General features: G+C 67.3%; 97 protein-coding genes (2 of these 97 only partly in view). 61 read left to right on the forward strand and 36 right to left on the reverse strand.

Translation table 11 applies throughout. The features are described 5' to 3' along the window. Both FOZ76_RS22360 and pncB read left to right on the forward strand, forming a co-directional pair. Positions 1–1,889, forward strand: the 3' portion of a protein-coding gene (locus tag FOZ76_RS22360; RefSeq protein ID WP_143950471.1) for a glycogen/starch/alpha-glucan phosphorylase. Its footprint begins 625 nt before the window's first position; only the last 1,889 of its 2,514 coding nucleotides appear in the window; its start codon lies off the left edge, out of view; it ends in the stop codon at positions 1,887–1,889. A gap of 3 nt (positions 1,890–1,892) precedes the next feature. After that, positions 1,893–3,113, forward strand: a complete 1,221-nt coding sequence (gene pncB, locus FOZ76_RS22365) for a nicotinate phosphoribosyltransferase (protein ID WP_143950472.1) — start codon at positions 1,893–1,895, stop codon at positions 3,111–3,113. A gap of 18 nt (positions 3,114–3,131) precedes the next feature. Here pncB and FOZ76_RS22370 read toward each other — a convergent pair whose 3' ends face one another. Next, positions 3,132–4,175 carry an extracellular solute-binding protein gene (locus FOZ76_RS22370; RefSeq protein WP_143950473.1) on the reverse strand — a complete coding sequence of 348 codons (1,044 nt, stop codon included), beginning with the start codon at positions 4,173–4,175 and terminating at the stop codon, positions 3,132–3,134. Between the two features lie 231 nt (positions 4,176–4,406). Between FOZ76_RS22370 and FOZ76_RS22375 the strand changes: the two genes are divergently transcribed. The 25 genes from FOZ76_RS22375 to FOZ76_RS22495 all read left to right on the forward strand — a co-directional run bounded on the left by FOZ76_RS22375 (position 4,407) and on the right by FOZ76_RS22495 (position 31,405). Further along, entirely contained in the window at positions 4,407–5,882 is a 1,476-nt protein-coding gene (locus tag FOZ76_RS22375; protein WP_143950474.1) for an aldehyde dehydrogenase, read from the forward strand. A 7-nt stretch (positions 5,883–5,889) separates the two neighbouring features. Then, complete coding sequence (locus tag FOZ76_RS22380; protein WP_143950475.1) at positions 5,890–7,527, forward strand: GMC family oxidoreductase; 1,638 nt, start codon at positions 5,890–5,892, stop codon at positions 7,525–7,527. A 157-nt stretch (positions 7,528–7,684) separates the two neighbouring features. Then, positions 7,685–8,857, forward strand: a complete 1,173-nt coding sequence (locus tag FOZ76_RS22385) for an ABC transporter ATP-binding protein (protein WP_143950476.1) — start codon at positions 7,685–7,687, stop codon at positions 8,855–8,857. Positions 8,858–9,084: 227 nt separating this feature from the next. Then, a complete protein-coding gene (locus FOZ76_RS22390) occupies positions 9,085–9,963 on the forward strand; it encodes an ABC transporter permease (protein ID WP_143950477.1) in 879 nt (292 codons plus the stop codon). Between the two features lie 5 nt (positions 9,964–9,968). Beyond that, positions 9,969–10,814, forward strand: a complete 846-nt coding sequence (locus FOZ76_RS22395; RefSeq protein WP_143950478.1) for an ABC transporter permease — start codon at positions 9,969–9,971, stop codon at positions 10,812–10,814. Positions 10,815–10,851: 37 nt separating this feature from the next. Beyond that, positions 10,852–11,904 (forward strand): extracellular solute-binding protein, encoded by a 1,053-nt coding sequence (locus FOZ76_RS22400; protein WP_143950479.1) that lies wholly within the window; start codon positions 10,852–10,854, stop codon positions 11,902–11,904. Between the two features lie 60 nt (positions 11,905–11,964). After that, positions 11,965–12,456, forward strand: a complete 492-nt coding sequence (locus FOZ76_RS22405; protein ID WP_342781886.1) for a MaoC family dehydratase — start codon at positions 11,965–11,967, stop codon at positions 12,454–12,456. Continuing rightward, a complete protein-coding gene (locus FOZ76_RS22410; RefSeq protein ID WP_143950480.1) occupies positions 12,453–13,607 on the forward strand; it encodes an acyl-CoA dehydrogenase family protein in 1,155 nt (384 codons plus the stop codon). Before FOZ76_RS22405 ends, FOZ76_RS22410 begins: the two co-directional genes overlap by 4 nt. Before the next feature lies 1 nt (position 13,608). Further along, the gene (locus FOZ76_RS22415) at positions 13,609–14,088 is read left to right on the forward strand and encodes a MaoC family dehydratase (RefSeq protein ID WP_143950481.1); all 480 of its coding nucleotides are present in this window, start codon (positions 13,609–13,611) and stop codon (positions 14,086–14,088) included. Beyond that, positions 14,085–15,338, forward strand: a complete 1,254-nt coding sequence (locus FOZ76_RS22420) for a CaiB/BaiF CoA transferase family protein (protein ID WP_143950482.1) — start codon at positions 14,085–14,087, stop codon at positions 15,336–15,338. Before FOZ76_RS22415 ends, FOZ76_RS22420 begins: the two co-directional genes overlap by 4 nt. Positions 15,339–15,368: 30 nt before the next feature. Beyond that, positions 15,369–16,280 carry an HpcH/HpaI aldolase/citrate lyase family protein gene (locus FOZ76_RS22425; protein ID WP_143950483.1) on the forward strand — a complete coding sequence of 304 codons (912 nt, stop codon included), beginning with the start codon at positions 15,369–15,371 and terminating at the stop codon, positions 16,278–16,280. 25 nt (positions 16,281–16,305) lie between these two features. Next, positions 16,306–17,715 (forward strand): MmgE/PrpD family protein, encoded by a 1,410-nt coding sequence (locus FOZ76_RS22430; RefSeq protein WP_143950484.1) that lies wholly within the window; start codon positions 16,306–16,308, stop codon positions 17,713–17,715. 305 nt (positions 17,716–18,020) lie between these two features. Beyond that, positions 18,021–19,610 carry a MocR-like pyridoxine biosynthesis transcription factor PdxR gene (gene pdxR, locus FOZ76_RS22435; RefSeq protein WP_143950485.1) on the forward strand — a complete coding sequence of 530 codons (1,590 nt, stop codon included), beginning with the start codon at positions 18,021–18,023 and terminating at the stop codon, positions 19,608–19,610. Between the two features lie 224 nt (positions 19,611–19,834). Next, positions 19,835–21,052 carry a branched-chain amino acid ABC transporter substrate-binding protein gene (locus FOZ76_RS22440; protein WP_143950486.1) on the forward strand — a complete coding sequence of 406 codons (1,218 nt, stop codon included), beginning with the start codon at positions 19,835–19,837 and terminating at the stop codon, positions 21,050–21,052. Positions 21,053–21,059: 7 nt separating this feature from the next. Then, positions 21,060–21,950 (forward strand): branched-chain amino acid ABC transporter permease, encoded by an 891-nt coding sequence (locus tag FOZ76_RS22445; protein WP_143950487.1) that lies wholly within the window; start codon positions 21,060–21,062, stop codon positions 21,948–21,950. Positions 21,951–21,966: 16 nt separating this feature from the next. Further along, on the forward strand, positions 21,967–23,160 hold the full coding sequence (locus FOZ76_RS22450; RefSeq protein ID WP_143950488.1) for a branched-chain amino acid ABC transporter permease: 1,194 nt from the start codon (positions 21,967–21,969) through the stop codon (positions 23,158–23,160). Between the two features lie 6 nt (positions 23,161–23,166). Next, positions 23,167–23,961, forward strand: coding sequence for an ABC transporter ATP-binding protein (locus tag FOZ76_RS22455; protein ID WP_143950489.1), 795 nt, complete (start codon positions 23,167–23,169; stop codon positions 23,959–23,961). After that, the gene (locus tag FOZ76_RS22460; protein WP_143950490.1) at positions 23,936–24,637 is read left to right on the forward strand and encodes an ABC transporter ATP-binding protein; all 702 of its coding nucleotides are present in this window, start codon (positions 23,936–23,938) and stop codon (positions 24,635–24,637) included. Before FOZ76_RS22455 ends, FOZ76_RS22460 begins: the two co-directional genes overlap by 26 nt. Positions 24,638–24,692: 55 nt before the next feature. Then, positions 24,693–25,823: an amidohydrolase/deacetylase family metallohydrolase gene (locus FOZ76_RS22465; RefSeq protein ID WP_143950491.1), complete on the forward strand. Its 1,131-nt coding sequence runs from the start codon at positions 24,693–24,695 to the stop codon at positions 25,821–25,823. A gap of 89 nt (positions 25,824–25,912) precedes the next feature. Beyond that, positions 25,913–26,632 (forward strand): pyridoxamine 5'-phosphate oxidase family protein, encoded by a 720-nt coding sequence (locus FOZ76_RS22470; RefSeq protein ID WP_211366401.1) that lies wholly within the window; start codon positions 25,913–25,915, stop codon positions 26,630–26,632. Positions 26,633–26,757: 125 nt separating this feature from the next. Further along, a complete protein-coding gene (locus tag FOZ76_RS22475) occupies positions 26,758–27,954 on the forward strand; it encodes an amino acid ABC transporter substrate-binding protein (RefSeq protein ID WP_170235578.1) in 1,197 nt (398 codons plus the stop codon). A 54-nt stretch (positions 27,955–28,008) separates the two neighbouring features. Continuing rightward, positions 28,009–28,872, forward strand: a complete 864-nt coding sequence (locus tag FOZ76_RS22480) for a branched-chain amino acid ABC transporter permease (protein WP_143950493.1) — start codon at positions 28,009–28,011, stop codon at positions 28,870–28,872. A 9-nt stretch (positions 28,873–28,881) separates the two neighbouring features. Further along, a complete protein-coding gene (locus tag FOZ76_RS22485) occupies positions 28,882–29,856 on the forward strand; it encodes a branched-chain amino acid ABC transporter permease (protein WP_143950494.1) in 975 nt (324 codons plus the stop codon). Further along, entirely contained in the window at positions 29,853–30,623 is a 771-nt protein-coding gene (locus FOZ76_RS22490; RefSeq protein ID WP_143950495.1) for an ABC transporter ATP-binding protein, read from the forward strand. The genes FOZ76_RS22485 and FOZ76_RS22490 overlap by 4 nt, the downstream gene beginning before the upstream one ends. Before the next feature lie 62 nt (positions 30,624–30,685). Continuing rightward, positions 30,686–31,405 (forward strand): ABC transporter ATP-binding protein, encoded by a 720-nt coding sequence (locus FOZ76_RS22495; RefSeq protein WP_143950496.1) that lies wholly within the window; start codon positions 30,686–30,688, stop codon positions 31,403–31,405. A 71-nt stretch (positions 31,406–31,476) separates the two neighbouring features. Here the strand turns inward: FOZ76_RS22495 and FOZ76_RS22500 are convergent, their stop codons facing one another. The 3 genes from FOZ76_RS22500 to FOZ76_RS22510 form a co-directional block, all read right to left on the reverse strand. Then, positions 31,477–32,502 (reverse strand): TauD/TfdA family dioxygenase, encoded by a 1,026-nt coding sequence (locus FOZ76_RS22500; protein ID WP_170235579.1) that lies wholly within the window; start codon positions 32,500–32,502, stop codon positions 31,477–31,479. A gap of 10 nt (positions 32,503–32,512) precedes the next feature. Beyond that, a complete protein-coding gene (locus FOZ76_RS22505; RefSeq protein ID WP_143950498.1) occupies positions 32,513–33,295 on the reverse strand; it encodes a class II aldolase/adducin family protein in 783 nt (260 codons plus the stop codon). A 167-nt stretch (positions 33,296–33,462) separates the two neighbouring features. Next, positions 33,463–35,235, reverse strand: a complete 1,773-nt coding sequence (locus FOZ76_RS22510) for a gamma-glutamyltransferase family protein (RefSeq protein WP_143950499.1) — start codon at positions 35,233–35,235, stop codon at positions 33,463–33,465. A gap of 251 nt (positions 35,236–35,486) precedes the next feature. Here FOZ76_RS22510 and FOZ76_RS22515 point away from each other — a divergent pair, with 251 nt between their 5' ends. From FOZ76_RS22515 to FOZ76_RS22530, 4 genes are read left to right on the forward strand one after another with little or no spacing between them, the layout of a single operon-like run. After that, positions 35,487–36,860 (forward strand): Rieske 2Fe-2S domain-containing protein, encoded by a 1,374-nt coding sequence (locus FOZ76_RS22515; protein ID WP_170235580.1) that lies wholly within the window; start codon positions 35,487–35,489, stop codon positions 36,858–36,860. Beyond that, positions 36,853–37,641 carry a 3-ketoacyl-ACP reductase gene (locus tag FOZ76_RS22520; protein WP_143950501.1) on the forward strand — a complete coding sequence of 263 codons (789 nt, stop codon included), beginning with the start codon at positions 36,853–36,855 and terminating at the stop codon, positions 37,639–37,641. Before FOZ76_RS22515 ends, FOZ76_RS22520 begins: the two co-directional genes overlap by 8 nt. Before the next feature lie 24 nt (positions 37,642–37,665). Then, a complete protein-coding gene (locus FOZ76_RS22525; RefSeq protein ID WP_143950502.1) occupies positions 37,666–38,253 on the forward strand; it encodes a VOC family protein in 588 nt (195 codons plus the stop codon). A gap of 60 nt (positions 38,254–38,313) precedes the next feature. Continuing rightward, complete coding sequence (locus FOZ76_RS22530) at positions 38,314–39,270, forward strand: PDR/VanB family oxidoreductase (RefSeq protein WP_143950503.1); 957 nt, start codon at positions 38,314–38,316, stop codon at positions 39,268–39,270. Positions 39,271–39,336: 66 nt separating this feature from the next. On the opposite strand, the gene FOZ76_RS22535 is transcribed toward FOZ76_RS22530, so the two are convergent. Further along, positions 39,337–40,473 carry a DJ-1/PfpI family protein gene (locus FOZ76_RS22535; protein ID WP_143950504.1) on the reverse strand — a complete coding sequence of 379 codons (1,137 nt, stop codon included), beginning with the start codon at positions 40,471–40,473 and terminating at the stop codon, positions 39,337–39,339. Here FOZ76_RS22535 and FOZ76_RS22540 point away from each other — a divergent pair. The 3 genes from FOZ76_RS22540 to FOZ76_RS22550 all read left to right on the forward strand — a co-directional run bounded on the left by FOZ76_RS22540 (position 40,466) and on the right by FOZ76_RS22550 (position 44,084). Continuing rightward, the gene (locus FOZ76_RS22540; protein ID WP_246129707.1) at positions 40,466–41,539 is read left to right on the forward strand and encodes a GlxA family transcriptional regulator; all 1,074 of its coding nucleotides are present in this window, start codon (positions 40,466–40,468) and stop codon (positions 41,537–41,539) included. The two genes, FOZ76_RS22535 and FOZ76_RS22540, sit on opposite strands and share 8 nt — an antisense overlap. Before the next feature lie 134 nt (positions 41,540–41,673). Continuing rightward, positions 41,674–43,164, forward strand: coding sequence for a carboxylesterase/lipase family protein (locus tag FOZ76_RS22545; RefSeq protein WP_170235581.1), 1,491 nt, complete (start codon positions 41,674–41,676; stop codon positions 43,162–43,164). Beyond that, entirely contained in the window at positions 43,137–44,084 is a 948-nt protein-coding gene (locus tag FOZ76_RS22550; RefSeq protein ID WP_143950506.1) for a helix-turn-helix transcriptional regulator, read from the forward strand. Before FOZ76_RS22545 ends, FOZ76_RS22550 begins: the two co-directional genes overlap by 28 nt. Positions 44,085–44,106: 22 nt before the next feature. On the opposite strand, the gene FOZ76_RS22555 is transcribed toward FOZ76_RS22550, so the two are convergent. The 11 genes from FOZ76_RS22555 to prpC all read right to left on the reverse strand — a co-directional run bounded on the left by FOZ76_RS22555 (position 44,107) and on the right by prpC (position 57,365). Continuing rightward, a complete protein-coding gene (locus tag FOZ76_RS22555) occupies positions 44,107–45,552 on the reverse strand; it encodes a bifunctional 2-methylcitrate dehydratase/aconitate hydratase (RefSeq protein WP_143950507.1) in 1,446 nt (481 codons plus the stop codon). Between the two features lie 153 nt (positions 45,553–45,705). Beyond that, positions 45,706–47,034, reverse strand: a complete 1,329-nt coding sequence (gene fahA / locus FOZ76_RS22560) for a fumarylacetoacetase (protein WP_143950508.1) — start codon at positions 47,032–47,034, stop codon at positions 45,706–45,708. 54 nt (positions 47,035–47,088) lie between these two features. Further along, entirely contained in the window at positions 47,089–47,898 is an 810-nt protein-coding gene (locus FOZ76_RS22565) for a cyclase family protein (RefSeq protein ID WP_143950509.1), read from the reverse strand. Between the two features lie 32 nt (positions 47,899–47,930). Further along, a complete protein-coding gene (locus tag FOZ76_RS22570) occupies positions 47,931–48,731 on the reverse strand; it encodes an ABC transporter permease (protein ID WP_143950510.1) in 801 nt (266 codons plus the stop codon). After that, on the reverse strand, positions 48,728–49,510 hold the full coding sequence (locus FOZ76_RS22575; protein WP_143950511.1) for an ABC transporter permease: 783 nt from the start codon (positions 49,508–49,510) through the stop codon (positions 48,728–48,730). Before FOZ76_RS22575 ends, FOZ76_RS22570 begins: the two co-directional genes overlap by 4 nt. A gap of 140 nt (positions 49,511–49,650) precedes the next feature. Continuing rightward, complete coding sequence (locus tag FOZ76_RS22580; protein ID WP_143950512.1) at positions 49,651–50,415, reverse strand: ABC transporter ATP-binding protein; 765 nt, start codon at positions 50,413–50,415, stop codon at positions 49,651–49,653. Then, entirely contained in the window at positions 50,412–51,374 is a 963-nt protein-coding gene (locus tag FOZ76_RS22585; protein ID WP_246129708.1) for an ABC transporter substrate-binding protein, read from the reverse strand. Before FOZ76_RS22585 ends, FOZ76_RS22580 begins: the two co-directional genes overlap by 4 nt. Beyond that, on the reverse strand, positions 51,371–52,072 hold the full coding sequence (locus FOZ76_RS22590) for a TetR/AcrR family transcriptional regulator (protein ID WP_143950513.1): 702 nt from the start codon (positions 52,070–52,072) through the stop codon (positions 51,371–51,373). The genes FOZ76_RS22585 and FOZ76_RS22590 overlap by 4 nt, the downstream gene beginning before the upstream one ends. Positions 52,073–52,217: 145 nt before the next feature. After that, on the reverse strand, positions 52,218–53,420 hold the full coding sequence (prpF, locus tag FOZ76_RS22595) for a 2-methylaconitate cis-trans isomerase PrpF (RefSeq protein WP_143950514.1): 1,203 nt from the start codon (positions 53,418–53,420) through the stop codon (positions 52,218–52,220). A 12-nt stretch (positions 53,421–53,432) separates the two neighbouring features. Continuing rightward, positions 53,433–56,027: a Fe/S-dependent 2-methylisocitrate dehydratase AcnD gene (gene acnD / locus FOZ76_RS22600; protein WP_143950515.1), complete on the reverse strand. Its 2,595-nt coding sequence runs from the start codon at positions 56,025–56,027 to the stop codon at positions 53,433–53,435. A 183-nt stretch (positions 56,028–56,210) separates the two neighbouring features. Beyond that, positions 56,211–57,365 carry a bifunctional 2-methylcitrate synthase/citrate synthase gene (prpC, locus tag FOZ76_RS22605; RefSeq protein WP_143950516.1) on the reverse strand — a complete coding sequence of 385 codons (1,155 nt, stop codon included), beginning with the start codon at positions 57,363–57,365 and terminating at the stop codon, positions 56,211–56,213. A 183-nt stretch (positions 57,366–57,548) separates the two neighbouring features. On the opposite strand from prpC, the gene FOZ76_RS22610 reads away from it, so the two are divergent. Then, positions 57,549–59,012, forward strand: a complete 1,464-nt coding sequence (locus FOZ76_RS22610; RefSeq protein ID WP_143950517.1) for a short-chain fatty acyl-CoA regulator family protein — start codon at positions 57,549–57,551, stop codon at positions 59,010–59,012. A 139-nt stretch (positions 59,013–59,151) separates the two neighbouring features. On the opposite strand, the gene prpB is transcribed toward FOZ76_RS22610, so the two are convergent. Together prpB and FOZ76_RS22620 are read right to left on the reverse strand one after the other, a co-directional pair. After that, on the reverse strand, positions 59,152–60,045 hold the full coding sequence (gene prpB / locus FOZ76_RS22615; RefSeq protein ID WP_143950518.1) for a methylisocitrate lyase: 894 nt from the start codon (positions 60,043–60,045) through the stop codon (positions 59,152–59,154). A 146-nt stretch (positions 60,046–60,191) separates the two neighbouring features. Next, a complete protein-coding gene (locus tag FOZ76_RS22620; protein WP_143950519.1) occupies positions 60,192–61,184 on the reverse strand; it encodes a malate dehydrogenase in 993 nt (330 codons plus the stop codon). 185 nt (positions 61,185–61,369) lie between these two features. Between FOZ76_RS22620 and FOZ76_RS22625 the strand changes: the two genes are divergently transcribed. The 11 genes from FOZ76_RS22625 (at position 61,370) to zapE (ending at position 74,564) form a co-directional block, all read left to right on the forward strand. Further along, entirely contained in the window at positions 61,370–62,221 is an 852-nt protein-coding gene (locus tag FOZ76_RS22625) for a GntR family transcriptional regulator (RefSeq protein WP_425473339.1), read from the forward strand. A gap of 138 nt (positions 62,222–62,359) precedes the next feature. Continuing rightward, entirely contained in the window at positions 62,360–62,788 is a 429-nt protein-coding gene (sdhC, locus tag FOZ76_RS22630; protein WP_143950520.1) for a succinate dehydrogenase, cytochrome b556 subunit, read from the forward strand. A 2-nt stretch (positions 62,789–62,790) separates the two neighbouring features. Continuing rightward, the gene (gene sdhD / locus FOZ76_RS22635) at positions 62,791–63,174 is read left to right on the forward strand and encodes a succinate dehydrogenase, hydrophobic membrane anchor protein (RefSeq protein WP_143950521.1); all 384 of its coding nucleotides are present in this window, start codon (positions 62,791–62,793) and stop codon (positions 63,172–63,174) included. 3 nt (positions 63,175–63,177) lie between these two features. Beyond that, the gene (sdhA, locus tag FOZ76_RS22640) at positions 63,178–64,956 is read left to right on the forward strand and encodes a succinate dehydrogenase flavoprotein subunit (RefSeq protein WP_143950522.1); all 1,779 of its coding nucleotides are present in this window, start codon (positions 63,178–63,180) and stop codon (positions 64,954–64,956) included. A gap of 13 nt (positions 64,957–64,969) precedes the next feature. Beyond that, positions 64,970–65,686 (forward strand): succinate dehydrogenase iron-sulfur subunit, encoded by a 717-nt coding sequence (locus FOZ76_RS22645; RefSeq protein WP_143950523.1) that lies wholly within the window; start codon positions 64,970–64,972, stop codon positions 65,684–65,686. After that, positions 65,686–65,952, forward strand: coding sequence for a succinate dehydrogenase assembly factor 2 (locus FOZ76_RS22650; RefSeq protein ID WP_143950524.1), 267 nt, complete (start codon positions 65,686–65,688; stop codon positions 65,950–65,952). Before FOZ76_RS22645 ends, FOZ76_RS22650 begins: the two co-directional genes overlap by 1 nt. A 21-nt stretch (positions 65,953–65,973) precedes the next feature. Continuing rightward, positions 65,974–67,284 (forward strand): citrate synthase, encoded by a 1,311-nt coding sequence (locus tag FOZ76_RS22655; RefSeq protein ID WP_143950525.1) that lies wholly within the window; start codon positions 65,974–65,976, stop codon positions 67,282–67,284. 245 nt (positions 67,285–67,529) lie between these two features. Beyond that, positions 67,530–70,397: a 2-oxoglutarate dehydrogenase E1 component gene (locus FOZ76_RS22660; protein WP_143950526.1), complete on the forward strand. Its 2,868-nt coding sequence runs from the start codon at positions 67,530–67,532 to the stop codon at positions 70,395–70,397. Between the two features lie 97 nt (positions 70,398–70,494). Further along, on the forward strand, positions 70,495–71,724 hold the full coding sequence (gene odhB / locus FOZ76_RS22665) for a 2-oxoglutarate dehydrogenase complex dihydrolipoyllysine-residue succinyltransferase (protein WP_143950527.1): 1,230 nt from the start codon (positions 70,495–70,497) through the stop codon (positions 71,722–71,724). A 141-nt stretch (positions 71,725–71,865) separates the two neighbouring features. After that, a complete protein-coding gene (lpdA, locus tag FOZ76_RS22670; RefSeq protein ID WP_143950528.1) occupies positions 71,866–73,293 on the forward strand; it encodes a dihydrolipoyl dehydrogenase in 1,428 nt (475 codons plus the stop codon). Positions 73,294–73,472: 179 nt separating this feature from the next. Further along, positions 73,473–74,564 (forward strand): cell division protein ZapE, encoded by a 1,092-nt coding sequence (zapE, locus tag FOZ76_RS22675; protein WP_143950529.1) that lies wholly within the window; start codon positions 73,473–73,475, stop codon positions 74,562–74,564. Positions 74,565–74,604: 40 nt separating this feature from the next. Here the strand turns inward: zapE and FOZ76_RS22680 are convergent, their stop codons facing one another. The 4 genes from FOZ76_RS22680 to FOZ76_RS22695 all read right to left on the reverse strand — a co-directional run bounded on the left by FOZ76_RS22680 (position 74,605) and on the right by FOZ76_RS22695 (position 79,447). Then, positions 74,605–75,771 (reverse strand): formylglycine-generating enzyme family protein, encoded by a 1,167-nt coding sequence (locus FOZ76_RS22680; protein WP_143950530.1) that lies wholly within the window; start codon positions 75,769–75,771, stop codon positions 74,605–74,607. Further along, the gene (locus tag FOZ76_RS22685; protein WP_143950531.1) at positions 75,758–77,932 is read right to left on the reverse strand and encodes a sulfatase-like hydrolase/transferase; all 2,175 of its coding nucleotides are present in this window, start codon (positions 77,930–77,932) and stop codon (positions 75,758–75,760) included. Before FOZ76_RS22685 ends, FOZ76_RS22680 begins: the two co-directional genes overlap by 14 nt. Before the next feature lie 124 nt (positions 77,933–78,056). Further along, positions 78,057–78,872 carry an MmyB family transcriptional regulator gene (locus tag FOZ76_RS22690; RefSeq protein WP_143950532.1) on the reverse strand — a complete coding sequence of 272 codons (816 nt, stop codon included), beginning with the start codon at positions 78,870–78,872 and terminating at the stop codon, positions 78,057–78,059. A gap of 206 nt (positions 78,873–79,078) precedes the next feature. After that, positions 79,079–79,447 carry a nuclear transport factor 2 family protein gene (locus FOZ76_RS22695; RefSeq protein ID WP_143950533.1) on the reverse strand — a complete coding sequence of 123 codons (369 nt, stop codon included), beginning with the start codon at positions 79,445–79,447 and terminating at the stop codon, positions 79,079–79,081. A 147-nt stretch (positions 79,448–79,594) separates the two neighbouring features. Here FOZ76_RS22695 and FOZ76_RS22700 point away from each other — a divergent pair, with 147 nt between their 5' ends. Beyond that, a complete protein-coding gene (locus FOZ76_RS22700) occupies positions 79,595–79,918 on the forward strand; it encodes a DUF1330 domain-containing protein (RefSeq protein ID WP_143950534.1) in 324 nt (107 codons plus the stop codon). Positions 79,919–79,938: 20 nt separating this feature from the next. On the opposite strand, the gene folE is transcribed toward FOZ76_RS22700, so the two are convergent. Next, positions 79,939–80,484 (reverse strand): GTP cyclohydrolase I FolE, encoded by a 546-nt coding sequence (gene folE / locus FOZ76_RS22705; RefSeq protein ID WP_143950535.1) that lies wholly within the window; start codon positions 80,482–80,484, stop codon positions 79,939–79,941. 137 nt (positions 80,485–80,621) lie between these two features. On the opposite strand from folE, the gene FOZ76_RS22710 reads away from it, so the two are divergent. After that, complete coding sequence (locus FOZ76_RS22710; RefSeq protein WP_143950536.1) at positions 80,622–81,983, forward strand: tryptophan--tRNA ligase; 1,362 nt, start codon at positions 80,622–80,624, stop codon at positions 81,981–81,983. A gap of 119 nt (positions 81,984–82,102) precedes the next feature. Here the strand turns inward: FOZ76_RS22710 and FOZ76_RS22715 are convergent, their stop codons facing one another. From FOZ76_RS22715 to FOZ76_RS22745, 7 genes are all read right to left on the reverse strand, one after another. Then, positions 82,103–82,903 (reverse strand): enoyl-CoA hydratase-related protein, encoded by an 801-nt coding sequence (locus FOZ76_RS22715; RefSeq protein ID WP_211366407.1) that lies wholly within the window; start codon positions 82,901–82,903, stop codon positions 82,103–82,105. Between the two features lie 82 nt (positions 82,904–82,985). Further along, a complete protein-coding gene (locus tag FOZ76_RS22720) occupies positions 82,986–84,152 on the reverse strand; it encodes an acyl-CoA dehydrogenase family protein (RefSeq protein ID WP_143950537.1) in 1,167 nt (388 codons plus the stop codon). Continuing rightward, the gene (locus tag FOZ76_RS22725; protein ID WP_143950538.1) at positions 84,149–85,384 is read right to left on the reverse strand and encodes a CaiB/BaiF CoA transferase family protein; all 1,236 of its coding nucleotides are present in this window, start codon (positions 85,382–85,384) and stop codon (positions 84,149–84,151) included. The genes FOZ76_RS22720 and FOZ76_RS22725 overlap by 4 nt, the downstream gene beginning before the upstream one ends. Then, complete coding sequence (locus FOZ76_RS22730) at positions 85,381–87,207, reverse strand: acyclic terpene utilization AtuA family protein (RefSeq protein ID WP_143950539.1); 1,827 nt, start codon at positions 87,205–87,207, stop codon at positions 85,381–85,383. Before FOZ76_RS22730 ends, FOZ76_RS22725 begins: the two co-directional genes overlap by 4 nt. 206 nt (positions 87,208–87,413) lie before the next feature. Then, positions 87,414–88,385, reverse strand: a complete 972-nt coding sequence (locus FOZ76_RS22735; protein ID WP_143950540.1) for a Bug family tripartite tricarboxylate transporter substrate binding protein — start codon at positions 88,383–88,385, stop codon at positions 87,414–87,416. 68 nt (positions 88,386–88,453) lie between these two features. After that, entirely contained in the window at positions 88,454–89,329 is an 876-nt protein-coding gene (locus FOZ76_RS22740) for an IclR family transcriptional regulator (RefSeq protein WP_143950541.1), read from the reverse strand. 408 nt (positions 89,330–89,737) lie between these two features. Further along, the gene (locus FOZ76_RS22745) at positions 89,738–92,125 is read right to left on the reverse strand and encodes a Tex family protein (protein ID WP_143950542.1); all 2,388 of its coding nucleotides are present in this window, start codon (positions 92,123–92,125) and stop codon (positions 89,738–89,740) included. Positions 92,126–92,182: 57 nt separating this feature from the next. On the opposite strand from FOZ76_RS22745, the gene FOZ76_RS28045 reads away from it, so the two are divergent. The 5 genes from FOZ76_RS28045 (at position 92,183) to dbpA (ending at position 97,948) form a co-directional block, all read left to right on the forward strand. After that, positions 92,183–92,527, forward strand: a complete 345-nt coding sequence (locus FOZ76_RS28045; protein ID WP_246129710.1) for a DUF465 domain-containing protein — start codon at positions 92,183–92,185, stop codon at positions 92,525–92,527. After that, complete coding sequence (yoaA, locus tag FOZ76_RS22755) at positions 92,520–94,835, forward strand: DNA repair helicase YoaA (protein ID WP_425473342.1); 2,316 nt, start codon at positions 92,520–92,522, stop codon at positions 94,833–94,835. Before FOZ76_RS28045 ends, yoaA begins: the two co-directional genes overlap by 8 nt. 172 nt (positions 94,836–95,007) lie before the next feature. After that, on the forward strand, positions 95,008–95,283 hold the full coding sequence (locus FOZ76_RS22760; protein ID WP_143950543.1) for a metal/formaldehyde-sensitive transcriptional repressor: 276 nt from the start codon (positions 95,008–95,010) through the stop codon (positions 95,281–95,283). 49 nt (positions 95,284–95,332) lie between these two features. After that, positions 95,333–96,442 (forward strand): S-(hydroxymethyl)glutathione dehydrogenase/class III alcohol dehydrogenase, encoded by a 1,110-nt coding sequence (locus tag FOZ76_RS22765; protein WP_143950544.1) that lies wholly within the window; start codon positions 95,333–95,335, stop codon positions 96,440–96,442. A gap of 117 nt (positions 96,443–96,559) precedes the next feature. Then, positions 96,560–97,948 (forward strand): ATP-dependent RNA helicase DbpA, encoded by a 1,389-nt coding sequence (dbpA, locus tag FOZ76_RS22770; protein ID WP_143950545.1) that lies wholly within the window; start codon positions 96,560–96,562, stop codon positions 97,946–97,948. Here dbpA and FOZ76_RS22775 read toward each other — a convergent pair. Together FOZ76_RS22775 and FOZ76_RS22780 are read right to left on the reverse strand one after the other, a co-directional pair. Continuing rightward, a complete protein-coding gene (locus FOZ76_RS22775) occupies positions 97,905–101,456 on the reverse strand; it encodes an AAA domain-containing protein (RefSeq protein WP_143950546.1) in 3,552 nt (1,183 codons plus the stop codon). The two genes, dbpA and FOZ76_RS22775, sit on opposite strands and share 44 nt — an antisense overlap. A 150-nt stretch (positions 101,457–101,606) precedes the next feature. Next, positions 101,607–101,972 carry a winged helix-turn-helix transcriptional regulator gene (locus FOZ76_RS22780; RefSeq protein WP_143950547.1) on the reverse strand — a complete coding sequence of 122 codons (366 nt, stop codon included), beginning with the start codon at positions 101,970–101,972 and terminating at the stop codon, positions 101,607–101,609. A gap of 91 nt (positions 101,973–102,063) precedes the next feature. Between FOZ76_RS22780 and FOZ76_RS22785 the strand changes: the two genes are divergently transcribed. Next, the gene (locus FOZ76_RS22785) at positions 102,064–102,390 is read left to right on the forward strand and encodes a nuclear transport factor 2 family protein (protein ID WP_143950548.1); all 327 of its coding nucleotides are present in this window, start codon (positions 102,064–102,066) and stop codon (positions 102,388–102,390) included. Further along, on the forward strand, positions 102,390–103,169 hold the full coding sequence (locus FOZ76_RS22790; RefSeq protein ID WP_143950549.1) for an SDR family oxidoreductase: 780 nt from the start codon (positions 102,390–102,392) through the stop codon (positions 103,167–103,169). The genes FOZ76_RS22785 and FOZ76_RS22790 overlap by 1 nt, the downstream gene beginning before the upstream one ends. Positions 103,170–103,265: 96 nt before the next feature. On the opposite strand, the gene FOZ76_RS22795 is transcribed toward FOZ76_RS22790, so the two are convergent. Continuing rightward, a complete protein-coding gene (locus FOZ76_RS22795; RefSeq protein ID WP_143950715.1) occupies positions 103,266–104,090 on the reverse strand; it encodes an outer membrane protein assembly factor BamD in 825 nt (274 codons plus the stop codon). A 179-nt stretch (positions 104,091–104,269) separates the two neighbouring features. Between FOZ76_RS22795 and FOZ76_RS22800 the strand changes: the two genes are divergently transcribed. The 6 genes from FOZ76_RS22800 to rimO all read left to right on the forward strand — a co-directional run bounded on the left by FOZ76_RS22800 (position 104,270) and on the right by rimO (position 110,757). Continuing rightward, a complete protein-coding gene (locus FOZ76_RS22800; RefSeq protein ID WP_143950550.1) occupies positions 104,270–105,259 on the forward strand; it encodes an RluA family pseudouridine synthase in 990 nt (329 codons plus the stop codon). A 57-nt stretch (positions 105,260–105,316) separates the two neighbouring features. Beyond that, a complete protein-coding gene (pgeF, locus tag FOZ76_RS22805; RefSeq protein WP_246129712.1) occupies positions 105,317–106,024 on the forward strand; it encodes a peptidoglycan editing factor PgeF in 708 nt (235 codons plus the stop codon). 136 nt (positions 106,025–106,160) lie between these two features. Continuing rightward, positions 106,161–107,828, forward strand: coding sequence for a class I poly(R)-hydroxyalkanoic acid synthase (gene phaC, locus FOZ76_RS22810; protein ID WP_143950551.1), 1,668 nt, complete (start codon positions 106,161–106,163; stop codon positions 107,826–107,828). A gap of 101 nt (positions 107,829–107,929) precedes the next feature. Next, positions 107,930–108,667, forward strand: a complete 738-nt coding sequence (gene phbB, locus FOZ76_RS22815; RefSeq protein ID WP_143950552.1) for an acetoacetyl-CoA reductase — start codon at positions 107,930–107,932, stop codon at positions 108,665–108,667. A 54-nt stretch (positions 108,668–108,721) separates the two neighbouring features. Further along, positions 108,722–109,288, forward strand: a complete 567-nt coding sequence (gene phaR / locus FOZ76_RS22820; RefSeq protein ID WP_143950553.1) for a polyhydroxyalkanoate synthesis repressor PhaR — start codon at positions 108,722–108,724, stop codon at positions 109,286–109,288. An 86-nt stretch (positions 109,289–109,374) separates the two neighbouring features. Beyond that, entirely contained in the window at positions 109,375–110,757 is a 1,383-nt protein-coding gene (gene rimO / locus FOZ76_RS22825) for a 30S ribosomal protein S12 methylthiotransferase RimO (RefSeq protein WP_143950554.1), read from the forward strand. A 33-nt stretch (positions 110,758–110,790) separates the two neighbouring features. On the opposite strand, the gene FOZ76_RS22830 is transcribed toward rimO, so the two are convergent. From FOZ76_RS22830 to FOZ76_RS22840, 3 genes are all read right to left on the reverse strand, one after another. After that, positions 110,791–111,270, reverse strand: coding sequence for a MaoC/PaaZ C-terminal domain-containing protein (locus tag FOZ76_RS22830; RefSeq protein WP_143950555.1), 480 nt, complete (start codon positions 111,268–111,270; stop codon positions 110,791–110,793). Between the two features lie 109 nt (positions 111,271–111,379). Then, on the reverse strand, positions 111,380–113,050 hold the full coding sequence (locus FOZ76_RS22835; protein ID WP_143950556.1) for an AMP-binding protein: 1,671 nt from the start codon (positions 113,048–113,050) through the stop codon (positions 111,380–111,382). Between the two features lie 143 nt (positions 113,051–113,193). Then, a protein-coding gene (locus FOZ76_RS22840) for an ABC transporter ATP-binding protein (RefSeq protein ID WP_143950557.1) crosses the window boundary here: on the reverse strand, positions 113,194–113,578 show its 3' portion. 335 nt of this gene lie beyond the right edge of the window; the window shows 385 of its 720 coding nt (coding positions 336–720); the start codon falls outside the window, past its right edge; the stop codon is at positions 113,194–113,196.

Below are 113,578 nucleotides of genomic sequence, written 5' to 3' on the forward strand. Positions count from 1 at the left end.
AGCACTACACCGACGATGTCGGGCGCTTTCGCGTGCGCTGGGTACCCGAGAAGACAGTCTGGGGCACGCCCTTCGACACCCCGGTGGCCGGCTACAAGGTCAGCACGGTCAACACCCTGCGGCTCTGGCGCGCCGAGGCGACAGAGGAGTTCGATTTCTCGGTCTTCAACCGCGGCGACTATCTCGGCGCGGTCAACAAGAAAGTCACCTCCGAGAACCTGACCAAGGTGCTCTATCCCAACGACGAAAGCCACCAGGGCAAGGAGTTGCGGCTGGAGCAGCAGTATTTCTTCGTCGCCTGCGCGCTGCGCGACATGCTGCGCATCCTGGAGCATCGCGGCCTGCCGGTGACGGAGTTTCCCCGCGCCTTCGCGGTGCAGTTGAACGATACCCACCCGGCGATCGGCGTGGCCGAGCTGATGCGCCTCTTGATCGACGAGTACCTGGTGCCCTGGGAGCAGGCCTGGGAGGCCACGCGCGCCACGTTCGCCTACACCAACCACACGCTGCTGCCCGAAGCGCTCGAGCGCTGGCCGCTCGAGCTGTTCAAGAGCGTGCTGCCGCGCCACCTGGAGATCATCTACGAGATCAACCGGCGCTTTCTCAACGAGGCGCGCATCCGCTTCTTCGGCGATGAAAGCCGCGTCTTTCGGCTTTCCCTGATCGACGAATCGGGCGAGCGCTACGTGCGCATGGCCCATCTCGCCTGCGTCGGCAGTCACGCCATCAACGGCGTGGCCGAGCTGCATTCCACCCTCATCAAGGAGCAGCTACTGCCCGACTTCTACGCCATGTGGCCGGAGAAGTTCGACAGCGTGACCAACGGCGTGACGCCGCGCCGCTGGGTGGTGCTGAGCAATCCGGGGCTGGCCGCGCTCGCCACGGAGGCGCTGGGCGACGAGCACTGGATCCGCGACTGGCCGCGCATCGCGGGGCTGGAAAAGCATGCGGACGATGCGGCTTTCATCGAGCGCTGGCAGCGCGTCAAGCACACCAACAAACGCTCGCTGGCTGCGCTCATCCGCGACGAGACCGGCGTGGTGGTGAACCCGGATTCCCTGTTCGACGTACTGGTCAAGCGCATCCACGAATACAAGCGGCAGCACCTGGCGGTGCTGCACATCGTCACCCGCTATCATCGGCTCAAGACGCAGCGCGCCACCGACATGGTGCCGCGCACCTTCATCTTCGGCGGCAAGGCCGCGCCCGGCTACGTGCGGGCCAAGCTCATGATCAAGCTGATCACCGCCGTGGCTGATGTGGTCAACAGCGACCCCGAGGTACGCGACTTGTTGAAGGTGGTGTTCCTTCCCAACTTCAGCGTGAGCAAGGGCCAGTGCATCTATCCGGCGGCCGAGTTGTCCGAGCAGATCTCGCTCGCCGGCAAGGAGGCCTCGGGCACGGGCAACATGAAGTTCGCGATGAACGGCGCGCTCACCATCGGCACCATGGACGGCGCCAACATCGAGATCTGCCAGGAAGTCGGGGCGGAGAATTTCTTCGCGTTCGGCATGTCGGCCGACGAGGCGCAGCGGCTGTTGCGTTCGGGGTATTATCCCCGCGACCTGTATCGGGACGACGCGGAACTGCGCGCCGCGATCGACCTCATCCGCGGCGGGTTCTTCTCGCGCGGCGATGCCGGCCTGTTCGAACCGCTCACCAACGACCTGCTCAACGAAGACCGCTACATGCTGCTTGCCGACTATGCCTCCTATGTAGAGTGTCAGGATCGCGTGGACGCGGCCTATCGCGACGCTCGCCAGTGGTCGCGCATGGCAGTGCTCAATTGCGCGCGCTCGGGACGCTTCTCGTCCGACCGCTCGATCGCGGAGTATGCCCGGCGCATGTGGCACACGAGCGCGCTGCCCGACACCGGGCACGGAGGCTGAGGCATGCCCGAATCGACGGCGGGCGGCGCGGTGATCACCAGCTTGCTCGATACCGACCTGTACAAGTTCACGATGTGGCAGGCGATGCTGCATCGCCACCCCGAGAACCAGGCCGAGTATCGCTTCCTGTGCCGCAATCGCCCGGCGTTTGCGCTGGCCGAGCTGGCGGGCGAGGTCGAGCGCGAGCTGGATGCGGTATGCGCGCTGCGCTTCTCGGAGGACGAGCTGGCGTATCTCGCCGGGCTGCGCTTCATGAAGTCCGACTTCATCGACTTTCTGCGCATCTTCCAGTATCAGCGCCGCTTTCTCGAGGTGGGCGCGGACGGCGACGATCTGCACATCGTCGCGCGCGGGCCCCAGGTCCACATCATGGGCTTCGAGATCCTGGTGCTCGCCATCGTCAACGAGCTGTACTGCCGCCGCTTCGACCAGCAGGCCGCCCTGGCCGAGGGGCGCCGCCGCCTCGACACCAAGGTGCTCCGCCTGCGCGCGGCGCAGGCGGACCCGCAGGTGCGCGCGCGCCGCCACCCCTTCGAGTTCTTCGACTTCGGCCTGCGGCGCCGCTATTCGGCGGCCTGGCAGCGCGAAGTGCTGAGCACGCTGAAGAACGCCGTGCCCGATTTCTTCAAGGGCACGTCCAACGTCCTGCTCGCGCGCGAGCTGGGGCTGGTGCCCATCGGCACCATGGCGCACGAGTACCTGCAGTCCTACCAGGCGCAGAAGGTGCGCCTGCGCGACTTCCAGAAGGCCGCGCTGGAGGACTGGGTCCAGGAGTACCGGGGCGATCTGGGCATCGCGCTCACCGATGTGGTCGGCATGGACGCCTTCCTGCGCGATTTCGACCTGTATTTCGCCAAGCTCTTCGACGGCCTGCGCCACGATTCGGGCGACCCCTTCGACTGGGGCGAGAAGGCGCTCGCACACTATGCGCGGCTGCGCATCGATGCGCGCAACAAGCGCCTGGTGTTCTCGGACGGCCTGAACGTGGAGCGCGCGCTCGCGCTGCACGCGCACTTCGGCGACCGCGTCAACACGGGCTTCGGCATCGGTACGCATCTCACCAACGACATGGGCACCGTCACGCCCTTGAACATCGTGATGAAGCTCGTGCACTGCAACGGGCAGCCGGTGGCCAAGCTGTCGGACACGCCGGGCAAGACCATGTCGGTGGACAACACGTTTCTCACCTACCTGCGTCAGGTGTTCGACGCGCCGGCGGGGTGAGCCCCCGGGGGGGGCTCATTATTGGGCCACCTCCCGATTCCACTGTTCGACCCAGTCGCGCACGTTGACGGCGATCTCTTCGTAGGGTGGCCAGAGGATTTCGTCCGGCTTGGTGACGCGGTCGATCACATCGGGCTTGTAGACCGCCTTGCCGTTGCCCACGCCGTACTGCATGCGGTTGCCGAAGCACGACATCGCCTCGGCCGACAGCATCACGTTGAGGAAGTCCCACGCGTCCGGGTTCCCGTTCTTCACCTTCTGGACCAGCGAGCTGTGGATGGCGACGCCGGGCTCGGGCTTGATGAAGGCGATCTCCGGATTGCCGTCGTCGTGAAACGCCCAGGTGCGGCCCTCCCAATACATGCCGATGTCGATCTCGCCGAGTTTGAGCAGGTTCAGAAACTCGTTCATGTCGTTCCACACCCGCATGTGGCCCTTGGCGTTCATGCGCTCGATGGCTTGGAACGCGGGGTCGATGTTGTCGGCGCCGCCGCCGAACACGTGGGCGAACATCCAGAGCACGGTCGAAGGCGTCGATGCCTCCTTCATGCCCTGGATCGCGGCGTTCCACTCGCCGTTCTGCGTGCGCGCGACGAATTCCTCCCAGGTCTTGGGCGGGTTCTTGACGGTCTCGGTGTTGTAGGCGAGGCCCATCGAGCTGTAGCCGACCACCGCGGCGTGTCCGCGACCGATCTCCAGCATGCGCGGATCCATCTCCTCGAGGACCGGGAGCTTGTCGGGCGTGAACGGCTCGACCAGCCCGCGCTTGATGTTGTCGATCACCATGTCGGGGGGCACGATGATCAGGTCGATCGGTGGCCTGTTGGGGTTGGCCGCGACCTGGTTCACCCATTGCGGGCTGCTCCCGAGTACGACACGGGCTCTTTTGCCCGTCTGTTTCTCGTAAGGCGCGACGAAGCATTCCCTGGTTGCGACCTCCCACAATCCGCCATTGGAGGCCACCACGACGTCGGCAGCGTGGGCCCACAGAGGGCATCCGATCAGCGTCAGGCCCAGTGAAACGCCCGCCAGACGGACCTGCGCAAGATTCGACAGCTTCATGCTCGTTTCTCCGGTCGGTGAAATTCCGACAGAGTCTGGAAGGCATCGACACAGGGGGCAAACGCCACTCTCGGCGGACGCGCCATACCAATTGCCCACGCCCCGTACTGGTATGTCCTGTGCCCGAAGACTGGTACTCCCCCGCCGGTCCGCGGATGCCTAGCATCGGCGAAAGCCGTGAGTCGATCGCCAAGGCGGCGGATGCGGCGTCAAAACGTCGGAGGTGTGCGAGTGAAGCAGTACGACATGTGGATCGGCGGCCAGTGGGTCGAGGCGAGTTCGGGCGAGAGCTTCGAATCCTTCGATCCGTACACGGGCAAGCCCTGGGCGTTGATTCCGCGCGGCACCGCCGAGGACGTGGACCGCGCTGTGCGCGCCGCCGCCGAGGCTTTCCAGGGGCCATGGTCGCGCCTGACCGCCAGCGCGCGCGGCGAGTTGCTGCTCCGCCTGGGCGAACTCCTCGTGCAGCACCAGGACACGCTGGCCGAGACCGAAGTGCGCGACAACGGCAAGCTGATCGCGGAGATGAAGGCGCAGATGCGCTATCTGCCGAAGTGGTACACGTATTTCGGCGGGCTGGCCGACAAGATCGAGGGCTCGGTCATGCCCATCGACAAGCCGGGGCTGTTCAACTACACCCGCCACGAGCCGGTGGGCGTCGTGGCCGCCATCACCCCGTGGAACTCACCGCTCATGCTGCTCGCCTACAAGATCGCCCCGGCGTTGGCGGCGGGCAACTGCGTGGTCATCAAACCCTCGGAGTACACCTCGGCCTCCACGCTCGAGTTCGCCAAGGTGCTCGAGCTGGCGGGCTTTCCCGCCGGCGTGGTGAACGTGGTCACCGGCCTGGGTGCCGAGGCGGGCGCGGCCCTGACGGCGCACCCGCTGGTGGACAAGGTGTCCTTCACGGGTTCCGACTTGAACGGCCAGAAGGTCTACGAGGACTCCGCCCGCACACTCAAGCGCGTCAGCCTGGAGCTTGGCGGCAAGTCGCCCAACATCGTGTTCGCCGACGCCGTGCTCGAGGACGCCGTCAAGGGCGTGGTCTCGGGTGTGTTCGCCGCTTCCGGGCAGAGTTGCCTGGCGGGTTCGCGGCTGTTGGTCGAGGCGTCCATGCACGATCGACTGGTCGACGCGCTGGTCGCCTTCATGAAACAGGTGCGGCTGGGCGATCCGTCCGACGCGGCCACCCAGATCGGGCCGATCGCCACGCCGCCGCAGCACCGCAAGATCCTGGACTACATCGACATCGCGCGAGCCGAAGGCGCCACCTGCGTGCTGGGCGGCAAGGTGCCCGAGGCGCCGCAGTGCACCGGCGGGCAGTTCGTGGAGCCGACCATCTTCACCGGTGTGACCAACCGGATGCGCATCGCCCGTGAGGAAGTCTTCGGTCCCGTGCTCACGGTGATTCCCTTCGAGACGGAAGAGGAAGCCGTCGAGATCGCCAACGACACGCCCTACGGCCTGGCCGCCGGCGTGTGGACGCAGAACATGGCGCGAGCGATCCGCATGGTCGAGCGCATCCGCGCCGGCACCGTCTGGGTCAACACCTATCGCGCCAACAGTTTCATGTCGCCTTTCGGCGGCTACAAGCGCAGCGGCCTGGGCCGCGAGAACGGCATCGCCTCGATGCGCGAATTCATGGAGCTGAAGACGGTGTTCATCAGCACCGCCGACGGCGTGGCCAACCCCTTCATCCTGCGTTGACCGGCCGATGCGTCAGCCAACCCGTCTTCCTGAAGCGCCGGAAAGCGAACACTACGACTACATCGTCGTGGGCGCGGGCTCCGCTGGCTGCGTGCTCGCGCGCGCGCTGAGCGACGACTCCGCCCAGCGGGTGCTGCTGCTCGAAGCGGGGCCGGACGCGGAGACCTTCTGGGTCCGCACGCCCGCCGGCGTGCCCTTCCTGTTTCACAACGCTGCGCTGAACTGGCGCTTTGCCACCGAACCCGAGCCGAACCTGGGTGGGCGCGCCATCTACTGGCCGCGCGGCAAGGTGGTGGGCGGGACCAGCGCCATCAACGGGATGATCTACATCCGCGGCGACCGGCAGGACTATGACGACTGGGCGGCGCAGGGCAATCCCGGATGGGCCTACAGCGATGTCCTGCCTTACTTTCGCCGCTCCGAGAAGAATGAACTGGGCGCGAGCGAGTGGCACGGCGGGGACGGTCCGCTCAAGGTTTCCACGGGCGAGTACCAGCGGCCCATCAGCGCGGCGTTCATCCTCGCCGCCAACCGGATCGGCATTCCCGAGAACCGGGATTTCAACGGCGCGCATTTCGCGGGCATCGGCTATTGCCAGCACACGATCCATGGCGGCGTGCGGCAGTCGGCTTCGCGAGCCTTCCTGCGGCCCGTGCGCAGCCGCCGCAACCTGGTGGTGCGCGGCGGTGCGCTGGTGCATCGCGTGGTGCTCGAAGATGGCGCCGCCACCGGCGTGGTCTACGAACGGGACGGCCAGGTGATGCGCGCGAGCGCCCGCAGGGAGGTCATTCTGAGCGCGGGCGCGATCGGCAGCCCGCACCTGCTCATGCTCTCGGGCGTCGGCCCGGGCGACCAACTGCAGGCGGCCGGGGTGCCCGTCGCCCTGCACCTGCCCGGTGTGGGCCGCAACCTGCAGGATCATCTGTGCCTGAATACGGTGTTCGAGGTGCACGAAGGCCTGTCGATGAACCGGGCCCTCGACGGGTGGCGCAAGTACCTGCACGGCGCACGCTACCTGCTGAACAAGGGCGGGCCGCTGTCCATGGGCACCTCGCACGTACAGGCCTTCGTCGCCACGCACGCGCAGCGGAGCCGTCCTGACGTGCAGCTCAGCTTCAAGCCCTACAGCTTCACCTTCGAGAGCGACGAAGTCCTGCGCGTGCATCCTTTTCCGGGCATGCAGGTCGCCGGGTTGCAGTTGCGTCCGGCGTCGCGCGGTGCGATCTCGCTGCGCAGCGCCGACCCGGCCCGGGCTCCGCGCATCGAGGCCAACTACCTGGCGGCGCAGGAGGATCGGCAGACCATGATCCGGGCGCTGGAACTCATCCGACGCCTGGCCGCGACCAGCCCGCTGTCCGACATGGTGGTGCGCGAGCATCTGCCGGGTTCCGGCACGGATACGCCCGAGCGCATGCTCGAGTTCATCCGCAGCAACAGCCAGTCCATCTATCACCCGGTGGGCACCTGCCGCATGGGCCAGGACGAGGCCGCCGTCGTGGACGAGCGACTGCGGGTGCGCGGCATCAGGAATCTTCGCGTCGCCGATGCCTCGATCATGCCCAACCTCATCAGCGGCAACACCAACGCGCCGACGATCATGATCGCCGAGAAGGCGGCCGACATGATCGCCGCCGACCGCCCGTGAGGTCTCTCTCCGGCTTTCCAGGTTGGGACATTTGCCGAAAACGCCGGTGCCGACCGTCCCAAGTGGTCTGCGCAGTGAAGGCGAATTGGCTATTACCGTGCGATGGCCGCAAGGCCACAATCATTTCTCCAGCACCTCGACCGGCAGGACATACCAAATGCACTCCTTGGCTTCGGAACTACCGTCAGGGCCATCTGACATCCAGGCGAGTACCGCGGCTCAACCGTCTGTCGAACAGATTCGCAGCGACCTGCCCGCAAAGTCGGTCAGCCTGATCGGGATCACCAAGCACTATGGGGGCAACGTGGTGCTCAAGCCGCTGAGCCTGGAGATCCGGCCGGGCGAACTGCTCGCGCTGCTCGGCCCGTCCGGCTGCGGCAAGACCACCACGCTGCGCGTGCTGGCGGGCTTCGTATCGCCGGACAGCGGCACCGTGCGGCTGGACGGCGAGGACGTCACCGACGTGCCGCCCAATCTGCGCGGCCTCGGGATGGTCTTCCAGTCGTACAGCCTGTTCCCGCACATGACCGTGCTCGAGAACGTGGCGTTCGGGCTGCGCATGCGCGGCGTGCCGGCGTCCCGGCGTACCGCACCGGTGCGCGAAATGCTGGAGCTGGTGCGGCTGGGCGACTATGCCGACCGCTATCCGTCCCAGCTCTCCGGCGGCCAGCAGCAGCGCGTGGCCCTGGCACGCGCCCTCGTCACCCGCCCGTCCGTGCTGCTCCTGGACGAGCCGCTCGGCGCACTCGACAAGAACCTGCGCGAGCGTATGCAGTTCGAGATCCGCGCCCTGCAGCGCAGTCTGGGCATCACCACCGTCCTGGTCACGCACGACCAGGAGGAAGCGATGACCATGAGCGACCGGATCGCCGTCATGTCCGGCGGCGAGATCATTCAGATCGGCGAGCCGGCGAGTATCTACGCCAGGCCGAAGAACCGCTTCGTCTCCGAGTTCCTGGGTACCTCGAACCTGCTCGAAGGCACCTGCATGGGGCGGGACCCGCAGGGCCGCGTGCTGGTGCGCCTGGATCTCAACGGGCGTATCAACGCCGGCAGCCTGCCGCCCGGCGTGGACGACTGCCCGGAAGGCGCCCGAGTCGCCCTGGCGGTCCGGCCCGAGCACCTGGTGGTGCAGGCGTCGCCCTCGTTCGGCGTCGAGTGCGTGCTCGAGAGCCGCATATTCCGCGGCAGTTACTGTGTCTACGAACTGCAGGCGGGTGCCGGGACCAAACTGATCGCGTTCACCCAGGTGCCGGACGAGTCGATAGGCATCGGCGATCAGGTCCAGGTCTCCTGGCAGGTCGAACAAGCCGTCGTCCTGGTGGACTGAGATGAAGGCCCACCCCCTACGCGCTGACGCGCGCCCCCTCAAGGGGGCGGCACTGGCGGACCGGCAAAGCCGGCTCCGCGGTGCCCTGGATCGCATCGCCGCAGTTTCATGCGTCGAGGGTGGCGCGCAGCGCCATGGAACTGAGATGAAACGACCCTCGCGCTCACTGCGTTCGCTGCCCCCCGGGCGGGCTTCAGCCGCCTTCGGGCGAGCGTGCGGAGGCTGAGATGACTTCATCCGCTTTGCGACGCGTCCTGACCGCTCGCCGGCCCGCACGGGAAGACTACAGCGCCACGCGGCGCCGATGGATGCTGCCGGCGCTGCTGCTGCTCGGCATGTTCTTCGTCGCGCCGCTCGTCTACAACGGCTGGCGCAGCATGACAGAGGAGGGCGCGGCGGCCGACCCGCTCTTCTACTACGCCAAGCTGCTTGGCGACCCGTATTACCGCGAGGTGCTCTGGAGAACGCTGTACGTCAGCTTCACCGTCACGCTGCTGTGCCTGGTGGCAAGCTACCCGGTGGCCTACTTCATGGTGCGCCGCGCCGGGCGGTGGCAGCCGCTGATCATCTTCTGCCTGATCGCGCCGCTGCTGACCTCGATCATCATGCGCACGCTCGGCATCCGTCTGCTGCTCGCGCGCCAGGGCGCATTCAACGCGGTTCTCGAGTCGGTAGGGCTGCCCAGCCTGCCGGGCTGGATGGCGAGCGGGGTGTTTCCCGTCTATCTCGGGATGATCCACGTGCTTATCCCCTTCATGGTCCTGTCCATCGCACCGGTCATCCAGCGCATCGAGCCGGCGCTGGAGGAGGCCGCAGGCATCCTCGGCGCGAGCAAATGGCGCGTGTTCTGGCACGTGACGCTGCCGCTGAGCCGTGAGGGCATCTACGCCGGCTGCATCCTGGTCTTCATGCTCTCGAACGGCAGCTTCGTGACGCAGCTCCTGCTCGGTGCCGGCAAGATGACCACGCTGCCCGTGCTCATCTTCCAGCAGTTCAACGTCACCATGGACACCGCGTTCGCCGGCGCGATGGGCAACGTTCTGCTGATCCTCACGCTCGGCTGCCTGTTCGTGCAGTCCGTGCTCACCGGCCGCCGCCGAGGATGACCACGATGTCCGCAATCCCCGCGACTTCCCTGCCCACCGGCCGTGCGCGACGGCGCAGTCCCGATCTCGGCAGACTGCTGCTGCCGGGCTACGTGGTCTGTTTCCTGTTCTTCATCGTGCTGCCGATCGCGTTGGTGGTGATCGTCTCGTTCTCGCCGTCGCCGTTCCTGCGCTTTCCGATCACCGACCTGTCGCTGCGTTGGTACCAGCGCGTCTTCGAGTACGAGCCATTCATCACGTCGCTCAAGACCAGCGTACTGCTGGCCGTGGTGTCCTCCTCGGTCGGCGCCGTCGTGGCCGTGCCCTGTGCGCTGGCCATCGCCCGCTCGCGCAGCCAGGCGGCCAAGGCGGTCGTCTTCCTGCTGCTGTCGCCCATCTCCATTCCCGGCATCGTGGTGGGCTTCGCTCTGCTGTACTACCTGGCCGCGCTCGGCCTGGGCCCCGGCTTCACGGCACTGCTCGTCGCGCACACCGTCATCGCCATTCCCTACATTTCGCGCACGGTAATCAGCGTCTACCTCACGATGCCGGCGAGCGTGGAGGAGTCCGCGGTCATCCTCGGCGCATCGCGCGCCAAGGTCCTGCTGTACGTGACGCTGCCCCAACTGCGCCACGGCATCTTCGCCGGCGTGCTGTTCGCCTTTCTCATCTCGCTGGACAACCTGCCCGTGTCGTTCTTCTTCGGCACGGCGCAGACCGATACCCTGCCCGTCGTGATGATGAGCTACCTGCAGAACCAGTTCGACCCTTCGGTGGCGGCCATCGCCACCATCCAGATGCTTCTGGCCGTGGCCGCCCTGCTCGTCGTGGATCGCGTCCACGGCCTGGGGCGCATGGGCCGTGCGGTCTGAGCCGCGCCTAGTCAACGACTCACTTGGAGAGCCCGACATGAACTGCTTGCCCTTTGTCCTCAGCCGGTGCGCGCGCGCACTGCTTCCGGTCTGCGCCGGCGTCCTGGCTCTCGCGCCGGCCGCCCAGGCGGCGGACGTGGTCGTCGCCTCGCACGGCGGTGTCTGGGAGCGCGCTACCCAGGAGTGCTTCGTCAAGCCCTATCAGGAGAAGACCGGAAAAAGCGCACAGGTGGTGCTCGGCACGCCCGCTCAATGGGTGAACCAGATCGTCGCGAACCCGGCGAAGCCGCCGATCGATCTGCTGCTCGCCTCGCCCGACGGCGTGATCGACGCCATGAACCGGGGCATCGTCGATGCCCTGGACCCGGAGCGGCTGCCGGTCATGAAGGAGATGAATCCGCAGCTCAAGAGCCTGGAGCGCGGCTATGCCGCGGTGGTCGGGTTCAGTTCCATGGGCCTGGCCTACAACACCGAGACCGTCAAGAGCCCGCCCAAGACCTGGGCCGAGTTCGTCGAGCGCACGGCCAACGGCGAGTGGAACGCCGCCATCCCGAGCATGCGCCAGGCGTCGACGCCGTCCGTGGTGCTGTGGATGATGGCCCACACCTTCGGCGGCGGTGCGGACAACATCGAGCCAGCCTTCGAGACCATCGCCAAGATGCGCTCGGGCGGCAGCATGCGCGTCTGGAACGACATGAACGAGTTCCTCACCTTGCTGAAGATGCAGGAGATCGACATCGGCATGTACTGGGAAGGGCGGGCCTGGGCCTTTCACGACGAAGGCAATCCCGAGATCGCCTTTGTGAAGCCCGAGCCCGGCGTGGCGATTCATACGACGCTGGTGCAGAAAGTGAAGAACGGCAGCGAGGCGGCCTGGGAATTCCTGAACGACTACATGTTGTCGGCCGAGGGCCAGAGCTGCTTCGGCAACATGGTGCAGTACGGCGTCGGCAACGCGAACGTCGAATACAAGCCGGAAATCGCCGGGCGCATCACCAGGATGGACGAAATCGTGACGCCGCCCTACGACGAGATCGCGCCCCACGTGCGCGAATGGGTCGAGCGGTGGAACAAGGAAGTCGACCGCTGAGTATGCCGTCCGGCCCGCTGCATCCTGTTTCCCAATCAACCCAGCCCACAGCAATCGTCCATGCCAATGCAAGCATTCCAAGAGGCCGCCGTCCTGGCCGAAAAGGGCAACGTGTTCGAGGATTTCGAGATCGGACGCGTCTTCGATCACCACTGGGGCCGCACGCTCCGTCACTCCGAGTGCGCGCTGTTCGCCACGGTGAACCTGCACTTCAATCCGCTCTACTTCAATGTCGAGTATGCCAGGGCGCTGGGCCACCCGGACACGCCGGCGAACCCGCAACTGGTGTTCTGCGCCGTCTTCGGGATGTCGGTGCAGGACCTGTCCGAGCGAGGCGGCGCATTCCTCGGCGTGGACGATCTGAGCTATCACGAACCGGTCTATCCGGGCGACACCCTCACGGCGCGCAGCACCGTGGTGGGGCTGCGTGAATCCGGCTCCAACCCCACGCTGGGTATCGCGAGCTGGAAGACCGAGGGGTTCAACCAGCATGGTCGGTGCGTGATCTCCTTCACCCGAACCAACATGGTGCAACGCAGGACGACGCAATGACCTACATGACCGACGAGCGCAGGATGATTCAGGAACAGGCGCGCGAGTTCACCCGTCGCGAGGTGATCCCGGTGGCCAACCGGCTCGATCCCGAACAAGGCGACATTCCCCGCGAGCTGCGGGAGAAGATGGCCGAGCTCGGCTACTTCGGCATCCTCGTGCCGGAGGCGTACGGCGGCTTGGGGCTGGGCTGCTTCGAGTACTGCCTGGTGACCGAGGAGCTGTCGCGCGGCTGGATGTCGGTGGGTTCGCTGATCGTGCGCGGCAACATGCTCATCGGCAGCCACATGATGAGCGAGGAGCAGCGCAAGCGCTACTTCAGCCGGATGGCGACCGGCGAGCTGGTCGGCGCCTTCGCGATGTCCGAGCCCGACGCCGGCTCGGACGTCGCCAACCTCTCGTGCCGCGCCGTCAAGGAGGGCGACTCCTGGCTCATCACCGGCAACAAGTACTGGTGCACGTATGCCAAGGAAGCCGACTTCCTGATCGTCATCGCGCGCACCTCGAAGGCGCCGCCCGAGAAGCGCCATCGCGGCCTGTCGATGTTCTTCATCGAGAAGAAGGCCGGCGAGTTCCCCGATGGCATCGCCGGCTCGGCCATACCGAAGATCGGCTATTTCGGCATGAAGACCTACGAGCTCGCCTTCGACAACTTTCGCGTGCCCGCCGAGAACATGATCGGCGAGGAGGGCCAGGCTTTCTACTATGCCACGCACGGCCTGGAGACGGGGCGGGCGCAGACCGCCGCCCGGTCCATCGGTGTCGCGCAGGGCGCGCTCGAGGACGCGATCGCCTACTCCCAGCAGCGGGTGCAGTTCGGCAAGCGCATCAGCGACTTCCAGGTGACCCGCTTCAAGCTGGCTGCCATGGCCGCCGAGATCGAGGCCTGCCGTCAGCTCAACTACTTCGTGTGCGATCAGATCGACAACGGCCGCCGCTGCGACCAGGAGGCCGCGATGTCGAAGTACCTGGCCGCCGAGATGAGCGAGCGGGTGGCCTCCGAGGGCCTGCAGATCCACGGCGGCGCCGGGTACACCAAGCTGCATGCCGCCGAGCGCTACTGGCGCGACGCGCGCCTTACGAAGATCTTCGAGGGTACGTCGGAGATCCAGCTACGCGTCATCTCCGACGGAATTCTTGGGAAAGCGTGATATGAAAATCGCCAAACTCACAGGACGCGACAATTACTTCGAGGCTTTCCGCCCCGGCCAGGTGATCCGGCACGCCCGCGGCAAGACGATCGAGCCGCTGGAGAACGTGTTGATCTCCAACCTGGTGCTGAACTCCGCGGCCACCCACTTCGACGAGCACGCCATGCAGGGCACGCAGTTCGGCCAGCGCGCGGTGTTCGGCGGCGTGACGGCCGCGCTGGTGATCGGCCTCGCCAGCCAGGACACGGCCGAGAACGCGCTCGCCGAGATCGGGATGACGGCCATGCGCTTGAAGTCGCCCGTGTTCCACGGCGACACGCTGTACGCGTACACCGAGGTTCTGTCCCTGGCCGACGCCGACCGGCCGGACGCCGGCATCGCCGTCTTCAGGCACTGGGGCGTGAATCAGAAGGACGCCGTGGTCTTCGAGTGCGAACGCACCGTGCTGCTCAAGCGCGCCAGCCACTGGGGTGACCGATGAGCACCACGCCGGCCGGCGCGCTCGAGGGCGTGCGCGTGATCGACCTGACGCATTTTCTCGCCGGCCCCTTCTGCACCCAGATGCTGGCCGATCAGGGCGCCGACGTCATCAAGGTCGAGCCGTTGCAGGGCGATGCCACGCGGGGCTTCGGCCCTTTCCATCCCGAGGACGAGCTCAAGGCCTATGCGGGCTACTTCGCATCCGTCAACCGCAACAAACGGTCGGTGAGCCTCGATCTGAAGTCGCCTGCGGCGTGCGAGGCGCTCGCCGCGCTCATCGATGGCGCCGACGTGGTGGTCGAGAACTACCGTGCCGGCGTCATGGAGCGCTTCGGGCTGTCCTACGAGGCGCTTGCGCAGCGCAACCCGCGGCTCGTTTACGCGACCATCCGCGGCTTCGGCGACAGCCGGACGTTGTCGAGTCCCTACGCCGACTGGCCGGCCTACGATGTCGTGGCCCAGGCCTTCGGCGGCATCATGGCGATCACGGGCGAGGAGGGCGGTCAACCGACGAAGATCGGCCCCGGCATCGGCGATCTCGGGCCGGCGATGTTCTGCGCCTTCGGCATCGTCTGCGCCGTGCTCAACGCGCGCCGCACCGGCCAGGGCCAGTTCGTCGACGTCAGCATGGTGGACTCCGTCCTGGCCCTGTGCGAGCGGGTATTGCACCAGCATGCGTTCGGCGGGCTGGTGCCCGCGCCGCAGGGCAATCACCATCCTTTTCTGTGCCCGTTCGGCACATTCCCGACGCAGGACGGCCTGTGCACGATCACGGCCTACGACGATCCGATGTTCCGCATCTTGTGCGAGATCATGGGCCAGCCTGGCCTGAGCAGCGATCCGCGCTTTGCGACCTACCAGGACCGCTGGGACAACCGCGAGGCGCTGATCGGCATCATATCGGCCTTCACGTCGCAGCAGACCAAGCACGAGCTGCTGCAGCGCCTGGGCGGGCGGGTACCGTTCGGTCCGGTCTACGACGTGCGCGAGATCGTTGCCGATCCGCACTTCCAGGCGCGCGAAATGGTGGTCCCGGTCGAGCACCCGGGCATGGCAGGCAAGGTCCTGCTGGCCGGGGTGCCGGTCAAGATGAGCGCCACCCCGGGCCGCATCCGGCACCGGGCGCCGCTGCTCGGCGAGCACACCCGCGAAATCCTCGGCGAGATCGGCTGCAGCTCAGCGCAGCTCGACGCCTGGCTGAGCCAGGGCGTGATCCGCGTGGCGCAAGCTGCCGCGGGCAGTAACCGTTAACCGATTGAAGACAGACAGGCAGATAGACTCATGACCATACAACCCCAACGGCTGCGCCGCGTCCAGCTCGCTGTGCCCGGCTCATCCGAGAAGATGATGAAGAAGGCGGCCGCCTCGGATGCGGACCACGTGTTCCTCGACCTGGAGGACGCGGTGGCCCCGGTGCAGAAGGCCGACGCCCGCAGGAAGATCGTCGAGGCGATCAATACCTACGACTGGGGGCGCAAGACCGTCTGCGTGCGCATCAACGACCTGAGCACCGAGTACGCCCATCAGGACATCATCGAGATCGTCGAGGGCGCCGGCCGGCGGGTCGACACCCTCATGATGACCAAGGTGAAAAGCGCGGCCGACATCTATTTCGCCGACGTGCTGCTCAGCCAGTTGGAGAAGAAGCACGGGCTGGAGCGCCGTATCGGGCTGGAGGCCCTCATCGAGGAAGTCGAGGGCATGCAGAACGTCGAGGAGATCGCGCGGGCGAGCGACCGGCTCGAAGCGCTGATCTTCGGCATGGGCGACTTCTCCGCCTCGATGGGGGTCTACATCAAGCCTGACGGCAAGGTCGCCGACTACCCGGGCGATATCTGGCATTACGCACGCTTTCGCATGGTGATGGCCTGCCGTGCCGCCGGCATCGATGCCGTGGACGGCCCGTACGCCGACTTCCGCAACCAGGATCTCTACCTGGAGGAGTGCCGGCGCGGGTTGGCGCTGGGTTGTGTCGGCAAGTGGGCGATCCATCCTGCACAGATCGAGTGGGCGCTGTCGGTCTTCACGCCCGACGCCGGGGAGGTCGCCCGGCTGCGGCGGCTTGCCGCCGCTTACGCCGAAGCGGAGGCACAGGGTCAGGGCGCTATCCAGGTGGATGGCACCATGGTCGACGCAGCCTCGATCCGGATGTTCGGTGCCACGTTGCGCAAGGCCGACCTGATCGGCATGTGACCGGGACCCCCACCCTCCATCGCCCATGAACATTTCCGCTCCAGGACTGACACGGCAGCTCGCGCAGCGCGCCGTCCACGTGCGTTTCGCCGATCTTCCACCGTCCGCGGTGGATACCGTCAAGCGCGGTCTTGCCGACTTCGTCGGCGTGCTGGTCGCCGGCGCGCGCGAGCCGCTGGTGCCGATCCTGCGCGGGCTGCTCGCGCTCGGCTCGCGTGCGGCGGATGGCGAGGCCTCGGTCCTGGCCGGCGGCGGCTGCCTTCGCGCGGCCGACGCCGCCCTGCTCAATGCCGCGACCGGCCACGCACTCGACTTCGACGATATGGCGCTGGATGGCCACCCCAGCGTCGTGCTGGGGTCTGTCGTTCTGGCCGAGGCGCAGCGTGTCGGCGCCTCGGGTGCCGAGGCGATCGCAGCCTATGCCGCCGGTTATGAAGTATGGGCGACACTGCTGCGCTGCCAGGATTCCCCGCTGCATGCCAAGGGCTGGCATCCGACCGCCGTCCTGGGAACCGTGGCCGCTGCCGCCGCGGCAGCGCGTCTGCGGGGCCTTTGTCCTGCGCGTTGCGCCACCGCGCTGGCCATCGCGGCGTCGATGGCGTCGGGCGTGGTGGCCAACTTCGGATCGATGACCAAGCCGCTGCAGGTCGGCCTTGCCGCCCGCAACGGCATCTGGGCCGCGGCCTTCGCCGAGGCAGGGCTGAGCGCCGCCCCCGACGCGCTGGAACACCCGGCCGGCCTTCTGGCTGCGTTGTCGCCGCAAGGGTGGCCGCGGCTCGACGTGGCCGGCGACGAGGGCGGTGCCCTTGCGATCGTGCAGGGCGGCCTGAATTTCAAGCTGTATCCGGTGTGCTACGCCGTGCATCGGATCATCGACGCGAGCCTGCAGATCGCCGGCGAGCCGGGCTGGACGCTGGAACGGGTCGAACGCCTGGAGGTGGCCCTGGGCCGGGCCCAACTGTCGATGCTGCGCGACGAGGTCCCGATCGATGCGCTGCAGGCTCGGTTCAGCCCCCGCTTTGCCGTTGCCTGCGCGTTTCTGCACCGTCGCGTGGGGCTCGCCGAACTCACTGACGCCACCGTTCGTGCTGAGCAGATGCAGCAGTGGATGCGCCGCGTCCACGTCCGCCCGATCGACGAGCGGGACGCCAGTGATCCGCTGTTCTCTCCGTTCGACGAGGTGACCGCCCGTGACGACGGCGGTCGCGCGCTCGCGAGCCGACGCGTGGAGGTGGCCCGTGGACACATGCGCAATCCGGTGGGCTGGGAAGTGCTGTTCGACAAATTCAGGAGCTGCATGCCGGCCACGGCGGCACCTTGTCAGGTACTCGATGTGTTCGAGCAACTCAGGCGGCTTGACGAGCTGCCGGGGGTGGATGGTCTGAGCGCGGCCTGCGCGGGCCTGCTCGAGACTGCCGCGGCCAGCGGCCGATGAGCGCGTCCGTCCGACGGGCACGCCCGTCGAGGCGACCGAGCGAAGCAGCATGCCGGGGCGCGGCCCCGGGATTCGATGGCAGGCCTCTGATACATTCTGTCCAGCCTATTGCATAGGCATGGCGCGCGCTGCACTTTCTTGGTGCGGTCGTGACGCGCGATGGCCCTTGGAACGCGGGTCGACTCGCCGGTTGCTGGATCTGCGCAAGGCTCGCGGGTGGGTGCGGCTTGCTGCATAAATGGCATGGACATTGCTTTGTACGATGGCGGCCTTCGGTCGTGCCAGCCACTCCGAGGTGAAGTGCTATGCATAACACATCGACGTCCCGGTCCCGGGCTGCCGAGGATGAAGCGGTCAGGCGGACGGACCGGGCCAACTGGGCCGAGCTGTTGGAATGGGAATTCCAGGAAGGCGGCGACGTGCCGCTCTACCAGCAGGTCGCCAATTTTCTGCGTTCCCAGATCCAGGCCGGCGTGATCCCCTCAGGAAGCCGACTGCCTTCCACGCGTCAGCTCATGGACCGCCTCCGGGTCTCCCGTACCACGGTCATCACCGCCTATTCCCTGTTGCACGCCGACGGCTACGTGGTCTGTCGAATCGGCTCCGGGACCTACGTGGCGACCGACGTGCTCGATACGTTCGGGCAGGATGCCCCGGTACACGCCGGCGCGGCGCCTGAGGACCAGATCGACGACGTGCCGTCGCAATTGTGGGCACAGAACGACGGTTTGTCCGAGCGTGGAGCGCGCTACGCGCGGCTCGAACTCGATCGCTTCGTGCTCGATCCGGTGCCGTTCAACACCGGCGTGGTCCGGGTCGACGGACGCGCCGCCGCGCATTGGCAGCAGATCGTCCGGCAGCATCTCGCCACGGAATCCGTCTACCAAGGCTATGCGGCGCCCGAGGGAAGCCCCGAGATCCGTCAGGAGATCGCTCGCTACGTCGGCGTATCGCGCGGCATCCGGTGCACGGCCGAGCAGGTCATCCTGGTGGCGGGCTCGCAACAGGCGATCGACCTGGCCATCAAGGTGTTGCTCGATCCGGGTGCGGCGGTGTGGGTGGAGGACCCCGGCTACCCGCTCACCCGCATGGCGCTGGAGACCGCGGGGATGGACATCCGCGCGATCCCGGTAGACCAGGATGGGCTTCGCGTCTCGCAGGGCGTGGCTACCAGCCCCAATGCCCGTGGCGTCTTCGTGACCCCGTCGCACCAGTATCCGCTGGGTGTGGCGCTGTCGATGCGCCGACGTGTCGAGCTGCTCGAATGGGCCGCCCGCTTCAACGCCTGGGTGGTCGAGGACGACTACGATTCGGAGTTCCGCTACAGCGGCCCGGCGCTGCCCGCGCTCAAGGGACTGGACCGGCACGACCGGGTCGTGTACGTGGGCAGCTTCAGCAAGGTGCTGCTGCCCACCATGCGCTACGGCTATATGGTGGTGCCTCCGGCCCTGATACAGCCGTTCCGGGCCGCCCGCTTGCTCGCCGACCGCCATTCGCCGGTGTTCTTCGAGAAGGTGCTGGCCGAGTACATCAGCCGCGGTCACTTCGTGAGCCACATCCGGCGCATGCGCGTCGAATACTGTCATGCCCGGGACGCCCTCGTGAGCATGCTGCAGGAGCGCGCCGGACATCTGGTGGACGTAACCGCTCCCGGCCAGGGTCTGCATCTGATCGCCTACCTGCGCAACGGCATTCCCGACACGCTGGCGGCCCAGGAGGCGATCCGGGCGGGTGTGGCGGTGCGCCCCATCAGCAGCCTGTGCTCGCCGGGCGGTGCCCGGCATTCCGGCCTCATGCTCGGCTTCGCGGGCTACAGCGAAACGCGCATGAGAACCGCTGTGGACAGGCTTGCGATCGCACTGGAAGGCCTGGTGCGCACCTATCGCTCCGACTGAGCAAGGGCAGGGCGCCGCCGCCTTCATCGTTCGTCGTGACCATGGGCTCGAGCGCAAGCCTCTCGCCTCAGGTGGGTTGACTCCACTGGTATCGATGATTCGACGCGATTGGTTCTTTCGCGCTGTCGGGCGGTGAGGCCACACTATCTCCACGCACTTCCGCGGCCGTATGGCGTGCCTTGCGCGCCTGTCTGTCCTTGCCGTAAACCCGTACGGAGCATTCCATGGCAATCTCTTTCCGACCGTCCTCGCTGCGCGCCGCATGGCCGGGCGTCGCCCTGTGCCTCGCGCTGGCGGGATATGTCGCCTCGGCCGATGCGCGCACCGTGAAGATCTGCGCGGTGCTGCCGACGTCCGGGCCGAACGCGGCCACCGGCATCGGCATGATGAACTCGATGGACCTGGCGGTGAATCGCATCAACGAATCGGGCCGCATGGGCGACATCGAGCTCGAACTCGTCAGGCTCGACGACGGCTCTCAGCCCAGTGTCGGCATCGCGGCGGTACTGCGCGCGGCGGCCGACCCGGGTGTGATGGCATGCGCCGCGCACTGGAACTCGCCCGTGGCGCTCGCCACCCGCGACATCTTCCACCGCAATGGCCTGGCCAACGTCACGCCGGCTTCCATCACCTGGAGCCTGACGGCCGAGCAAAAGGGCGACGAGATCTTCCGCATGGCGCCGCCGGACACCTGGCAGGTGGAGCAGGCCGCGCGCTTTCCCGTCGACAGGGGGCACAAGACCTTCTTCCTGATCGACGACAACACGCAGTACGGCAAATCACTCGTCACGGCGATGCAGAAGAACGCGAGCGAGCTGGGTGCCGAGATGGTCGGCAGCGACAGCATCGCGGTCGGCGAAAAGGACTTCACCGCCGTACTCACGCGGGCTCGCTCGCTCAAGCCGGATTTCATCTTCTTCGGCGGCGTGACGACGGAGTCCGCGCTGCTGCGCCAGCAGATGGTCAAGCTGGGGATGGATGACATCTTCTATTACACCGGTTCGGGCACGATGTCGCCGACCTTCGTGAACATCGCCGGGCCGGCAGCCGAAGGCGCCTACGCCTACTTCTACGGCCTGCCCTATGCCGCCTATCCGGGCGGCGTGGACTTCGTCCAGGCCTATGCGAAGAGGGGCTATGACAAGCCCTACGAGACCTACGGCATCTGGTCCTACGCGGCCATCGAGGCGTTGGCCCAGGCGATCAGGCAGGCCGCGGATGCGGGCGAGCTTTCGCGGCGGACGGTGGTCGAGAGGCTGAAGGACGGCACCTTCGACACCGTCATGGGGCCGGTGAGTTTTCCACGCCCAGGCGATATCAAAGAGCGCGTGACCGGCTATTACACCGTACGGGACGGCAGGTGGGTGATGACCCACATCAGCGAACAGGGTGGCACGATCACCGTGCTCGATCAGCCTCAGCCGCTCGACAGCGCGGAGTGAGGGGCTCATGCTGAGCCAGCAGTTGGTCAATGCCCTCGTGCTGGGGAGCATGTACGCGCTGATCGCGGTGGGCTTCACGCTGTACTTCGGCGTGCTCAACCTGATCAATCTCGCACACGGCGCGCTCTACATGCTGGGCGCCTTTACGGCGATCACGGTGCTCCGTCTGTGCGACGCTGCCGGATGGCCGGTCCCGCTGACAGTGTTGGCGATGACCGCCGCCGCGATTCTGGTGTCGGGCCTGGCCGGCGTGCTGATCGAGCGGATCGCGGTCAAGCCGCTGCGGCGGGCGCCGCCGCTGGTGTTTCTCATCACCTCGGTTGCCGTCTACATCGTGATCGAGGAACTGGTGCTGCACTTCTATCCGGACGGCGCCAATCCGCAGGTGTTTCCGGACCCGTTCGGGCTGCAGGCGTTCCGCTTCGGCGGCGTGGTGGTCGGATACGTGCAGGTGTTCCTGATCTGCGTCGCGCTGGCGTCGATCTTCGCACTGCACTACGTCATCACCCGGACCGGTCTGGGCCGCGCGATCCGCGCGGTGACGGCCGACGCCGCCGGCGCGCGGATGATGGGTATCGACGTGGACCGCACCGTGAGCCGCACCTTCTTCATCGGTTCGGCGCTGGCGGCCGTCGGCGGCATCATGGAGGGCATGAACTTCGGCTCGGCCATGTTCAACATGGGGTTCGTCGCGGCCATCAAGGGTTTCACGGCCGCGGTGATCGGCGGCTTGGGCAACGTCTACGGGGCGCTTGCCGGCGGCTACCTGCTCGGCATCGCCGAAGTCCTCATCAGCGGCTTCGTCCCGGGGGGCGGTGCCTACAAGAATGTCCTCACCTTTGCCTTCCTGATCCTGTGCCTGATCTTCCGGCCGCAGGGCCTGCTCGGCCGCAGATAGACGGAGAAACACCCCCATGAGCGTCCACCTCTCGCCCGCGACGGCGCCAGTGCCACGACCCGGGCGGCCCCCCGGCGCCAGGCCGATGCCGCGCCTGGCCTCGATCGCCATCGCCGTGCTCGTGCTCGTCGCCGGGCTCGCCCTGGCAGCCGTCGGCCTGCGCCTGACCGACACCTGGGCCATCGGCGGCTACCTGCTCGCGCTGGCTGCGCTCGGCCTGGGCTGGGGCAGGCTGATGGCGGCCATGCCGACGCTGGCGTCCAGCCTCGCGCGCGAGCGCACCGTGCTGCTCAACGGCTTCGTGCTGTGCGCGGCGGTGTACCCCTTCTACGTGAACGATCCCTACCAGATGCACGTCATGGCGTTTGCCGGCATCTACGCCCTCATGGCACTCGGCCTCAACGTGACGACGGGCTTTGCCGGCCTGGCCGACTTCGGCTACATCGCGTATTACGCCATCGGCGCCTATGCCTCGGCGCTGTTCAACTTGAGCCTCGGGCTCGACTTCTGGATCTGCCTGCCGCTGGCCGCCCTGGTGACCGCGGGGCTGAGCATGTTGGTGGCACTGCCGGCGGTACGGGTGACCGGTCACTATCTGGCGCTGGTCACGCTCGGCTTCTCCTTCATCGTCATACAGCTCATCACCAACCTGGAATGGCTCACCAACGGTACCCAGGGACTGGCCGGCATGGAGCCGCCCAGCCTCTTCGGGCACAGCTTCCAGCAGCCGCTCGACGTATTCGGCTTCACGCTGCCGTTCCAGGCCAATTTCTACTACCTGATGCTGGTTCTGCTGTGCCTGGCGGTTGTCGTATGCGGGCGCCTGTCCCGCTCGCGCTGGGGCCGCGCCTGGGGCGCCATGCGGGGCAACGAGACCGCGGCCAGCGCCACCGGCCTGAACCTCACCCGGCTCAAGCTGCTCGCCTTCGGCACCGGCTCGTGCTTCGGCGGCATCGCCGGCTCGGTATACGCGCACATGGTCGGCTATATCGATCCCTCGACCTTCCGGGTCATCGAGTCGGTCTTCCTGCTCGCCATCGTCGCCATCGGCAACTGGCGCATCGGCGGCGTGATCGCGGCGGCCGTGCTGTTCACCGTGCTGCCCGAGAAGATGCGCGCGTTCGACGAATGGCGGCTGCTGATCTTCGGAGCGGTGCTGCTGATCGTCATGCTCGCGCGTGGCCGCCGCATGATCGGCTCGAACTATTGACGCGCCATGACCCTGCTATCCATTTCCCACGTCACCCGCCGCTTTGCCGGCCTGACCGCGCTCGAGGACGTGAGCTTCGACGTCGAGCCGGACGAGGTGGTGGGGCTGATCGGCCCGAACGGCGCGGGCAAGAGCACGCTCATCAACCTGATCACCGGCATCACCCCGCCGTCGTCCGGCGACATCCGGCTGCGCGGCGAGTCGCTGCTCGGCGTCAAGCCCCACCTCATCGCCCGCAAGGGCATCGGCCGCACGTTCCAGCACATCCATCTGTTCGACGAGCTGTCGGTGCTCGAGAACGTCATGGTCGGCTTCGATTCCCGGATGACGGCCGGCTATGCCGCCACCGTGCTCGGGCTGCGGAGCGTGTGGCGCGAGGAGGCGCAGGTGCGGGAGAAGGCGATGGAGATCCTCGGCCGAGTGGACGAGAAACTGCTCGCGCAATGCTCGGCGCTTGCCCGCGAGCTGCCGTATGCCGACAAGCGCCGGCTGGAAATCGCCCGCGCGTTGGCGACCGGACCTTCGCTGCTGCTGCTCGACGAGCCGGCGGCCGGGATGGCGCCGCAGGAAATCGGAGCGCTTGCCGACGACCTGCGGCGGCTGAACCGCGAGGGCATGGCGGTGATCGTCATCGAGCACAAGATGCGCCTGATCGAGGGCGTGACCGACAAGGTGATAGTGCTCGATCACGGCAGGAAGATATTCGAGGGGTCGTTCGATCTGGTCAAGCGCAACCCCGACGTGATCGAGGCCTACCTGGGACGGAACTATGCCGATGTTGCTGTCGCTCAGGCAAGTTGAGGCGGGGTACGGCCCCGCGAAAGTGTTGCACGGCATCTCGCTGGACGTGGGAGAGGGCGAGGTGGTGTGCCTGCTCGGCGGCAACGGCGCCGGCAAGAGCACCACGCTGATGACCATCCTCGGGCTGCTCAGGCCGCGTGCCGGGACGATCGAGTTCCGCGGCAGCCCGATCGGCGGCCGGGCTACCGTCGACATCGTGCGCAGCGGCGTGGCGATCGTGCCCGAGGGACGACGCATCTTCGGCTCGCTCACCGTCGAGGAGAACCTGCAGATCGGCGCGGCGATCCGCGGGCACGGGCGCGCCGATCCGCGGGCGATCGACGCCGTGATGGGCATGTTTCCCGAGATCCAGGACCGCATGCAACAGCTCGCGGGCACCATGTCGGGGGGCCAGCAGCAGATGCTGGCGATCGCCCGTGCGCTCGTCACGCAGCCCAGGCTGGTGCTCATGGACGAACCCTCCATGGGCCTGTCGCCGGTGCTGGGCGAGCGCGTCTTCGAGATCATCGAGCGGATCCGCGCCCAGGGCGTTTCGGTGCTGCTGGTGGAGCAGAACGCCTATGCGACCCTGGGCGTGGCCTCGCGCGGCTACGTACTGCAATCGGGCGAGATCGTGCTGGAAGGCAGCGCGGATGCGCTGCGCGACTCGCCGCTGGTGCGGCAAGCCTACCTGTAGTCGACATGTCAACGAATGCCGCGGCGTAGCCGGCGCGGCCCAACCGGAGTTCGCCATGCTAGACCTGGTGCTGCGCGGAGCGCGCGTCATCGACCCTTCGCAGAACATCGACGCCCACCTGGACGTAGGTTTCGCCGACGGCAAGGTGGCCGCGCTCGCCGCCGCCATCGATACGCCGGCCGCCGAGACGCGGGACGTCTCGGGCTGTGTCGTGTCGCCGGGCTTCATCGACATGCACGCCCACGTGTACTGGGGCGCGACTTCGATCAGCATCGACGGCGAGCAGATCGCCAGGCGCGGCGGCGTGACCACCATGGTCGACGCGGGCAGCGCCGGCCCGGCGAACTTTCCCGGCCTGCGCCGCTACATCATCGACCCTTCTCCACGCCGGATACTGGCCTATCTGAACGTCGCCTATCCCGGCATCTTTGCCTACAGCAAGCCGGTCATGGTAGGCGAGTGCGCCGATCTGCGGCTGATCGACCCGATCGAGTGCGTGCGCACGGTCGGACAGCATCGCGACGTCATCGTCGGCATCAAGGTGAGGATCGGCCGCGTGGCGAGCGAAGCCAACGGCTCGGCCGCGCTCGACATGGCGTTCGAGGTGGGCGATCAGACCGGGCTGCCCGTCATGGTGCACGTGGACCATCCGCCCCCGCAGATGCGCGACGTGTTGCGCCGGCTGCGCAAGGGCGACGTCCTCACGCACTGCTTCCGACCCTTTCCCAACACGCCGCAGGCGCCGGACGGCGGCATCTGGCAGGAGGTGCTCGAGGCGCGTGAGCGCGGGGTGTTCTTCGACCTCGGGCACGGCGCCTCGTCGTTCGGCTTCGAGGTGGCGGGCGCCATGCTCGACAAGGGCTTTCTGCCCGATGCCATTTCCACCGACATCCACGTGCTCAACGTCGACGGGCCGGTGTTCGACCTGGCCACCACCATGGGCAAGTTCCTCGCCATGGGCGCGGGCCTGCACGACGTGATCAGCCGCGTCACCGCCGGGCCGGCGCGCGGGCTGAATCGCCCGGAGCTGGGCACGCTCAGGCCCGGCGCCGCGGGCGATGCCACGGTCTACGCGCTCGAGCAAGGCAGTTTCCAGTTCACCGATTGCTTCGGCCGGGTGCTCAGCGGCTCGCTGCGGGTCAGGCCGAGCGGCGTCGTGAGCCACGGACGCTGGCTCGAGGACTGAAAGTGGATATGCCGACGCCGGGAAAATGGAACTTCTCCCGGCGTCCGGTGCGCGAGATGATCTGCTCACCTATCCGAAGGAGAGATGTAGTGAGCACGTCACAGAACGAATTCAGCCCCACCGAGCGCAGCCGCGTCCGTCTCATGCGCCAGCGCGGTTCCTACGACAGGAGGGTCGTATACGACATCCTGGATTCGGCACTCATGTGCAACGTCGGCTACGTCATCGACGGTCAGCCCTACGTGACACCGACCGCCTTCTGGCGCGAGCACAACCATTTGTACTGGCATGGCTCGTCCGCCAGTCGGGCGCTGAACGCGCAGATCAAGGACATCCCGGTGTGTGTCACGGTCGCGCACATCGATGGGCTGGTGATGGCGCGCTCGGGCTTTCACAGCTCCGTCAACTACCGCGCCGTGATGGCGTTCGGCAAGGCGCAGCTCGTCGAGGGCCTGGCGGCCAAGCGCGCGGCAATGAACGTGTACATGGACCGCTTCTGCCCCGACCGCGCGGCGACCAACCGGACCGTGACCGACAAGGAGCTGAATGTGACCAAGGTGCTGGTCATGGAGATCGACGAGGCGTCGGCCAAGGTGCGGACCGGCCAGCCGGTCGACGACGACGAGGATTACGAGCTGCCGATCTGGGCCGGCGTCATCGATTTCAAGACGGTGGTCGACCAGATCCGGCCCGATCCTCGCAATCTCCAGGGCGTGCCGACGCCAGCGGGCATCGAGGCCTATACGCCGGGCGCCACGCTGGACAGCGTGCTTTCGTCGATCTACGACGGCGACAAACCGCCGCGTTGATCGACGGCCGGGCTGCTCGATCGCCATCCGACCGGCACAGTCCATTGCGGGCCACCCATCCGGCGCAGCGCCAGGGTGGGTCCATCCATCATCGCTTTTCGACGAGGTGTGTCGTGTTGATTTCAGTGTCCAGAATTGCGTGTGCGCTCGCCGTCGCGGCGGGCCTGGCCGCGCCCGCGGCGTGGGCCGCCGAGAATGGCGTGATCCGGATCGGGGCGGCAATCAGCCAGAGCGGCGCGCTGTCGCGTGAAGGCGGCTTCCTGCACGACGGCTACGAGCTGTGGAAGCAGAAGGTGAACGCCAGCGGCGGCATCACCGTGGGCGGCAAGCCCTACCAGGTGGAGATCATCTACTACGACGACGAGTCGAAGGCGCAAACCAGCGCGCGCCTGACCGAGAAGCTGATCACGGAAGACGACGTCGACTTTCTGTTCGGCCCGTACTCGTCGGGCATCGGCACGGCCACCACCGCGATCGGCGAGCGCTACAGGAAGCTCACCATTGCGCCGATGGCCACGGCCAACAGCATCTACGATCGCGGCTTCAAGTACGTCTTCACCAGCTCGCCGTTGGCCAACCAGGGCCTGCACTCGGTGCTGGACCTGGCCGGCTCGGTGCAGCCCAAGCCCGCCACCGTGGCCATCGTCGGGCCGGACGACCTCTTTCCCAACGTGACGGCGGAGGGGGCGGCCCATAAAGCGAAGGCGCTGGGCATGGAAGTGGTGTACCGCACGACGTACCCGAAGACGGTGACCGATCTGTCGTCAGTCGCCAGCGCGCTGAAGAACGCGGGCGCCGACGTGGTCCTGTCCACGGGCTACACACAGGACTCCATCCTGCTGGTGCGCGCCTTGCGCGACCAGGGCGTGCGTCCGAAGATGCTGGGCTTTGCCACGGCGATCGCCATCCCCGACTTTCGCGGCTCGCTGGGGCCGGCGGCAGAGAACCTGCTGGGCGCCGAATACTGGGTACGCACCCAGACCTATTCGGGTCCGCATTTCAAGGATTCCGAGCAGTACTACCAGGAATTTTCGAAGGCCTTCGGCCGCGCGCCGATCCAGCACGCCGCGGCCGGCACCGCCGGCGCGATCGTGCTCGAGATGGCGATCCGCAAGGCCGACAGCCTGGACACCGAGAAGGTTCGCGAGGCGCTGCTGGGCCTCGAGGGTGAAACCTTTTTCGGCAAGGTGAAGATGGCCGAGAACGGCACCAATCCGCTGGCCAGCCTGGCCGTGCTGCAGATCCGCGAAGGCGAGCCTGCCGTGGTGTTCCCCGACGCGATCAAGCAGGTGAGTGCGGTCTATCCGCTGCCCGCGCCGTAAGCGACGTGCGCCGCGCCGGCCCGCAAGGCCGGCGCGGCCAAACCTGAGGCAACCATGCTCACACAAGCTTTGATCAACGGGCTGCTGCTCGGCGGCCTGTACGGCGTCGCGGCGGTCGGGTTCTCGATCGTGTGGGGCGTGATGGGAATCGTGAACCTGGCTCACGGCTCCTTCATCATGCTCGGCGCGTACGTGGCCTATTTCGCCTTCTCGGAATTGGGCATCGACCCCTTCATGGCGATTCCGGCCGCGATGCTGCTGCTTTTCATGATGGGGTACGCGTTGCAGGTGGTCTGCCTCAACCGCGTGATGCGCACGAACCCCATGCTGTCGCTGTCGCTCACCTTCGGGCTGGACCTGGTGCTGATCAACGTCGCGATGCTGCTCTTCACGACCGACTTCCGGCTGGTGAATACCGCCTATAGCGGCCAGGCTCTGCGGTTCATGGACGCAACCGTGCCGTACGACCGGTTGGCCACCTTCAGCATCGCCGTGCTGCTGGCGGGCCTCTTCTTCTGGTTCCTTCGCCATACGCGTCCGGGTTACGCCATCCTCGCCACCGCGCTCGACCGGCAGACCGTTCCGCTGATGGGCATCAATCCTTCGCGCGTGTATGCGCTCACCGCGGGGCTTGGCGCGGCGCTGGCGGGCGGCGCCGGCTGCCTGGCCAGCATGGTGTTTCCGATCTCGCCGACCATGGGGATTTCATTCCTGGGGTCGGCCTTCGTCGTCACCATCCTGGGAGGCGTGGGCAGCGTGGAGGGCGCGGTGATCGGCGGTCTGCTGTACGGCCTGGTGCAGTCGTTCGCGTCGTATTTCCTGGGGGTGTCGTACCAGGAGGTGGTCGCGTTCTCGGTTTTCCTCGCAATCCTGGTCTTGCGCCCTCAAGGGCTGCTCGGCAGACAATTCTACGGCTGAGGAGCCATCATGAGTTCCATTCCTGTGGCCGCTGCGCGGCAATACCGGCGGCATGCTGCGCTGGTGCTCGCCGGTGTCGCCATCGTCGCCGGCGCGCTGCTTCCGGCACTCGTGAGCCCGTACTGGCTCCGCATCCTCACCAGCATGTTCATGTATGCGGCGCTCGCGCAGGCGCTGAACGTGATCGTCGGATTCGCGGGCTATCACGCCTTCGGCAACGTCTCTTGGTTCGGCTCCGGCGCCTATATTGCCAGCAGCCTGATCCTCTCGGGCTTCGGCCTGCCCGCAGCGCTGCTGGCAGGCACACTGGGCTCGGGCCTGCTGGCGTTCGTGATCGGCTGGCCGCTGCTGCGCCTGACCGGGCACTACTTCGCCATCGCCACGGTGGTGCTCAGCCTGGCGGCCATCGAGATCACGCTGAACCTGCATGGCATCACCGGTGGCGCGGCAGGGGTGACGCTGCCGATCAGCGAGCTCTCGCCCGCCGAGTTCTACAACCAGGTCGCCTACATGATGTACGGCGTGATGGTGTTTTCGTGCGTGGTGGTGTGGTGGCTGTCGCGCAGCCGTCTGGGCTACGCCTTGCGCGCGCTGCGCGACAGCGAACGCGGCGCCCAGGTCATGGGGGTGAACACCACGCTGGCCAAGATGACCGCATGGGCCATCAGCGGCGCCCTCACCGGGCTGGCCGGCGGCATCTGGGCGTACTGGATGACGTTCATCGAACCCGTCACCGCCTTCGACGTGCAGATCACGGTCAAGGCCTACATCATGATGCTGATGGGCGGCATGGGCACCGTGGCAGGCCCCATCCTGGGCGCGTTCTTCCTCGAGTTCGTCTCCACCGTCATCTGGGGCCAGTTCCTGAAGGTGCACATGATGGTGCTGGGTCTTCTCATCATCGTGGTGGTCATGTTCATGCCCGACGGCTTTCTGAAATACCTGCGGCATTTCGCCGCCCGCATCCGGCGCGACGAGCCATGAACTATCTTCTGGACATTCAGGACGTCTCTCTGTATTTCGGCGGGGTGCGCGCGCTCGGCGACGTGACCCTGGGCGTGGAGCAGGGCGAGGTGCTCGGCCTGATCGGGCCCAACGGGGCGGGCAAGACGACGCTCATGAACGCGATCTCGGGCATCTATCGTCCCACCGCCGGGCGCATCGCGTTCGGGCGCAGGGTCATCTCCGATCAGCCGCCGCATCGCATCGCCAAGCTGGGCATCGGGCGCACCTTCCAGGTCGTGCAGCCGTTCGCCAACCTGTCGGTGCTCGAGAACGTGGCGGTGGGCGCGATGTTCGCGGGTACGCGCGGCGTGCTGGGCAGCCGCGCGCAGGCCATGAGGATGGCGGGCATCGCCCTCGAGCGGGTGGGGCTGAGCGGCCGGGCCGACATGCTGCCCGGACAGCTCACGCTGTCCAACCGCAAGCGGCTGGAGCTGGCGCGCGCGCTCTCCACCAATCCCAGCCTGCTGCTGCTCGACGAGGTGATGGCAGGCCTGAATCACTCCGAGATCGGCGGCCTGGTGAACCTGATCCAGAAGATCCGCCGCGACGGCACCACGGTCATCGTGATCGAACACGTCATGCGAGCGATCCTGGCGGTGTGCGACCGGATCGCAGTCCTGCAATCGGGCTCGATCATCACCGTGGGCGATCCCGCGGCCGTCATCAGCGATCCGCGCGTGATCGGCGCATACCTCGGCAACCGCTTCGTCGAGCGCCAGAAACGCAAAGCTCTGGAGGTGGCATGAGCGCCCACGGGGGGTGCTCCTGCCGCGGGGAGGAGCTGGCGCAGCGACCGGAGGGTAGTCAAATGAGCTTTCTGTCCATCGAGAATCTGAACACCTTCTATGGCGATACCCAGGTGCTCTGGGATATCGACATGACCGTGGGTCCCGGCGAGCTGGTGGCCCTGGTGGGCGCGAACGGGGCGGGCAAGACCACGCTGCTGCGCACGCTCACCGGGCTGCTGGCCGCGCGCTCGGGCCGCATCCTGTTCAAGGGCGAGGACTTGACCGCGTTGCCGCCGGAGCAGCGCCTGTCTCGGGGCGTGGCCATGGTGCCCGAGGGCAGGCGCCTATTCGCGGGCCTCACTGTCGAGCAGAACCTGCGGCTGGGCGCTTACCTGCGCCGCGACCACGCCGACATCGCGTTCGACCTGCAGCGCATCTACGAGTACTTTCCGCGCCTTGGCGAGCTGCGCCGGCGCGTCTCCGGGCATCTGTCGGGCGGTGAGCAGCAGATGTGCGCGGTGGGCCGCGCGCTCATGGGACGCCCGCAGTTGCTGCTGGTCGACGAGATGTCGCTGGGGCTGGCGCCGGTGATCGTCGATCGGCTGGCCGAGGTCCTGATCGGCATCAACAAGGCGTTCGAGACCGCGATCGTGGTGGTGGAGCAGGACGTGGAACTGGCGCTGGAGATGGCGTCCCGCGCCTATGCGCTGGAAACCGGACGCGTCGTGATGCACGGCCCGGCCGAGGAACTGCTGAACCAGGGAGATATCCAGGCCGCCTACCTGGGGCATATCGACTGATTCGCGGCACGGCGGGCGGCCGGCGGCGACCTTTCAACGGGGGGGGCGCCGCCGGCCTTACTGCGCAACGCTCAGTGGAGCCGGTCGAACAGCGACACGAGTACGCTGCGCGGGCCCGAGAACGCCCGGCGGCCGTGCGCGTAATGGATGTTGTCCAGGATCATGATGTCGCTGGGCAGCAGGGCAGCCGGGTGCTCGGCCTCGTGCAGGATGCGGTAGACGTGCAGGGCATCGGCCTCGGGAACGGGGTCGCCGTTGCCCAGCACCATCGTGTCGAGCATCTGGGGATTGTGCCGGCGCGCGTGCGCCAGCGCCTCGTACTCATCGACGCGGCCGTCCTGCAAGGCCCACGCCATCATGCAGACCGGCGAGAAGAAGTGGGCGAAGTTGCTCCAGGCGTACTCGCCGGTCACCGGGTGGCGGCGCACCGGCGGCACCAGATCCTGCCAGACATGCAGAATCTCGCCGTCTGCCTGCCACTGGGCCTGCCAACCCTTCTCGCCGACGATGCGGTCGACCTCGCGCTTGTCTTGCGTGGCGAAGACTTCGGTCCAAGGTTTCTGGAATCCCGGCTTCAGGTGCGCATTCTCCGGCGACGGGATGGCCCGGCGCAACTGCAGGCCATGCCGCTCGCAGAGGTCCCGAAAGCCGCGCGGAATCCTGCCTAGAACCTTGCGCATGTCCGCGATGGTGGTCTGGCCGCCATGCGCCGCGGGCTGTTCGCTGAAGAAGGCGATCCGGTCTGGCGGGCGGGCGGTGTAGGCCATCTCCTGGTGCAGGGCGATCGACCAGCCGGGCGGCGTGTCGGTGGCCGTCATGACCTTGCGGCGTACCACCGTGCGCGGCGAGGTGCCGCCCACGTAGTCGTGCTGGTGCGGCGCCACCACGCTGATGGCCTCGTCGAATGCGTCGGCGTCGGCCAGGCAGGTCAGCCCGCGCAGCACCACGCCACCCTCGCGGTCCAGCGTGGCCTCGATGTCGTGCACGTGTCCGGCCAGCCATTCGAGCGTTTCCTCTCGCGTGGGCGCCCGGCTGTCCTGCGGCATCCACACGGGCAGGCTGCCTTCGCGTTGTAATGCTGTCGTGGCCATTCTCATGCCTGTGCTCCTAGACAATGTCGACGTAGCGGATGCCGGCGCGCCGCAGAATGGCATCGAACATCAGCCGCCCCGGCTGCCCGCCCAGCGTCATCGGCCGGAAGTGTTCCGCGTTGCGCTCCAGCACGTCCTGCCGGATGGCCAGGTTCGGCGTGTTCATCGCGTCACAGGTGACCTGCACTTCGCATGCTCGCTGCAGAAACCACATCGTCTGCAACGCGGCCGGCACGCTGGCGCCGCACACGAGCGGACCGTGATTGCGAAGAATCAGCACATTGCGCTCGCCCAGGCTGGCCACCAGACGTGGACACTCCCCGGGGTTGGTGGTGACGCCTTCGAAGGCGTGATAGGCCACCTGCCCATACACCAGCGCCGCGTAGAAGTTGTCGAAGCGCAGCCCGCCTTCCTGGCAGGCCACCGAAACCGTCGCGGTGGTGTGGGTGTGCATCACACAATGGGCGTCGTGGCGCGCCGAATGGACGGCGCTGTGGATCACGAATCCCGCCGGGTTCAGCGGATAGGGCGACGCGTCGATCTTGTTGCCATGGCGGTCGATCTTGACGAGGTTGGTGGCGGTCACCTCGCTGTAGTGCAATCCATACGGGTTGATGAGATAGTGCGGGTTGCTTTCGTCGCCGCCGGGAACCCGCAGCGTGATGTGGTTGAAGATCATTTCCGACCAGCCCAGCCAGTCGAACAGGCGATAGCAGGCGGCCAGTTCCAGCCGGCACTGCCATTCGCCCTCGTTCATTCCCGCGGGACGCAGATCGGCAGCGCTTTCCAAGGCATTCATAACGGGGCTCCATGCGAGACCCGGCCGCAGTCGGGGCCGGTCGCGGCAAAGGCCGCCGGCAAAGTCTGCGCCGCCGTCCGGCGGCTCGAAAGAACCAATCCGGCGGGCCGGTGAATACCACTCTCGCCGGCGCCGGCCGTGCCGCCGGCGGCGGCGGGCCGGGCCTCTCAGCGTCCTACCGCATACCCCTGCATTCCGCGGGGGTTGGCGCCACCGTACATCTGTCCGTCGGGCTCGATGCGCGCCGCGCTCAGGCGGCCTTCGGACCAGTCGTCGCCCTTGCTGGCCAGGTGCCCGGCGTCCCGCAGCGCTTGCAGGACCGCGTCCGCGTAGCGTCCTTCGATCACCACTTTGCCGGGCGCCTCGAGGCGCGGCCAGAAGCTGCTGGGCCAGTGCTCGGTATGGAAACTGGGCGCGTCGATCGCCTGCTGGATGTTCATGCCGTGCGCGACCATGCGCAGAAAGAATGTGAGCGACCACTGGTCCTGCTGCTCGCCGCCCGGCGTGCCGAAGGCCATCCACGCCCTGCCGTCGCGCAGGGCGAAGCTGGGCGTGAGCGTGGTGCGCGGCCGCTTGTGCGGCGCGAGCGTGTTGGGCAGGCCGGGCGTGAGGGAGAACATCTGGCCGCGCGTGCTCAGGCAGAAGCCGAGTTCCGGAATCACCGGCGACGACTGCAGCCAGCCTCCCGAGGGCGTGGCGCTCACCATGTTGCCCCAGCGGTCGATCACGTCCAGGTGGCAGGTGTCGCCGCGCTTGACGCCGAGCCGCGCCACGGTCGGCTCGCCGGCGCCGGCCGCCGTGGCCGGGCCGGCCGTGGCGCGCTGCTCGATGAAGGCACGCATGCCGGGCACCTGGCCGGGCCGCAGCGCCATGGACGCCCGGGTGCCGACGAGGGCAGCCCGCCCGGCGTTGTACGTGTCCGAGAGTAGGACGTCGAGGGGCACCTCGACGAAGTCGGGGTCGCCGTAGTAGGCCTCCCGATCGGCGTAGGCGAGCTTGGCGCATTCGACCACGGTGTGGATGAATTCCGGGCCGAGGGGGTCCATCGCGGCGACGTCAAAATGGCGCAGCAGGGCGAGCTGCTGCAGGAACACCGGCCCCTGGCTCCAGGGGCCGCACTTGAGCACCGTGCACGGGCCGTAGTCGTAGGTGAGCGCAGGCTCCACCGGGGCCCGCCAGCGCGCGCAGTCGTCGGCCGTCAGGAAGCCGGGATGGCGCCGGCCGGATACGTCCATCAGCTCCTGCTCCCGGTAGAAGCGGCCGATGGCCTCGGCCACGAAGCCCCGGTACCAGGCGTCGCGAGCGGCGTCGATGCGCGCCTCGCGGTTCGGTGCGCCGGCCGACTCGCGCAGCAGCCGTTCCCACGTCGCCGCCAGGGCGGGCCGGGCAAACAGGCTGCCCGCCCCGGGCACTTTGCCGTGGGGCAGGAACACCTCGGCCGAGCTGGGCCAGTGCTGCTCGAACAGCGTGCGCACGCTCTCGATCGCCGCGCTGACGTTGGGCACGATGTGCACGCCGTCCCGGGCGTAGCCGATGGCGTAGGCGAGCACGTCGCGCAGTTCCCAGGTGCCCCAGTCGCGCAGCATCAGCAGCCAGGCGTCGAACGCTCCCGGCACGACCGCCGGCAGCAGTCCGGTGGCCGGGATCAGGTCCAGGCCGAGCTCGCCGAACCGCTCGACGGTGGCCGCGCCGGGCGCCCCCGCCTGGCCGCAGACAACGTGCTGCGTACCGGTGCGCGCGGCATGCAGGATGATCGGCACGTCGCCGCCCGGCCCGTTCAGGTGCGGTTCGGCGACCTGCAGGGTGAAACCGGCCGCGACCGCGGCATCGAAGGCGTTGCCGCCCCGCTCGAGGACGGCCATCGCGACCTGGCTGGCGATCCAGTGGGTACTGCAGGCCACGCCGAAGGTGGCGGCGATTTCGGGGCGTGTCGTGAACATCGAGGGGGCTCCCAGGATCGGATGCGGCGCGCGCGCCGGACAGGCAGATAAGCGTATGCCCGATCCGGCGAAGTGGTCCATACCGCATGGCAAGTGGTATGGAACGCCGGGCGCAAATGGCGTTTGCGCCTGCGACCGGGCGGACAGAGACTAGCAACATGCGCTCAAAGGCGCGGCCGAATCCCGCGTCGCCCTTGCACCGGTTCGCGCAGCAACCCGGCAGGGGGCGGCCGTCACCTGTAGGAAAGACTATGTCATCTGTGCTCGAAGACAACTGGAAGCCTATTTCGGGCCCATACCGTGGCTACGACCAGCGCGGCACGCCGGAACCGGAATGGGATCTGGTCAAGGTGGGCCCCGGCACCAAGATGGGCGAGTACCAGCGCCGCTTCTGGCAGCCTGTCTGTTTCACTTCCCAGTTGACCGACGTGCCGCTGCTGGTGCGCATCCTCGGCGAGGAGCTGGTGATGTTCCGCGACCGCAGCGGGCGCATCGGCGCACTGCACAAGCACTGCTGCCATCGCGGCACTTCGCTGGAATACGGCCGCATCGAAGAATGCGGCATCCGCTGCTGCTACCACGGCTGGCTGTTCGACGTCGACGGCACGGTGCTCGACACTCCGGGCGAGCCCGGCGCCAGCCGCCTGAAGAACGCGGTGTTCCAGGGCGCCTATCCCACGCATGAATACCACGGCCTGGTGCATGTGTACATGGGCCCGCCCGAGCTCAAGCCGGCCTTTCCCGAGTTCGACGTCTTCAAGGTGCCCGGCCTGAAGTTCTATCCCTCGGCGGTGACGCACAGGAACAACTGGCTGCAGAGCTTCGAGAACAACATGGACCCGTTCCATGGCCAGTTCCTGCACACCCGCATCAGCCCGCACTTCGGCGATCATTACCTGGTGCTGCCGACGGTCGAGTGGAAGGTGACGGAGGACGGCAGGGGCATCTACTACACCGCCGTGCGCCGGGTCGACGACGAGCGCCTCTGGGTCCGGCTGTTCCACTGCATCTTCCCCAACTACGTGTTCGTGGCCTCGCTGTACGATCTGCAGCCCGAGGAGCCGTACTTCCAGCGCACCTTCTACGCGCGGCGCGTGGTGCCGATAGATGACGAGAACTGCACCTTCTTCAGTTGGCGTCTGGCGATGGACGAAGGCGAGTTCTCCGGCGGCGACGTGACGCGCAACGGCTGGAATTCGATCGACATCGACGGCCAGGTCGAGCAACCCACGTACGAGCTCAAGCAGCGCGTCCCCGGCGACTGGGAGGCGCAGACCGGGCAGCGGCCGATCGCCCTGCACAAGCTGGAGCGGCTCGGCACCACCGATGCCGGCATCGTCAGGCTGCGCCAGGCGCTGCGCAAGATCCTGGCGGGACAGGTTCCGGCCGCGCTGCCGCCCATGGGCGAAGGCTCCCTGGGCTCGCGCGACCCCGAGAACGTGTACTCCAGCAACAACGTGCTGCGCGTGCGCAAGCTCGCCGATCCGCAGGCGGACGGCGAGCAGACGCGCGACGTGGGGCGCGCGGTCATCGGTGCCGTGATCGAGGCCGACGCCGCCCCGGCCGGGACGCGCCGCCAGCTCATCATCGACAAGCTGCGCCGGATCGAAGCCCGCTATGCATGAGCAAGCGCAACGGCCCGATCCCGGGGTGGCCATTGTCACCGGCGGGCGCCGCGGCATCGGCGGGGCCACCGCCGTCCACCTCGCCCGTGCCGGCTATTCGGTGGCCGTGGTCGACGTGGTGCGCGACGCCGACGCCGACGAGACGGTGCGACGCATCGATGAGGCGGGCGGCAAAGCGGCGTTCGTCCAGGCGGACATCGGCGACGTCGACGCCCAGCCGGCCTGGATCGCGCGCATCGTCGAGACCCTCGGCCCGATCACTTGCCTGGTCAACAATGCCGGCGTGAATGTGCCGGTGCGCGGCGACATGCTCGAGGCCACGCCCGAGGCCTTCGACCGCGTCGTCGGCATCAACCTGCGCGGCACCTTCTTCCTCACCCAGGCGGTCGCGCGCCACATGGTGCAGACCGCCGCGCCGGGCGTGCAGCGCTCGATCTTCGTCGTGAGCTCGGCCAACGCCCACATGGCCTCGCCGGAGAAGGCCGTGTACTGCCTGGCGAAGTCCGCGCTGCCGATGCTCGCCAGGATGTTTGCCGCCCGGCTGGGCGAGCACGGCATCGACGTGTTCGAGATCCAGCCCGGCCTGATCAAGACCACGATGAACGAGGCCGTCTGGGATACCTACGGCCAGGCCATCGCCAATGGCGTGTCGCCCACGCGGCGCTGGGGCACGCCCGACGACGTGGCGCAGGTCATCTCGTCGGTGGCGCGTGGCCTGATGCCGTTCTGCACCGGGACCACCATCCCCGTGGGCGGCGGCCTGCACATCCACCGCCTCTAAAGAACCGACAACACGAGTCAAATCATGAAGAAGGACTATCCGAGCCCGACCCAGCACGCCCAACCGCTCAAGCAACTCCCGTTGCGCCTGCATCACCGCGCCATCGTGGTCAAGGACCAGGGCGCGACCCGGCACTTCATGGAGGACATCCTGGGCCTGCCGCTGGTGGCGTGTTGGACCGAGTCCACGCCGATGCCGGAAGTGGACCGCCCCATCGAGTACTGCCACACCTTCTTCGCGCTGGGTGACGGCAGCGCCATCGCTTTCTTCCAGTTCACCGACGAGGAGTTCCAGGAGAAGTCGCTGCGCCGCGACCAGCCCGAGATTCCGCGCTTCGACCACCTGGCCATCAAGGCGACCCGCGAGACGCAGAACGAGGTGATCGAGCGGCTGGAGAAACACGGCGTCAAGTACATCACCAAGAACCACGGCTACTGCAAGTCGGTCTATGTGACCACCCCCGACGGCCTGTACATCGAGTTCGCCGAGGATCCGCCCTATGCCGACGAGATCGACAAGGTGCGCCGCGCCGATGCCCACGAAGCGCTGGAGCGCTGGCTCAACGGCGACACCAGGACCACCAACAATCCGTATCGTTTTCAGGATTTCTGATCCTGACCAGCCGCGGCGTGCACTGCCGGCGCACGCGCGGCAGACGCAAGAGGCTCGAGCATGACCATCCCGGAAACACTGTCGTTGCGGCTGTCCGCTATCCGCTACGCGGCCGACGGTATCAATCTCTATGAGTTCAGGACGCTCGACGGTGCCCGGCTGCCGGGCTTCGAGCCGGGCGCCCACGTCGATCTGCACCTGCCCAACGGTATGGTGCGCCAGTACTCGCTCGCCGAAGGCCACGGCGACGGCCGCGCCTACGTGGTGGGTGTGAAGCTGGATCCGGACAGCCGGGGCGGCTCGAAGTACATGCACGAACAGCTCAAGGTCGGCACCGTCATGCCGGTGGGGCTGCCGCGCAATCACTTCCCGCTGGAGGCAGGCGCCGGGCGTTCCGTGTTCGTCGCGGGAGGCATCGGCATCACGCCGATCCACTGCATGATCCGGGCGCTGGCCGGGGCCGGGCAGCCGTGGGAACTGCACTATGCCGTGCGGAGGCGCGCCGAGGCGGCCTTCCTCGCCGAGCTCGCCGACGCGCCGGGCGGCAGGCTGGTGCTGCACGTCGACGAGGAGTGCGATGGCGCGTTTCTGGACGTGGCAAGAGTGGTCGCCGACGCGGGACGGGACGCTCACCTGTACTGCTGCGGGCCGGGCCCGATGCTCGAGGCGTTCGTACGTGCCACGCAGGGCCTGCCCGCGGAACATGTCCACTACGAGTATTTCTCGGCCGACGTGGTGCCGGACAAGACCGGCGGTTTCACCGTCGAGCTGGCCAGGACGCAGCGCGCGGTCTATGTGCCGCAGGGCAAGACCATCGCCGAGGCCTTGCGCGACGAAGGCGTGGACATCATGGTCTCGTGCGAGCAGGGAGTGTGCGGCGCGTGCGAAACCCGCGTCCTCGAAGGCGACATCGAGCACCGCGACCTGATCCTGACCGAGCAGGAGAAGGCCGCAGGCAAACTGATGATGATCTGCGTATCGAGCTGCAGCGGTGACAGGCTCGTCCTGGATCTCTGAGCCGGTAAGCCTGTACGTGCTGGCCGCCGGCAGCCTGGCGGCAGTCGACAGGGCGCTGGCTATCGCCTAACGAGGATATTCGAGCTGCATCGCGACCACCTCGGCGGTGCGCGCGCCGTATTGCTCGGTGATCGAGAGCAGGGCCTGGTCGAGCGCGTTAGCGGGAGGCTGGTCGGCGAACGTCGAGACGTGTCTGTCCGCCGGCCGCTCGACCGCAAGCGCGTCGGGAATCACACGGACGCCGCTGCGGGTGACGATCGCGCCAGGCGCCTGGGCGAGGGCCACGGCCCGTGATCGGTAGGTGCGCGACCAGGCATCGGCGACGAGCGCAAGCGAGACCTCGTCCATGCCGGGTTCGAGGTTCACACCGACCTGTTCCTTCTGCCAGAAAGCAAGTCGATTGGACAGTACGGTCGCCGCAAACGGCCGTGTCAGCTTGAAAGCGGCGCTGGCATGGCTGGCGTCCCACGCCGGCAGGCCGAGATCGCGGGCGACCGCTTCCGCCTTCTGGCGTCCGGCGATGGCGTCGATCAGCGTCAGCATCATCGGCATGGATGCGGAGATACCGGTGGTCGTCGCCACGCCCCGGTCCATCACCATGCGGCGGTCGGCGACGTAGGTGATGGAGGGGCTGCGCTCGAGCAGGTCGTTCAGGAAGTACCAGTGGGTGGTCGCCCGCTTGCCGTCCAGAAGCCCGGCGGCACCGACGACCTTGGCCCCGGCGCAAACGCCGATGATGATCGCTCCCTTGCCAGCCTGGCCCTGGAGCCACCGGAGGACCCGCGGATCGTCGTCCCGGCTCATGGCGGGCACGATGACATAGTCGGCTCCCTCGGGATTGCGCGCATCGAATTGCGCGAGGGTCGCATCGGCCTCGACAGTGAGGGCAGGAAAGAGCTGTACCGGCCCTGGTTCCGTGGCCAGGGTGAATACGTCCGCGACATCGGCGCGCCGCAGGATGCCGGTCGGCACCAGATAGTCCGTGGTTTCGGTGGCGTCGTTGATGCCCACGACGGCCACCAGGGGGCGCTCGCGCTTCGGCGGTTTCAAGGCGGCCCGCATCGCATCCATCTCGTCTGGCGGGACGGGCGTGGCCTTCAGGGCGGGGGATGCCGGCGGCAAGCTGAACACCCAGCCGCCGAATCCCGCCAGGGCCAGGGCGATCACGGCCAACCCGGCCCCGACGACAGAACGCTTGGACACGATCGGGCTCCTCCAGACGCGGTTTGCGTCGATGAGCCCAGACTATCAGCGCGGCTTTCTGGCGGAAATGACAAACATACGGTATTTTCTGCCAATGCACCGTATTGTCTTGGCCGTCTATCCCGGCTTCGAACTGCTCGACGCGTCGGGGCCGGTCTCGGTTTTCAACGGCGCCAATCGCGCCTTGGAACAAAGCGGTGGGCAGCCCTTCTACCGGATCGAGCTCGCCTCGGCGCAGGGCGGGCTGGTGACGAGCAGCAGCGGGGTCGCCGTGGACACCGGCCCGCTGGGCGGGCTTGCGTCCGGGTCGGTCGATACGCTGTTGGTCGTCGGCGCCGAACGCGAGCCGCTGGTGCAGGCGATGGCCGAGCCGCGCCTGCGGGAATCGCTCGCGCGGCTGGCCGGCAGCGCGCAAAGGTTCGGCTCGATCTGTACCGGCGCATTCGTTCTCGCCGCGCTGGGTCTGCTCGAGGGGCGCCGCGTCGCAACCCATTGGGATGCGTGCGCGCCGTTTGCGGCGGCATTTCCTTCGGTCCGCCTGGATGCCGATGCGCTCTACGTCACGGATGGGCCGCTCTGGACATCGGCCGGCGTGACCACCGGCATCGATATGGCGCTCGCCATGCTCGCCCATGACCTGGGCGCAACGATCACCGGCCCGGTCGCGAAGCGGCTCGTGCTCTATGCCCGGCGACCGGGTCATCAATCCCAGTTCAGCCCGTTGCTGCAGGCACAGGCGAACGCCGACAGTCCACTCGCCGATCTGATTGCCTGGATACAGACCCATCTCGATGCGCCGCTGGATGTGTGCGCGCTCGCGGCCCGTGCCGGGCTGTCCGAGCGGACCTTTCACCGCCGATTCGTCGCGGCGACCGGCCAGACGCCGGCCCGCTTCGTCGAAATGGCGCGACTGGACGCGGCGCGCATGCTCCTCTCGCGCGGATTGTCGTTGAAATCCGTCGCCGCCCAGGTGGGGCTGTTCCCCGCGACGCGCCTGTCCGAAGCCTTCGAACGCCGCTTCGGCGTCACCCCGCGGCTGTTTCGCGACATGCACGCCGACCTCTGATCCCGTCTGCCTGGCGTGCATGGGGCCCTCGCGCAAACGAGCCGCGTCGTGCGGCAAAGGTCGCGGGCACGCCGCGCGATGCCGTGGCTCCTAGGATGCGTGACGGGCGCCTCCTGGCGCCAAGGAGCGCAGCCATGGCCCTGTCCACCGATTCCGAAGTCCTGACCGCCGATGGGCGCCTGCGCGGACGCCGCGCACACGAGGTGACTGCCTTTCTGGGCATACCCTACGCAGAGCCTCCCGTGGGCGAGGCGCGCCTGCGTTCGCCGCGCCCGGTACGGCCCTGGGCCGGGTGCCGAACGGCCGAACGGCTGGGCCCCGCGAGTCTGCAACACCTCGCCGGGCAACATACGTGGCTCAATGCGGCCTTGCCGGGCACCAGCGAGGATTGTCTCTACCTGAACGTGTGGACTGCCGGGCTCACGGGTGCGCGTCCGGTTCTGGTGTGGCTGCACGGCGGGCAGACCCGCCATGGACATGGCGGCTCGCCCGCATACGAGGGCACCGCGCTCGCCCGTCGGGGCGTCGTTGTGGTGACCGTCAACTACCGGCTGGGCGCCCTGGGTGGCCTTGCACATCCGGCGCTGCAGGACCCCGATAGTCGCGTGTGTGCGAACTGGGGGATGCAGGACCAGTTGCTGGCCCTGGACTGGGTTGCGCGCAACATCGCCGCGTTTGGCGGGGATCCGGCCCGGGTCACCCTGGCCGGGCAGTCCTCGGGGGCGGCGAGCGCGATTCTGCTCGCGCAGAACGGTCACGCGAGCGGTCGCTACGCCCAATGCATCGCGCACAGCCCGCCCTTGTTTCGCCCGCCCGCGTATGCCGAACTCGATGCGGCGGCCGCCTACGCGGAGACGGTCGCCCACTACGTGGGGGTGGGCGTGCGCGAACTGCGCGGCGTGGACGGTGCGCAACTGCAGGCGGCCGAGCGCGAACTCGGCGCAAGACTCGGCGTGCGTCCGCAGACGGCGCCGGTGCGCGACGGGGTCTTTCTGCGGCGCTGGCCGCACGAGCCGCGGGCGGTGGTGCCGCTGCCGCTGCTCATCGGTTGGACGCGTGACGAAGCGGACTTCTGGTTCGACTTGTCCACGCAGGACGGTACGCGCCTGAGCCCCGAGACGTATCCGCCGGCCGATGCCCTGGCGGCCCGATACGTGGGCTTGCTGGCACAACAGGGGCAGTCCGTGGAGGAGGGCGCCGTACGGCGGCTGCTGGCCGCCCATGGTGCCGATCGCGATCCGAGCGCCTGCTGGCGCGCGCTCTACACCCACACGCTTTTTCGCGAGCCGATCCTCGCGCTGCTGCGGCGCCAGGCCGAGCACGCCGCACCCTGCTGGGGCTATGCCTTTGGCCTCGCGCTCGCGAACGCGGGTACACGTGCGCCGCATGGGGCCGACGTGCCCTGCGTGTTCGACACCTGGGCCCATCCCCACTTCGCCGATCGGCTGCACATGGCGCCGCGCGCCGTGCCCCTCGCGCATGCCATGCGTGACGCCTGGGTGCGCTTCCTGACCTCGGGCGATCCCGGCTGGCCGCGCTTTGCGGCGTGCTCGCGCGTCATCCAGCGCATCGGCCCGGATGCGATGGATGCCTTACCATGGCCGTTCGAGGAGCCTGGACCATGATGCTGGACGAAGTCAGCGCACCGGATGTCTGGAGCGACGCCATACCGCTTGCCGGGTGGCAGCGTAGCCGCCTGGATGCGCGCTATGGCGCGTGCGAGACCGCAAGCCTCATCGTGCAGCCGGGGATGCGGCTGGCCGTGACGCGCTACCGCGCCAGGCGCGACCTGCTGGAGCTGAGCGACCGGCGGGCGCACCCGGGCGCGCTCACGCTCAGCTACACGCTCGCCGGCTGCTCGACCTACCATGGCGAGGGCGGGCGACTGCTGTTTCGCGAGGGCGAGTGGCTGGCGAGCCGCGCGTGCCAGCCTGTCGGTCACCGCCGCTTCCAGGCGGGCGAGTCGGTGGTGCAGGTCAGGCTGGCGGTGGACGACACCGTGTGGCAGCGCTATGCGGGCGCTGTGTCCGAGCCGGCGCTCGCCGGCGCCACCGTTGCGCTGGGCAGGGCGGCCATGACCCCGCGCGCCCGGGAGCATGCGCGTGCGGTGGCCCAGCAGTGCCTGCTGGATACGCCGGACGTGCTCGCGCTGCACGGCCGTGCGCTCGACATGCTCACGGCGGCGCTGCACGAGGTCGGCGGGCGCGAACCCGGGGCCCGCCCCTCGGCTGTCTGCCAGGCAGAGCTCGGGCGCTCGCTGATCCATAGTCTGCAGGCCCGCATTGCACAACGACTGGATCTGGACGCGCTGTGCCGTGAGCTCGGCCTCGGACGTACCCGGCTACGCCTGCTGTGCGCGCAGCAGTGGGGCCAGTCGCCCCGCGAGCTGCTGCATGGCCTGCGCATGCGCCACGCCCGCGAATGCCTGGCCAACGGCGTTGGCGTCGCTGCGACCGCGCAGCGCGTGGGCTACGCGCACGCGGCCAACTTCAGCACCGCCTATCGCCGCTATCACGGCCACCCGCCGGTACGCCGCGCCCACTGAGGGCAGCGGCGCGCGCCGGCGGCTAGGCGCTGGCGTAGAGGTCCACGTACTCGTGCACCGGCATCGCCTCCAGGCGGCCCTGCTCGAGCGAGGCTGCGAGAATCTGCGCCTGTTGCCGGGCAGCATAGCGCCGTGCGAGGTTCACGCGGAACTTGGCTTCGAGCAGCGGGATGCCGTCGCCGCGGCGGCGCTTGTGGCCGATCGGGTACTCGACCACGATCTCGTCGAGCTTGCTGCCGTCCTTGAACTCGACGGTCAGCGCATTGGCGATGGAGCGCTTGTCGGGATCGTGGTAATCCGCCGTGAAGGCCGGGTCCTCGACGCACACGATCTTCGCGCGCAGGGCGTCGATGCGCGGGTCGGCCGCGATCTCGTCCTCGTAGTCGGCGGCGGTGAGGCGCCCGAACAGCACGGGCACCGCGACCATGTACTGGATGCAGTGGTCGCGGTCGGCGGGGTTGTTGAGCGGGCCCTGTTTGTCGATGATGCGGATGCAGGCTTCGTGGGTGCGGATGGTGATCTTTGCGATCTCGTCGGCACCCCTGCCGGCGGCCTCGAGCCGCTCATGGAGCTGCATGGCGCACTCCACCGCCGTCTGGGCGTGGAACTCGGCGGGGAAGGAGATCTTGAACAGCACGTTCTCCATGACATAGCTGCCGTAGGGCCGCTGGAAGCGGAACGGCTGCCCTTTGAACAGCACGTCGTAGAAGCCCCATGTCTTGGCGGTGAGCACCGACGGGTAGCCCATCTCGCCGGTGCGCGCCATCAGGGCCAGCCGCACGCCCCGGCTGGTGGCGTCGCCCGCCGCCCAGCTCTTGCGGCTGCCGGCGTTGGGCGCATGGCGGTAGGTGCGCAGGCTCTGGCCGTCCACCCACGCCAGCGACAGTGCGTTGAGGATCTCCTCGCGCGTGAGACCGAGCATCTGCGCGACGACGGCGGTGCTCGCCACCTTGACGAGCACGACGTGGTCCAGCCCGACCTTGTTGAACGAGTTTTCCAGGGCGATGCAACCCTGGATCTCGTGCGCCTTGATCATCCCGGTGAGCACGTCGCGCATGGTGAGCGGCGGCTTGCCCGCCGCCACCGCATTGCGCGAAAGCCAGTCGGCCACCGCCAGGATGCCGCCCAGGTTGTCCGAGGGATGGCCCCATTCGGCCGCGAGCCAGGTGTCGTTGAAGTCCAGCCAGCGGATCATGGCGCCGATGTTGAAGGCGGCCTGGACCGGATCGAGCTGGTACGGGGTGCCGGGCACCCTGGCGCCGTTGGGCACGACGGTGCCGGGCACGATGGGGCCGAGCAGCTTGGTGCATGCGGGATACTCGAGCGCCTCGAGCCCGCAGCCCAGGGTGTCGATCAGGCAGTTGCGTGCCGTGGCGTAGGCGAGCTCACTGTCGATGCGGTAGTCGATGACGTAATCGGCAATGTCGAGCAGGACCTGGTCCCACGGATGGTGCTGTGCATGAGCCATCGTATCGTCTCCTTGAGCGATGTCGCGGCAGGGCGCAGCAAGCGCCGCGCCCTCCTTCACATACGCACCGTATCTCAAGAACCGGTACCCAGAGTATTCAACGCGCTTTGATGCTGGTGCGACTCATGGCAAGCGAAGGGCGCCGCGACGACGCTAGACCGAGACGGCCGGCAGCACTTCGCCCCGGCTTTCGCCGAAGCCGATGCGTGCGTAGCCCGGCTTCTCGCACCAACCGCGCAGGATCACCGCATCGCCGTCCTCCAGGAAGGCGCGCGTCTCGCCGCTGCTCTCGAGCAGGACCGGGGTGCTGCCGCCGCGCGAGAGTTCGATGAGGGCGCCTGCCTGTTCGTGCGTGGGGCCGGAGATGGTGCCACTGCCGAAGAGATCGCCCGGGTTGAGGTTGCAGCCGCCATTGGTGTGCTGCGCGACCATCTGGCCCACCGTCCAGTACTGGTGACGGAAGTTGGTGTGCGAGACGCGCGAGGGCGCGAGGCGCTGCTCGCGCATGCGCTGGCTCTCGATCAGCACGTCCAACTCGATGGACAGCGCGCCTTCGCGCCGGGTGCGCGGATCGTCCAGGTAGGCGAGTGGCTGCGGTTCGGCGGCAGGCCGTTCGAAGGGCAGACGGTACGGTGCCAGGGCCTCCTGCGTGACGATCCAGGGCGAGATCGTGGTGCAGAAGTTCTTGCCGAGAAACGGGCCGAGCGGCGCCATTTCCCAGAACTGGATGTCCCGCGCGGACCAGTCGTTGAGCAGCCCGTAGCCGAAGATGTGGTCGTCCGCCTGTGCCAGCGCAATGGGCTCGCCCTGGGCATTGCCCTGGCCGATCCAGATGGCGAGTTCCAGCTCGTAGTCCAGCCGGGCGCAAGGGCCGTAGCGCGGCACGGTTTCGCCCGGCCGCATGGACTGCCCCAGCGGACGGCGGTAGCGCTGGCCGCTCACGCCGATGCTCGACACCCGGCCATGATAGGCGATGGGAATCCACTGGAAGTTGGGCGTGAGCGGCTCATCGGGCCGTGCCAGCATGCCGACGTTGCGGGCGTGGTCGATGGAGGTATAGAAGTCGGTGTAGTCGCCGATGCGTGCCGGCACGGTATGTTCGATCTGCGCCAGCGGCATGAGGGCGGCCTTGACGGCGTCGGTTGCCGCGCTGTTCGAGCCCGCGAGCAGGGCATCGAACAGCGCCTGGCGCAGGGCGCGCCAGGCCTGCGGGCCCTGCGCCATGAGGGCGTTGAGCGTGGGCTGTGCACCGGCCTGCGCAGCCTCGCCCGCGAGGCCTTGCAGTGCGCCGCTGGCGGCCAGCGCGCCCAGGCAGATCACCTGGTCGCCGATGGCCACGCCGCCGCGAAAGGCTTCGTTCGTGCCTTGCCGGCGGAACACGCCGAAGGGCAGGTTCTGGATGGGGAAGTCGGTGCCGGCGGCGTTGGCGGTGTCGAGCCAACTGCGGGCATCGCCGTCATGGGTGGCGTTGAGTGGACTCATGTGCGGAAAATGGATGTCTGGGTTGAGAGCGATGGCCTGCGCCTTGGCGCGTGCTCAGGTCGTGGCGGCCATCAGTGCGTCGTCGAAGATGGCCACGGCGCGCGTCCAGCCGGCCGAGGCGCCGCGGATCTTGTGCGGAAAGCAACTGATGAAGAACCCCGTGGGCGGCAGCGCTTCGAGGTTGTGCAGCTTCTCGATGTGGCAGTAGCCGATGTCGCGTCCGGCCTTGTGGCCTTCCCAGATCAGGCTGGCGTCATGCGTCTCGCCGTACTTCCTGGCGGTATGCACGAAGGGCGCGTCCCAGCTCCAGCCGTCGGTGCCGGTCAGGCGCACGCCGCGCTCGAGCAGGTACATGGTGGCCTCGTAGCCCATGCCACAGCCCGAGGACACATAGTCGGGCTGGCCGTAGCGCTGGCCCGCGCGCGTGTTCACCACCACGATCTCCAGCGGCTTGAGTTCATGGCCGATGCGCTCGAGTTCGGCCTCGACATCGGCGGCCGTCACCACGTAGCCGTCCTCGAAGCGGCGAAAATCCAGCTTGACGCCGGGCTGGAAGCACCATTCGAGCGGCACCTGGTCGATGGTGATGGAGGGCCTGGCCTTGCCCGTGGCCTTGTCCATGGTGCTGTGAAAGTGATAGGGCGCATCCAGGTGCGTGCCGTTGTGGGTGGAGAGCTGTACCTGCTCGACTGCCCAGCCTTCGCCGTCGGGCAGGTCCTCGCGCTGCAGGCCCGGGAAGAACGGGGTGATCTGGTCCACCGTGTTCTCGTGCGTGAAGTACTGGATCTTGGGCCCGAACGGCGGCGGGTCGCTCACCACGTCGTTCTCCAGAAAGATCGACAGATCGACGAACTTGCGGGTCATGGGGGGTTCCTCCTTGGTGTCTGATGCCATGGTCAGGGACGCTGCCAGCGCAGCAGGCGCTGCTCGGCCAGGGCCAGCAGTGCATTGGAAACGAAGCCGATCGCGCCCAGCAGCACGATGCCGGCGAACAGATCGCTGGCGCGGAACGCGCGCGCCGCGAGCAGAATGCCCTGGCCCAGGCCGCTTTGCGAGGCGATCATTTCTCCGACCACCGATACGATGAGCGACACCGTCATCGACAGGCGCATGCCCGCGAGGATGTCGGGCATGGCGCTGGGCAGGCCCACTTTCCAGATGAATGCCGCGCGGCTCATCTGCAGGGCGCCGGCCACCTCGCGCAGGCGCGGTTCGACGCTGGCAAAGCCGTGGATGGTGGCGAGCAGCACCGGCCACATGGCGCCGAAGGCGACGACGAACAGCACCATGCCGGGCGACAGGCCGAAAATGGATATCGCCAGCGGCAGCACCGCCGACGCCGGCAGTGGCCGCACGAACTCCAGCGTCGGCTGGATCCAGGCGCGCGCCCACGCGGAGATGCCGATCAGCGCGCCCAGCGCCATGCCCGCCAGCGACGCGAGCAGCCAGCCCAGAAGCATGCGCTGCACGGTGCTGGCGGTGAAGCCGGCGAGTTCGCCCGGCACGTCCGGGGCTGTCAGGTTCAGGCCCTGCAGCAGGCTGGCGAGCGTGGCTTCGGGCGTGGGCAGGAAGACCTTGCTGACCCATTGGTAATGGCTGGCCAGCCACCACAGTGCGAAGAGGGCGGCCAGGCCCGCCACCGATTCCAGGTAGCCGCGCCGCTGGCGCGCACGGGGGAAGGCGGGGCGCGTGTTCATTGCCCGGCTCCCATGGCACGCATGGCGCGTCGCTGCAGCCAGTCGGCCGCGGCATTGATGGCAAAGCCCACCACGGCGATCCAGAACAGCCAGGCGAGCATCAGGTCCGGCTCCAGGCTCTGCTGGGCGATCATGATGGCGTAGCCCATGCCGTGGGGGTTGGCCGCGATCTCCACCGTCACCGCGACCACCAGGGCGATCGCCACGCCCAGGCGCAGGGCGACGAACAGGCGCGGCACCATGGCCGGGATGACGATCTTGCACAGGCGCGCCATGGGCGAAAGCTGCAGCGCCATCGACACCTCGAGCAGGCGCGGCTCGACCTGGCGCGCCGCCGCCTGCGCCAGGATCAGCATCGGCCAGAACGTCGCGAAGGCGACGACCGAGACCTCCAGGGCGAGGCCGAAGCCGAAGATCAGCAGGGCCAGCGGAATCAGCGCCACCGAGGGCACCGGGCGCAGTACCTCGATGGTGAGAAAGCCCGTGCGCGCCGCGCGCGGCGAGAGCCCCAGCACGACGCCCAGCAGGATGCCGGGCAGCGAACCCGCCGCCAGGCCCAGCATGGCCGAGCCCAGGGTGAAGCCGGTGGCCTGCCAGAGACTGCCGTCCTGGATGGCACGGCCAAAGGCCGCGAGCGCCGCGCTGGGCGGCGCCAGGGCGTCGCTGCCCGCGGCCACCGAGCGCGCATACCACTCGAAAGCCGCCAGCAGCACCGCCGGAAACACCAGCGCCCGCAGCAGAGCGAGCAGCGAACGCAGTGAGCGTGGAGGCCGTGTCATCTCAATTGCTCCACTGGGCTTCGCGCGTCCCGCGACCCGGGCAACTGCCTCGGCCGATCCAGGGCACCGCGGATCCGGCTCCGCCGGTCCGCCAGCGCCGCCCCCCTTGAGGGGGCGCGCGTCAGCGCGTAGGGGGTGGGTCACTCATACTCCAGGAAACGGTACAGCTCGCGCCGCAGGCGCAGGAAGTCCGGGTGCTCCTTGGCCGAGAGCTGCTCGCGTGGACGCGGGATGGGCACCTCGATCATCGCAGCCAGGCTGGGGTTCGCGGGCGTGGGGTTGGCGCGCAGCGCGATCACGCGGTCCCCCAGGTAGATGGCTTCCTCCAGGTCGTGCGTGACGAACAGCACCGTCAGGCCGCTGTCGCGCACCAGGCGCGAGAGTTCGTCCTGCAGGCTTTCGCGCGTCATGGCGTCCAGCGCGCCGAAGGGTTCGTCCATCATCATCAGCTCGGGCTGCTGCGCCAGGCAGCGCGCGATCTGCACGCGTTGCTGCATGCCGCCCGACAACTGCACCGGAAACTTCGCCGCATGCTGCGCAAGGCCCACCGTGTCGAGCACCCGGGCGATGCGCGCCCGGCGCTCGGCCGGAGGCACGCCCGCCGCCTCCAGCGCCAGGCTGATGTTGCCTTCGACCGTGCGCCACGGCAGCAGCGCGCGGCCGTAGTCCTGGAACACGAAGGCCACTTCGCGCGACGGCCCGGCCACCGGCTCGCCGTGGCGCAGCACGGCGCCGGCGCTGGGCGCGACGAAACCCGCCGCCGCGCGCAGCAGCGTGGTCTTGCCGCAGCCCGACGGGCCGATGATGCAGACGAACTCGCCCGGCTGCACCGCGAAGCTGGTCGGCGAGAGGATCTCGCGGCCCCCCAGGTGGATGGCGACGTCATCGAAACGCAGCAGGCTCATTGGACGATCAGCCGCGCGACGTCGGGGTCGGTCTTGAGCATGTTCTGCTCCTTCATCACGCCGACCCAGTAGGCCAGTTGCGCCTCGCTGACCAGCGGACCGGGCGGGCCGATCTGGATGGTCGCCAGCACCTCGGGCGGCAGCTTGATGTACTTGCCGATGTGCTGGCGCATCGTCGCGTCGTTCGCAGGGTCCTGGACGAAGGCCGCGGCCTCGACGATGGCCTCGCGAAACGCCTTGACCGCCGCGGGGTTCTGCTCGGCCCAGTCGCGCCGCGCGGTGAATAGGATGGAGTGCATGCCGTCGGGCATGAACGTGGTGTAGTGCGACGCCACATAGCCCGTGCCGCTGGCGAGGATGCGCGCCATGAAGGGATCGCCCGTCACGACCGCGTCCAGGGAGCCGCCGCGCAGCAGGTCGCTATGCTGCGGAAAGGCGGCCTCCACGAAGTTCACCTTGGCGTAGTCCACGCCCTGCGCCTTGAGCCAGGCGCGGAAGGTGACGTGCAGATAGGCGCCCAGGCCCGGTACGCCGATCTTCTTGCCCACACAGTCCTGTGCGGTCTTGATGCCGCTGCCCGTGCGCGCCACCAGGCCCACGCCGGTCAGGTTCTTGTCCGTGGTGCCGCCACCGCCGACCACCACGTGATCCAGACCGCCATCGATCGATTGCAGGAACACCGACGGCGTGGGGCCGCCCATCTGCAGCGAGTTCGACTGCACGGCGGCGGGAATCGATGGGTTGAGCGGGATGAACCTGGGCTCCACGTCCAGCCCCCGCTTGTCGAAGTAGCCTTCCTCCTTCGCCACGAACACGGTGGTGAAATCCGTCACCGCGGTGTAGCCGAACGCGATCCTGGTATTGCTCTGCGCGCGCAGCGGCAGCGCAGCCATGCCCAGCGCTGCGGCGGCGCCCGCCAGCAGGGTGCGGCGCATGCTCGAATCAAGGGAACGGGTCATGGGGATTTCCTTGTCGTGGGACGGGAAACGGGGGGCGGGAGCACGGCGCCGTGGATGCCGTGGACGATGAAATCGATCAGCAGCGATGCGGCCCGCGGGTCCTGGGGCAGGTTGGCGCCCTGTGAGAGCCGTTCCACTCGGGTGTCGCTGATGTGGTGCAGCAGAGCACCCAGCGCGAACTGGTAGCACCAGGCGGCAGTGCCCCGGCTGACGTCTGGCGCTTGCTCGCGCAGGGCGTCGTGCAGGGCATCGATGAAGGCCATGGCCATCGGATCGAAGAAATCCCGCAGCACGCTGTCCGCCTCGCGCTGTCCGGTACCCAGTCCTTGAGTGATCAACAACGCGTAGTACTCGCCCTCGGGGCTGGCGCGCAGGCGCAGGACCGGTTCGACGAACGCCTGTACGATGCGGCGCAGCCTGGGCTCGCCGGTGGGCGCGCGCCCGATCTCGGCGAGCGCTTCCAGGCGCTCGGCGATGGTGCCGGACCAGCTCGCGAAAATCGCGTGAAAGAGCTCGTGCTTCTGCCCGAAGTAATAGCTCACCAGGGCCAGCGGCACATCGGCTTCCTTGGCGATCTGCCGGATCGACACCGCGTGGTAGCCGCGCTGGGCAAAAAGCTTCTCAGCCGCCAGCAGGATCGCCTGCTTGCGGTCTGGCCGGGCTGCGGCCTGTCTGTTGCGGCGCGCGTTGGTCTGCATGCCAACTATTGAACGACCGTACAAATGTGCCGTACATCAGGACAAACCCTGCCGCACGGAACGCAGAGACGGTCATGGCATGCAGACGCGAGCCGCGGGAGGGGGCCTCAGGCCACCGTTGCGGCTCGCGACAGGGCGGTGCTGCTCAGCCCTGGTTGGCGGCGTAATCGCCGGGAATGTGCACCCAGCCGCTCATGAGCACGCGCGCGCTGCGGCTCATGATCGCCTTGGTGACCGTCCATTGGCCGTCGACCAGGCGGGCTTCGGCGCCCACGCGCAGCGCGCCGGACGGATGGCCGAAGCGCACGGCGGTACGCTCGCCGCCGCCCGCGGCCAGGTTGACCAGCGTGCCGGGGATCGCCGAGGCCGTGCCGATGGCCACGGCGGCCGTGCCCATCATGGCATGGTGCAGCTTGCCCATGGAGAGCGCGCGCACCAGGAGGTCGACGTCGCCGGTCCCGACCGCCTTGCCGCTGGATGCGGTGTAGGCGGCGGGCGGGGCGACGAAGGCGACCTTGGGCGTGTGCTGGCGCTTGGCCGCCTCGGCCAGGTCCGAGATCAGGCCCATGCGCAGCGCGCCGTACGCGCGGATGGTCTCGAACTTCGCGAGCGCGGCGGCGTCGGCGTTGATGTCGTCCTGCAGCTCGGTGCCGCGATAGCCGATCGCCTCGGCGTTCACGAAGATCGTCGGGATGCCCGAGTTGATCATCGTGGCCTTGAGCACGCCGATGCCGGGGACTTCCAGATCGTCGACCACCTGGCCGGTCGGGAAGAGGGCGCCGCCGCCGTCGTCCTCGTCGGCGGCCGGGTCCATGAACTCGAGCTGGATCTCGGCGGCCGGGAAGGTCACCCCATCCAGTTCGAAGTCGCCGGTTTCCTGCACCGCGCCGTTGGCCATGGGCACCTGCGCGATGATGGTCTTGCCGATGTTGGCCTGCCAGATGCGTATCGTCGCGATGCCGTTCTCGGGCACGCGGGCAGGGTCGACCAGGCCGTTGGTGATGGCGAAAGGGCCGACCGCGGCCGACAGGTTGCCGCAGTTGCCGCTCCAATCGACGAAGGCGCTGTCGATCGACACCTGGCCGAACAGGTAATCGACATCGTGGTCCGCACGCGTGCTGCGCGCCACGATCACCGTCTTGCTGGTGCTCGAGGTGGCCCCGCCCATGCCGTCGATCTGCTTGGCGTAGGGGTCGGGGCTGCCGATCACGCGCATGAGCAGGGCGTCGCGCGCCGCGCCGGGCTGGCGCGCCGCCTCGGGCAGCTCGTCCAGACGGAAGAACACCCCCTTGCTCGTGCCGCCGCGCATGTAGGTGGCGGGAATGCGGATCTGTGCTGCGAATGCCATGTGCGTTTTTCCTCAGGCGGTTGCGTTCGCTTCCAGGAAGTCCTGGGCGAAGCGCTGAAGCACGCCGCCGGCCTCGTAGATCGAGACTTCCTCGGCGGTGTCCAGGCGACAGGTCACGGGCACGTCCAGGCGCTCGCCGTTGCGCCGGTGCACGACCAGCGTCAGCGTGGCGCGCGGGGTGCGCTCGCCGATCACGTCGTAGGTTTCGGTGCCGTCCAGCCCCAGGGTCTGGCGGTTGGTGCCCGGCTGGAATTCCAGCGGCAGCACGCCCATGCCGACCAGGTTGGTGCGGTGGATGCGCTCGAAGCCCTCGGCCACGATGGCCTCCACGCCCGCCAGGCGCACGCCCTTGGCCGCCCAGTCGCGCGAGGAACCCTGGCCGTAGTCCGCGCCGGCGACGATGATCAGCGGCTGCTTGCGCTCCATGTAGGTCTCGATGGCTTCCCACATGCGCACCACCCGGCCTTCGGGTTCCAGGCGGGTGAGCGAGCCCTGCTTGACCTTGCCGTCCACCACGGCCATCTCGTTGATGAGCTTGGGGTTGGCGAAGGTGGCGCGCTGCGCCGTGAGGTGATCGCCCCGGTGGGTCGCGTAGGAATTGAAGTCTTCCTCCGGCAGGCCCATCTTCGCCAGGTACTCGCCGGCGGCGCTGTCGAGCATGATTGCGTTGGACGGCGACAGGTGATCGGTCGTGATGTTGTCGCCGAGCACGGCGAGCGGGCGCATGCCCTTGAGCGAGCGCTCGCCGGCCAGCGCGCCCTCCCAGTAGGGCGGGCGGCGGATGTAGGTGCTTTGCGGGCGCCACGCGTACAGGGGCGAGAGCGCCTGGTCGTGGCTCACGCTGGCGGCGAACATCGGCTCGTACACTTGCCGGAAGTGCTCGGGCTTGACGCTGGTCTTGACCAGGGCGTCGATCTCCTCGTCGGTCGGCCAGATGTCCTTGAGCGTGACCGGTTTGCCCTGGGCGTCGGTGCCGAGCGCGTCGCGCTCGATGTCGAAGCGGACCGTGCCGGCGATCGCGTAGGCCACGACCAGCGGCGGCGAGGCGAGGAACGCCTGCTTGGCATAGGGGTGGATGCGGCCGTCGAAGTTGCGGTTGCCCGAGAGCACAGCGGTAGCGTAGAGATCGCGCTCGATGATCTCCTGCTGGATCGTGGGGTCGAGCGCGCCGCTCATGCCGTTGCAGGTGGTGCAGGCAAAGGCCACGATGCCGAAGCCGAGCTTTTCCAGCTCGGGCAGCAGGCCGGCTTCTTCCAGGTAGAGCTGCACGGCCTTGGAGCCAGGTGCGAGCGAACTCTTCACCCAGGGCTTGCGCACCAGGCCGAGGCGATTGGCGTTGCGCGCGAGCAGCCCGGCGGCGATCACGTTGCGCGGATTGCTGGTGTTCGTACAGCTCGTGATCGCGGCGATGATCACCGCGCCGTCCGGCATCAGGCCCGCTTCTTCCACATACGCGCCGGCGATGCCGCGCTCGGCCAGCTCGGCCGTGGCGACCCGGCGGTGCGGGTTGGAGGGGCCGGCGATGTTGCGCTGCACCGAGGCGAGGTCGAAGCGCAGCACGCGCTCGTACTGCGCCGTGGCCAGGTCGTCGGCCCACAGGCCGGCGGTCTTGGCGTAGTTCTCGACCAACTGCACCTGCTTCTCGTCGCGGCCGGTGAGGCGCAGGTAGTCGATGGTCTGCCGGTCGATGGAGAACATGGCGGCGGTCGCGCCATATTCCGGGGTCATGTTGGAGATCGTGGCGCGGTCGCCCAGCGTGAGGCTGGGCACGCCGTCGCCGAAGAACTCCAGATAGGCCGACACCACCTTTTCCTTGCGCAGGAACTCGGTGAGCGCGAGCACCAGGTCGGTGGCGGTCGTGCCGGGGGCCATGCGGCCCGTCAGTTCCACACCCACGATGTCCGGCAGGCGCATCCAGGAGGCGCGCCCGAGCATCACGCTCTCGGCCTCCAGCCCGCCCACGCCGATCGCGATCACGCCCAGGGCGTCCACGTGCGGCGTGTGGCTGTCGGTGCCGACCAGCGTGTCCGGAAAAGCCACGCCGTCGCGCGCATGGATCACCGGCGACATGCGTTCCAGGTTGATCTGGTGCATGATGCCGTTGCCCGGGGGGATCACGTCCACGTTCTTGAAGGCCGACTTCGTCCAGTTGATGAAATGGAAGCGATCGTCGTTGCGGCGGTCCTCGATGGCCCGGTTCTTCTCGAAGGCGTCCTTCTCGAAGCCCGCGTGCTCGACGGCCAGCGAGTGGTCGACGATGAGCTGGGTGGGCACGACCGGGTTGACCTGGGCCGGATCGCCACCCTTGTCGGCGATGGCGTCGCGCAGGCCGGCCAGATCGACCAGGGCGGTCTGGCCCAGAATGTCGTGACAGACCACGCGCGCCGGGAACCAGGGAAAGTCGCGGTCGCGGCGGCGCTCGATGAGCTGCTTGAGCGACTCGGTGAGGATCGCCGGATCGCAGCGGCGAACCAGGTTCTCGGCGTGCACGCGCGAGGTATAGGGCAGGGTGGCGTAGGCTCCGGGCTGGATCGCCTCGACAGCCTCGCGCGCGTCGAAGTAGTCCAGCTCGGTGCCGGGAAGGCGCTTGCGGTAATTCGTATTCATGTCATGTATTCCACTGTGCTTCGCATGTCCTGCGACACAGATTGCATCCGGCCGATCGCGATAGGCGGTACGCGGGCCGACCTGCGCAGCCGCAGCCCCCGCCCAGGGCACCGCGGAGCCGGCTTCGCCGGTCCGCCGGTGCCGCCCCTCGAGGGGCGCGCGCAGCGCGTAGGGGTGGACCTGTTAGCGCTTCTCGATGGGCACGAAGACCTGGTCTTCCGGTCCGGTGTAGTTGGCGGTCGGGCGGATGATCTTGTTGTCGACGCGCTGCTCGATGATGTGGGCCGACCAGCCGGCGGTGCGCGCGATCACGAAGAGCGGTGTGAACATCGCGGTGGGCACGCCCATCAGGTGATAGCTCACGGCCGAGAACCAGTCGAGGTTGGGGAACATCTTCTTGATTTCCCACATGACCGATTCCAGGCGCTCGGCGATGTCGTACATCTTGGTGTTGCCCTGCGACTGCGCGAGCTGCTGGGCGACTTCCTTGATGACCACGTTGCGCGGGTCGCTCACGGTGTAGACCGGGTGGCCGAAGCCGATCACGACTTCCTTGTTCTCGACGCGGCGGCGGATGTCGGCCTCGGCCTCGTCGGGGTTGGCGTAGCGCTGCTGCACTTCCAGGGCGACTTCGTTCGCGCCGCCGTGCTTGGGGCCGCGCAGCGCGCCGATGGCGCCGGTGATGGCCGAGTACATGTCCGAGCCCGTGCCGGCGATGACGCGGCTGGTGAAGGTGGACGCGTTGAATTCGTGCTCGGCGTACAGGATGAGCGAGATGTGCATGGCGCGCACCCACTCGTCCGAGGGCGTCTGGCCGTGCAGCAGATGCAGGAAGTGCCCGCCGATGCTGTCGTCGTCGGTCTCGACCTCGATGCGCTTACCGTTGAAGGCGTAGTGGTACCAGTAGAGCAGGGCCGAGCCCAGGCAGGCCATCAGGCGGTCGGCGATGTCGCGCGCGCCGGGGATGTTGTGGTCGTCCTTCTCGGGCAGCACGCAGCCGAGCACGGAGACGGCCGTGCGCATCACGTCCATCGGGTGGCTTGCCGCGGGCAGGGTTTCGAGCACCGCCTTCAGTTGGGCGGGCAGGCCGCGCAGCGCCTTCAGCTTGGTCTTGTAGGCCTTGAGCTCGGTGGCGGTCGGCAGCTTCTCGTGCACCAGCAGATAGGCGATCTCCTCGAATTCGCTGGTCTTGGCGAAGTCCAGGATGTCGTAGCCGCGATAGTGCAGGTCGTTGCCGGTGCGCCCGACGGTACACAGCGCGGTGTTGCCCGCGACCACGCCCGAGAGGGCGACGGATTTCTTGGGTTTGAAGCCAGTCGATGCTGGGGTTTCGCTCATGGTGTCGTCTCCTTATGTGGTGCCATCGGAACCCCTGGCCAGGGCAGGGGAGGCAGGATTCGCAGTCTACGCAAGCACTGCCAGTCTGTCACCCGCAACGAGGTGAATATTGGCAAATACCCGGTTTTGCGCTTGCGAATTTTGCGAATATCCTATGCGCTTCACGTCTCCCCGGGAATCGCCATGCGCAAGGTCTTCATGGGCATGCGGCTGCGCCGCCTGCGCGAAGAACGCAACCTCACGCAGGCGGCGCTGGCCCGTCTGCTCGGCCTGTCGGCGAGCTACCTGAACCAGCTCGAGCAGAACCGCCGGCCGCTGACGATGCCGGTGCTGCTGCGTCTGGGCGAAGTGTTCGGCGTGGACGCGCAGTCGTTTTCCGACGACGAGGAAGCCCGCATGGTGGCCGCGCTGCGCGAGGTGGCCGCCACCTTGCCTGCCTCGCCGGTGGGCGGGCGCGACGAGGCGCGCATCTCGCTGGCGGAGATCCGCGAGATCGCCGCCAGCATGCCGGCCGTCGGGCGCGCGCTGATACAACTGCACCGGCGCCACCGCGAGGCCGTGGAGCGGCTGGAGGCGGTGGCCGACATGGCCGACCGCGAGGGCGCGCCGCCGCCGGACGGGCGGCCGGCGATTCCGGTGCCGGCCCAGCCCTTCGAGGAGGCGCGCGACTTCTTCTTCACGCACCACAACCATTTCGCCGAGCTCGACGGGCGCGCCGAGCAGTGCCACGCCGCCTGGGGCCTGGCCGAGACCGCCCCGTCCGGGCTCGCCCAGCGCCTGGCGCAACGCTTGCACGAGCGGCATGGCGTGAGTGTCGATGCGCTGGCCGCAGACGCTGGCCAGCGGCGCCGCTACGATGCGGCGAGCCGGCGGCTGAGCCTGTCGCCGCACCTGGAGCCAGGCCAGCGGGCCTTTCAGATGGCCATACAACTGGCGTTCCTGGAACTGGGCGCCACGCTCGATCGCATGGCGGATGCGCCGCGCTTTTCCGCCGAGCAGGTGCGCCGGCTGGTGCGCATCGGGCTCGCCAGCCATTTCGCCGCGGCGCTGATCCTGCCCGGCGGGCGTTTCCTGACGGCGGCCGAGGACCTGCGCTACGACATCGATCTGCTGGCCCAGCATTTCGGCGTGAGCTTCGAGACCGTCTGCCATCGGCTCTCCACCATGCAGCGCCCGCAGGGCCAGGGCGTGCCGTTCTTCTTCATCCGCGTGGACCGGGCGGGCAACGTCTCCAAGCGGCAGTCGGCCGCCCAGTTCCATTTCTCGCGGGTGGGCGGCACCTGTCCGCTGTGGAGCGTCTACGAGGCGTTCTCGTATCCGGGCCGCATCCTGCGGCAACTGGCGCGCATGCCGGACGGACGCATCTATCTGTGGGTGGCGCGCACGGTGTCGCGCCCGTCGGGCGGCTTCGGCCAGCCCGGCAAGATATTCGCCGTGGCCCTGGGCTGCGACGTCGAGTACGCGCACCGGCTGGTGTATGCCAAGGGGCTGGACCTGCACGATCCGGACGTACCCACGCCGATCGGCATGGGCTGCCGCGTGTGCGAACGGCCGGCATGCCCGCAACGGGCATTTCCCTACATCGGCCGCGCGCTGGGCGCGAGCGAAGACGTGAGCGCCTTCGTGCCGTATCCGATGGCGTCCTAGGGTGCGCCGGCCGAGGGGCGGGGAGGGGGCAGTCGTGGCGGGCACCGGCAACCGATACCCGGACCGGGGGTGGCGCCCGCCGCTACTTCACAAGCTCGATGGATGGGGGGCGCGCAAGGCGCGCCCGCCGGCGGATCACTTACTTGGCCTTGGACTGCTCGAAGAGCGCGTCCAGGCGCGATTCGAACTCGTGATAGCCGATGCGGTCGTACAGTTCGTCGCGGGTCTGCATCATGTCGATCACGTTCTTCTGGTGACCGTCGCGGCGAATGGCCGTGTAGACCGTTTCGGCGGCCTTGTTCATGGCGCGGAACGCCGAGAGCGGGTAGAGCACCATGCCCACGCCCGCGCTGCCCAGCTCTTGCACCGAGAACAGCGGTGTCTTGCCGAATTCGGTGATGTTGGCCAGCACGGGCACGTTCACGGCCTTGACGAAGCGCTCGTAGGTCGGCAGGTCGTAGGCGGCTTCGGCGAAGATCGCGTCGGCGCCGGCGTCCACGCAGGCCAGGGCGCGCTCGATCGCGGCATCCACGCCGTGCACGGCGATCGCATCGGTGCGGGCAATGATGAAGAAGTCGGTATCGGTGCGCGCGTCGACGGCGGCGCGCACGCGGTCGGCCATTTCCTGCGTGCTGACGATTTCCTTGCCGGGACGATGGCCGCAGCGCTTGGCGCCGACCTGGTCCTCGATATGGCAGGCGGCCGCGCCGAACTTGATCAGGCTCTTGACGGTGCGGGCGATGTTGAACGCGGACGGGCCGAAGCCGGTGTCGATGTCCACCAGCAGCGGGGTGTCGCACACGTCGGTGATGCGGCGCACGTCGGTCAGCACGTCGTCCAGGGTATTGATGCCCAGGTCGGGCAGGCCGAGCGAGCCAGCGGCCACGCCGCCGCCCGACAGGTAGATGGCGCGAAAACCGGCACGGGCGGCCAGCAGCGCATGGTTGGCGTTGATGGTGCCGATGATCTGCAGCGGCTTCTCGTCGGCGAGTGCGGCGCGAAAGCGCGCGCCGGCGGATTCGGGGCGTGACATGAGGGTCTCCAGGTGTGGGTGGTAATGCAGTGAACCTTCGCGTGCCCGCCGCGGCCCGGCCAGGGCGCCCGCGCAAAGCCGGCCAGGCCGGTTCTGCGGGCGCGCGCCCCTGCGGGGGAGGGGCGCGCAGCGCCTTCGAGGCGGATTTACCCGTTCAGCAGGTCCTTCACGCCGTCGCGCTCTTCGAGCAGTTCCTTCAGGGTGAAGTCCATGCGCTCGCGCGAGAAGGCGTCGATCTCGAGGTCCTTGATGACGGTGTATTCGCCGTTGGCGGTCGTGACCGGCACGCCGTAGATGATGCCTTCGGGCACGCCGTACGAGCCGTCCGAGGGCACGCCCATCGTGACCCACTTGCCGTTCGAGCCGAGCACCCAGTCGCGCAGGTGGTCGATCGCGGCATTCGCGGCCGAGGCGGCGGACGACAGGCCGCGCGCCTCGATGATGGCGGCGCCGCGCTTGCCCACGGTCGGGATGAACACGTCGCGGTTCCAGGCGTCGTCGTTGATGAGGTCCTTCAGGCTCTTGCCGCCGACGGTGGCGAAGCGGATGTCGGGGTACATCGTGGGCGAGTGGTTGCCCCAGACGATGAGCTTCTCGATGTCGGCCACGGCCACGCCGCCCTTGGCCGAGAGCTGCGACAGGGCGCGGTTGTGGTCCAGGCGCAGCATGGCGGTGAAGTTCTTGGCGGGCAGGTCCGGCGCCGACTTCATGGCGATGTAGGCGTTGGTGTTGGCCGGGTTGCCGACCACCAGCACCTTGACGTTGCGGCTGGCGACTTCGTTGAGCGCCTTGCCCTGGGCGGTGAAAATCTGCGCGTTGACGGTCAGCAGATCCTTGCGCTCCATGCCGGGGCCGCGCGGGCGGGCGCCGACCAGCAGGGCGACGTCGGCGTCCTTGAACGCGTCGCGCGGGTCGCTGTGCGCGGTCATGCCGGCTAGCAGCGGGAACGCGCAGTCTTCCAGTTCCATCATGACGCCCTTGAGGGCCTTCTGCGCCTTCTCGTCAGGAATCTCCAGGAGCTGGAGGATGACGGGCTGGTCCTTGCCGAGCATTTCGCCCGAAGCGATGCGGAACAGCAGGGCGTAGCCGATCTGGCCGGCGGCGCCGGTGACGGCGACGCGCATGGCGGGTTTGGTCATGAAAATCTCCGATTAAGAGTGCGAGGGTAAACGCCGCATGGCGGTCGGTGCCGCGGAAAAAGGGCAGGCGGGCGCCACGACTGACCGCGCAGTTTAACTCCGCCGGGGCATCATAGTGAACCGCCTCAGTGCCGTCAATAGTCTTATGTCTTATATAAGACATCTTTTGACTTAGGTTGGACAAAATGCCGCGCTCTGTGACACAATCCCTCGCTATGGTCAATCCGCTGCCCGCACCGCCGCGCGAATCGCGCGCGTCCGCCGATACCGCCGAAGGCGGAGCCAGCGGGCGTGCGCCCGCTGCGGCCGCGTCGGGCGGCGCCGCCTTCAGCCCACTGTACCGCCAGATCAAGGACCTGCTGCTGCAGAGCCTGGAGCGTGGCGAGTGGAAGCCGGGCGAAGCGATCCCGAGCGAACTCGAGCTGGCCGCGCGCTTTCAGGTGAGCCAGGGCACCGTGCGCAAGGCCATCGACGAACTGGCGGCCGACAACGTGCTGCTGCGCCGCCAGGGCAAGGGCACCTTCGTGGCCACCCACCACGAGGCCAAGGTGCGCTATCGCTTCCTGCGCCTGGCGCCCGACGAGGGCGGCGAGCCCGCGCCCGCGGAAAGCCGCATCCTCGAGTGCCGCCGGGTGCGCGCGCCGCAGGACGTGGCGCGCAGCCTGGAAATCCGCCCGGGCGATAGCGCGGTGCTCATTCGGCGCCTGCTCAGTTTCGGCGGCGTGCCCACGGTGCTGGACGAGATCTGGCTGCCGGGCGTCCTGTTCCGCGGCCTCACACAAGAGCGCCTCATGCGCAACCAGGGGCCGTTGTACGCATTCTTCGAAACCGGTTTCGGCGTTAGCATGATCCGCGCCGACGAGAAGCTGCGCGCCGTGCCCGCAGCGGCCGACGTGGCCGAGATCCTGCAGGTGGCGACGGGCGCGCCGCTGATGCAGGTCGACCGGGTTTCGTACACCTATGGCGAGCGCCCCGTGGAAGTGCGTCGCGGGCTGTACCGCACCGATCGCCACCACTACCGCACACGCGTGAACTGAGCTCGCCTGCGGAAGTCGTCGTCCATGATCGTAAGATGGTACGAGTTGATACCGGCCGCCAGAATGGGCGACAATAGCGCGTTTCGCTTTAGAAATGTGACAGGTCGCCAGCCTGCTTTTCCCCCTCCCGAGGTAGTAATGTCCGAGACCACTCAGGCCAGCCAGGCCACCAGGCCGCGCAAAGAGTTCCGCAATATTTCGGTTCCCCAGATACTCAGCTATCGATTGCCGCTGGCTGGGCGGCTCTCCATTCTGCATCGTGTCAGCGGCGCTCTGCTCTTTCTTGCGCTTCCCATCGTCCTGCTGCCGCTCTTTCAACTGAGCGTGGCCTCGCCGGAAAGTTTCGAGCAGTTCCGCAGTTTCGCTGCCCATCCGCTGTCCAAGCTGGTCTTTCTGGTCCTGATCTGGGCCTACCTGCATCACTTCTGTGCGGGGATCCGGTACCTGTTACTGGATCTGCACATCGGCATGAGCAAGGAGTCGGGCAAGCGCAGCGCCGGCATCGTCTTCGCCGTCAGCCTGGTGCTCACCGCGGTCTTCGCCCTCAAACTCTTCGGAGCCTTCTGATCATGGCCACTTCCGACAACTTCGGCTCGCGCCGCCTGACGGTCGGCGCGCATTACGGCGTCAAGGATTTCATCGCCCAGCGCGTGACCGCCGTGATCCTGGTGATCTACACGGTCATCCTGCTCATCAAGGCCCTCGCGACGCCAGCCTTCACCTATGAAGGCTGGGTCGGCATGTTCAACTTCCATTGGTTCTCGCTGCCCGTCGGACAGATGCTCGCGACGCTGGCGATGCTGGCCGTCGTCTATCACGCCTGGATCGGCGTGCGCGACATCTGGATGGACTACGTCAAGCCCGCCGGCATCCGTCTGCTGCTGCAGGTGCTGACGATCCTCTGGCTGCTCGGCGCCGTCGTCTACGCCGCCCAAATTCTCTGGAGTCTCTAAGCCGTGGTCGCTGTCAATACTTCCTTGCCGCGTCGGCAGTTCGATGTCGTCGTCGTTGGCGCCGGCGGTGCCGGTATGCGCTGTTCGCTGCAACTGGCCCAGGCCGGTCTTTCCGTTGCCGTGCTCTCCAAAGTGTTTCCCACGCGTTCGCACACCGTGGCGGCGCAGGGCGGCGTGAGCGCGTCGCTGGGCAACATGAGCGAAGACCACTGGTACTGGCACATGTACGACACCGTCAAGGGGTCGGACTGGCTGGGCGACCAGGACGCCATCGAGTTCATGTGCCGCGAAGCGCCGAGCGCCGTGTACGAGATGGAGCACTTCGGCATGCCGTTCGACCGCAACGCCGACGGCACCATCTACCAGCGCCCCTTCGGCGGCCACACCGCCAACTTCGGCGAGAAGCCCGTGCAGCGCGCCTGTGCCGCGGCCGACCGTACCGGCCACGCGCTGCTGCACACGCTCTACCAGCGCAACGTCGCCGCGCGCACCCAGTTCTTCGTGGAGTGGATGGCTCTCGACCTGCTGCGCAATGACGCGGGCGACGTGGTCGGCGTGACCGCGCTCGAAATGGAAACGGGCGACATCTACATCCTGGAAGCCAAGACCACGGTGCTCGCCACCGGCGGCGCCGGCCGCATCTGGGCCGCCTCCACCAACGCGTTCATCAACACGGGCGACGGCCTGGGCATGGCCGCGCGTGCCGGCATCCCGCTGCAGGACATGGAGTTCTGGCAGTTCCATCCGACCGGCGTGGCCGGCGCCGGCGTGCTCATCACCGAGGGTGTGCGCGGCGAGGGCGGCATCCTGCTGAACAAGGATGGCGAACGCTTCATGGAGCGCTATGCGCCCACCCTGAAGGATCTGGCCCCGCGAGACTTCGTCTCGCGCTCGATGGACCAGGAGATCAAGGAAGGCCGCGGCTGCGGGCCGGACGGCAGCTACGTCGTGCTCAAGCTCGATCACCTGGGCGCCGACGTCATCAACAAGCGCCTGCCCTCGATCCGCGAGATCGCCATCAAGTTCGGCAACGTCGACCCGATCAAGGAACCGATTCCGGTCGTGCCGACCATCCACTACCAGATGGGCGGCATCCCGGCCAACTACCACGGCCAGGTCCTCACCTACGAAAACGGCGAGAACAAGATCGTCAACGGCCTGTACGCCATCGGCGAGTGCGCCGCGGTGTCGGTGCACGGCGCCAACCGCCTGGGCACCAACTCGCTGCTCGACCTGATCGTGTTCGGCCGCGCCACCGGCAACCACATCGTGGCGTCGCACCCCGAGCGCCAGCGCGAACACCAGCCGGTGCCCAAGGAGGCCGTCGAGTTTTCGCTCAATCGCGTCAACGCACTGGAGTCGCGCACTTCGGGCGAGAAGACCCAGGACGTCGCCAACGCCATTCGCGCCTCGATGCAGGCGCACTGCGGCGTGTTCCGCACGCTCAAGCTGCTGAACGAAGGCGTGGGCCAGATCGACGAACTCGCCGAGCAGGCCAAGCAGATCTACTTCAAGGACAAGTCGAAGGTGTTCAACACCGCGCGTATCGAAGCCCTCGAAGTGGCCAACATGACCGAAGTGGCGCGTGCCACCATCAAGTCGGCTGCCAACCGCACGGAAAGCCGCGGCGCCCACGCGCTGGACGACAATCCCAACCGCGACGACGAGAACTGGCTCAAGCACACGCTGTGGTTCTCCGCGGACGGCCGCCTTGAGTACAAGCCCGTCCAGATGACGCCGCTGACCGTCGACTCGGTTCCGCCCAAGGCGCGCACTTTCTAAGCAGGATGCCGGAATGAGCACCAAACGTACCGTGAAGTTCGAGATCTACCGCTACGACCCGGACAAGGACGAGCGGCCCTACATGCAGAAGCTCGAAGTCGAGCTCGAGCCCACCGACAAGATGTTGCTCGATGCCATCGTGCGCATCAAGAACACGGTGGACGACAGCCTGGCCATCCGCCGTTCGTGCCGCGAAGGCGTGTGCGGCTCGGACGCCATGAACATCAATGGCAAGAATGGCCTGGCCTGCACGACCAACCTGCTCGACCTGAAGGAGCCCATCGTGCTGCGCCCGCTGCCGGGCCTGCCGGTCATCCGCGACCTGATCGTGGACATGACGCACTTCTTCAACCAGTACCACTCGATCCGCCCGTTCCTCATCAACGACACGCCGCCGCCCGAGAAAGAGCGCCTGCAGTCGCCCGAGGCCCGCGAAGAGCTCGACGGCCTGTACGAGTGCATCCTGTGCGCGTGCTGCTCGACGTCGTGCCCGTCGTTCTGGTGGAATCCGGACAAGTACGTCGGTCCGGCCGGTCTGCTGCAAGCCTATCGCTTCCTCGCCGACAGCCGCGACGAAGCCACGGCGAGCCGCCTGGACAACCTCGACGACCCGTATCGCCTGTTCCGCTGCCACACGATCATGAACTGCGTCGACGTCTGTCCGAAGGGTCTGAACCCGGCGCTCGCGATCGGCAAGATCAAGGAAATGCTGGTCCGGCGGACGGTGTGATGAATCCCGGTACGTTGAGCGAACACGATCGCACCCGCCTGCGCTGGCGGGCACGCCGCGGCATGCTCGAGAACGACCTCATCATCACCCGATTTCTGGATATCTACGAAACCCGGCTCAACGACGAGGACGTTGTCGCACTGACGGCTCTGCTGGCCTTGTCCGACAACGACTTGCTCGACCTGCTACTAGGCCGCAAGGAACCATCGCCGGAGTTGGATACACCAGCCATGCGCAGTGTGCTCGAACGCCTGCGCGCGGCCTAACCAATCTCTGAGGAACACGAGATGAAATTGTCCGATAAGAAAGCCACGCTGTCTTTCTCCGATGGAAGCGAAGCCATCGAATTTCCGGTGTACGAAGGTTCCGTTGGCCCGGATGTCCTGGACATCCGCAAGCTATATGGCCAGACGGGCAAGTTCACCTACGATCCCGGATTCCTGTCGACGGCCTCGTGCGCTTCGGCCATTACCTACATCGACGGCGACAAGGGCGAGCTGCTGTATCGCGGCTATCCCATCGAGCAGCTCGCGCAGAACTGCGACTTCCTGGAGACGTCCTACCTCATCCTCAACGGCGAGCTGCCCGACGCCGAGCAGAAGAAAGACTTCGACCATCAGGTGACACACCACACGATGGTCAACGAGCAGATGCATTTCTTCCTGCGCGGCTTTCGCCGTGACGCGCACCCGATGGCCGTGCTGACGGGCCTGGTGGGCGGCATGTCGGCCTTCTATCACGATTCGACCGACATCAACAATCCGATGCATCGCCACATCTCGGCGATCCGTCTGGTCGCCAAGATGCCGACGCTGGTCGCGATGGCCTACAAGTTCTCGCAGGGCCAGCCGTTCATGTACCCGCAGAACGACCTGTCCTATACGGGCAACTTCCTGCGCATGATGTTCGCCAACCCGTGCGAAGAGTACAAGGTGAACGACGTCGTCGAGCGCGCGCTCGATCGCATCTTCATCTTGCATGCCGACCACGAGCAGAACGCCTCCACCTCGACCGTGCGCCTGTGCGGTTCGTCGGGCACCAACCCGTTCGCGGCGATCGCGGCCGGCGTGGCGTGCCTGTGGGGCCCGGCCCACGGCGGCGCCAACGAAGCGTGCCTGAACATGCTCGAAGAGATCCAGGCCAACGGCGGCGTCGCCAAGGTCGGCGAGTTCATGGAGAAGGTCAAGGACAAGTCCTCCGGCGTCAAGCTCATGGGCTTCGGCCACCGGGTCTACAAGAACTACGACCCGCGCGCCAAGCTCATGCAGGAGACCTGCAAGGAAGTGCTGCAGGCGCTCGGCCTCGAGAACGATCCGCTCTTCAAGCTCTCCATGGAGCTCGAGCGCATCGCCCTCGAAGACGACTACTTCGTGCAGCGCAAGCTTTACCCGAACGTCGACTTCTACTCCGGCATTGTGCAGCGCGCCATCGGCATCCCGACCTCGCTCTTCACAGCGATCTTCGCGCTGGCCCGCACGGTCGGCTGGATCGCCCAGTGGAACGAGATGCTGTCCGATCCCGAGTTCAAGATCGGCCGCCCGCGCCAGTTGTACACGGGCCATGCCAAGCGCGACGTCGTAGCCCTCGACCAGCGCTGATCCGTTGTACCCACGTTGAAAAAGCCGCCCGCAGCGCCGGGCGGCTTTTTCACAACGCCTTGCGGGTGTTATTCTTGCAAGCACAGCATCTGGCCTTGGCTGTGATCGACGAGTTGCATTACGGGGTAGGCCCCCGTCCAGCCCTTCTGCTCTAACTTGCTATCCGCCATCCGGTCTGGCCGTAACGCGGAAGGTTTTTCCTGCATCGCACGGGTGAAGCACCCGAAAGGTGAAGCGTAAACAACATGTCTACCGAATCCGAACGTCAGTCGAGTTCCTATCTTTTTGCGGGCAACGCCCCGTACGTCGAAGAACTCTACGAATCCTACCTGGACCATCCCGGTTCGGTGCCCGAGAAGTGGCGCGCCTACTTCGATCAACTGCAGCTCGTTCCTGCAGCCGACGGCCAGGAAAGCACCCGCGACCAGGCCCACGCCCCCATCGTTCTCTCCTTTGCCCAACGTGCCCGTGAAAACGGCTTCGCGCCGCGCACGCAAGAGGCCGACCTGAGCGTCGCCGGCAAGCAAGTCCACGTCCAGTCCATCATCGCCGCCTACCGCTCGCTCGGTTCGCGCTGGGCCGATCTCGATCCGCTGCAGCGCCAGGAGCGTCCGCGCATCCCCGAGCTCGAGCCCGAGTTCTACGGCTTGACCGAAGCCGACATGGACAAGGTCTATTCGGCCACCAACACCTACTTCACGACCGCCGAGCACATGACGCTGCGCGACATCGTGAAGGCCCTGCGCGACACGTACTGCCGTACGATCGGCGCGGAATTCATGCACATCTCGAATCCGACGGTCAAGCGTTGGATCCAGCAGCGCCTGGAAAGCGTCAACGGCGCGCCGTCGTTCAGCGCCGACCAGAAGAAGCGCATCCTGCAGCAGCTCACCGAGGCCGAGGGCCTCGAGCGCTTCCTGCACACCAAGTACGTCGGCCAGAAGCGCTTCTCGCTCGAAGGCGGCGAGAGCTTCATCGCCTCGATGGACCAGGTCGTCGTGCAGTCCGGCTCGAACGAAGTCCAGGAAATCGTCATCGGCATGGCCCACCGCGGCCGCCTGAACATGCTCGTGAACATCCTCGGCAAGATGCCGGCGGATCTGTTCGCCGAGTTCGAAGGCAAGTACAACGACCAGTTGAGTGACGGCGACGTGAAGTACCACAAGGGCTTCTCGAGCGACGTCTCGACCCCGGGAGGCCCGGTCCACCTGTCGCTGGCCTTCAACCCCTCGCACCTGGAAATCGTCAACCCGGTGGTCGAGGGCAGCGCCCGCGCCCGCCAGGAGCGCCGCGGCGACGCCGACGGCAGCGAAGTGCTCCCCGTGCTGGTGCACGGCGATGCGGCCTTCGCCGGCCAGGGCGTGGTCATGGAAACGCTCAACCTCGCGCAAACGCGCGGCTACGGTACGGGCGGCACGCTGCACATCGTCATCAACAACCAGATCGGCTTCACCACGTCCGATCCGCGCGATACGCGTTCCACGCTGTATTGCACCGACGTGGCCAAGATGATCGAAGCGCCGATCTTCCACGTCAACGGCGACGACCCCGAGGCGGTGGTGTTCGTCACCCAGCTCGCCATGGATTTCCGCCGCGAGTTCAAGCATGACGTGGTCATCGACATCGTCTGCTTCCGCAAGCTGGGCCACAACGAGCAGGACACCCCGGCCATCACCCAGCCGCTGATGTACAAGCGCATCGGCCAGCATCCCGGCACCCGCAAGCGCTACGCCGAAAAGCTCGTCGCCCAGGGCGTGATGACCGAGGAAGAGACCGACGAGCTCGTGAAGGAGTACCGTCGCCTGATGGACGACGGCAAGCGCACGATCGAGCCCGTGCTCACCGACTACAAGGGCAAGTTCGCGGTCGACTGGACGCCGTTCCTGAACCGCAAGTGGACCGACGCGGCCGATACCGCCGTGCCGCTGGCCGAGCTCAAGCGCCTGGGCGAGCGCATCACCACCGTGCCCGAGGGCTTCAACGTCCACCCGATCGTGCAGAAGGTCATCAACGACCGTCGCAACATGGCGCTGGGCGAGCAGAACCTCGACTGGGGCATGGGCGAGCACCTGGCCTACGCCTCGCTGGTGGCCTCGGGCTATCCGGTGCGCATCACCGGCCAGGACGCCGGCCGCGGCACGTTCACCCACCGCCATGCCGTGCTGCACGATCAAAAGCGCGAGAAGTGGAATGACGGTTTCTACATTCCGCTGCAGAACGTGGCCGAAAACCAGGCCGCGTTCGCGGTGATCGATTCGGTGCTGTCCGAAGAGGCCGTGCTGGGCTTCGAGTACGGCTATTCGACCGCCGAGCCCAACACGCTGGTGATCTGGGAAGCGCAGTTCGGCGACTTCGTCAACGGCGCCCAGGTCGTGATCGACCAGTTCATCAGCTCGGGCGAAGCCAAGTGGGGCCGCCAGTCCGGCCTGACGCTCATGCTGCCGCACGGCTACGAAGGGCAGGGCCCCGAACACTCGTCGGGCCGCATCGAGCGCTTCCTGCAGATGTGCGCCGACAACAACATGCAAGTGGTGCAGCCGACCACCGCCGCGCAGGTCTTCCACCTGCTGCGCCGCCAGATGATCCGGCCGTTCCGCAAGCCGCTGGTGATCTTCACGCCCAAGTCGCTGCTGCGCAACAAGGACGCGGGTTCGCCCCTGTCGGAACTGGCCGAAGGGCAGTTCAAGACGATCATCGGCGAAACCAACGCCGGCATCGTCGACGCCAAGGTCAAGCGCGTGCTGCTGTGCTCGGGCAAGGTCTACTACGACCTCATGCACGCGCGCACCGACCGTGAAGCCAACGACGTTGCGATCCTGCGCGTCGAGCAACTCTATCCGTTCTCGCACAAGGCGCTGGCCGAAGAGCTCAAGCGCTATCCGAATGCGACCGAACTGATCTGGGTGCAGGACGAGCCGCAGAACCAGGGCCCCTGGTTCTACGTCCAGCACCACCTGTTCGAGAACATGACCGCCGGCCAGAAGCTGGGCTATGCCGGCCGTCCGCCCTCGGCATCGCCGGCAGTGGGTTACCTGGCCAAGCACCAGGAGCAGCAAAAGGCGTTGATCGAAACGGCTTTCGGCAAGTTCAAAGGAGTCGCGCTAACCCGCTGATCCCGATCGCAGCGCGGCCGCACGGGCGGCCGCGCCTTGCCGCAAGCTTTCCCCTTATTCCTCATCGCCTTTCGCCAGAATTTCAAGGAACCCCATAATGGCCATGCAAGATGTCGTCGTCCCGCAACTGTCCGAGTCCGTATCGGAAGCCACGCTGCTGAACTGGAAAAAGAAGCCCGGTGAAGCCGTCTCGGCCGATGAAATCCTCATCGAGATCGAGACCGACAAGGTTGTGCTCGAAGTGCCTGCGCCCGCCAGCGGCGTGCTCGCCGAGATCGTCAAGAGCGATGGCAGCACCGTGACTTCGGACGAAGTGATCGCCCGCATCGACACCGAGGCCAAGGCCAGCGCCGCGGCGCCTGCCGCGGCAGCCGCCGCTCCTGCCGCCCAACAGGCCCCGGCTGCGCCGGCCGCTGCCGCACCGGCGTCCAGCGCCTCGGCTCCCGCCGCGGGCATCGCCTCGCCGGCCGCGGGCAAGATCCTGTCCGAGAAGGGCGTCGAGCCCGACTCCGTGGCCGGCACGGGCCGTGGCGGGCGCATCACCAAGGATGACGCCGTCAACGCTTCCGCCGGCGCCAAGCCTGCGGCCGCCGCCGCGCCTTCGGCCGTGCCGGTCGGCCTGGACGGCCGTCCCGAGCAGCGCGTGCCCATGAGCCGCCTGCGCGCGCGCGTCGCCGAGCGCCTGCTGCAATCGCAGCAGCAGAACGCCATCCTCACCACCTTCAACGAAGTCAACATGAAGGCGGTGATCGACCTGCGCAACCAGTACAAGGATCGCTTCGAGAAGGAACACGGCGTGAAGCTGGGCTTCATGTCGTTCTTCGTCAAGGCGGCCGTGGCCGCGCTCAAGAAGTACCCGATCGTCAACGCCTCGGTCGATGGCAAGGACATCATCTACCACGGCTACTTCGACATCGGTATCGCCGTGGGCAGCCCGCGCGGCCTGGTCGTGCCCGTGCTGCGCGATGCCGACCAGCTCTCCATCGCCGACATCGAGAAGAAGATCGCCGAGTTCGGCGTCCGCGCCCGCGACGGCAAGCTCACGCTCGAAGAGCTCACCGGCGGCACGTTCTCCATCTCCAACGGCGGCGTGTTCGGCTCGATGCTCTCGACGCCGATCATCAACCCGCCGCAGTCGGCCATCCTCGGTGTGCACGCGACCAAGGAGCGCGCGGTCGTCGAGAACGGCCAGATCGTGATCCGTCCGATGAACTACCTGGCCATGTCCTACGATCACCGCATCATCGACGGTCGCGAGGCCGTGCTGGCGCTGGTCGCCATGAAGGAAGCCCTGGAAGATCCGCAGCGCCTGCTGCTGGAAGTCTGATCGGGCGCGTCCGAGCCTTCGCATCGCACGGGTCGGCGCGCTCGCCGGCCCTGTCTCCCTGCCCATGGCGCCGCGACGGCGCCGGGCATCGGCGGCGCGGGCGCAAGTCGCCCCGCCACCGCCATCTCGTGAGAACTCTCCATGGCCAAACAATTTGACGTCGTCGTGATCGGCGCAGGCCCCGGCGGCTATATCGCCGCCATTCGTGCTGCTCAGCTCGGCCAGTCGGTGGCGTGCATCGACGCCTGGAGCAACGCCAAGGGCGGCGCGGCTCCCGGCGGCACCTGCACCAACGTCGGCTGCATTCCTTCCAAGGCATTGCTGCAATCGTCCGAGTACTACGAGCAGGCCGAGAAGCATTTCGGCGAACACGGCATCGGCGTGAAGGGCCTGTCGCTGGACATCGAGAAGTTCCTTGCCCGCAAGGAAACCGTCGTCAAGCAGAACAACGACGGCATTCTCTATCTCTTCAAGAAGAACAAGGTCACCTTCTATCACGGCGTCGGTTCGTTCTCCGGCCAGGTCGAAGGCGGCTGGGGCATCAAGGTTGCCGGCAAGGACAACGAGGAACTGGTCGCGCGCAACGTGATCGTCGCCACCGGTTCGTCGGCGCGTGCGCTGCCCGAGCTGCCGTTCGACGAGAAGGTCGTGCTTTCCAACGACGGCGCGCTGTCGATTCCGTCCGTGCCCAAGAAGCTCGGCATCATCGGCGCCGGCGTGATCGGCCTCGAGCTGGGCAGCGTGTGGCGCCGTCTGGGCGCCGAGGTCACCGTGCTCGAAGCCATGCCGCAGTTCCTGGCCGCTGCCGACGAGCAGGTCGCCAAGGAAGCCGCCAAGGCCTTCGCCAAGCAGGGCCTGAACATCCAGGTGGGCGTGAAGGTCGGCAAGATCGACACCAGCGCCAAGGGTGTCAAGGTCGCCTACACCGACGCAGCCGGTGCCGAGCAGAGCCTCGCCGTGGACAAGCTGATCGTCTCGATCGGCCGCGTGCCGAACACCAACGGCCTGAACGCCGAAGCCGTCGGGCTCAAGCTGGACGAGCGCGGCTTCGTGGCCGTGGACGACGAGTGCCGCACCAACCTGTCCAACGTCTGGGCGGTCGGCGACGTGGTGCGTGGCCCCATGCTGGCGCACAAGGCCGAGGAAGAAGGCGTTGCCGTGGCCGAGCGCATCGTCGGCCAGCACGGTCACGTCAACTTCAACACCGTTCCCTGGGTCATCTACACCTGGCCGGAAATCGCGTGGGTCGGCCAGACCGAACAGCAGTTGAAGGCCGCCGGCCGCGAGTACAAGGCCGGGTCGTTCCCCTTCATGGCCAACGGCCGTGCCCGTGCGCTGGGCGAGACCACCGGCTTTGCCAAGGTGATCGCCGACGCCAAGACCGACGAAGTGCTCGGCGTGCACATCATCGGCCCGTACGCGTCGGAAATGATTGCCGAAGCCGTGGTGGCCATGGAGTTCCGCGCCGCGTCCGAAGACATCGCCCGCATCTGCCACGCCCACCCGACGTTGTCGGAAGCGGTGAAGGAAGCTGCGCTGGCGGTCGACAAGCGCGCGCTGAACTTCTGATCGGTGCCGGTACGCCGGGCAGCAGGGGAGCGTGTTGCCGCCCCGCCGCCGGCGCCTTGCATTACCGTGCTCGCCCCCCGGCGCGCAACGGGCGTGACTTCGTTGCCGCCGGGCTGATCCGACGCGCGCCCCTCGGGGGGGCAGTGCCGCCGCGTGGGGGCACTTTTCTTCTTTTACCCATGAACGTCGTCGAATACTACGAGCACGCATTGAAGGAGCGCGGCTACCAGCCCGATCCGGCGCAGCAGGCGGCCGTCCAGCGCCTGCAGCGCTTCTACGATGACTGGGTCGGCTTCAAGAAGAAGCGCTCGAGCGCGTTCAAGCGTCTGCTGAGCCGCCCCGCGGTGCCGCGCGGCGTCTATCTGTGGGGGGGCGTGGGCCGCGGCAAGAGCTTCCTGATGGACGCCTTCTACAGCACCGTGCCGGTGCGCCGCAAGACGCGCCTGCATTTTCACGAGTTCATGCGGGGCGTGCATCGTCAGCTCGACGAAGTCAAGGGCATGGCCGATCCGCTGGACGAGGTGGCGCGCCGGATCGCCAAGCGCTATCGGCTGATCTGTTTCGACGAGTTCCATGTCTCGGACATCGCGGACGCGATGATCCTGTACCGGCTGCTGAGGGGCCTGTTCGACCAGGGCACCTCGTTCGTGATGACTTCGAACTACGAGCCCTCGACCTTGTATCCGGACGGTCTGCACCGCGATCGCATCCTGCCCGCCATCGATCTCATCAAGGAGCGTATGGACGTGCTCAACGTGGATGCGGGCGTCGACTACCGGACTCGCGCGCTCGAACATGTGCAGCTCTATCATTGCCCGTTGACGCCGCAAGCCGAACAGGCGCTGGCCGACGCCTTCGCGCGCATCGCCGATACCGCGGCGCAAACCCCCGTGCTGCGCATCGAGAACCGCGAGGTGAAGGCGCACAAGCTGGCGGGCGGCGTGGTCTGGTTCGATTTCGCCACCCTGTGCGGCGGGCCGCGTTCGCAGAACGATTACCTGGAGCTGGCGAGCCGCTTCCACACGGTGATTCTGTCAGGCGTGCCGCGCATGGGGCCGCGCCACGCATCGGAGGCCCGCCGCTTCACCTGGCTGATCGACGTGCTCTACGACCACAAGGTCAATCTCATCATGTCGGCCGAGTGCGCGCCCGAGGAGCTCTACACCACCGGGCCGCTCGCCAACGAGTTTCACCGGACGGTGTCGCGCATCGTCGAGATGCAGTCGCAGGAGTACCTGGACGAGGAGCGCAGGGCAGCCGCGGTGCTTTGAGCGCGGGCGCGACGCGGCCGGGCCGTTCGGAACGCGGCCGCTATCGAGCCATCGCGTCGCCGGCCTCGAGCCGGGCGACCGGGGCGGGAGCGTTCTTGGCCAGGCGAAAGCCTACGTGCGACATGGGACTGTAGGGATCGGAGCCGCGCCTTGCGCTGGGCCGGTACGACAGGCAATAGCTTTCGTTGCAGAGAAAGGAGCCGCCGCGTATGACACGCTTGGGCGCGTGCACCGGCACGCCCGGTTCCGACGGGTCGAAGGCCTCGGCGGGGCCCGTCGGGTTGTCGATGGGCGTGCGGCCGGCCGCGCGCGCCTGCTGGGTGAAGTAGTCGGCGCCGTACCAGTCGGCCACCCATTGCCAGGCATTGCCCGTCATGTCGTGCAGCCCGTAGCCGTTGGGCGGGAAGGTCCTGGCGCGCAGTGTGCCCGCCGCGCCGCCGGCGTCGGGGCTGACCACCGGGAATGTCCGCTGCCGGCTGTCCCAGTAGTTGGCCAGCGGCTTGCCGTCGGGCATGAGCTCGTCGCCCCAGACGTAGGTGGCCTGTTCCAGGCCGCCGCGCGCGGCGTATTCCCACTCGGCTTCGGAGGGCAGGCGCTTGCCCGCCCATGCCGCGTAGGCGAGCGCATCTTCGTAGCTGACCTGTACGACGGGATGATCCTCCTTGCCTTCGATCGAGCTGCCGGGGCCCTGCGGGTGGCGCCAACTGGCGCCCGGCACGTATTGCCACCATTGCGAGTAGTCGGCCAGGTCGACCGGGCCGCTGGTGCCGACGAAGACCATGGCGCCGGGCACCAGGACGTCATCCGGCGGCCTGGCTATGCCGGGAGGAAGCTGGACGCGGATCGTCTCCCAGTCGGGCTTGCGCTCGGCCGTCGTGACATAGCCGGTTTGCCGCACGAACTCGGCGAACTGTTCGTTGGTGACATGGGCAACGTCCATCCAGAAGCCCTGCACCTTGACGGCGTGCGCGGGACGCTCGTTGGGCTGGGCGAGCTGGCTGTCGCTGCCCATCTGGAAGACCCCGGACGGTATCCATGCCATGTCCTTGGGCGTGGCGACGCCGTCGCCGACGATGACGACGGGCGGCGCCGGTGTTCTCGCAGCGGATTGATGCCAGGCCAGGCCTACCGCCACGGCCACGACGCCGAGCGCGGCGCCCGCCGCCGCCACGTACCATTTGCGGTGGGATGCTTCAATAGATGCCATAGGTGCGTTCACAGCTCTTGCCCAGGTTGTTCTGGATGACGCTGGCGTCGGCGGTGTTGGTCAGGCCGTCGCGCACGCCGTTGATGACGAAGTCGTAGACGCTAGATTGCCCCCACTCGTGGGCAATGCGCTGCCAGTTCTCGAGGTCCGCAGCGTTGACGACGCCGTCCATGTTGCCGTCACCCGGACAATCGGGATTGGAGGCGAGGAGTTTGTCCAGCGTCGCCAGCAGATCGTTGTAGGTGGTCTGGGTTTCGGTGGTCGTGGCCGGCAGGAGGTTGCGGTCGGGCGTGTCGAGCAAGGGCACGGGGGCGGCCTGGTTGACTTCGAACAGCTCTTCCTCGGTCTGCGTATCGATGGTGTCGGTGGCCGGCACATACACCTGGCTGACGTTGCGCACCAGCTTGTAGCGGTCGTTGCGGATGGCCATGGAGGTTTCCGGCAGGATGCTGAGCATCGGCCGGTCGGCCTTGACCAAGGCCCGGTTCACCTCGGCGCAAATCGGGTAGCCGGCGCCGCCGTTGTCGACCACCGAGGGGTCGGTGTAGTCGGCTCCCCACCAGACGCCCAGGTTGTCTTCGCACACGCTCTTGCTGGTGGGTATCTGTGTGCACGTCGTGTTGTTGATGACGCACGGACCGTTGCGCCCGCCATTGGCTTGCTGGTTGATGCCGCCCATGGTGAAGTTGATCGTGCGCAGGCTGGGCTGCTCCGGCGTGCTCAGGTAGGGCAGGATGCCCACCGAGTCGACGGTGCGCGGTACTTCCTTGTGGACGTCGATGCCGGCCAGCTCGCCGAAGAACTGGAACAGGTCGACGGTGTTGACCATGTGCTCGACTTCACGGTCGGGCTGCACCACCTGCGGCCCGGCGATGATGAGAGGGTCCCAGACGCCGGTCTGGTAGGCCGTGCCCTTCGCCTGCGAGGGGATGAAGGGAGGCTTGACGGCGTTGCCGAGCGAGCCGTTGTCGCCGACGATCACGATGACGGTATTGGTGGCCTTGGGGTCATAGTTCAGGCTGCCGTCCTGGTTGCGCTTGGCGATGCCCGTCTCGACCAGCAGGCGGCCGAATTCGGTATCCATGGCTTGCGTCATGTGGTCCTGGATCAGCCGGCCCTGGGTCGTGTCCGTGCAGTTCCACGCATCGGAGGCGGCGCCGCCGGCATCATGCAGAAGGCTGCCCGGCGGCTGCTGCCACGGCGTGTGCGCAGCACTGTAGCTGACCGTTGCCATCCAGGCCTTGTCGGGCGAGCGCGAGCGTATCCAGTCGATGGCGGCGTCGGTTTCGATCCGCGTGCGATAGCCTCTGGCCCGGGTGTCGGTGAGCGGCACCTCTTCGACTTCACCGTTCTTGATGATGACCAGCGGCGAGACGTAATAGCCGTTCTCGCGCTCGAAGGCGAGCGACGCCGGCGGCGTGCCGCAGGTGGTGTTGGGCACCAGGATGCCGCCCGCATCCAGGCACTGCAGGCCGGCCGAATCCTGTGCCAGCGAGGTGCGCGTGACGAGCGCGCAGCTATGGTCCGGTTGATAGCAGGCGCCCGTGTCGGTGCCGCCCTTGGCCAGTCTGCCGGGAACGAAGCCGCACATGTGCGAGCCGCCCGGCGCCACGCCGCCCGCGCTCGTGTCGATCGAGCCGGGCAGGCCGCCCACCCAGCCGTAGAAGTAGTCCCAGCCCAGCACACTGGGCGTGGCGGTGCCGGCCTCGTTGTTCTCGGGCCCGGCAAGGTGGAACTTGCCGAACATGGCGTTCTCGTAGTTGGCCTGCTTGAGCAGCTTGGGCGTGGTGGTGTCGTACGGCGACAGGTGGGACGTGGCGAGATCGCTGGGGCCGATCGCCTGGTTGATGTGGGTGCGGAAGGGATAGCGTCCGACGAAGAATGCGGCGCGGCCCGGAGAGCACTCCGGCATGGACCAGGTGTTGCGAAAGCGGACCCCGGCGGCGGCGACGGCATCCATGTTGGGCATGTGCGGCGGCTTGGCGCCGCCGTAGCCGAAAGAGGCCATCTGGTCGATGCCGACATCGTCCATGATGACGAAGAGGATGTTCGGCCCTGCGGGCGTGGGGTCGTGGGCTGCGCTGCTGCCGTCGCTGCTGCACGAGGCCAGGGTGAAGGCGGCCGCGCCCGCTGCAAGTAGAACCGGAACCGCCTTCTTCATGCTCGTCTCCAGAAGCGTGGAGGCAACGAGTTACATGGCTTGGGTTGCCTTTCTGATTTTTTGTAAATTCCTTTTCCGTTTGAAAAGCGTAACAGATTTTTCCACGCGTCTGTTACCAATGGGTTCAGGCAGGCGCGAGCCGTTCCAGCGCCTGGCGGGTGCGGGCGTCGGCAGGAAAGAAGGCCTCGACGGCGATCCCGGCCAGCAGGACGTCGCGCGGCGTGCCGAAGACGGTCGTCGTGGAGATGAACGACAGCAGGCCGCCCGGCGTCTTCAGGCGCAGCGGCACGAAGACGCCGGCCCCTTCCGGCGCGACGGCATGCGCCGAAGGGGGCTGGCCGCCCACGGGGTAGGCGGCGAGCTCGCGCAGCAGGTCGGCCAGCGCAGGGTCCTGCGTGCTGGCGATCTGGTGGCGCAGCCGTTCCAGAACGTGAGCCCGCCATTCCGCCAGATTGTCGATGCGGGTGGCCAGCCCGTCGGGATGCAGGCTGAGCCGCAGCACGTTGACCGGTGGCGCGAGCAGGCCGCGATCCCGCACGCCGTCGAGCAGCGCGCCCAGCGCGGCATTCGCCATGAGCAACTGCCAGTGCCGATCCACGGCGAGCGCCGGAAAGGGCTCGTGGCCCTTCAGTACGCGTTCGATGGCGTCCCGCGCCGGGGCCATCGACGGATGCTCCAGCGTATGTTCGGTATAGGTCGGGGCATAGCCCGCGGCGAGCATCATGGCATTGCGCTCCTGCAGGGGAACGTCGAGCTGCTCGGCCAGGCGCAGCAGCATCTGCCGGCTGGGCGCCGCCCGGCCGCTTTCCAGGAAGCTGAGGTGCCGCTGCGAGACCTCGGCCGCGAGGGCGAGGTCGAGTTGGCTCAGGCGGCGCCGCTTGCGCCACAGCCGCAGGTAGTCGCCCGCCTTGCCGGGGGAAGCTGCCAGGGTCGTATCCATGGTCCATGCCGGCGGTCGGACCTGCCGGTCAGAATGCGGGGCAGGGCGCCCCGCAGGTTGTCTTCACGGGTCTGCATCGTGCACGGCATGCCCGGCTGGTGTGCATCGCGGCTTGGGCAACGCAGACGCACATTACAGGAACTGGAGCGTGCCGTAATCGATGCACGGGCGGCATGCAGGTATGCACGCATGCCGCCCGCGCCGGTTCAGCTCGCCGTGGGCACCTTGTCCAGGAAGCCCGTGACGCTGCACAGCCGGCCTTCGGCGTCGACGACGGCGAAGTCGGTGCCCTGGATGGTATCCGGCGCCTGGGCTGGGCCGAGCGACCAGGAGAATCGTACCTTGTCGGCATAGCCGTCGGGCGTGCCCGCCAGGGCGAAGCGAAAGCCGGGAAAGCGTTCCTGCACGGCCGCGATGACGGCCGCGATCTGGGCCCGGCCCTGCACGGTTGCCATCGGGTCGGCATAGGTGGCGTCGGCCAGCCAGCCCTCGGCGAGCAGGGCGTCGCGCCTGGCTGCATCGGTCTCGTTCCAGGCGGCCAGGTAGCGTTCGGCGATTCGGGTGGCGTCGATCATGTCGGATCTCCTTTCAGTGTCGGAAGTGACGACTGCAGGATGCGTCCCGATGCCGCATGCGTGCAATTACCTCGGAGGTCATTGGCCGCGGATGCGCGCCGGTCCACACTCGGGGCCAGGTTCCTGCAACACTGAACGGAGATGACTATGCAAGCCTATGCTGTTGCGCGCCTGCGCGCCGTGCAGTTCGGACCCGGCATCCGTACCTACCTGGAGCGCATCGATGCGACCTTGGCGCCCTATGGCGGCCGCTTCCTGATCCATGGCGGCGCCAGGGTGGTCCTGGAGGGCGGCTGGCCGGACGATCTCGTCGTGATCGCCTTCCCGGGCATGGACCACGCCCGTGCCTGGTACGCATCGACGCCGTACCAGGAGATACTCGCATTGCGGACGGCCCATGCGCGCGGCGACGTGATGCTGATCGAAGGCACCGCGCCCGGCCACCGGGGAATCGACGTATTGCCGGCGTGATGCCGGCCGCCGCCCTGGCCTCAGCGGATGAGGCTGAGGAACTCGCTGCGTGTCGCCGGGCTGTCGTGAAAGGCGCCGAGCATCATGGAGCTGACCATCACCGAGTTCTGCTTCTCGACGCCGCGCATCATCATGCACATGTGCTGGGCCTCGATGACCACGGCGACGCCCAGGGCGTCGGTGACCTGCTGCACGGCTTCGGCGATCTCCCGGCAGAGGTTCTCCTGGATCTGCAGGCGGCGCGCGTACATGTCGACGATGCGGGCCACCTTGGACAGGCCGAGGACCTTGCCGTTGGGCAGGTAGGCGACGTGCGCCTTGCCGATGAAGGGCAGCAGGTGGTGCTCGCACAACGAGTACAGCTCGATGTTCTTGACCAGCACCATCTCGCGGGTGGACGAGGTGAAGAGCGCACCGTTGATGATGGTCTCGAGGTCCTCGTGATAGCCCTTGCAGAGGTACTGCATGGCCTTGGCGGCGCGGTGCGGGGTGCGCGCGAGCCCTTCGCGGGTCACGTCTTCGCCGAGTTCGGTGAGGATGGCGGCGTAGTGTTCTTCGAGTGTCATGGGGGTGATCCTGTGATGCGCTCAAGGCGGGATGATACGCCGTGCGGCGTATCGGCGGCTGCGCCCGCGCGCCGCTGCGAGGCAGCAACTACAGTAAACTTTTATCCGTCTTCGTCCGTCTTCGCACCTTTCATCGTATGACCACTCGCGTTCTCACCGGCATTACCACCACGGGCACGCCGCACCTGGGCAACTACGTGGGCGCGCTGCGCCCGGCCATCGCGGCGAGCCGGCAGGCGGGCGTGGATGCGTTCTACTTCCTGGCGGACTACCACGCGCTCATCAAGTGCGAAGACCCGGAGCGCATCGAGCGTTCGCGCCGGGAGATCGCCGCGACCTGGCTGGCGGCGGGGCTGGACCCGGAGCAGGTCACGTTCTACCGGCAGTCGGACATTCCCGAAGTGGCCGAGCTGTGCTGGGTGCTCAACTGCGTCACGGCCAAGGGGCTGATGAACCGCGCCCATGCCTACAAGGCGGCGGTGGATCAGAACAACGCTGCCGGGGTCGAGCCGGACGACGGCGTCACCATGGGGCTGTTCTCCTACCCCGTGCTGATGGCAGCGGACATCCTCATCTTCAACGCGCACAAGGTGCCGGTGGGCCGCGACCAGGTGCAGCACCTGGAGATGGCGCGCGATATCGCGCAGCGCTTCAACCACATGTACGGCAAGGGCAGGGCGATCTTCACGCTGCCCGAAGCGGTGGTGGACGAAGAAGGCGCCGTGCTGCCGGGCCTGGACGGGCGCAAGATGTCCAAGAGCTACAACAATACCGTGCCCTTGTTCGAGGGCGGCGCCAAGGGGCTGCGCGAGGCCATCGCGCGCATCGTGACCGATTCGCGCGCGCCGGGCGAACCCAAGGATGCGGAAAGCTCGCACCTCTATCCGATCTTCCGGGCGTTCGCGACGCCGGAGCAGGACCAGGCCTTTCGCGCGGCCCTGGCCGACGGCATGAGCTGGGGCGACGCCAAGAAGACCGTGGTGGACTGCATCGAAGCCGTGGTCGGCCCCATGCGCGCACGCTACGAGGAACTGATGGCTGCGCCGGTGCGGGTCGAGGAAATCCTGCAACTGGGCGCCGAAAAGGCGCGCAAGCTGGCCGAGCCGCTGATGGACGAAGTGCGCCAGGCGGTGGGGCTGCGTGCGGCCAAGGCCGCGGTGGCCGGCGTGCCGGCCGCGGCCGCGAAGAAGGCGGGCGGCAAGCTCGCGCGCTTCGTGAGCTTTCGCGAGAAGGACGGCACCTTCCGCTTTCGCCTGCTGGCGGGCGATGGCGAAACCCTCATCGTTTCCGACGGCTTTGTCGACCCCAAGGCGGCGGGTGCAGCGATCCGCGCGATCCAGGACGGCACGGCGCAACTGCGCGCCCTACCCGATGGCTATGCGATCGAGCTCGAGGGCCAACGCGTCGCCGCCCGCGAGGATCTGCCGCAAGCGCTCGAGCGGGCCCAGGCGATGGCGCGCTACGAAGCGGAGATCGCGGCGCTGCGCGAGGCGCAGTGAGGCCGGGCCCGGGGCTCACATCGCCTTTCCGAGCGATCGCATCCTAGCCTGCGGCCGGCAGGCAACCGGGCCGCGGTCGGCGCCGTGGCTCGATCGACGTGGCCATGGCGGCGGCCGGGTCACCGGCCCGTCCACTCGGGCGGGCGCTTGGCATTGAAGGCCGCCAGGCCCTCGCGCGCATCCTCCGTCTGGATCATGGCGGAAATGTTGCTTTCGGTGAATGCCATCATCTCGTGAAACGACATCGACTCGACCGCGCGCATCGCATACTTGCCGCGTCGCACGGCGATCGGCGAGACGGCCAGTACGTCGGCCACGAGCGCATCGACGGCCGCATCGAGTTCCGCCGCAGGTACGACCCGGTTCAGCAGCCCGAGCGAGAAGGCGGTGCGCGCATCGATCGGCTGGCCGGTGAAGCACATCTGGTTGAGAAAGCGCGGCGGGATCAGGTCGCGCAGCATAGTCAGGATCTGCATCGGAAAGATGCCGATCTTCACTTCGGGCATGCCGAAACGCGCGTCCTCGGTCGCGATGGCCATGTCGCACAGACCGAACAGACCCAATCCGCCGGCCATGCAGGCGCCGTTGATGCGGCCGATGATGGGCACGTGGCAAGCATGCACGGCCCGCGCGAGGTCGGCCATGGGTAGCTGCAGCCGGGCGAAATCGGGCTTGAAGGGCGTGTCGCCGGGCGTGAGATCCGCGCCCGCGCAGAACGCCTTGTCGCCGGCGCCCGTCAGCACGATCGCGCGCACGCTGCGCTCGGCGCTTGCCTGCTGCACCGCGCTGGCCAGGCGCAGCATGACCTCATCGGTCAGCGCGTTGCGGCGCTGCGGGCGGTTCAGGGTCAGGCGCAGCACGGCATCGCGGTGCTCGACCAGAAGGTCGTCGCTGGTGTCGAGTCGGGTTGTAGTGCTCAAGCGAGTCTCCTCGGTTCAGAGTGCCGAGGCCGGGCAGGCCTCGGCGCGGGTGGGGCGGGGCCAGTCGACAGGCCCCGCCGTATCAGTAGGATTTGGGCAGGCCGAGAACGCGCTCGGCAATGTGGCTGAGGACGAGTTCGCGGCTGACGGGCGCAAGGCGCGGCAGCATGGACTCGCGGAAGTAGCGCTCCACGTGGTACTCCTTGGCGTAGCCGAATCCGCCGTGCGTGCGCACAGCGCGGTCGCAGGCGGTGTGGCCCGCCTCGGCGCCGAGGATCTTGGCGGCATTCGCTTCCGGCCCGCAGGGCAGGCCGGCGTCGTAGAGCTCGGCCGCGTGGAACGCCATCAGATTCGCCGCCTCGAGTTCCGCCCAGCTTTCGGCCAGCGGGTGTTGAATCGCCTGGTTCTGGCCGATGGGACGGCCGAAAACGATGCGCTCCTTGGCATAGGCCGTCGCCTTGGCCAACGCGCGGCGGCCTATGCCGATCGCCTCCGCGGCCACGAGAATCCGCTCGGGGTTCAGGCTGTCGAGGATGATCCGGAAGCCTTGGCCCTCCTGGCCGATGCGGTCGCCTTCGGGCACGGGCAGGTCGGTGATGAAGATGGCGTTGGAGTCCACCGCGGCACGGCCCAGCTTCTCGATTTCGCGCACCTCGATATGCCGGCGGTCCAGATCCGTGTAGAACAGCGTGATGCCGTCGATGGGATGCTGCGGGTCGTAGGGCGCGGTGCGCGCCAGCAGCATGATCTTGTTGGCGACCTGGGCGGTCGAGGTCCAGACCTTCTGGCCATTGATGACATAGCCGTCGCGCGTGCGCGTGGCGCGCGTCGTCAGTTGCGTGGTGTTCAGCCCGGCGTCGGGCTCCGTGACGCCGAAGGCCGTGATGTCCTCCCCGCGGATCAAGGGCGGCAGCATGCGGCGGCGCTGCTCTTCGGTGCCGTGCGTGACCATGGCGTTGGGCCCGAAGACATTGATATGGATGCTCGAGCACGCCGCCATCGTGCCGGCCGAACTGGCGACGAGCTGCATCATGTACGCCGCCTCGGTCACACCGAGGCCCGCCCCGCCGTACTCCTCGGGCATGGCGATGCCCAGCCAGCCGGCCTGGGCGATGGCGTTGCGGAACTCGTGCGGGAATCGGTGTTCGCGGTCGAGCCGGAGCCAGTAGTCGTCGTCGAAGGTCGCGCACAGCCCGTTGATCGCATCGCGGATCTGGGCAAGTTCGGGCGTGATGGTGGGTTTGGTCATGGGGCGGTGTCTCCGTGTGAGGCAAGGCGGCAGGCGCCCGAGGCGGCGAGCTGCCGGATCTGTTCGTCGTCGTAACCCGCTTCACGCAGCACTTCGACGGTGTGTTCACCCAGCGCGGGCGGCGGCCGGTAGCCGGTCGGCGGCGTGTCATGCCATTCGCTGGGCACCGCGGTCTCGCGGTAGCCGCCTATGGCCGGATGGGTCTCGGTCCGGAAAAAGCCGATGTCGTTCAGGTGCGGATCGTGCAGCAGCGAGTCGAAGGTGTGCACCGGCGAGATCGGAATGTCGGCTTCGGTGAGAAGGCGCGTCCATTCGGCGGTCGTGCGCGTGCGCAGCGTGCGGCCCACGAGGGCATAGAGCGCCTCGATGTTCGCCGTGCGCGCCGTGATGCTGCTCAAGCGCGGGTCATCGACGAGATCCTCCTGGCCCGAAAGTTCGAGAAAGCGCTTCCAGTGCTCGTCGGTATACATGGCGCAGGCGAGGTAGCCGTCCTTCGTCGGGTAGGGCAAGCGCGATGGCGCGAGCAGCCGCGGATAGCCGTATTCGCCCTTGGGAGGCACATATTTTTCGCCGTAGAGGTGATCGCCCAGGACGTAGGGCACCATGGTCTCGAGCATCGGCACGTCGACGCGCTGCCCGCGGCCCGTCTTCTCCCGCGCATACAGCGCGCTGGCAATCACACCGAAGGCATACAGCCCGACGGAGCGGTCGGCGATGTTCAAGGGCACGAAGCGCGGCTCGCCGCCGCTGCTGATCGCCAGCATGGCGGGCAGGCCGGTCGCGGCCTGGATCAGGTCGTCGAAGGCCGGTGCCGGCCCGTAGCGTCCGCGCTGCGAGAAGCCCATCATGCCGACATAGATGATGCGCGGGTTCACGGCGGCCACGTCCTCGTAGGCCAGGCGCAGGCGCTCCATCGCCTTGGGCCGCACGTTGTAGGTCAGCACATCCGCATGCTCGGCCAGGCGCAGCAGGGCCTGCCGTCCTTCCGCGCGCTTGAGGTCGAGCACGACGCTGCGCTTGTTGCGATTCAGGCCGAGATACAGCGGGCCCATCTGCTGCTCGCTGGCCGGGCCGATGCGCCGCGTGCCGTCGCCGTCGGGCGTCTCGATCTTGATGACGTCGGCGCCCAGGTCGGCCAGCGCCTGCGTGGCCGAGGGCCCCATGAGCACGGTCGTGAGATCGAGGATGCGTACGCCCTGCAGCGGCCCGCCCGGTGAAGTGGCCGTATTCATGCACGCTCCATGGCCGGCTTGCGCACCGTCTCGGGCAGCCAGGCCACAGGCACGCGTACGGGATGGCCCAACAGCACCTGGCCCAGCGTCTTGCCGAGCGGGTCGTTGCGCAGCGACGCCGCGCCGCCGCCGGCCAGGGCCTGCTCGAGGACGAAGTTGAAGGCGTGTACCCCTGGCACGTCATGGCGCGTGACCCGTCCACGGACCAGGTGCGCGAAATACGCCGCCACTGCCTGCTCGGTGATCTGCTCGGCGATCAAGGCGACGAACCGGGGGTGGCGCGCGATCAGGGCGATATTCGAGATGTCGCCTTTGTCCCCGCTGCGCGCGACGGCAATCGCGGCCAGCGGCACGGTCGCGGTTTCCCCGGCCGGGATGGCGGTGGGAGGGTGCGTGCGGCCTTCGTGCGCCGTGCCGATCTCCGAGCTGGCGCCGGAGGGGATCTGGACGGGCAGGGTCCTGCCGTCGATCTGCACGGTGACGGGCGTCTCGCGCTTGGGCCAGAGGAACGAGAACAGGCGCACCACCGGCTGCACCTTGGGTCTGCCGCTAAAGCCGGTGGTGCCGGGCGCGCCGGAAACGCCGAAGGGCGCGATCTCCCGCGCCAGGATCTCCAGAGCGGCCGGGTCGTGATGGCGCGCGGCGATGCGCAGCACGACTTCGCGCGCGTGTCCGCCGCGCGCGGACGCGCCATAGGTGGCGCGCTCGCTGCCCAGCACTTCATACAAGGTTTCGGTGAAGTCTCCCAGGCCGGCCTCGAGCATCATCCTGCTCGCTCGCGCGAAGATGGCGGGGCCCAGGCGTTCGGCGCAGTCGGCCGCGTCCTCGCCCACGATGGTGAGCGTGCTCGATACGCGATAGCCGTCGCTCCAGGTCGCACTCACCTTGTAGCGGTCGGTCGGGGGCCGGCCGCGCGCGCCGCTCAGACGTACGCGGTCCGGGCCCACCTGCTCCATCGACACCCCCGTGAAGTCGCAGGTCACGTCCGGGAGCAGGTAGCGCGCCGGATCGCCGATCTCGTAGAGCATCTGCTCCGACACCACGGCCGGCTCGATGAGCCCGCCGGTGCCGGGCGGCTTGGTCAGCACGAAACTGCCGTCTTCGGCGCACTCGGCGATCGGAAAGCCCATGTTCTCCCAGCCGGGAACGCGCCACCAGTCGGTGAAGAGACCGCCCGTGACCTGGGTCGTGCATTCGAGGATGTGGCCGACGAGACTGCCGGCGGCCAGGCGGTCGTAGTCATCGCTGCGCCAGCCGAAGTGATGAGCCAGCGCGCCCAGGGAGAGCGCGCTGTCGACGCAGCGGCCGGTGATGACGACGTCCGCACCGTTCTCCAGTGCGAGCATGACGGGCAGCGCGCCCAGATAGGCATTCATGCTCGCGATGGTGTCGGGTAGCGGGGCGCCGCTGCCCATCTCGGTGACGCCGGCTTGCACGATGGCTTCGTGCTTCGGCGTGAGATCGTCACCCTGCACGACGGCGATGCGCAATGCCACGCCGGCGTCCTGTGCCGCCTGTCGCAACGCCTGGGCGCAGGCCTGCGGGTTCATCCCGCCGGCGTTGCTCAGCAGCTTGATGCCGCGCTGGGCGATTTCCGGCAGCAGCGGTTTCACGGCGGCGACGAAGTCCCCCGCGTAGCCCGAGGATGGGTTCTTGGAGCGCGCGCGCTGCAGCAGCGACATCGTCAGCTCGGCCAGATAGTCGAAGACGAGAACGTCGATCTCGCCCTGGCGCACGAGCTGCGCCACGCCGGCGTTGCTGTCTCCCCAGAAGGCGCTCGCGCCGCCGATGCGCAAGGGAGATCGAGAAGTATCGAGAGGCATGATCTGGAATGGCCTGTATGGATACGCTCGAGGGGCCCGGTCAAGACCGCTGTCGAGCCGTCAAGCGCTGGTTCAATGGCCCAGAGCGAACCACGCTGTCGGCGCCGGTCCCGTCCGGCTGGAGCCGGCCTGGACGAAGCGGCAACCCGGGAGCGGTCGTCCGGGGGAAGGGCTTGGGCATGGGTGGGCCGTTCGGCCCTGGCGATTCACTCGGGCTGGATGCCCGCGGCCTTCGCCGCCGCTGCCAGCGCTGCGTAGTCTTCCCGCATGTAGGCGAGCAGCGCCTCGGGGCGCAACAGCCCCAGCACCGAACCCATTTCCTGCAGGCGCTGCCTGGCCTCGTCGGTCGACAAGGCCGTGGCGGACTGTTCGTAGAGCGAATCCGCGACTTCCCTGGGCGTACCCTTGGGCGCCAGAACCACCGTGTAATCGCTGAGCCGGTAGTCCGACACGATCTCCGAGACCAGGGGCGCATCCGGCCACTCGGGCAGGCGCTTTTCACCGGAAACCGCCAGCACCTTGAGCCTGCCGGACTTCAGCATGGGTATCGACTGGATGATCGAGGACCAGATGATGTCGACACGGCCCGCTGCGACATCCATCATCCCGGGCACGCCGCCCTTGTACGGCACCCGCACCATGTCGAGCCCCGCGCCGGCGATCAGGGCGGCAAGAGCGAGGTCCCCGTAGTACGCATAGGTGTACTTGCCGGGAGCGTCCCGCGCGAGGGCGATGAAATCCCGCAGGTTGTTCACCGGGGAATCGGCCCGCGTCGTGATCAGGGACGTCTGCATGCCCATGCGTGTGATCGGCACCAGGTCTTGGATGGGATCGACGCCCGGCTCCTTCATGAGGAACTGCTGGTTCAGCAGCAGATTCCCATAGGTGAAGAGCAGCGTCCGGCCATCCGGAGGCGCCGACATCACATGGCTGGCGCCGAGCGTGCCGTTGGCGCCGGGCCGGTTCTCGACCACGACTTTCTCGCCGAGCTGCCGGCTCATCCTGTCCGCGTAGAACCGCCCGTTGATGTCCCCGCCGCCGCCGGGCGGATAGGGCACGATGATCGACAACGGCCTGAGGGTGCCTTGCGCGCTCACCGCACGCGGCAACCCCTGGATCATCGGGATACCCAGCGCCGCGCCCAGCAGCCTGCGGCGCCGCAACGATGTTTCGTCCATTTGCTTTGTCTCCTGTGGGTTTTGTTTTGCAAGCAAGCCGGCCAGAACCTTGTGCGGGAACGTGCTGCCTATCTCTCTTTCGGTTCCACCCTGGAATGCGGTCTCACGAGTTCCATCGAGATGCTTTCGGCCGCCTCCTTGACCAGCCGGACGTAGGCATCCTTCGATGCGAGCGCGCGTGCAATGGGAGCGCCCGCGGTGATGGCGCCGAAAGCGACATTCGGCCGGCAGAAGACCGGCGCGGCAATGCCGCAGATCTCCTCGTTGTATTCGCCCAGCGTCACGCTCGTGCCCGTGCGTCGAATCTCCTGGAGGCGCGCGAGAATGGCGTCGCTGTCGATCTCGGTCGATGGGGTCATCTTGCGCCGTTCGATGCTGCGCAGATATTGCTGCACCTGATGCGTCGGCTGCCACGCCAGGATGGCGAGCCCGGCGGCAGTGCAATAGAGCGGCCTGACTTCACCGGGCCGAACCACGTAGCGGATCGGCCGGTTGGCTTCCACCACGTCCATGTATTCCGTGCGCGCCTGGGCTTCTTCGAGCATGACGAAGGCCACGGTCTCGCCCAGCCGCGACGCGCACAGCTCCAGTGTCGGTCGCATGACGCGCAGGAAGGCGGAGTTGCGGCTGGCCCGGAACGACAGGCGCAAGGTTTCCGGGCCGAGGATGTATGCGTTGTCGATCTGCAGCAGGTAGCCCGCCGTCACGAGCGGGCGCAGCATGTTGAAGAGACTGGTCTTGGGAATGTCCAGGCGCTGGCTCAGTTGCCCCAGGCCTATGCCCTCATGCGATTCCGCGACGATATCGAGTATGCGCAGCGTGCGGATGGGAGAACGCGGGCCGCCGCGGGCCTCCGCAGCCAGATCGCCAGCGCCCGGCGCGGGCTGTTCCGGCGGGGTCTGGGCTTCATGCAATGGTTCTTGACGTGTGGTTGCTTGCTTCATGGTCGGTCAGACGGGAGCGTTGCGGAGGCGGCGTACACACGGCCTCAGCCGCCGCGTGTTCCAATATTGGACCGTTATTTATTATGGTGTTCTCATATGGATATCATTGTCAAGCGCGAAGCGAGCGAAGGCAGCGTGGATGCGGGACCTGGCCGGCAGGACCGGTTGGCGCGGGGGGAGGAAGCGGAAGGAGGGGCACGCGAGGACGGCCTCGTGCCGGGGCGTGAAGCCGGTGGTGCGAAGGCGGTGGCGCGCGGCTGGCGCGAGCGACACGCTGGCGGGCGCCCGATTCCCGCCTCGGTCAGCCTGTCCGGCCAGGCACGCCAGCAGGCGCGCCAGCCCGGCATCCGGCGGCAGGCGCGACGGGATGCCGGGCTGGTCGAAACGCGGGCTTCTGCCGATCGACGGTCAGTGCTGCTTCAGGCGTGCAAACGCATCCGCCATTGCGTTGTTCGCCGGCGCGCGTTCCTGGCGCCCGCCGCGGTCGCCACCGTTGCGGTTGCCGCCGCGCGGGGCGTCGCCGCCGGCGCTGCGGCGCGCGGGCAGCACGTCGTCGTTCAGGCGCATGGTAAGCGCGATGCGCTTGCGCGCCTGGTCCACTTCCAGCACCTTGACCTTGACGGTCTGGCCCACGCGCACCACGTCGCGCGGGTCCTTGACGTACTTCTCGGCCAGGGCGGAGATGTGCACCAGGCCGTCCTGGTGCACGCCGATGTCGACGAAGGCGCCGAAGTTGGCGACGTTGGTCACCACGCCTTCGAGCAGCATGCCCGGGGTCAGGTCGGACAGGGTTTCCACGCCATCCTTGAACTGGGCAGTCTTGAACTCCGGGCGGGGGTCGCGGCCGGGCTTCTCGAGTTCGCTGAAGATGTCCTGCACGGTGGGCAGGCCGAAGCGCTCGTCGACGAACTTGGCGGGCGACACGCCCTTCAGCGCGGTGCGGTTGCCGATCACCTGGCGCACCTCCGCCTGGATCGCGGCGAGGATGCGCTCGACCACGGGGTAGGCTTCGGGGTGCACCGCCGAGGCATCCAGCGGGTTGTCGCCATCCGGGATGCGCAGAAAGCCCGCGGCCTGCTCGAAGGCCTTCTCGCCGAAGCGCGTAACGTCCATCAGGGCCGAGCGTGTCCGGTAGACGCCGTGCTGGTCGCGGTGCGCGACGATGTTGCGCGCCAGGCTGCCGTTCAGGCCCGAGACGCGGGCGAGCAGGGCGGCCGAGGCGGTGTTCACGTCCACGCCGACGGCGTTCACGCAGTCTTCGACCACGGCGTCCAGCGTGCGCGCCAGCTCGCGCTGATTGACGTCGTGCTGGTACTGGCCCACGCCGATTGCCTTGGGGTCGATCTTGACCAGCTCGGCGAGCGGGTCCTGCAGGCGGCGGGCGATCGAGACGGCGCCGCGCAGGCTGACGTCCAGGTCGGGGAATTCGGTGGCGGCGGTCTCGGACGCCGAGTACACCGAGGCGCCGGCCTCGGACACCACGACCTTGGTCAGGTTGAGTTCGGGGTGCCGCTTCATGAGGTCGACGACCAGCTTCTCCGTCTCGCGCGAGGCCGTGCCGTTGCCGATGGCGACCAGCTCGATCCTGTGCTGGGCGGCGATGCGGGCGAGCGTGGCGATGCTGCCGTCCCAGTCGCGGCGCGGCTCGTGCGGATACACGGTATGGGTGGCGACCAGCTTGCCGGTGCGGTCGATGGCCGCCACCTTCACGCCGGTGCGGATGCCGGGGTCCAGGCCGAGCACGGCCTTGGGGCCGGCAGGCGCGGCCAGCAGCAAGTCCTTCAGGTTGGCGCCGAATACGCGGATGGCTTCGGCTTCAGACGCCTCGCGCAGGCGGCCGACGAATTCGGTCTCGAAGGAAGGCAGCAGCTTGACGCGCCAGGTCCAGCGGCAGACCTCGCCCAGCCACTTGCTGCGCGCGTCCGTGTCGATGGCGAAGAGGTGCTTGCCGAGCTGCAGGAAGTTCGCCACGCGTGCCACGCAGGGGTGGGGCAGCAGGGCATCCTGTTCGGGCTCCAGGCCGATGCGCAGTTCGAGCACGCCTTGCTGGCGCCCGCGCAGCAGGGCCAGCACACGGTGCGAGGGCAGGGTGCGCAGCGGCTCGGAAAAGTCGAACCAGTCGCGGAAGTTGGCGCCCTCGGCTTCCTTGCCCGCGGCCACCTTGGAGTACAGCAGCGCCGTGCCCCAGAGATGGTCGCGCAGGTGGGCGATGAGGTCGGCGTTCTCGGCGAAGCGCTCGGCGAGGATGTCGCGCGCGCCGTCCAGGGCCGCCTTGGCGTCGGCCACGCCGGCCTCGGCATTGACGTAGCCGGCAGCGGCAGCCTGCGGGTCGGCCGCGGGGTCGCTCAGCAGCAGATCGGCCAGCGGCTCCAGGCCGGCTTCCTTGGCGATCTGGGCGCGCGTGCGGCGCTTGGGCTTGTACGGCGCGTAGAGATCTTCCAGGCGCTGCTTGGAATCCGCCGCGTCGATGGCGGCCTGCAGCTCGGGCGTCAGCTTGCCCTGCTCGCCGATGCTCTGCAGGATGGCGGCGCGGCGCTGCTGCATGTCGCGCAGGTATTCCAGGCGCACCTCCAGGTTGCGCAGCACGGTGTCGTCCAGGCCGCCCGTCGCTTCCTTGCGATAGCGTGCGATGAAGGGGACGGTGGCGCCGCCGTCCAGCAACTCGACGGCGGCCGCCACCTGGGCGGGCCGTGCGCCCAGCTCGCTCGCGAGTTGGGCGAGCAGGCGGGCTTCGTTGCGGGAGTCGTCGCCGGCGGAGACGGGCGAGGACACGGCAGAGATCACGGTATCGGTCATGGGCACGTTGTTGGCAGTGCGCGCCGCGGCCTGTCCGCAGCACGAAAACCGCGGATTTTGCCATCAATCGCGCGGAAAAGCCGTGACTGCGCGTATATCGCCCGGGTGTTCTTGCCGCAGGGGCCGTCGGATGCGACAATCGTTTTCTTTCATTTGGCACCGTCTGCGGCGCCGTCCGCCACCATCGCCCAGCCCGCCGTGAGTCTCCCTTCGCCCGAAGCCATACGGCATCGTATGGCCATGATCCAGGAAGAGCACCGTGATCTCGATCTGGCATTGTCGAGCCTGGTCCAAGGGCATGGCGATGAACTCAGCATCCGCCGCCTCAAGAAGCGCAAGCTGCTTCTGAAAGACGAGCTGGTGCGCCTGCAGATGCTGCTGGTCCCCGATATCCATGCCTGAACGCGCCTCTGGCGCGCCCCTCGAGCGTCAAGCCGGCGATAGCGCCGACCCTGCCGACCGTCCAGATCCGGGCGTTGGCGCGACGCCTTCGTCGAGCGCGCCTGTTTCCCCCGTTGCCGACACCGTGTCGCCCCCCGACGATGAGGAGGCGGGCGAGCGGCGCGCGGCCGCGGTCAGGCGGATTGCCGCGCTGTTCGCGACCGATGGCCCGCTGGCGCAACGCCTGCCCGGCTTTCGCGCGCGCTCCCAGCAGACCGAGATGGCGCTGGCGGTGGCCGAGACCCTGGCCGACGGAGGCACTCTGGTCGCCGAGGCCGGCACCGGCACGGGCAAGACCTACGCCTACCTCGCGCCGGCGTTGCTGCGCGGTGGCAAGGTACTGGTCTCGACCGCCACCAAGACCCTGCAGGACCAGATCTTCTCGCGCGACCTGCCGCAGTTGGTGGCGGCCATGCAGATGCCGGCCGCGATCGCGCTGCTGAAGGGGCGCGGCAACTACCTCTGCCACCTGCACCTGGAGCGCACCGAGGCCGACCCGCGCGCGCTCGCCTCGCGCGAAGAGGTGGTGCACCTGGGCCACATCCGCAAGTTCGCCAAGCGCACGCGCACGGGCGACATTGCCGAACTGGCCGAGGTGCCCGACAACGCCAGCATCTGGGGCAAGGTCACGTCCACCCGCGACAACTGCCTGGGCACCGAATGCGGCTTCTACCGCGACTGCCACGTCGTGAAGGCGCGCAAGGCGGCGATGGAAGCCGAGGTGGTGGTGGTGAACCACGCCCTCTTTCTAGCCGACCTGGCGCTCAGGGGCGAGGGCATCGCGGAACTCCTGCCGCGCGCCGATTGCGTGATCTTCGACGAAGCGCACCAGTTGCCGACGGTGGCCACGCGCTTCCTGGGCGAATCGGTGTCCACGCACCAGATGCTCGAACTCGCGCGCGACAGCCTGAACACCGGCCTCGCGCAGGCGCGCGAGAGCGCGGACTGGGTGGCGCTGGCCCAGCCGCTGGAACAGGCCGCGCGCGAGCTGCGGCTGGCCTGTGCGGCGATCGAACGCATGCCGGGGCAGAAATCCGCCTTCGAGGCCCTGCCGGACCCCGAGGCCTTCGACGCTGCCATTCTGGCGGCGCTGGAAGCTGCGGGCACCCTGGGCAAGGTGGTAGCCGCGGTACGCGAGCGCCATCCCGACTTCGAACTGCTGGCGCGGCGCGCAGCCGAACTCTTCGGCCGCCTGCTGCGCTGGGCGCCCGAGGCGCAGCCCGTGCCGCCTGCGCCGCCTGCAGTCGAAGGGCCGTCGGCCTGGGACGACGACGGCGCGGGCGACGCGCTTGATGGCGACTCCGCGGACGAACGCACGGCAGCGCACCACGACGCGGAGCAACTGTCGCTGCCCGGCGCGCCCGTGCGGCGCAAACCGCGGGCAGCGGCGGCCGATTCGGAAGACGACGCCGACTGGGTGCGCTGGATCGAGACCACCACCCACCACGTGCGCCTGCAGGCCGCACCGCTGTCGGTGGCCAAGGCGTTCTCCCGCCACCGGCCGGAAGGGCAGGCGTGGATACTGACTTCCGCCACGCTCGCCGTGCGCACCGACTTCTCGCATTTCACCCGGCAGTTGGGGCTGTGGGAAGCCCGCACCGGGCAATGGGAATCCCCTTTCGACTATCCGAACTGCGGCATGCTCTTCGTGCCGCAGGGCATCCCGGCGCCGGACCGGCCCGAGTTCACCCAGGCTTTCGTCGACACGCTGGTGCCCTTGATCGAGGCCAACCAGGGCTCGGCGCTGATCCTCTGTACCACGCTGCGTGCCGTCGATACCGTGCACCGGCTGCTGTCGGCGGTGTTCGCCGAGCGTGGCTGGAAGTGGCCGCTGCTGCGCCAGGGCGAGCGTACGCGGCGCGAACTGCTGGAGACCTTGCGCACCGGTAACCATGCGGTGCTGGTGGGCAGCGCCAGCTTCTGGGAAGGCATCGACGTGCCGGGCGACGCGCTCACGCTGGTCGCCATCGACAAACTGCCCTTCGCGCCGCCCGACGATCCTGTCATCGACGCGCGCATCAAGGAAAGCCGCAAGCGCGGCGGCAACCCGTTCTTCGAGTTCCAGTTGCCGCAGGCCGCGATTGCGTTGAAGCAGGGCGCGGGGCGCTTGATCCGGCGCGAGTCGGACTGGGGCGTGCTGATGGTGGCGGATCGGCGGCTGGTGGAAAAGCCGTACGGCAAGCTGCTGTGGCGCGGGCTGCCGCCGTTCGCGCGGTCGCGCAACCGGGAGGACGTGGTGGCGTTCCTGCGGGAGCGGCGGGGGCGTTGATTCTGGGCCGGGTGCTTGGTGCCTTGCCTCTCTCCTCTTCTTTTAGGCCGCTGCGGATCACCGCTCTCGTGCCAAGTTCTCCGACGAGCTGCCGCAAGCTCTGGCTGACAGTCGAATGGCGACGGCGATATACTGTACCCCCCTATACTAAATGCCCAGCGTCGGCTCCCTCATGCCCCATACTCCGCAGGAAAAAAAGCGCGTTCTCGCTCGCGTGCGCCGCATCCGCGGGCAGGTCGAGGCGCTGGAGCGCGCGCTGGACGTAGGGGCTGAGTGCGGGCCGGTGCTGCAGCAGGTGGCGGCGATCCGCGGGGCCGTGAACGGCCTCATGTCGGAAGTGATGGAAGCTCACATCCGCGAGCAGTTCGGCGCGCCGGTCGATTCCGACGTCGAGCGCCACGAACGCGTCGAGGAGATGACCTCCCTCGTGCGCTCGTACCTCAAATGATCATGAACCGCCGCGGCGCGGCCGCGGCTCGTCTGTCCAGGAGAACACCATGAAATCTCGCGCCGCTGTCGCCTTCGGGCCGGGCAAGCCCTTGGAAGTCGTCGAGATCGACGTCGCGCCGCCCCGGAAGGGCGAAGTGCTGGTCAAGATCACCCACACCGGCGTGTGCCACACCGACGCCTTCACCCTGTCGGGCGACGACCCCGAAGGCATCTTCCCCGCCGTGCTGGGCCATGAGGGCGGCGGCATCGTCGTCGAAGTGGGCGAGGGCGTCACCAGCGTCAAGCGGGGCGACCACGTCATCCCGCTCTATACCGCTGAGTGCGGCAAGTGCAAATTCTGCACCTCGGGCAAGACCAACCTGTGCCAGGCCGTGCGCGCCACCCAGGGCAAGGGCCTGATGCCGGACGGCACCACGCGCTTCTCCTACAACGGCCAGCCCATCTACCACTACATGGGCTGCTCCACGTTCAGCGAATACACCGTCGTCGCCGAAATCTCGCTCGCCAAGGTCAATGACCACGCCCCGCTGGACAAGGTCTGCCTGCTCGGCTGCGGCGTCACCACCGGCATCGGCGCCGTGCACAACACCGCCAAGGTCAAGGAAGGCGACAGCGTCGCCGTGTTCGGCCTCGGCGGCATCGGCCTGGCCGTCATCCAGGGCGCCGTCCAGGCCAAGGCCGGGCGCATCCTCGCCATCGACACCAACCCCGCCAAGTTCGTGTTCGCCAAGGCCATGGGCGCCACCGACTGCATCAACCCCAAGGACTACGACAAGCCCATCCAGGAAGTCATCGTCGAGCTGACCGACGGCGGCGTGGACTTCAGCTTCGAGTGCATCGGCAACGTCGACGTCATGCGCGCCGCCCTCGAGTGCTGCCACAAGGGCTGGGGCGAGAGCATCATCATCGGCGTCGCCGGCGCCGGCCAGGAAATCCGCACCCGCCCGTTCCAGCTCGTCACCGGCCGCGTGTGGCGCGGCTCGGCCTTCGGCGGCGTGAAGGGCCGCACGCAGTTGCCGGGCATGGTCGAGCAGGCCATGAAGGGGGAGATCCAGCTCGACCCGTTCATCACGCACAAGCTGCCGCTGGACAAGATCAACGACGCGTTCGACCTGATGCATGAAGGTAAGTCGATTCGGACGGTGATTCATTACTGAACCTGAACGGGAAGGGCGGGGCAGGGCGGCCTTCGGGCCGCCGGACGCGGCAAAGGATGCCAGGGCATACACTGTCGGTCGATTCTCCCTTTCGCGGTTCTTGCGAACCGCTCTATTGTGACCAACACGCCTTTCTCCTCCCTGCCTCTCCTGCCTGCCTTGCTGGACAACCTGCAAAGCCTGGGTTTCGAGCAGATGACGCCCATCCAGGCGCAAAGCCTGCCGCTCATCCTGGAGGGCCGCGACCTGATCGCGCAAGCCAAGACCGGCAGCGGCAAGACGGCGGCGTTCGGCCTGGGCGTGCTGCAGAACCTGGACGTCAACCGTCTGGCCCCGCAGGCATTGCTGATTTGCCCCACGCGCGAGTTGGCCGATCAGGTGGCCCAGGAGTTGCGCCGGCTGGCCCGCCTGATCCCCAACGTCAAGGTGCTGACGCTGTGCGGCGGCGTTTCCGCGCGTCCCCAGGCCGAATCGCTTGCCCGCGGCGCGCATCTGGTGGTGGGCACGCCCGGCCGCATCCGGGACCACCTGGCGCGCGGCAGCCTGGACCTGGCCGGCCTGAACACGCTGGTGCTGGACGAGGCCGACCGCATGGTGGACATGGGGTTCTATGACGACATCGTCGCCATCGCCTCCCACTGCCCGGCCAAGCGCCAGACCTTGCTGTTCTCGGCCACCTACCCCGAGAACATCCGCAAGCTCAGCGCCCGCTTCCTGCGCAGCCCGGCCGAAGTCAAGGTGCAGGCCCAGCACGACGCGAGCCGCATCGAACAGATCTTCTACGAAATCGACGAAGGCGAAAGGCTGAACGCCGTGGTCACGCTGCTGGCCCACTTCCGCCCGGCGTCCACGTTGGCGTTCTGCAATACCAAGATCCGAAGCCACGAGGTGGTCGAGCGCCTGCGCTCCGAGGGCATCAGCGCCCAGGCGCTCAACGGCGATCTGGAGCAGCGCGAGCGCGACGAAATCCTGATCCAGTTCGCCAATCAGAGCTGCGCCGTGCTGGTCGCCACCGATGTAGCCGCCCGCGGTCTGGACATCCAGAACCTGGGCGCCGTGATCAATGTGGACGTGACCAAGGACACCGAGGTCCACGTGCACCGCATCGGCCGCAGCGGCCGCGGCGACCAGAAGGGGCTGGCGCTGAGCCTGTGTTCGCCCAACGAGATGCGCTGGGCCAACCTGATCGAGCAATACCAGGGCGCCCCGCTCAAATGGGCCGATCTCAACGCGCTGCGGCCCAAGTCCGACCGCCCCTTGCGCGCGCCCATGATCACCTTGTGCATACAAGGCGGCAAGAAGGACAAGCTGCGCCCCGGCGACCTGCTGGGCGCCCTGACCGGTGATGGCGGCCTGACATTCGAGCAGGTCGGCAAGATCAACATCACCGAATTCAGCGCTTATGTGGCGTTGGACCGCCAGATCGCCAAGCAGGCGTTTTCACGCCTGTCCAACAGCAACATCAAGGGGCGTCGGTTCCGCATGCGCTTTCTGGAGGAGTTCTGACCGCACGCCCCGCCAAGTGCTTCCTTTGCACCTCGATCTCCTCCTCGAGCCCAGCCCCCTGGTAAGCCAAGGAGGTTTCGGAGCGTGCCCCGCGCACGTCGCGTCGCGCACTGAACCAGTTGAAAGACCCGACGCAATAGTGGGTGCCGTCGGCGATGACGAGCTTGCTGTGCACTTGTCTTAGCCCGACCGGCTCGATGCCTCGGCTGCGCAACAGCGCCACCTGCTGATCGAATGCCTCTCGCTTGGCCTGCTGCACAGCCGGATCCCGGTCATGGGTGTTGGAGAGCACGTCGGCATACACGTTCACGCGCACGCCTCTGCGGACGGCGGCGGACATGGCTTCGAGGGCGCCGATTTCCTCGACGCAGCCGGGCCGTATCCACGGCGTGACGATATGGACTTCGTGCTGCGCTTTCTGAAGGATCTCCAGAAGGTAGGGGTCGTGCTCGGGGGCGTCGAGCAGTTGCCGCAGGGTGGCGCCCGAGCCTTCCAGGTCCTTGCGCGGTTGCGCGGCGAACCGCAGGGCGTTGGCTTCGTCGGCGAACAGGATGCTGGCCAGCCTGCCGCGCGGTGTGGACGCGGGGGCCGTGGTGAACACGTCCATGTCGCCGAACACCAAGAAGGCGTCCTGGGCGCGCGAGACGGCGACGTTCAACAAGCTGCTGTCCTTGTCGATGAACTGGCCGTCGGCATGCTTGGAATAGACCGGCGAGAAGAGGATCACGGGCCGTGCGGCGCCCTGCAGCGCATGGACGGTGCCGATGGTCAGGCCGTGCTCGCCGTCCACCGTGATACCCAGTTGCCGGCAGGCTTGCCGGATCGTGCGGACCTGGCCGGCGAAGGGTGAGATGACGCCGACGATGTCATGCAGCGGTTTGCCGTAGCGCGCTTGCAGCACCTCACTGTGCTCGCATAGCCATGCGGCGATGGTGTCCGCTTCGACTGGGTTGCAGCGGCTGCCGCCGGTGCACTTGACGGCGATGCCGTCGATGTGCAGATAGCCCATGGCGGGCAAGGGCGGTGGTTGTTCCTCTGGTGCGGACGGCGGGCGTTTGCCGCGCAGGGGCAGGAGTTTGCCGCGGTAGCAGAGCTGGTTGCTGTACTGGATGATGTCGTCGTAGCAACGGCGGTGCTCGTACAGGAAGAGCCCGCGCGCCAGATCCGCATCCGCATGCCAGCGGCTGGCCACCTGGGCGATGCGCATGACGCTGCCCGACGCCGCGAGTTTGCCGCCGCTCGCAAGCTGGTCGTACGCTGCCGAGACGTCGTCCGAGCGCCCAAGCAAGCCCGCCTCTTGCAGGTTGCCGATGTCGATGCTGCGCGGAATGGACCAGATGGGCGGGATCTGCAGCGTATCGCCGATGACCAGTGCCTGCTTTGCCAGGGCGAACGAAGCGCCGGCGACTTCGGGCAACACCTGCCCGGCTTCGTCCACGATCAGCAGGTCTGCGAAGTCGTAGAGATACTGGTCGGCGTAGCCCGAGCCTTCGCGTCGGCGCGCCTTGAGTTCTTCCGGCAATCGGAAGAATGTCAGCACGACGCAGGGCGTCAGCATCATGCGCCGGCGCCAGCGTTCCTTCACCGTCTTGGCGCCGCGCTTCTTCGCTTCCTGTTCCAGCTCCGGCAGCAAGGCAGCCATGCTCATCAGCCAGCGGCCTTCCCAATAGTGGGTGGTCAACCGGAACATGTGGAAGCGCAAGTGACGATCGCACCACGCGTCCACCTCGGCCAGGGTCGCCTGTCGGCTGTCGCCGTCGAAACCCAGGCTGCCCAGGATGTCCTCCCACCTGGCCTGCGCCTCGGCGAACCGGCGCTCGGCTATCTGGTATTCGCCGCCGAGATTCTGCACTTCCGTCCGGGCGCGCAAGGTGCGGTTGACCAGTTGGGCGACGTCCGCATCGATATCGGCAACCTGGTTCCAGCGTTTCTGCGGGGGATCGCCGGGCCAGAGCGACATCACGCTGTGCCGGGCTGCCGCCAGCCTGGCGCGCTTGACGGTCGGAATGATGGCGCTCAGCAGCGTCCGGAGCAAAGGCTCCTGGGCGAGGTGCCGTTCCCAGGCGGCTCTGACCTGCTGTGCCGCTTCGTGCTCACGCTGTGCCTGTTGCCGCCTTTGCTCGAGGTCCGCGGGTGCGATGCGGGTATGCCCCTGCAGGCGCTGCCGGAGTTCCTCTCGGTGACGCCAGGCGTCGTCGATCTGCGCAAGCATTGCGGCCTGGCTTTCCAGGCTGCGCCGCAGGGCGGCAACCACGTCTTCCACCGTCGCAACCCGCATGTCGGGAAAGGCCTGGGACGCCGCAGCCAGGTAGGTCGTCCTGGCGCGCTCGACATAGTCCCGCGATTCGACTCGCTGGAAGAAGTCCTTGGTCTGATAGGCGTCTACGGATTGGCGTTTCGCTGCGGACGACGAAGGGAAGTAGGCGCCGAAGCTGGCGACCTCGGGAAGCCAGCGCCCCGCGAGGGGGCCGCTGCCTTCGGCGAAATCGCTGCCGAAGGCATCAATGATGTTGGTGACGGCCTGGTTGTTGGTGGAAGCCGCCAGGATGACGGGGGGATCGTCGCCGGCCAGCGCGGCCCGGGCCCAGCGGGTTGCCACGACCGAGAGCAGCAAGGTGGTCTTGCCCGTCCCGGGCGGGCCGTTGACCGCAAGGATGTCGCCATGCCGGCCCAGCAGGAAATGGCTGAGCGCCGCGCGTTGCGCCGGCGCCAGCGGGTATCGGTCACTGGAGTGAGCCAGGCGCTCGGAGAACATAGCGTTCGGCGGCAGCGATGCTTCCGGCGCCAGCTCGTGTTCGCTGGCGTAGCGCTCGAACAGGGGGGCCTGCGGACGCTCTCGGGCCAGATGGTCGTAGAGCTGGCGCACGTTTCGGCTATAGCCCTTGTTCGATGCGGCCTTGACCCAGTAGCCAAAGGGCGCGAGCTGGTAGTCGTCTTCCTGCGGATCGGGCCAGCCGGGACACACGCTGCCCAGTAGTTCGAGGCATCCCCGCGTGTATGCCGCCCACAGTTCGGCCAAGGCCTCGCCATCAGCCGTCTCGAGCGTGCGCGGCAGATCGTCGACGCCTGGCACCGCGCCTTGCGTCAGGTGGGTGTCCTGGGCCTGCAACTCGCCGATGGTGTAGATGCCGGTGTCCTGCGGCTCCAGCAGGTCGCGGGGTATGACCGTACCGGGAAGGGGAAAGACCCTGCCGTCGCGGGCCAGCGCGGCTGGCGTGACCAGGGGCGTCACCACCTCCGGCGCACCCCCGAGCCTGGAATTTCCATGGACCAAGCGGGCCCGGTACACCTGCGGGCGCAGCATGATCTCGACAGTGGCTGCTTCTTCCGGCTCCCCCGCGAAGCACGCCTGCACGACATCTTCATCGAGCCGGCCCGCTTGCCCGTCCAGCCATGTGAACGGACTAAGCGCTTCGGCATCCGCGTGCGACAGTGCGCCTTTTCCGAAGTCGGCGTCCGCCAGCGAGTTTCTCCAATAGCGTGCGTATGCCAGTGCCTTGCCGTCCATCTCGATCCACGTCTCGGTGACTCTGTGTCACCAATTGTAGTGGAGCGGTTCGCCCACGGAATGGGCAACCCTGAATGGGCAACAGCGCATGGGCAGGGTGCGTTCGCCAGCGCTCGCGCGCCTTCGCCGGCTGGCGTCAGGCCGGCAGTATCAGTCGACCGTCTTCCCGTCCGGAACGTCCTTCGATAGAAAGGCGTCGCGTTGTTCCGCCCATTTCAGCATCGCATCCAGTGCCGGGCATAAGGCTAATCCCCACGCTGTGAGCCGGTATTCGACCTTGGGTGGCACTTGAGGATACAGCTTTCTCGACACGATGCCGTCGGCTTCCAACTGGCGCAGTTGCTGAGCCAGCATCTTCTGGGAAATGCCTGGAATCAACTTCTCGAAGTCGGAATAGCGCTGCACTTTTCCGTCGAAGAGGTGGAAAAGAATGATGAGCTTCCATCGACCTTCGAGCAGCCGCAGAACTTCCTCTACGCCAAGTGCGGCGGTTGCCGGGGTGTATATCTTCCTCATGGCTCAGTAACTTACTTTTTAGTGCGTTCTTGATGAATGGATAGTCTATGGCGAGAATGCGTGTACGGCAAAACATAGCGAGGACGCAACCATGTCCCTTCCTCTCCCGGCTCCCATTTCCACCTATTTCGAGATCAGCAATGGCGCGGACATCGCTCGAATCGTCCGCTGCTTCACGCAGGATGCGCTCGTCGTTGACGAAAGCCGAACATATCGGGGCCACGATGCCATCCAGTCCTGGCAGCGTGAAGCACAGAGGAAATTCGAATACACCGTTGAGCCTGTCAGCGTTTCCAAAAAGGGTGATCTGCTGACGGTCACGGCAAGCGTTGTCGGCAACTTCCCTGGCAGCCCGGTGCAGCTCGACCATGTGTTCGCGCTGTCGGGCGACAAGATCAGCTCGCTGGAGATCGGCTGATGGCCACGCCCCTGGAACTGCATGGCAAGCGCGTCCTTGTGACAGCGGGCACCAAGGGTGTCGGGAAAGCCGTCGTTGGCCTGTTCCGCGAACTCGGCGCGCAAGTGCTCACAACGGCACGGGAGCAGCCAGTCGATGCATCCGCAGACATCTTCGTCGCCGCCGACCTGACGACGACCGAAGGCTGCGACTCTGTGGCCAAAGCGGTCATGGCCGACTTTGGAGGCGTGGACATCATCATTCACGTCCTGGGCGGCTCGACAGCGCCCGGTGGAGGCTTCGCGGCTTTGGGGGAAGACGAGTGGCAGCGCGAACTGAACCTCAATCTATTGCCTGCCGTTCGCCTGGATCGTGCGTTGTTGCCCGGCATGCTGGCGCAAGGCGCGGGCGTCATCGTTCACGTCACCTCGATCCAACGCGAGCTTCCGTTGCCGGAATCGACTACCGCTTACGCCGCTGCGAAGGCCGCGCTCTCGACATACAGCAAAAGTCTGTCGAAGGAAGTGTCGCCCCAGGGTGTTCGTGTCGTCCGGGTAGCACCTGGATGGATAGAAACGGAGGCCTCTGTCGCTCTGGCGGAACGCCTTGCCCTGCAGGCAGGAACCGACTACGAAGGCGGCAAGCAGATCATCATGAATTCGCTGGGCGGTATCCCGCTGGGCCGGCCATCGACGCCCATCGAAGTGGCAAATCTCATCGCTTTCCTGGCATCGCCGCGCGCAGCCACGATCACGGGAACAGAGTACGTGATCGATGGAGGCACGATGCCGACGGTATAGGCGGTGCGGAACACCCATGAAATAAAAAAACCCTGCCCGACGTCGCCGCCGGGCAGGGTTTTTCGCTGTAGAGCGGCGAGGGTTACGCTCCCTTACTCATTCCGCGCTGCGATTCGCCGTCGGCCACCAGCTCATCGGGTTCCACCAGCTCTTGCCCCGCAGCGTATAGCCCTGCGTCAGGTATTCGCTGTCCGGGTAGTTCGTCTGCAGCACGCGCCGGGTGTCGTCGCGTAGCTGGGTCATGCCGAGCCGCTCGTACGAGGCGATCATGATGCCCAGGGCTTCTTCGGCGGCCGGGGTGCCCTGGAAGTCGGTAATGACGGTTTCGGCGCGGTTGATGGCGGCGATGTAGGCGTCCCGTTCGTAATAGTAGCGCGCGGTGTACACCTCGTTCATGGCGATGGTGTTGGCGAGCCAGTTCATGCGCATGCGGGCGTCGGCTGCGTACTTGCTGTCGGGGAAGCGGTCGACCAGTTCCCGGAAGGCGTCGAACGAGGCGCGGGCGCCCTTGGGGTCGCGCTCGGCGGGGTCCTGACCGACGAGCTGGCCGAGGAATGCGTTGTCCGGCGTGAAGTTGACCAGGCCCTTGAGATAGAGCATGTAGTCGGTGGCTTCGTGGTTGGGGTATTGCTGCTCGAAGCGGTCGATGGTGGCGATGGCGAGCTCGGGCGAGCCGTCGCGCCATTGGGCGTAGGCGGTGTCCAGCATGGCTTGCTGGGAGTACACCCCGAACGGGTAGCGCGCCTGGATGCGGTCGAGCTGGGTGATGGCGGCAGACCAGTTGCCGGAATCCATTTCGCTCTTGGCGTCCCGGTACAATTGCTCCGCGCTCCAGCCGACGGTGTTGTCGGGCTCGGGTGCGTTCGTATTGAACAATCCGCAGCCGCCCAGGAGCAGGCTCACGGACAGGGCTGCGGCCATCCCGAAACGGACGAGGGCGTGGTGCCGGTCGGTGGACTGGGACGCAGCGGGAACGGCAAGGTGAAGCGGCATCGAGGTTATCCTGGTGACGAACGTTCGATCTGAGCCGGTGATTATATGCGGCTGGCCAGACGTGCCGGCCATCTCCTCTGTTGGAAGCTTTCTTGCAAGAAAATCCGATGCTTAGCGACGCCGCTCCGGACGATGAGGACGGCGAGCGCATCCTTGACGTACCGGCGGGGTGCGCCGGCCGCCTGGACAAGGTGTTGGCCGAGTTGATCCCGGAGCATTCGCGCGCGCGGCTGCAGGGCTGGATCGAGGCAGGCCATGTGAAGGTCAACGGCCGGGTGGCCGCGAGCGTGCGCCAGCGCGTGGCCACGGGCGACGTACTCGCGGTGCAGGAGCAGGCGGCGCCGGAGCAACTGGCCTATACGGCCGAGCCGGTCGAATTCGAGGTGGTGGCGGAATCCACCGCCTGGATCGTGGTGGACAAGCCGGCCGGGCTGGTGGTGCATCCGGGGGCGGGCAACTGGGGCGGGACGCTGCTCAACGGCCTCTTGCATCGCTACCCGGAGCTGGCCCACGTGGCGCGCGCGGGCATCGTGCACCGCCTGGACAAGGATACCTCGGGGCTGCTGGTGGTGGCGCGCACGGAGCAGGCGCAGACGGCGCTGGTGCGCCAGTTGCAGGCGCGTACGGTGGGGCGCGAGTACCTGGCGCTGGCGCACGGCTGGCCGCGCCGCGCGGGTACGGTGGAGCGCTCGATCGGGCGTGATCCGCGGGTGCCGGTGCGCATGGCGGTGGATCGGCCGATCGCGCCCAAGCCGGCGATCACGCACTACGAGCCGTTGCGCGAGGGGCTGCTCGGCAAGCTGCGCGTCGCGGCGGTGGCGTGCCGCCTGGAGACGGGCCGTACGCACCAGATCCGCGTGCACATGGCGAGTCTGGGCCATCCGCTGCTGGGCGATGTGCTCTACGGCGGCAAGCTGCTCGAACCCGCGGCGCGGCAGATGCTGCATGCGCGCCGTCTGCGTTTCGACGATCCGCAGACGGGCGAGCCAGTGGCCTTCGAGAGCGCACTGCCGGACGACATGCTGGCGGTCGAAGCCGCCATTGCCTGGCAAGGGCAGGAAGACGACGACCTCGATGACGAGGGTGCGGAGGGCTGAACGGTGATGTCGGGCTGGCGGGCGTTGGGCGCGGTGGCAGGGCCGGCTTGGGCCGGGATGACGATCGTGACCACGACGCGCGCGGGTGGGGTGAGTCTCGCGCCCTACGACAGCCTGAACCTGGGCACGCACGTGGGCGACGATGCACTGGCGGTCGCGACCAATCGCGCACGCCTGCGCGCCTTGCTGCCGGCCGAGCCGTGCTGGCTGGAGCAGGTGCACGGCACGACGGTGCATGACGCGGATGGTGCGTCGGGCGCAAAGGGCGGTGCGCTGCCCATCGCGGATGGCGCCTTCACCACGACGCCGGGCCGGGTGCTGGCCATCATGACGGCCGATTGCCTGCCCGTGGTGATCGCCGACGGTGAGGCGCGCGTGCTGGCCATGGCCCATGCGGGTTGGCGCGGCCTCGCGGGCGGGGTGCTGCAGGCGGCCGTGGCGCGGGTGCGGGGGCAGGGCGGCGCCGCGCTGCGCGCGTGGGTGGGGCCGGCCATCGGCCCGCGCGCCTTCGAGGTGGGCCCCGATGTGCCCGAGGCGTTTGCGGGGTCCGGGCTGTCCACCGCGTTCATTCCTCATCCCGAGCATGCAGGCAAGTGGCTGGGCGATCTGCCCGCCATCGCCGGTGCGATGCTGCGCCGCGCCGGCGTCGGGACGGTCGTGCAGAGCGGGCTCTGCACGCTCGAGGATGCGCGCTTCTATTCCTATCGCCGCGACGGCCGCACGGGTCGCTTCGCGACGCTCGCATGGCTGCACGAACCGGCTTGATGGCGCCGCGTTCGCCGTTTGGCCTAGGCGCCAATGGCAGGGATAGTCTTGGTTGACGCGGGCTGCGCCGTTATGCACCATAGCCACATCCTGGGTGTTGTTACGTGTGCCCGTTCTGTCGTCGAGGTCTGCCGTCATGCTGTCTACCCTTACCCAAGCGTTGCTCCCCCCAGGTTTTGCTCAGCCTCCTGCGTTCACTGAGCGCTCGCATGCTGCAAGCGTGGGCTTCGAGCCCACGGCCCTCGCTGCCATCCAGGAGGCTTTCGCCGAAGAGCTGGCGGTGCTCAACGCAGCCGCGGCCGGCGGCGCCTTGCCGGCGCTGAAGGATCGCCGGTTCGCCGCCGAAGCCTGGCGCGAGAACCGGGCGAGCCACGTGCTGGCCCAAGCCTATCTGGCCTCGGCGCGTGCGCTGCTCGGCATGGCCGACGCCGTTCAGGCCGACGAGACCACGCGTGCGCGCATCCGCTTCGCGGTCATGCAATGGGTCGACGCCATGTGCCCGGCCAACTACCTTGCCCTCAATCCCGACGCACAGCGCCGCCTGGTGGCATCCAGCGGCGAGACGCTGCGCCTGGGCATGGCCAATCTGGTGGCCGACATCCAGAAGGCGCGCATCTCGCATACCGACGAGAGCCAGTTCGAGGTGGGCCGCAACCTGGCCGTCACGCCGGGTTCGGTGATCTACCAGAACCGGCTGATGCAGATCATCCAGTACAGCCCGCAGACGCCGACCGTGCATGCGCGGCCGCTGGTGATGGTCCCGCCTTGCATCAACAAGTTCTACATCCTCGATCTGCAACCGCAGAATTCGCTGGTCGCCCACCTCGTGGCCGAGGGCTTCACGGTGTTCATGGTGTCCTGGCGCAATCCTCTGCTGTCCGACGGCGATGGCATCCACCGCGCCACCTGGGACGAATACCTGAGGGAAGGCGTCCTGCAGGCGATCGACGTTGTGCGCGAGGTGAGCGGGCAGGACCAGATCAACGCGCTCGGGTTCTGCGTGGGCGGCACCATGCTCGCCAGCGCGCTCGCGGTGGCCAAGGCCGAAGGCAAGGAGCCGGTGGCCTCGCTCACGCTGCTCACGTCGTTCCTGGATTTCAGCGACACTGGCGTGCTGGATGTCTTCGTGGATGAAACGCACGTGCAGGTGCGCGAGCAGCAGATGGCGGCCGGGGGTCTCATGCCGGCGCGCGACCTGGCCTCGACCTTCTCCTTCCTGCGGCCCAACGACCTGGTATGGAACTATGTCGTCAACAGCTACCTAAAAGGAGAGACACCGCCGCCGTTCGACCTGCTCTACTGGAACGGCGACAGCACCAATCTACCGGGGCCGTTCTTCACGTGGTATCTGCGCAATACGTATCTCGAGAACAACCTCAGCAAGCCGGGCAAGGCGGTGGTGTGCGGCGTGCCGCTCGACTTGGGAACGCTCGACATGCCCGCCTATCTGTATGCATCGCGCGAGGATCACATCGTGCCGTGGCAGACGGCCTATCGATCCACCGGGCTGCTCGGCGGGCCGAGCCGCTTCGTGCTGGGCGCCTCGGGGCACATCGCCGGGGTGATCAATCCGCCGGCGGCCGGCAAGCGCAGCCATTGGATCGGTACCGAGACGCCCCAGGCCGACGCCGAACACTGGCTGTCGGATGCCGTCGAACACAAGGGCAGTTGGTGGCCGGACTGGATGACCTGGCTGGCTGGTCACAGCGGCCGCAAGGTCAAACCGGCGGCCACGCTGGGCAGCGACAGCTATCCGCCCATCGAAGCCGCACCAGGCAGTTACGTGAGGGCCAGAGCACTGTAGTCGGCAGGAACGATGCACCGCCGCAAGAATGCGGTGCGGGTTGAAGTTGTTTTTCGGGCGTTGCGATCATGGCAGGCGCCGCTAACACCAGGAGAATTCCCATGAATGGGAAAGTGGCATATGTAACAGGGGGCATGGGCGGCATCGGGACGGCGATCTGCCGTCGGCTGGCACGGCAAGGTTTCGTGGTCGTCGCAGGCTGCGGCCCGAACCGCGACTTCGCGCGTTGGCTCAAGGAGCAGGCCGACGAGGGGTTCACCTTCTATGCGTCCGTAGGCAATGTGTCCGACTGGGATTCCACGGTGGACGCTTTCGAAAGGGTCAAGGCCGAGCATGGCCCGGTCGACGTGCTGGTGAACAATGCCGGCATCACGCGGGACAACACCTTCCGCAAGATGAGCCGCGATGAGTGGGAAGCGGTCATCAACACCAACCTGAACAGTCTTTTCAACGTGACCAAGCAGGTGATCGACGACATGGTCGATCGCCAGTGGGGTCGCATCGTCAACATCAGCTCGGTCAACGGGCAAAAGGGTCAGTTCGGCCAAACCAATTATTCCACCGCCAAGGCCGGCATTCACGGTTTCACCATGGCGCTCGCCCAGGAAGTGGCAGCCAAGGGTGTGACCGTGAATACCGTGTCGCCCGGCTACATCGGTACGGACATGGTGCGCGCCATCCGTTCCGACGTGCTCGAGAAGATCGTCGCCACCATCCCGGTCAAGCGCCTGGGCACGCCCGAGGAGATTGGCGCCATGGTCGCCTGGATCGCCTCGGACGACGCCGGCTTCGCCACGGGTGCCGACTTTTCGCTCAACGGTGGCCTGCACATGGGTTGACGCGACTGCCCGGGCCGCGCGGCCCGGGCGCCGCTTCCCGAGAATCTCGAAACTATGCAAAATCCCCAGGAAGGCGGTCAGCGCCTCATCAAGAAGTACCCCAACCGCCGCCTCTACGACACCCGCACGAGCATGTACATCACGCTCGCGGACGTCAAACAGTTGGTGCTCGACAACGAAGCGTTCCAGGTGGTGGACGCGAAGTCGGGTGAAGACCTGACACGCAGCATCCTGCTGCAGATCATCCTGGAAGAGGAAACGGGCGGTGTGCCGATGTTCTCGTCGCCGGTGCTGGCGCAGATCATCCGCTTCTATGGCCATGCCATGCAGGGCGTGATGGGTTCCTACCTGGAGAAGAACATCCAGGCCTTCATGGAAATCCAGAACCGCATGGCCGAACAGTCGCAGGGCCTGTACGGCAACACGCAGTTCGGCCCCGAGGCGTGGGCGCAGTTCATGAACGTGCAGACGCCCATGCTGCAGAACATGATGAACAACTACATCGAGCAGAGCAAGAACCTGTTCGTACAGATGCAGGACCAGTTGCAGGACCAGACCCGCAATATGCTGGCGAGCTTCCCGTTCGCCAAACCGCCAGCGGGCAAACCGGACAAGGAATGAATCGGCGGACGGGGCCCGCTCTCCGGTAAAATGCCGGATTCCCCGCCTTCGATCGCGTGGCATCCTCAGGGTGCCACGGCCTTGCCATGCCCCACGCCACCCAAGAAAACCTGTCCACCGTCGCGCCGCGCATCGGTTTCGTCTCGCTCGGCTGTCCGAAGGCGCTTTCCGATTCGGAAAGCATCCTCACGCACCTGCGTGCCGAGGGCTACGAGACGTCCAAGTCCTACGAGGGGGCGGACCTGGTCATCGTCAACACCTGTGGCTTCATCGACGACGCGGTCAAGGAGAGCCTGGACGCGATCGGCGAGGCCCTGCAGGCCAACGGCAAGGTGATCGTCACGGGCTGTCTGGGCGCGAAGACCGAAGCCGACGGCCAGGGCCTGGTGCAGAAGATCCATCCCAAGGTGCTGGCCGTCACCGGCCCGCACGCCACGCAGGAAGTGATGAGCGCGGTGCACACGCACCTGCCCAAGCCGCACGACCCGTTCAGCGATCTGGTGCCGCCGCAGGGCATCCGGCTCACGCCCAAGCACTACGCCTATCTCAAGATTTCCGAAGGCTGCAATCATCGCTGCAGCTTCTGCATCATTCCGTCCATGCGCGGCGACCTGGTCTCGCGCCCGATCCACGAGGTGATGCGCGAGGCCGAGAACCTGGTCAAGGCGGGGGTCAAGGAGATCCTGGTCATCTCGCAGGACACCAGCGCCTACGGCGTGGACATCAAGTACCGCACCGGCTTCGTGAATGGCCGGCCGGTGCGCTCGCGCATGACCGAACTCGTGCGCGAGCTGGCGCAATTGGGCGTTTGGGTGCGCCTGCACTACGTCTATCCCTATCCGCACGTGGACGAGGTAATGCCGTTCATGAACGAGACCCACGCCAGCGGCGGGCGCGTGCTGCCCTACCTGGACGTGCCGTTCCAGCACGCCAACCCGCGCATCTTGAAGCTCATGAAGCGCCCGGCTTCGTCCGAGCGCAACCTGGACCGCATCCGCGCCTGGCGCGAGACCTGTCCGGACCTCACCATCCGCAGCACCTTCATCGCGGGTTTCCCTGGCGAGACCGACGCCGAGTTCGAGGAGCTGCTCGATTTCCTGCGCGAGGCCCAGCTCGACCGCGTGGGCTGTTTCGCTTATTCGCCGGTGGAGGGCGCGACGGCCAACGCGCTGCCGGACCCGGTGCCGCAGGCCGTGCGCGAAGAGCGCCAGGCGCGCTTCATGCAGGTGCAGCAGGAGATTTCGCGCCGGCGTCTCGCGCGCAAGGTGGGCACGATGCAGAAGGTGATCGTCGACGAGGTCGGCCCCGACGGCGGCGTCGGCCGCTCGATGGCGGACGCCCCGGAGATCGACGGCAAGGTCTATCTCGACCCGGCCGACAAGCCGTGGAAGCGCTACAAGGTGGGCGACGTCGTTTCGGTGCGCGTGCTGGCGGCCGACGAGCACGACCTGCGTGGGCGGGTCGTTTGAGGCCGCGTCGCCTGCCGCATCGGCGTCACTGCCTCAGGCGTTCGCTTGCCGGTCTCTGTCGGCGGCTCCCTGGCGGGTGAGCACCAGGATATCGCTTTCGCCTTCATGGGCAATGGTGCCGTCCTGCTTGATCAGCCGGAAGCGGCGCGAGACCTTGCCGCTGTTCCCGCTCTTGCCGGGGGAGACTGCGGTGATGAGCAGTCCCAGGCGCAAGGTGTCGCCCACGAACACCGGCGCGAGGAAGTTCCAGTTGCGCAGGCCGAGCATGGCGATCGCCGACTTCTCGAAGATCCCCAGCTCGTGCAGCATGCCGGTGGCGATGGCGATGCCCAGCGCACCGTGCACGACGCGCTGGCCGTAGCGGGTATGGCGCGCGAACTCCGTATTCGTGTGGATGGGATTCCAGTCGCCCGACAGCATGGAAAAGAACGTGAGGTCCGCTTCGGTGATGGTGCGGCCGCTGGTCTGGAAGGTCTGTCCTTCGGCGAAGTCTTCGAGGTAGAGCGAGGTCATGATGTGGTGTCCATGGTGGATGGGCGCCGCCTTGGGCCGCGCCTGGGCATGCGGCGCATCGCCGCCTGCGCGGCTGGCTTGCCGCGGGATGACGATCGATACTCCCGGGTCAGGGCCGGTCTTCCTCGGCCAGGCGCTCCTGCGCCATCTGGCGCAGGCGGGCGCGCTGCACCTTGGTGCCGTTAGAACTCTCGGCGACGGGAAAGCTGTCGATGCGCCAGATGCGTGCCGGCACCTTGAACGAGGCCAGCTTGCCGGCCAGGTCCGCGCGTATCGTGTCGGCGTCCGGCTGTGCGCCGGCGGTGGGGATGATGTAGGCGACGGGCACGGTGCGCCGGTCTATCTCCACGGCGACCACCTGGGCCGAAGCGACGCCGGGCTGCTGTTCGAGCGCGTCCTCGATCTCTGCCGGATTGACCAGAAAGCCGGCCAGCCGGATGGCGTCGCCTTGCCGCGTCTGGTAGACGAAGGTGCCGTCCGCCCTGAGGTAGCCGATGTCGCCGGTGCGAAAGTAGCCTTCGTCGTCGATGGCGGCCCGCGTGGCGGCGTCGTCGCGCAGATAGCCCACGAAGTTGGTCGGCGCGGCGATTTCCAGCATGCCGCTCTCGCCGGGAGGCAGCAGCGCACCGCTCTCGGTGTCGCGCACGCGCACGCGCGCATCCGGGCTGGCGGGCGCGCCACCGCCGCGTACGCGTTCGCCGACCGCCAGGCTGTGCGGCTGCAGGGCGAACAAGGCCTGCACTTCGCTCGAGCCGTACAGGCCGGTCAGCGGAACACTGCGTTCCCAGGCCGCTGCGGCGTAGGTTTCGAAGCCCGGCTGGAAGGCGGCATAGCCGAACACGCGGGCGGCCGGGAAGGGGCGCTGCGCTTCGACGTGATCCAGGATGCGCCGGTACATTTCATCGCTGCCGAAGGTGTGCGTGACGGCGTGCTCGGCGAGCAGGCGTGCGGCCGTGGTGCTGTCGAAGACGTCCAGCATGACCACCGGCCGCCCGGTGCAGAAGGCCGCCAGCGCCCCGTTGAAGCCGAACACACCGCAGAACGGCAGCATGGCGAGCAGGACCGCGTCGTCGGCGGCGATGCCGTAAGCGGCGGCCACACGCTGGCTGTGCAGGGTGATGGTGCGTTGGGTGTGCACCACCAGCTTGGGTTTGCTGGTGGTGCCCGAGGTGGTGAAGAGGATGCTGGGCAGATCGGGGTCGGCTGCGCCGGCCGGCGATTCCGCGTGGCGCATGCCGGCGGACGCGCCGGCCGCCGTTCGGCCCGGTGTCCAGGCCACGGCGGGTTTGCCCAGTACGGTGCCCGGCATGTTTTCAGGCGGGTCCAGCACGGCCACGCAATCCAGGGCCGCCGCGGCCTGCTGCCCGACGCTCTCGAGCACGGCGGGAAAGTCGATCTTGCGAAAATTGAGCTGCAGCACCAGCATGCGCGCGCGCGACGTCTCCAGGATGTGCTCGAGCTCGTGCGCGCGGTAGCGCGTATTCACCGCCATCAAGGCAGCGCCGCGTCTGGCCAGCGCGAACCAGAGCGCAAGCCACTCGACGCGATTCACCAGCCAGACGGCGATCACGTCGCCGCGCCCAACGCCTCGGGCGGCCAGCCATTGCTCGGTCTCGTCGACCAGTCGACCGAAGCCGGCGTAGTCCATGCGCAGCCCGTCGCCGACGAAGGCCAGGGCGTGCGGCCGCGTTTGCAGGTTGCGCGCCAGCAGTTGCTCGGCAAGCGTAAGCGCCGCGGGGATGGACGCCTGCGTGCCCGTTGAGGGCGGGGATTCTTTCATCTCGGTTGCTCCATGACGCTGCACGCCGCCCCGACGCGCGACACTGCGGCGGTGCCATCCAGGACACAGCGGAGCCGGCTTTGCCGGTCCGCCAGTGCCGCCCCCTGGGGGGCGCGCGTGAGCGCGTAGGGGGGTACTTCATCTCAATACAGCTCCATGAGCTTGGCGTTGTCGCCGGTCAGCGTGTCTGGCAGCGTTTCATGGATGAGCGCGCCGGACTTCATCACCACCACACGGTCCGAGATCTTCAGGGCTTCCTTCACGTTCTGCTCGACCAGCAGAATGCTCATGCCATGCTCGCGCTGCAGGGCGCGGATGGGCTGCAGCAGATCCTGGAACAGCTTGGGCGCGAGGCCGATCGAGGGTTCGTCCATCAACAGGCAGCGCGGCCGGCTCAGGAGGGCGCGGCCGATCGACACCATCTGCTGCTGGCCGCCCGAGAGCGTGCCGGCGCGGCGTTCCATGAGGGTGCGCAGCATGGGCAGCACCGACAGCACCCAGTCGAGACGCGCGCCGCGCTCGGTCTCG

The sequence above is a fragment of the Verticiella sediminum genome, from assembly GCF_007558815.1.
Lineage (GTDB): Bacteria > Pseudomonadota > Gammaproteobacteria > Burkholderiales > Burkholderiaceae_B > Verticiella > Verticiella sediminum.

Excerpts from the sequence above, each read along its gene's own strand:
- pncB (WP_143950472.1), top strand. The coding sequence starts at position 1,893 with ATGCCCGAATCGACGGCGGGCGGCGCGGTGATCACCAGCTTGCTCGAT.
- FOZ76_RS22370 (WP_143950473.1), bottom strand. The coding sequence starts at position 4,175 with ATGAAGCTGTCGAATCTTGCGCAGGTCCGTCTGGCGGGCGTTTCACTG.
- FOZ76_RS22380 (WP_143950475.1), top strand. The coding sequence starts at position 5,890 with ATGCGTCAGCCAACCCGTCTTCCTGAAGCGCCGGAAAGCGAACACTAC.
- FOZ76_RS22385 (WP_143950476.1), top strand. The coding sequence starts at position 7,685 with ATGCACTCCTTGGCTTCGGAACTACCGTCAGGGCCATCTGACATCCAG.
- FOZ76_RS22390 (WP_143950477.1), top strand. The coding sequence starts at position 9,085 with ATGACTTCATCCGCTTTGCGACGCGTCCTGACCGCTCGCCGGCCCGCA.
- FOZ76_RS22395 (WP_143950478.1), top strand. The coding sequence starts at position 9,969 with ATGTCCGCAATCCCCGCGACTTCCCTGCCCACCGGCCGTGCGCGACGG.
- FOZ76_RS22400 (WP_143950479.1), top strand. The coding sequence starts at position 10,852 with ATGAACTGCTTGCCCTTTGTCCTCAGCCGGTGCGCGCGCGCACTGCTT.
- FOZ76_RS22405 (WP_342781886.1), top strand. The coding sequence starts at position 11,965 with ATGCCAATGCAAGCATTCCAAGAGGCCGCCGTCCTGGCCGAAAAGGGC.
- FOZ76_RS22410 (WP_143950480.1), top strand. The coding sequence starts at position 12,453 with ATGACCTACATGACCGACGAGCGCAGGATGATTCAGGAACAGGCGCGC.
- FOZ76_RS22415 (WP_143950481.1), top strand. The coding sequence starts at position 13,609 with ATGAAAATCGCCAAACTCACAGGACGCGACAATTACTTCGAGGCTTTC.
- FOZ76_RS22420 (WP_143950482.1), top strand. The coding sequence starts at position 14,085 with ATGAGCACCACGCCGGCCGGCGCGCTCGAGGGCGTGCGCGTGATCGAC.
- FOZ76_RS22425 (WP_143950483.1), top strand. The coding sequence starts at position 15,369 with ATGACCATACAACCCCAACGGCTGCGCCGCGTCCAGCTCGCTGTGCCC.
- FOZ76_RS22430 (WP_143950484.1), top strand. The coding sequence starts at position 16,306 with ATGAACATTTCCGCTCCAGGACTGACACGGCAGCTCGCGCAGCGCGCC.
- pdxR (WP_143950485.1), top strand. The coding sequence starts at position 18,021 with ATGCATAACACATCGACGTCCCGGTCCCGGGCTGCCGAGGATGAAGCG.
- FOZ76_RS22440 (WP_143950486.1), top strand. The coding sequence starts at position 19,835 with ATGGCAATCTCTTTCCGACCGTCCTCGCTGCGCGCCGCATGGCCGGGC.
- FOZ76_RS22445 (WP_143950487.1), top strand. The coding sequence starts at position 21,060 with ATGCTGAGCCAGCAGTTGGTCAATGCCCTCGTGCTGGGGAGCATGTAC.
- FOZ76_RS22450 (WP_143950488.1), top strand. The coding sequence starts at position 21,967 with ATGAGCGTCCACCTCTCGCCCGCGACGGCGCCAGTGCCACGACCCGGG.
- FOZ76_RS22455 (WP_143950489.1), top strand. The coding sequence starts at position 23,167 with ATGACCCTGCTATCCATTTCCCACGTCACCCGCCGCTTTGCCGGCCTG.
- FOZ76_RS22460 (WP_143950490.1), top strand. The coding sequence starts at position 23,936 with ATGTTGCTGTCGCTCAGGCAAGTTGAGGCGGGGTACGGCCCCGCGAAA.
- FOZ76_RS22465 (WP_143950491.1), top strand. The coding sequence starts at position 24,693 with ATGCTAGACCTGGTGCTGCGCGGAGCGCGCGTCATCGACCCTTCGCAG.
- FOZ76_RS22480 (WP_143950493.1), top strand. The coding sequence starts at position 28,009 with ATGCTCACACAAGCTTTGATCAACGGGCTGCTGCTCGGCGGCCTGTAC.
- FOZ76_RS22485 (WP_143950494.1), top strand. The coding sequence starts at position 28,882 with ATGAGTTCCATTCCTGTGGCCGCTGCGCGGCAATACCGGCGGCATGCT.
- FOZ76_RS22490 (WP_143950495.1), top strand. The coding sequence starts at position 29,853 with ATGAACTATCTTCTGGACATTCAGGACGTCTCTCTGTATTTCGGCGGG.
- FOZ76_RS22495 (WP_143950496.1), top strand. The coding sequence starts at position 30,686 with ATGAGCTTTCTGTCCATCGAGAATCTGAACACCTTCTATGGCGATACC.
- FOZ76_RS22500 (WP_170235579.1), bottom strand. The coding sequence starts at position 32,502 with ATGAGAATGGCCACGACAGCATTACAACGCGAAGGCAGCCTGCCCGTG.
- FOZ76_RS22505 (WP_143950498.1), bottom strand. The coding sequence starts at position 33,295 with ATGAATGCCTTGGAAAGCGCTGCCGATCTGCGTCCCGCGGGAATGAAC.
- FOZ76_RS22510 (WP_143950499.1), bottom strand. The coding sequence starts at position 35,235 with ATGTTCACGACACGCCCCGAAATCGCCGCCACCTTCGGCGTGGCCTGC.
- FOZ76_RS22515 (WP_170235580.1), top strand. The coding sequence starts at position 35,487 with ATGTCATCTGTGCTCGAAGACAACTGGAAGCCTATTTCGGGCCCATAC.
- FOZ76_RS22520 (WP_143950501.1), top strand. The coding sequence starts at position 36,853 with ATGCATGAGCAAGCGCAACGGCCCGATCCCGGGGTGGCCATTGTCACC.
- FOZ76_RS22525 (WP_143950502.1), top strand. The coding sequence starts at position 37,666 with ATGAAGAAGGACTATCCGAGCCCGACCCAGCACGCCCAACCGCTCAAG.
- FOZ76_RS22530 (WP_143950503.1), top strand. The coding sequence starts at position 38,314 with ATGACCATCCCGGAAACACTGTCGTTGCGGCTGTCCGCTATCCGCTAC.
- FOZ76_RS22545 (WP_170235581.1), top strand. The coding sequence starts at position 41,674 with ATGGCCCTGTCCACCGATTCCGAAGTCCTGACCGCCGATGGGCGCCTG.
- FOZ76_RS22550 (WP_143950506.1), top strand. The coding sequence starts at position 43,137 with ATGGCCGTTCGAGGAGCCTGGACCATGATGCTGGACGAAGTCAGCGCA.
- FOZ76_RS22555 (WP_143950507.1), bottom strand. The coding sequence starts at position 45,552 with ATGGCTCATGCACAGCACCATCCGTGGGACCAGGTCCTGCTCGACATT.
- fahA (WP_143950508.1), bottom strand. The coding sequence starts at position 47,034 with ATGAGTCCACTCAACGCCACCCATGACGGCGATGCCCGCAGTTGGCTC.
- FOZ76_RS22565 (WP_143950509.1), bottom strand. The coding sequence starts at position 47,898 with ATGACCCGCAAGTTCGTCGATCTGTCGATCTTTCTGGAGAACGACGTG.
- FOZ76_RS22570 (WP_143950510.1), bottom strand. The coding sequence starts at position 48,731 with ATGAACACGCGCCCCGCCTTCCCCCGTGCGCGCCAGCGGCGCGGCTAC.
- FOZ76_RS22575 (WP_143950511.1), bottom strand. The coding sequence starts at position 49,510 with ATGACACGGCCTCCACGCTCACTGCGTTCGCTGCTCGCTCTGCTGCGG.
- FOZ76_RS22580 (WP_143950512.1), bottom strand. The coding sequence starts at position 50,415 with ATGAGCCTGCTGCGTTTCGATGACGTCGCCATCCACCTGGGGGGCCGC.
- FOZ76_RS22585 (WP_246129708.1), bottom strand. The coding sequence starts at position 51,374 with ATGACCCGTTCCCTTGATTCGAGCATGCGCCGCACCCTGCTGGCGGGC.
- FOZ76_RS22590 (WP_143950513.1), bottom strand. The coding sequence starts at position 52,072 with ATGCAGACCAACGCGCGCCGCAACAGACAGGCCGCAGCCCGGCCAGAC.
- prpF (WP_143950514.1), bottom strand. The coding sequence starts at position 53,420 with ATGGCATTCGCAGCACAGATCCGCATTCCCGCCACCTACATGCGCGGC.
- acnD (WP_143950515.1), bottom strand. The coding sequence starts at position 56,027 with ATGAATACGAATTACCGCAAGCGCCTTCCCGGCACCGAGCTGGACTAC.
- prpC (WP_143950516.1), bottom strand. The coding sequence starts at position 57,365 with ATGAGCGAAACCCCAGCATCGACTGGCTTCAAACCCAAGAAATCCGTC.
- FOZ76_RS22610 (WP_143950517.1), top strand. The coding sequence starts at position 57,549 with ATGCGCAAGGTCTTCATGGGCATGCGGCTGCGCCGCCTGCGCGAAGAA.
- prpB (WP_143950518.1), bottom strand. The coding sequence starts at position 60,045 with ATGTCACGCCCCGAATCCGCCGGCGCGCGCTTTCGCGCCGCACTCGCC.
- FOZ76_RS22620 (WP_143950519.1), bottom strand. The coding sequence starts at position 61,184 with ATGACCAAACCCGCCATGCGCGTCGCCGTCACCGGCGCCGCCGGCCAG.
- FOZ76_RS22625 (WP_425473339.1), top strand. The coding sequence starts at position 61,370 with ATGCCGCGCTCTGTGACACAATCCCTCGCTATGGTCAATCCGCTGCCC.
- sdhC (WP_143950520.1), top strand. The coding sequence starts at position 62,360 with ATGTCCGAGACCACTCAGGCCAGCCAGGCCACCAGGCCGCGCAAAGAG.
- sdhD (WP_143950521.1), top strand. The coding sequence starts at position 62,791 with ATGGCCACTTCCGACAACTTCGGCTCGCGCCGCCTGACGGTCGGCGCG.
- FOZ76_RS22645 (WP_143950523.1), top strand. The coding sequence starts at position 64,970 with ATGAGCACCAAACGTACCGTGAAGTTCGAGATCTACCGCTACGACCCG.
- FOZ76_RS22650 (WP_143950524.1), top strand. The coding sequence starts at position 65,686 with ATGAATCCCGGTACGTTGAGCGAACACGATCGCACCCGCCTGCGCTGG.
- FOZ76_RS22655 (WP_143950525.1), top strand. The coding sequence starts at position 65,974 with ATGAAATTGTCCGATAAGAAAGCCACGCTGTCTTTCTCCGATGGAAGC.
- FOZ76_RS22660 (WP_143950526.1), top strand. The coding sequence starts at position 67,530 with ATGTCTACCGAATCCGAACGTCAGTCGAGTTCCTATCTTTTTGCGGGC.
- odhB (WP_143950527.1), top strand. The coding sequence starts at position 70,495 with ATGGCCATGCAAGATGTCGTCGTCCCGCAACTGTCCGAGTCCGTATCG.
- lpdA (WP_143950528.1), top strand. The coding sequence starts at position 71,866 with ATGGCCAAACAATTTGACGTCGTCGTGATCGGCGCAGGCCCCGGCGGC.
- zapE (WP_143950529.1), top strand. The coding sequence starts at position 73,473 with ATGAACGTCGTCGAATACTACGAGCACGCATTGAAGGAGCGCGGCTAC.
- FOZ76_RS22680 (WP_143950530.1), bottom strand. The coding sequence starts at position 75,771 with ATGGCATCTATTGAAGCATCCCACCGCAAATGGTACGTGGCGGCGGCG.
- FOZ76_RS22685 (WP_143950531.1), bottom strand. The coding sequence starts at position 77,932 with ATGAAGAAGGCGGTTCCGGTTCTACTTGCAGCGGGCGCGGCCGCCTTC.
- FOZ76_RS22690 (WP_143950532.1), bottom strand. The coding sequence starts at position 78,872 with ATGGATACGACCCTGGCAGCTTCCCCCGGCAAGGCGGGCGACTACCTG.
- FOZ76_RS22695 (WP_143950533.1), bottom strand. The coding sequence starts at position 79,447 with ATGATCGACGCCACCCGAATCGCCGAACGCTACCTGGCCGCCTGGAAC.
- FOZ76_RS22700 (WP_143950534.1), top strand. The coding sequence starts at position 79,595 with ATGCAAGCCTATGCTGTTGCGCGCCTGCGCGCCGTGCAGTTCGGACCC.
- folE (WP_143950535.1), bottom strand. The coding sequence starts at position 80,484 with ATGACACTCGAAGAACACTACGCCGCCATCCTCACCGAACTCGGCGAA.
- FOZ76_RS22710 (WP_143950536.1), top strand. The coding sequence starts at position 80,622 with ATGACCACTCGCGTTCTCACCGGCATTACCACCACGGGCACGCCGCAC.
- FOZ76_RS22720 (WP_143950537.1), bottom strand. The coding sequence starts at position 84,152 with ATGACCAAACCCACCATCACGCCCGAACTTGCCCAGATCCGCGATGCG.
- FOZ76_RS22725 (WP_143950538.1), bottom strand. The coding sequence starts at position 85,384 with ATGAATACGGCCACTTCACCGGGCGGGCCGCTGCAGGGCGTACGCATC.
- FOZ76_RS22730 (WP_143950539.1), bottom strand. The coding sequence starts at position 87,207 with ATGCCTCTCGATACTTCTCGATCTCCCTTGCGCATCGGCGGCGCGAGC.
- FOZ76_RS22735 (WP_143950540.1), bottom strand. The coding sequence starts at position 88,385 with ATGGACGAAACATCGTTGCGGCGCCGCAGGCTGCTGGGCGCGGCGCTG.
- FOZ76_RS22740 (WP_143950541.1), bottom strand. The coding sequence starts at position 89,329 with ATGAAGCAAGCAACCACACGTCAAGAACCATTGCATGAAGCCCAGACC.
- FOZ76_RS22745 (WP_143950542.1), bottom strand. The coding sequence starts at position 92,125 with ATGACCGATACCGTGATCTCTGCCGTGTCCTCGCCCGTCTCCGCCGGC.
- yoaA (WP_425473342.1), top strand. The coding sequence starts at position 92,520 with ATGCCTGAACGCGCCTCTGGCGCGCCCCTCGAGCGTCAAGCCGGCGAT.
- FOZ76_RS22760 (WP_143950543.1), top strand. The coding sequence starts at position 95,008 with ATGCCCCATACTCCGCAGGAAAAAAAGCGCGTTCTCGCTCGCGTGCGC.
- FOZ76_RS22765 (WP_143950544.1), top strand. The coding sequence starts at position 95,333 with ATGAAATCTCGCGCCGCTGTCGCCTTCGGGCCGGGCAAGCCCTTGGAA.
- FOZ76_RS22775 (WP_143950546.1), bottom strand. The coding sequence starts at position 101,456 with ATGGACGGCAAGGCACTGGCATACGCACGCTATTGGAGAAACTCGCTG.
- FOZ76_RS22780 (WP_143950547.1), bottom strand. The coding sequence starts at position 101,972 with ATGAGGAAGATATACACCCCGGCAACCGCCGCACTTGGCGTAGAGGAA.
- FOZ76_RS22785 (WP_143950548.1), top strand. The coding sequence starts at position 102,064 with ATGTCCCTTCCTCTCCCGGCTCCCATTTCCACCTATTTCGAGATCAGC.
- FOZ76_RS22790 (WP_143950549.1), top strand. The coding sequence starts at position 102,390 with ATGGCCACGCCCCTGGAACTGCATGGCAAGCGCGTCCTTGTGACAGCG.
- FOZ76_RS22795 (WP_143950715.1), bottom strand. The coding sequence starts at position 104,090 with ATGGCCGCAGCCCTGTCCGTGAGCCTGCTCCTGGGCGGCTGCGGATTG.
- FOZ76_RS22800 (WP_143950550.1), top strand. The coding sequence starts at position 104,270 with ATGCTTAGCGACGCCGCTCCGGACGATGAGGACGGCGAGCGCATCCTT.
- pgeF (WP_246129712.1), top strand. The coding sequence starts at position 105,317 with ATGACGATCGTGACCACGACGCGCGCGGGTGGGGTGAGTCTCGCGCCC.
- phaC (WP_143950551.1), top strand. The coding sequence starts at position 106,161 with ATGCTGTCTACCCTTACCCAAGCGTTGCTCCCCCCAGGTTTTGCTCAG.
- phbB (WP_143950552.1), top strand. The coding sequence starts at position 107,930 with ATGAATGGGAAAGTGGCATATGTAACAGGGGGCATGGGCGGCATCGGG.
- phaR (WP_143950553.1), top strand. The coding sequence starts at position 108,722 with ATGCAAAATCCCCAGGAAGGCGGTCAGCGCCTCATCAAGAAGTACCCC.
- rimO (WP_143950554.1), top strand. The coding sequence starts at position 109,375 with ATGCCCCACGCCACCCAAGAAAACCTGTCCACCGTCGCGCCGCGCATC.
- FOZ76_RS22830 (WP_143950555.1), bottom strand. The coding sequence starts at position 111,270 with ATGACCTCGCTCTACCTCGAAGACTTCGCCGAAGGACAGACCTTCCAG.
- FOZ76_RS22835 (WP_143950556.1), bottom strand. The coding sequence starts at position 113,050 with ATGAAAGAATCCCCGCCCTCAACGGGCACGCAGGCGTCCATCCCCGCG.